Annotated in this window: 87 protein-coding genes, 3 tRNA genes and 1 other RNA gene (1 of these 91 only partly in view); 42 read left to right on the top strand and 49 right to left on the bottom strand. The window is 31.9% G+C overall.

Translation table 11 applies throughout. The features are described from left to right. The 7 genes from H2650_RS08700 to H2650_RS08670 form a co-directional block, all read left to right on the top strand. Window positions 1-174, top strand: partial view of an efflux RND transporter permease subunit gene (locus H2650_RS08700; RefSeq protein ID WP_188050415.1) — the 3' end only. It extends 3,075 nt beyond the left edge of the window; 174 of the gene's 3,249 nt are visible here — the last part of the coding sequence; its start codon lies off the left edge, out of view; its stop codon occupies window positions 172-174. A 119-nt stretch (window positions 175-293) separates the two neighbouring features. After that, on the top strand, window positions 294-599 hold the full coding sequence (locus tag H2650_RS08695) for a hypothetical protein (RefSeq protein WP_188050414.1): 306 nt from the start codon (window positions 294-296) through the stop codon (window positions 597-599). A 24-nt stretch (window positions 600-623) separates the two neighbouring features. Continuing rightward, window positions 624-809, top strand: a complete 186-nt coding sequence (locus H2650_RS08690; RefSeq protein WP_188050413.1) for a DUF2892 domain-containing protein — start codon at window positions 624-626, stop codon at window positions 807-809. A gap of 260 nt (window positions 810-1,069) precedes the next feature. Next, window positions 1,070-1,522 (top strand): 2-dehydro-3-deoxyphosphooctonate aldolase, encoded by a 453-nt coding sequence (locus tag H2650_RS08685; RefSeq protein WP_188050412.1) that lies wholly within the window; start codon window positions 1,070-1,072, stop codon window positions 1,520-1,522. A gap of 169 nt (window positions 1,523-1,691) precedes the next feature. Then, entirely contained in the window at window positions 1,692-2,510 is an 819-nt protein-coding gene (kdsA, locus tag H2650_RS08680) for a 3-deoxy-8-phosphooctulonate synthase (protein WP_188050411.1), read from the top strand. Window positions 2,511-2,528: 18 nt separating this feature from the next. Further along, window positions 2,529-3,374 (top strand): hypothetical protein, encoded by an 846-nt coding sequence (locus H2650_RS08675; protein ID WP_188050410.1) that lies wholly within the window; start codon window positions 2,529-2,531, stop codon window positions 3,372-3,374. Window positions 3,375-3,666: 292 nt separating this feature from the next. After that, window positions 3,667-4,779: a PAS domain-containing sensor histidine kinase gene (locus H2650_RS08670; protein WP_255462837.1), complete on the top strand. Its 1,113-nt coding sequence runs from the start codon at window positions 3,667-3,669 to the stop codon at window positions 4,777-4,779. A 48-nt stretch (window positions 4,780-4,827) separates the two neighbouring features. On the opposite strand, the gene H2650_RS08665 is transcribed toward H2650_RS08670, so the two are convergent. The 4 genes from H2650_RS08665 to corA all read right to left on the bottom strand — a co-directional run bounded on the left by H2650_RS08665 (window position 4,828) and on the right by corA (window position 11,013). After that, window positions 4,828-6,204 (bottom strand): M28 family peptidase, encoded by a 1,377-nt coding sequence (locus H2650_RS08665; RefSeq protein WP_188050409.1) that lies wholly within the window; start codon window positions 6,202-6,204, stop codon window positions 4,828-4,830. Between the two features lie 167 nt (window positions 6,205-6,371). After that, entirely contained in the window at window positions 6,372-7,571 is a 1,200-nt protein-coding gene (locus tag H2650_RS08660) for an acetate/propionate family kinase (RefSeq protein WP_188050408.1), read from the bottom strand. Window positions 7,572-7,776: 205 nt separating this feature from the next. Beyond that, window positions 7,777-9,870: a phosphate acetyltransferase gene (gene pta, locus H2650_RS08655; protein ID WP_188050407.1), complete on the bottom strand. Its 2,094-nt coding sequence runs from the start codon at window positions 9,868-9,870 to the stop codon at window positions 7,777-7,779. A gap of 72 nt (window positions 9,871-9,942) precedes the next feature. After that, the gene (corA, locus tag H2650_RS08650) at window positions 9,943-11,013 is read right to left on the bottom strand and encodes a magnesium/cobalt transporter CorA (protein WP_188050406.1); all 1,071 of its coding nucleotides are present in this window, start codon (window positions 11,011-11,013) and stop codon (window positions 9,943-9,945) included. 325 nt (window positions 11,014-11,338) lie between these two features. On the opposite strand from corA, the gene H2650_RS08645 reads away from it, so the two are divergent. Beyond that, entirely contained in the window at window positions 11,339-13,900 is a 2,562-nt protein-coding gene (locus H2650_RS08645; protein ID WP_188050405.1) for a zinc-dependent metalloprotease, read from the top strand. A gap of 143 nt (window positions 13,901-14,043) precedes the next feature. On the opposite strand, the gene H2650_RS08640 is transcribed toward H2650_RS08645, so the two are convergent. Next, complete coding sequence (locus tag H2650_RS08640) at window positions 14,044-14,649, bottom strand: hypothetical protein (RefSeq protein WP_188050404.1); 606 nt, start codon at window positions 14,647-14,649, stop codon at window positions 14,044-14,046. A 127-nt stretch (window positions 14,650-14,776) separates the two neighbouring features. After that, window positions 14,777-15,502 (bottom strand): bacteriorhodopsin-like, encoded by a 726-nt coding sequence (locus H2650_RS08635; RefSeq protein WP_188050403.1) that lies wholly within the window; start codon window positions 15,500-15,502, stop codon window positions 14,777-14,779. Between the two features lie 109 nt (window positions 15,503-15,611). On the opposite strand from H2650_RS08635, the gene H2650_RS08630 reads away from it, so the two are divergent. Next, the gene (locus tag H2650_RS08630) at window positions 15,612-16,505 is read left to right on the top strand and encodes a Brp/Blh family beta-carotene 15,15'-dioxygenase (protein WP_188050402.1); all 894 of its coding nucleotides are present in this window, start codon (window positions 15,612-15,614) and stop codon (window positions 16,503-16,505) included. A 97-nt stretch (window positions 16,506-16,602) separates the two neighbouring features. Here the strand turns inward: H2650_RS08630 and dnaK are convergent, their stop codons facing one another. Then, the gene (gene dnaK / locus H2650_RS08625; protein WP_188050401.1) at window positions 16,603-18,489 is read right to left on the bottom strand and encodes a molecular chaperone DnaK; all 1,887 of its coding nucleotides are present in this window, start codon (window positions 18,487-18,489) and stop codon (window positions 16,603-16,605) included. A gap of 287 nt (window positions 18,490-18,776) precedes the next feature. Here dnaK and H2650_RS08620 point away from each other — a divergent pair, with 287 nt between their 5' ends. From H2650_RS08620 to H2650_RS08610, 3 genes are all read left to right on the top strand, one after another. Next, window positions 18,777-19,109 carry a hypothetical protein gene (locus H2650_RS08620; protein ID WP_188050400.1) on the top strand — a complete coding sequence of 111 codons (333 nt, stop codon included), beginning with the start codon at window positions 18,777-18,779 and terminating at the stop codon, window positions 19,107-19,109. Between the two features lie 110 nt (window positions 19,110-19,219). Next, complete coding sequence (locus H2650_RS08615) at window positions 19,220-19,609, top strand: DUF1398 domain-containing protein (protein WP_188050399.1); 390 nt, start codon at window positions 19,220-19,222, stop codon at window positions 19,607-19,609. Window positions 19,610-19,696: 87 nt separating this feature from the next. Continuing rightward, the gene (locus H2650_RS08610; RefSeq protein WP_188050398.1) at window positions 19,697-20,134 is read left to right on the top strand and encodes a thioesterase family protein; all 438 of its coding nucleotides are present in this window, start codon (window positions 19,697-19,699) and stop codon (window positions 20,132-20,134) included. 160 nt (window positions 20,135-20,294) lie between these two features. Here H2650_RS08610 and H2650_RS08605 read toward each other — a convergent pair whose 3' ends face one another. The 4 genes from H2650_RS08605 to H2650_RS08590 form a co-directional block, all read right to left on the bottom strand. Continuing rightward, entirely contained in the window at window positions 20,295-21,878 is a 1,584-nt protein-coding gene (locus tag H2650_RS08605; RefSeq protein WP_188050397.1) for an MFS transporter, read from the bottom strand. A 4-nt stretch (window positions 21,879-21,882) separates the two neighbouring features. After that, complete coding sequence (locus tag H2650_RS08600; protein WP_188050396.1) at window positions 21,883-22,935, bottom strand: HlyD family secretion protein; 1,053 nt, start codon at window positions 22,933-22,935, stop codon at window positions 21,883-21,885. Between the two features lie 37 nt (window positions 22,936-22,972). Further along, on the bottom strand, window positions 22,973-24,343 hold the full coding sequence (locus tag H2650_RS08595) for a TolC family protein (RefSeq protein WP_188050395.1): 1,371 nt from the start codon (window positions 24,341-24,343) through the stop codon (window positions 22,973-22,975). A gap of 110 nt (window positions 24,344-24,453) precedes the next feature. Further along, the gene (locus tag H2650_RS08590; protein ID WP_188050394.1) at window positions 24,454-25,284 is read right to left on the bottom strand and encodes an AraC family transcriptional regulator; all 831 of its coding nucleotides are present in this window, start codon (window positions 25,282-25,284) and stop codon (window positions 24,454-24,456) included. 157 nt (window positions 25,285-25,441) lie between these two features. Here H2650_RS08590 and H2650_RS08585 point away from each other — a divergent pair, with 157 nt between their 5' ends. From H2650_RS08585 to H2650_RS08575, 3 genes are all read left to right on the top strand, one after another. Beyond that, a complete protein-coding gene (locus H2650_RS08585) occupies window positions 25,442-26,935 on the top strand; it encodes a succinate CoA transferase (protein WP_188050393.1) in 1,494 nt (497 codons plus the stop codon). A 524-nt stretch (window positions 26,936-27,459) separates the two neighbouring features. Beyond that, the gene (locus H2650_RS08580; RefSeq protein ID WP_255462833.1) at window positions 27,460-32,430 is read left to right on the top strand and encodes a translocation/assembly module TamB; all 4,971 of its coding nucleotides are present in this window, start codon (window positions 27,460-27,462) and stop codon (window positions 32,428-32,430) included. After that, on the top strand, window positions 32,423-34,717 hold the full coding sequence (locus H2650_RS08575) for a BamA/TamA family outer membrane protein (RefSeq protein WP_188050391.1): 2,295 nt from the start codon (window positions 32,423-32,425) through the stop codon (window positions 34,715-34,717). The genes H2650_RS08580 and H2650_RS08575 overlap by 8 nt, the downstream gene beginning before the upstream one ends. A gap of 193 nt (window positions 34,718-34,910) precedes the next feature. Here H2650_RS08575 and H2650_RS08570 read toward each other — a convergent pair whose 3' ends face one another. After that, the gene (locus H2650_RS08570) at window positions 34,911-36,530 is read right to left on the bottom strand and encodes an ABC-F family ATP-binding cassette domain-containing protein (RefSeq protein WP_188050390.1); all 1,620 of its coding nucleotides are present in this window, start codon (window positions 36,528-36,530) and stop codon (window positions 34,911-34,913) included. Between the two features lie 272 nt (window positions 36,531-36,802). Here H2650_RS08570 and H2650_RS08565 point away from each other — a divergent pair, with 272 nt between their 5' ends. Further along, window positions 36,803-37,519 (top strand): ion transporter, encoded by a 717-nt coding sequence (locus H2650_RS08565; RefSeq protein WP_188050389.1) that lies wholly within the window; start codon window positions 36,803-36,805, stop codon window positions 37,517-37,519. Between the two features lie 150 nt (window positions 37,520-37,669). On the opposite strand, the gene H2650_RS08560 is transcribed toward H2650_RS08565, so the two are convergent. The 4 genes from H2650_RS08560 to H2650_RS08545 form a co-directional block, all read right to left on the bottom strand. Beyond that, on the bottom strand, window positions 37,670-39,742 hold the full coding sequence (locus H2650_RS08560) for a beta-N-acetylhexosaminidase (protein WP_255462832.1): 2,073 nt from the start codon (window positions 39,740-39,742) through the stop codon (window positions 37,670-37,672). A gap of 27 nt (window positions 39,743-39,769) precedes the next feature. Further along, window positions 39,770-41,707, bottom strand: a complete 1,938-nt coding sequence (nagB, locus tag H2650_RS08555) for a glucosamine-6-phosphate deaminase (protein WP_188050388.1) — start codon at window positions 41,705-41,707, stop codon at window positions 39,770-39,772. A gap of 388 nt (window positions 41,708-42,095) precedes the next feature. Then, a complete protein-coding gene (locus H2650_RS08550) occupies window positions 42,096-43,676 on the bottom strand; it encodes a SusD/RagB family nutrient-binding outer membrane lipoprotein (RefSeq protein WP_188050387.1) in 1,581 nt (526 codons plus the stop codon). Between the two features lie 128 nt (window positions 43,677-43,804). Beyond that, entirely contained in the window at window positions 43,805-46,846 is a 3,042-nt protein-coding gene (locus tag H2650_RS08545) for a SusC/RagA family TonB-linked outer membrane protein (RefSeq protein ID WP_188050386.1), read from the bottom strand. 340 nt (window positions 46,847-47,186) lie between these two features. Between H2650_RS08545 and H2650_RS08540 the strand changes: the two genes are divergently transcribed. The 3 genes from H2650_RS08540 (at window position 47,187) to H2650_RS08530 (ending at window position 50,755) form a co-directional block, all read left to right on the top strand. Beyond that, window positions 47,187-48,239, top strand: a complete 1,053-nt coding sequence (locus H2650_RS08540; RefSeq protein WP_188050385.1) for a sensor histidine kinase — start codon at window positions 47,187-47,189, stop codon at window positions 48,237-48,239. After that, window positions 48,229-48,930 carry a LytTR family DNA-binding domain-containing protein gene (locus H2650_RS08535; protein WP_188050384.1) on the top strand — a complete coding sequence of 234 codons (702 nt, stop codon included), beginning with the start codon at window positions 48,229-48,231 and terminating at the stop codon, window positions 48,928-48,930. Before H2650_RS08540 ends, H2650_RS08535 begins: the two co-directional genes overlap by 11 nt. Window positions 48,931-49,093: 163 nt before the next feature. Then, entirely contained in the window at window positions 49,094-50,755 is a 1,662-nt protein-coding gene (locus H2650_RS08530; protein ID WP_188050383.1) for an MFS transporter, read from the top strand. Between the two features lie 82 nt (window positions 50,756-50,837). Here the strand turns inward: H2650_RS08530 and fsa are convergent, their stop codons facing one another. From fsa to ffs, 3 genes are all read right to left on the bottom strand, one after another. Next, complete coding sequence (fsa, locus tag H2650_RS08525; RefSeq protein WP_035672771.1) at window positions 50,838-51,494, bottom strand: fructose-6-phosphate aldolase; 657 nt, start codon at window positions 51,492-51,494, stop codon at window positions 50,838-50,840. A 201-nt stretch (window positions 51,495-51,695) separates the two neighbouring features. Further along, on the bottom strand, window positions 51,696-52,499 hold the full coding sequence (locus H2650_RS08520) for an SDR family oxidoreductase (protein WP_188050382.1): 804 nt from the start codon (window positions 52,497-52,499) through the stop codon (window positions 51,696-51,698). A 110-nt stretch (window positions 52,500-52,609) separates the two neighbouring features. Next, window positions 52,610-52,707: signal recognition particle sRNA small type (ffs, locus tag H2650_RS08515), an RNA gene on the bottom strand. Between the two features lie 88 nt (window positions 52,708-52,795). Here ffs and H2650_RS08510 point away from each other — a divergent pair. Continuing rightward, window positions 52,796-53,869, top strand: coding sequence for a glutaminyl-peptide cyclotransferase (locus tag H2650_RS08510; RefSeq protein WP_188050381.1), 1,074 nt, complete (start codon window positions 52,796-52,798; stop codon window positions 53,867-53,869). Window positions 53,870-54,074: 205 nt separating this feature from the next. After that, window positions 54,075-55,313 (top strand): imidazolonepropionase, encoded by a 1,239-nt coding sequence (gene hutI, locus H2650_RS08505; RefSeq protein WP_188050380.1) that lies wholly within the window; start codon window positions 54,075-54,077, stop codon window positions 55,311-55,313. Window positions 55,314-55,360: 47 nt separating this feature from the next. Here the strand turns inward: hutI and H2650_RS08500 are convergent, their stop codons facing one another. Then, the gene (locus tag H2650_RS08500; protein ID WP_188050379.1) at window positions 55,361-56,245 is read right to left on the bottom strand and encodes a hypothetical protein; all 885 of its coding nucleotides are present in this window, start codon (window positions 56,243-56,245) and stop codon (window positions 55,361-55,363) included. 91 nt (window positions 56,246-56,336) lie between these two features. Between H2650_RS08500 and H2650_RS08495 the strand changes: the two genes are divergently transcribed. Further along, window positions 56,337-57,377 carry a formimidoylglutamase gene (locus H2650_RS08495; RefSeq protein ID WP_188050378.1) on the top strand — a complete coding sequence of 347 codons (1,041 nt, stop codon included), beginning with the start codon at window positions 56,337-56,339 and terminating at the stop codon, window positions 57,375-57,377. Between the two features lie 130 nt (window positions 57,378-57,507). Then, on the top strand, window positions 57,508-58,761 hold the full coding sequence (locus tag H2650_RS08490; RefSeq protein ID WP_188050377.1) for a DEAD/DEAH box helicase: 1,254 nt from the start codon (window positions 57,508-57,510) through the stop codon (window positions 58,759-58,761). A 131-nt stretch (window positions 58,762-58,892) separates the two neighbouring features. Here H2650_RS08490 and H2650_RS08485 read toward each other — a convergent pair whose 3' ends face one another. From H2650_RS08485 to aroC, 3 genes are all read right to left on the bottom strand, one after another. After that, complete coding sequence (locus H2650_RS08485) at window positions 58,893-61,091, bottom strand: response regulator (RefSeq protein WP_188050376.1); 2,199 nt, start codon at window positions 61,089-61,091, stop codon at window positions 58,893-58,895. Window positions 61,092-61,262: 171 nt separating this feature from the next. After that, window positions 61,263-62,543 carry a dicarboxylate/amino acid:cation symporter gene (locus H2650_RS08480; protein WP_188050375.1) on the bottom strand — a complete coding sequence of 427 codons (1,281 nt, stop codon included), beginning with the start codon at window positions 62,541-62,543 and terminating at the stop codon, window positions 61,263-61,265. Between the two features lie 95 nt (window positions 62,544-62,638). After that, window positions 62,639-63,697 carry a chorismate synthase gene (gene aroC / locus H2650_RS08475; protein WP_188050374.1) on the bottom strand — a complete coding sequence of 353 codons (1,059 nt, stop codon included), beginning with the start codon at window positions 63,695-63,697 and terminating at the stop codon, window positions 62,639-62,641. Between the two features lie 363 nt (window positions 63,698-64,060). Between aroC and H2650_RS08470 the strand changes: the two genes are divergently transcribed. Further along, complete coding sequence (locus H2650_RS08470) at window positions 64,061-64,567, top strand: hypothetical protein (RefSeq protein ID WP_188050373.1); 507 nt, start codon at window positions 64,061-64,063, stop codon at window positions 64,565-64,567. Between the two features lie 48 nt (window positions 64,568-64,615). On the opposite strand, the gene H2650_RS08465 is transcribed toward H2650_RS08470, so the two are convergent. The 13 genes from H2650_RS08465 to H2650_RS08405 all read right to left on the bottom strand — a co-directional run bounded on the left by H2650_RS08465 (window position 64,616) and on the right by H2650_RS08405 (window position 80,286). After that, window positions 64,616-65,047 (bottom strand): protease complex subunit PrcB family protein, encoded by a 432-nt coding sequence (locus tag H2650_RS08465; protein ID WP_188050372.1) that lies wholly within the window; start codon window positions 65,045-65,047, stop codon window positions 64,616-64,618. A 70-nt stretch (window positions 65,048-65,117) separates the two neighbouring features. Next, window positions 65,118-66,251 (bottom strand): N-acetyl-alpha-D-glucosaminyl L-malate synthase BshA, encoded by a 1,134-nt coding sequence (bshA, locus tag H2650_RS08460; protein WP_188050371.1) that lies wholly within the window; start codon window positions 66,249-66,251, stop codon window positions 65,118-65,120. 79 nt (window positions 66,252-66,330) lie between these two features. Next, window positions 66,331-68,352, bottom strand: a complete 2,022-nt coding sequence (locus H2650_RS08455; protein ID WP_188050370.1) for a heavy metal translocating P-type ATPase — start codon at window positions 68,350-68,352, stop codon at window positions 66,331-66,333. Further along, the gene (locus H2650_RS08450; protein ID WP_255462829.1) at window positions 68,336-69,535 is read right to left on the bottom strand and encodes an MFS transporter; all 1,200 of its coding nucleotides are present in this window, start codon (window positions 69,533-69,535) and stop codon (window positions 68,336-68,338) included. The genes H2650_RS08455 and H2650_RS08450 overlap by 17 nt, the downstream gene beginning before the upstream one ends. 26 nt (window positions 69,536-69,561) lie before the next feature. Next, the gene (locus H2650_RS08445) at window positions 69,562-70,206 is read right to left on the bottom strand and encodes a phosphatase PAP2 family protein (RefSeq protein WP_188050369.1); all 645 of its coding nucleotides are present in this window, start codon (window positions 70,204-70,206) and stop codon (window positions 69,562-69,564) included. Between the two features lie 158 nt (window positions 70,207-70,364). Beyond that, complete coding sequence (locus H2650_RS08440; protein ID WP_188050368.1) at window positions 70,365-73,361, bottom strand: glycoside hydrolase family 3 N-terminal domain-containing protein; 2,997 nt, start codon at window positions 73,359-73,361, stop codon at window positions 70,365-70,367. Between the two features lie 15 nt (window positions 73,362-73,376). Then, entirely contained in the window at window positions 73,377-73,859 is a 483-nt protein-coding gene (locus H2650_RS08435; RefSeq protein WP_188050367.1) for an ABC transporter ATPase, read from the bottom strand. 32 nt (window positions 73,860-73,891) lie between these two features. Next, a complete protein-coding gene (locus tag H2650_RS08430) occupies window positions 73,892-74,635 on the bottom strand; it encodes a phosphatase PAP2 family protein (protein WP_255462828.1) in 744 nt (247 codons plus the stop codon). 64 nt (window positions 74,636-74,699) lie between these two features. Further along, the gene (locus H2650_RS08425; protein ID WP_188050365.1) at window positions 74,700-75,491 is read right to left on the bottom strand and encodes a (Fe-S)-binding protein; all 792 of its coding nucleotides are present in this window, start codon (window positions 75,489-75,491) and stop codon (window positions 74,700-74,702) included. 68 nt (window positions 75,492-75,559) lie between these two features. After that, window positions 75,560-76,894, bottom strand: a complete 1,335-nt coding sequence (locus H2650_RS08420) for a (Fe-S)-binding protein (protein ID WP_188050364.1) — start codon at window positions 76,892-76,894, stop codon at window positions 75,560-75,562. 5 nt (window positions 76,895-76,899) lie between these two features. Next, window positions 76,900-77,865: an MlaD family protein gene (locus H2650_RS08415; RefSeq protein ID WP_188050363.1), complete on the bottom strand. Its 966-nt coding sequence runs from the start codon at window positions 77,863-77,865 to the stop codon at window positions 76,900-76,902. Window positions 77,866-77,915: 50 nt separating this feature from the next. Next, window positions 77,916-79,070: an N-acetylmuramoyl-L-alanine amidase gene (locus H2650_RS08410; protein WP_223151089.1), complete on the bottom strand. Its 1,155-nt coding sequence runs from the start codon at window positions 79,068-79,070 to the stop codon at window positions 77,916-77,918. Window positions 79,071-79,119: 49 nt separating this feature from the next. Then, window positions 79,120-80,286 carry an N-acetylmuramoyl-L-alanine amidase gene (locus tag H2650_RS08405; protein ID WP_188050362.1) on the bottom strand — a complete coding sequence of 389 codons (1,167 nt, stop codon included), beginning with the start codon at window positions 80,284-80,286 and terminating at the stop codon, window positions 79,120-79,122. Between the two features lie 129 nt (window positions 80,287-80,415). Here H2650_RS08405 and H2650_RS08400 point away from each other — a divergent pair, with 129 nt between their 5' ends. Next, window positions 80,416-83,112 (top strand): putative LPS assembly protein LptD, encoded by a 2,697-nt coding sequence (locus tag H2650_RS08400; RefSeq protein WP_223151088.1) that lies wholly within the window; start codon window positions 80,416-80,418, stop codon window positions 83,110-83,112. 57 nt (window positions 83,113-83,169) lie between these two features. Continuing rightward, window positions 83,170-83,550, top strand: a complete 381-nt coding sequence (locus H2650_RS08395) for a RidA family protein (RefSeq protein ID WP_188050361.1) — start codon at window positions 83,170-83,172, stop codon at window positions 83,548-83,550. Between the two features lie 64 nt (window positions 83,551-83,614). Here the strand turns inward: H2650_RS08395 and H2650_RS08390 are convergent, their stop codons facing one another. From H2650_RS08390 to H2650_RS08375, 4 genes are all read right to left on the bottom strand, one after another. Then, window positions 83,615-84,466 carry an N-acetylglucosamine kinase gene (locus H2650_RS08390; protein ID WP_188050360.1) on the bottom strand — a complete coding sequence of 284 codons (852 nt, stop codon included), beginning with the start codon at window positions 84,464-84,466 and terminating at the stop codon, window positions 83,615-83,617. A gap of 129 nt (window positions 84,467-84,595) precedes the next feature. Next, on the bottom strand, window positions 84,596-85,600 hold the full coding sequence (gap, locus tag H2650_RS08385; protein WP_188050359.1) for a type I glyceraldehyde-3-phosphate dehydrogenase: 1,005 nt from the start codon (window positions 85,598-85,600) through the stop codon (window positions 84,596-84,598). A gap of 165 nt (window positions 85,601-85,765) precedes the next feature. Beyond that, window positions 85,766-86,752 carry a 6-phosphofructokinase gene (gene pfkA / locus H2650_RS08380; protein ID WP_188050358.1) on the bottom strand — a complete coding sequence of 329 codons (987 nt, stop codon included), beginning with the start codon at window positions 86,750-86,752 and terminating at the stop codon, window positions 85,766-85,768. A 365-nt stretch (window positions 86,753-87,117) separates the two neighbouring features. After that, on the bottom strand, window positions 87,118-91,515 hold the full coding sequence (locus tag H2650_RS08375) for a translocation/assembly module TamB domain-containing protein (protein ID WP_370566832.1): 4,398 nt from the start codon (window positions 91,513-91,515) through the stop codon (window positions 87,118-87,120). 238 nt (window positions 91,516-91,753) lie between these two features. On the opposite strand from H2650_RS08375, the gene tsaD reads away from it, so the two are divergent. The 7 genes from tsaD to H2650_RS08340 all read left to right on the top strand — a co-directional run bounded on the left by tsaD (window position 91,754) and on the right by H2650_RS08340 (window position 98,371). After that, complete coding sequence (gene tsaD / locus H2650_RS08370) at window positions 91,754-92,776, top strand: tRNA (adenosine(37)-N6)-threonylcarbamoyltransferase complex transferase subunit TsaD (RefSeq protein ID WP_188050357.1); 1,023 nt, start codon at window positions 91,754-91,756, stop codon at window positions 92,774-92,776. A 2-nt stretch (window positions 92,777-92,778) separates the two neighbouring features. Continuing rightward, on the top strand, window positions 92,779-93,486 hold the full coding sequence (locus tag H2650_RS08365; RefSeq protein ID WP_188050356.1) for a 16S rRNA (uracil(1498)-N(3))-methyltransferase: 708 nt from the start codon (window positions 92,779-92,781) through the stop codon (window positions 93,484-93,486). A 12-nt stretch (window positions 93,487-93,498) separates the two neighbouring features. Then, on the top strand, window positions 93,499-94,137 hold the full coding sequence (locus tag H2650_RS08360) for a DUF4159 domain-containing protein (protein WP_188050355.1): 639 nt from the start codon (window positions 93,499-93,501) through the stop codon (window positions 94,135-94,137). A gap of 367 nt (window positions 94,138-94,504) precedes the next feature. Beyond that, window positions 94,505-95,446, top strand: a complete 942-nt coding sequence (locus H2650_RS08355; protein ID WP_188050354.1) for a zinc metalloprotease — start codon at window positions 94,505-94,507, stop codon at window positions 95,444-95,446. A gap of 80 nt (window positions 95,447-95,526) precedes the next feature. Further along, the gene (locus H2650_RS08350) at window positions 95,527-96,618 is read left to right on the top strand and encodes an AI-2E family transporter (protein ID WP_188050353.1); all 1,092 of its coding nucleotides are present in this window, start codon (window positions 95,527-95,529) and stop codon (window positions 96,616-96,618) included. A 2-nt stretch (window positions 96,619-96,620) separates the two neighbouring features. Continuing rightward, window positions 96,621-97,799, top strand: coding sequence for a class I SAM-dependent methyltransferase (locus H2650_RS08345; RefSeq protein WP_188050586.1), 1,179 nt, complete (start codon window positions 96,621-96,623; stop codon window positions 97,797-97,799). Between the two features lie 5 nt (window positions 97,800-97,804). Next, a complete protein-coding gene (locus H2650_RS08340) occupies window positions 97,805-98,371 on the top strand; it encodes a hypothetical protein (protein ID WP_188050352.1) in 567 nt (188 codons plus the stop codon). A 2-nt stretch (window positions 98,372-98,373) separates the two neighbouring features. Here the strand turns inward: H2650_RS08340 and H2650_RS08335 are convergent, their stop codons facing one another. The 6 genes from H2650_RS08335 to H2650_RS08310 form a co-directional block, all read right to left on the bottom strand. After that, window positions 98,374-99,030, bottom strand: a complete 657-nt coding sequence (locus tag H2650_RS08335) for a M15 family metallopeptidase (protein ID WP_188050351.1) — start codon at window positions 99,028-99,030, stop codon at window positions 98,374-98,376. Window positions 99,031-99,151: 121 nt separating this feature from the next. Further along, a complete protein-coding gene (locus H2650_RS08330) occupies window positions 99,152-99,550 on the bottom strand; it encodes a DUF2452 domain-containing protein (RefSeq protein WP_188050350.1) in 399 nt (132 codons plus the stop codon). A 559-nt stretch (window positions 99,551-100,109) separates the two neighbouring features. Next, window positions 100,110-103,004, bottom strand: a complete 2,895-nt coding sequence (locus tag H2650_RS08325) for a type I restriction endonuclease subunit R (RefSeq protein ID WP_188050349.1) — start codon at window positions 103,002-103,004, stop codon at window positions 100,110-100,112. Window positions 103,005-103,008: 4 nt separating this feature from the next. Then, on the bottom strand, window positions 103,009-103,689 hold the full coding sequence (locus H2650_RS08320) for a transposase (RefSeq protein ID WP_188050348.1): 681 nt from the start codon (window positions 103,687-103,689) through the stop codon (window positions 103,009-103,011). 102 nt (window positions 103,690-103,791) lie between these two features. Next, complete coding sequence (locus H2650_RS08315; protein WP_188050347.1) at window positions 103,792-105,006, bottom strand: restriction endonuclease subunit S; 1,215 nt, start codon at window positions 105,004-105,006, stop codon at window positions 103,792-103,794. Window positions 105,007-105,142: 136 nt separating this feature from the next. Then, on the bottom strand, window positions 105,143-106,759 hold the full coding sequence (locus tag H2650_RS08310) for a type I restriction-modification system subunit M (RefSeq protein ID WP_188050346.1): 1,617 nt from the start codon (window positions 106,757-106,759) through the stop codon (window positions 105,143-105,145). A gap of 480 nt (window positions 106,760-107,239) precedes the next feature. On the opposite strand from H2650_RS08310, the gene H2650_RS08305 reads away from it, so the two are divergent. The 7 genes from H2650_RS08305 to H2650_RS08275 all read left to right on the top strand — a co-directional run bounded on the left by H2650_RS08305 (window position 107,240) and on the right by H2650_RS08275 (window position 112,666). Next, window positions 107,240-108,517 carry a tyrosine-type recombinase/integrase gene (locus tag H2650_RS08305; RefSeq protein WP_188050345.1) on the top strand — a complete coding sequence of 426 codons (1,278 nt, stop codon included), beginning with the start codon at window positions 107,240-107,242 and terminating at the stop codon, window positions 108,515-108,517. Between the two features lies 1 nt (window position 108,518). Then, window positions 108,519-109,340, top strand: a complete 822-nt coding sequence (locus H2650_RS08300; RefSeq protein WP_188050344.1) for a hypothetical protein — start codon at window positions 108,519-108,521, stop codon at window positions 109,338-109,340. A gap of 118 nt (window positions 109,341-109,458) precedes the next feature. Continuing rightward, the gene (locus tag H2650_RS08295; protein ID WP_188050343.1) at window positions 109,459-109,746 is read left to right on the top strand and encodes a helix-turn-helix domain-containing protein; all 288 of its coding nucleotides are present in this window, start codon (window positions 109,459-109,461) and stop codon (window positions 109,744-109,746) included. A 65-nt stretch (window positions 109,747-109,811) separates the two neighbouring features. Next, the gene (locus H2650_RS08290) at window positions 109,812-110,126 is read left to right on the top strand and encodes a hypothetical protein (RefSeq protein ID WP_188050342.1); all 315 of its coding nucleotides are present in this window, start codon (window positions 109,812-109,814) and stop codon (window positions 110,124-110,126) included. Next, window positions 110,126-111,460 carry a DUF3987 domain-containing protein gene (locus H2650_RS08285; RefSeq protein ID WP_188050341.1) on the top strand — a complete coding sequence of 445 codons (1,335 nt, stop codon included), beginning with the start codon at window positions 110,126-110,128 and terminating at the stop codon, window positions 111,458-111,460. Before H2650_RS08290 ends, H2650_RS08285 begins: the two co-directional genes overlap by 1 nt. A gap of 372 nt (window positions 111,461-111,832) precedes the next feature. After that, window positions 111,833-112,372, top strand: coding sequence for a hypothetical protein (locus H2650_RS08280; protein WP_188050340.1), 540 nt, complete (start codon window positions 111,833-111,835; stop codon window positions 112,370-112,372). Window positions 112,373-112,393: 21 nt separating this feature from the next. Next, window positions 112,394-112,666 (top strand): hypothetical protein, encoded by a 273-nt coding sequence (locus tag H2650_RS08275; protein ID WP_188050339.1) that lies wholly within the window; start codon window positions 112,394-112,396, stop codon window positions 112,664-112,666. A gap of 132 nt (window positions 112,667-112,798) precedes the next feature. On the opposite strand, the gene H2650_RS08270 is transcribed toward H2650_RS08275, so the two are convergent. The 3 genes from H2650_RS08270 to H2650_RS08260 all read right to left on the bottom strand — a co-directional run bounded on the left by H2650_RS08270 (window position 112,799) and on the right by H2650_RS08260 (window position 113,090). Beyond that, window positions 112,799-112,872, bottom strand: a tRNA-Arg gene (locus tag H2650_RS08270). A 39-nt stretch (window positions 112,873-112,911) separates the two neighbouring features. After that, window positions 112,912-112,986, bottom strand: a tRNA-Pro gene (locus H2650_RS08265). A 20-nt stretch (window positions 112,987-113,006) separates the two neighbouring features. Next, window positions 113,007-113,090, bottom strand: a tRNA-Ser gene (locus tag H2650_RS08260). Window positions 113,091-113,320: 230 nt separating this feature from the next. Between H2650_RS08260 and H2650_RS08255 the strand changes: the two genes are divergently transcribed. Together H2650_RS08255 and H2650_RS08250 are read left to right on the top strand one after the other, a co-directional pair. Next, window positions 113,321-114,499 (top strand): acetyl-CoA C-acyltransferase, encoded by a 1,179-nt coding sequence (locus tag H2650_RS08255; RefSeq protein WP_188050585.1) that lies wholly within the window; start codon window positions 113,321-113,323, stop codon window positions 114,497-114,499. Window positions 114,500-114,570: 71 nt separating this feature from the next. Beyond that, window positions 114,571-115,332 (top strand): C40 family peptidase, encoded by a 762-nt coding sequence (locus H2650_RS08250; protein ID WP_188050338.1) that lies wholly within the window; start codon window positions 114,571-114,573, stop codon window positions 115,330-115,332. Window positions 115,333-115,343 lie beyond the last annotated feature (11 nt).

The raw sequence follows: 115,343 nt of genomic DNA, 5'->3' as shown, positions 1-115,343 counted from the left end.
CCATTATTTCAAGGATTGGCAATTTCGTTAGTGTTTGGAGCTATTGTTTCTACTATTCTAACCTTATTAGTGGTGCCATTAATTTATTATATCACAGAGAGAAAAAAATGGGAATCGTCCACCAACCAATCCAAAGTTGGAGAGCCAGAAACAGAGTCTTCTACTAAATTATAAAATAACATTTATTAACGAAAAGTACTTGAAGTTTTTTGACTTTGGACTTTTGACTTTGGACTTTTGACTTTTGACTTTTGACTTTTGACTTTTGACTTTTGACTTTTAAAATATAAACTATGAAACTACTTATTATAACTGCTGTCCTAGATTTTGAAAATGAAATCAAGCAAATGTTAAAAAAAGCTCATGTAAAAACCTTTACTTTTAAAGAAGTAAAGGGGTTTACCGATCTTTCTGAAGAAGCCATAGAAAGCAACTGGTTTGCTGGCGATATGCACGAAACAGAATCCATCCTTTTTTATGCTTTTGTGAAAAAAGAAAATATTGACCCACTGTTTGATTTGGTTAATGACTTTAATGCAAAACAAGTAACTAAATCAAACATTCATATTGCAGTTCTTAATATTGAAAAATCAAATTAATAAAAATAATAAATACACAGTATCATGAAAAACAGAATCGTAAGAGCCGTAGCAGGAATTTTTATATTGACTAGTTTGCTTTTAGCACATTATTTAAGTCCAAATTGGTTATGGCTTACAGCCTTTGTGGGAGCTAATTTATTTCAATCTTCCATTAGTAAATGGTGTTTGTTAGATACCATTTTGAATAAATTAGGTGTAAAAGATTAGCTTTTTAGTTACTAATAATTTGTGCTGAGTGATTAGCGCTTAGTAAATCAAGATTTAGGAATTGATGTGAATTCTAAAGCAAGTATTCTTAACGTAAAACTATAGATTAAAAACTAAAGAATGTTTTTTAAAGCTTTTATTAGCAAAAAAACATTTTCTACTCTTATCGAATTTAAAGTTCTGATTATCTTTGTACTACTAATGAATGTTTTGGCCAAGCAATTACCAATACTTTTTAACGCTACAGATTAATCAACCATATGAAAAAAAATCTTCTATTTATCGCTTTATTAATACTTACTGTATCTTGTGTGAGTACCAAATCGACTTTGAAAAATGTTGATGACAACGCACCAAACTTAGTTCTTACAAATCAAAATACGTTTGTAATCACTGCTTTTAGTACAGATAAAAAATATGGATATGAAGCTGATTATCCTATTAATATCTTTTATAAAAACACCTTAAACGATAAGATTAATCAACAACGCTTCTTAAATGCATTAGCGGGTCCAAATGGAGAAAAAATAACGTACGAAAAATTAGAAAGTTGCTGTCCTTTTCCCACTAAAAGAACGGATCTTGGCGCAGGTTTTTTAGATGTTTATGAATTAAAATGGGAAGGGCAAAAAAAACCGATAAAATTATACCTGAACATTTATGAAAAAGGTTTAGTGATGGTTCCTGTTGGGCTTAGTTTAAAGAAAAATTAGCATTTTAACCGTATTCCCTAGCCCTGATAGTAGTGAAAATCCTTTTCCTTTTTTGAAAATAAAAGGAAAAGATTGCAACGGATAGCAGGAAACAGCTTCAAATAAAACGTTAATAATAAAGGAGAGTCATAAAACCTAACTATCTTTGCACCTTCAAAAAACAACTACTATGAACATACATAAAATTCCACAAATTAAGCATACCGAAAGCGATAACTTCTTTCTATTAGCTGGTCCTTGCGCGATTGAAAGTGAAGAAATGGCAATGCGAATTGCAGAAAAATTAATTGGTATCACTGACAATTTACAAATTCCATTCGTTTTTAAAGGCTCTTTTAAGAAAGCAAATCGTTCAAGAATAGATAGTTTTTCAGGAATTGGAGATGAAAAAGCACTTAAAATTCTTAGAAAAGTATCGGAAACATTTCATGTTCCTACAGTAACTGATATTCATACGAATGAGGATGCGGATATGGCTGCTCAATATGTTGATGTGTTACAAATTCCAGCATTTTTAGTGCGTCAAACGGATCTTGTTGTAGCTGCAGCCAATACAGGTAAAGTTGTAAACTTGAAAAAAGGACAATTTATGAGTCCAGAAAGTATGAAGCATGCCGTACAAAAAGTTTTAGATTGCCAAAATGAAAATGTAATGGTGACCGATAGAGGAACCATGTTTGGTTATCAAGACATGATTGTTGATTTTAGAGGAATTCCAACGATGCAACAATACGCTACTACGGTTCTTGATGTTACACACTCTTTGCAACAACCGAATCAGAGTGCTGGTGTAACTGGCGGAAGACCCGATATGATTGAGACTGTTGCCAAAGCAGGAATTGCTGTGGGTGTTGATGGGATTTTTATAGAAACTCATTTTGATCCTGCTAATGCAAAAAGTGACGGTGCAAATATGTTGCATTTAGATTATTTTGAATCGTTAATGACCAAATTAGTTGCTATTAGAAAAACAGTAAACTCATTTTAAATAAAGAACTAAATTACAATGAAACCCATTTTTTATATTGCTGCCATTCTTATTACATTATTTACTATTAATGCGAATGCACAAGAAAATACTCCAATTCAAGATAAATATACTGCACACAATAAAGGCAAATTTTTTGTTTCGTGGGGAGGAAACCGCGAAAATTATACTAAGTCAGACATTAACTTTAGAGGGAAAGATTATAATTTTACTTTAGAAAACGTAACAGCACATGACAAACCAAAAGGTTGGCATGTAGATTATGTTAATCCAGCTAGAATGACAATTCCTCAAACTAATTTGAGACTGGGCTATTTTATTACGGATCACTACAATGTTACAATTGGTGTAGATCACATGAAATATGTTATGTCACAAGATAAAGCGGTAAATTATACTGGTTTTTACCCTAATCCGGGAACTTATGACGAATTATTACCAAACAATCAAATTTTGTTGACTGAAAAATTTTTAAAATTTGAACATACTGATGGATTGAATTATGTAAATACGGAGGTCTCAAGATTTGACGATATATCCTCTTTGTTTAAAATCACTAACACCGATAAAATTCAAGTAAATCTAACAGAAGGAATTGGATTTGGATTATTATATCCTAAAACAAATACCACTTTATTGGGCAAAGATCGTCATGATGATTTTCATGTTTCCGGTTTTGGAACTTCTGTAAAAGCAGGTTTGAATGTTACGTTTTTTAAACACTTTTACGTACAAGGAGAATTAAAAGGAGGTTATATCAATATGCAAGATATTAAAACCACTAAAAGTAGTGAGGATAGTGCTTCTCAAGATTTTTTCTTTTTTCAAAGAATAATTGCTGTAGGAGGTATATTTAAAATCTAACAGTTTTCAATAAAGTAAAGATATGTAATCTCAAAAGTATCGTAATTTAATGTTTTCTAAATAAAATTCCTCCAAATAGTGATTTACTTTTTGGGGGAATTTTATTTTAAATTTGTTTTTATTCTTATTTAATTATGTTAATTCTTACAAGTTATGCTTACTTATTTTATTTGAAATAAGAATAACATATGGGCTTTTTTTAATATTAATTATTTAAATTTGAGCAAATCATTATTATTTTTTTTCACTAGACAATTCTTAAAATTAGTAATAGCATAAAACTAAATAATTAATGCGACTCAGTCCAATGACCAAAAATAAAACTACAAGTGATCCCAATGGGATTTACCGCTTTGATAATTTTTTTACGATCTCAGCTGATTTAATTTGTATTGCAGGATTTGATGGTTACTTTAAGCGAATAAATCCAGCTGTTGCAAAATTATTAGAATACTCTGAAGAAGAATTATATGCAAAACCTATTCTTGATTTTGTTTTCAAAGATGATCTACAAGCAACAATGGAAACAAGGGAACAAGTTTATAACAATAAACCCTTATTAAACTTCGAAAATAGATACCTAACCAAAAGTGGTAAAATTGTTTGGTTGTCCTGGACCTCTATGCCTGTAGAATCAGAACAATTGATTTATGCAATTGCAAAAAACATCACCCATAAAAAAAGAATAGAAGAAGAACGAAATTTAATATTGACGAATCTTACGCAAATAAACAAGGAGCTAAAAATTTTATCACATAAAACATCACATGACCTAAAGTCTCCTATTAATAATATGCTTTCCGTTTTTAACCTAATTGATGTTTCAAAAATTAATGATCCTGAAACATTAGAATTAATCGAAATTCTAAAATTAACAAGTGAAAATTTAAAAGAAACTTTAAACGACTCCATAGACCAATTAATAGAAAATGAAAATGTAAACACTCAGTTAACAGATATTAATCTAAAGACAGCTCTAGAGGAAGTTCTCCTTTCTATCAATTCTTTACTAGAGGATTCAAAAGCCATTATCAATATTGACTTTTCTGAAGTGCAAAATATAATTTTCAATAAAGCTTATCTAAAAAGTATTTTTTTGAATTTGATTACGAATTCAATAAAATATGCTAAACCAGAGCAAGTTCCATGCATTACCATCAAAACCCAGAAAACGAATGGCATTAAACAATTAATTTTTTCGGATGAAGGTATTGGTTTTGATATGGATAAAGTGAAGGATAAAATATTTGGCTTATATGAAAAATTTCATGGTAATGAAGATTGTACCAGCAACGGCATTGGTTTGTATTTAGTGTATAATCACATTTCTAGTTTAGGTGGAAGAATTGCAGTAGAGAGCAAATTAGATGAAGGTGCTACATTTACTATTTCATTCAAATATTGAAAAAAAACATAATATAGCACCTTCAAAAAATTTAGTGTTTTGCTATTTTTATTTTAGAATTGCGTTTTGATCTATTAAGTATATCAAAGAAGCCATTGTTGCAGCTCCTAATTCTAATTCTCTTTTATTTATAGCATCAAAAGTATCATTAGCAGCATGATGATAATCAAAATAACGTTGCGAATCTGGCTTTAAGCCCGCTTTTACAATAGTTTTAGAAGTAAGTGGATCTATATCTGAACCTCCATGTCCTTTCGTAAAACTGTGGATTAAATACGGTTCAAAAAGATTTTTCCATCCTTGAATTCTATTAAAATTGGCTTCATCTGATTCAAAAGAAAAACCTCTTGGACTAAAACCACCTGAATCACTTTCTAAAGCAAAAATGTGATTTTCATGATTTGCCTGAGCCAATTCTTCATATTTCTTACCGCCTTTTCCTCCATTTTCTTCATTCATAAACAATACAACACGAAGGGTGTTTTTAGGTTTATATCCTAAGTTCTTAAAAATGTTAATCACCTCCATACTTTGTACCACTCCTGCTCCATCGTCATGAGAACCATCCGCTAAATCCCAAGAATCTAAATGCCCTCCTACGACCATAATATTTTCAGGATGTACGCTACCTTTTATTTCACCAACAACATTATAAGACAAAACATCTTCTAATTGCTGACAGTTTTGCTTAAAATAGAATTTTAAATTCGGATTCTTTTTTAATGATTTACTTAACAACTCTGCTCCATTCGTACTTATTGCTGCCGTTGGAATGTATTGAGATTTTGGTAAATCACCGTAGCTTTGATTTCCTGTATGCGGAAAATCATCTAGTCTTAAGTTCATAGAGCGAACAATTGTTCCTACAGCACCAAATTTTGCTGCTTCTTTTGCTCCTGCATATCTTTGGTCTACACATCCTCCGTAGGATTTAAAAGTTTCAATAAACTCTTGTTCCATTGGTCTATTAAAAAAAACAATTTTACCTTTTAATTTATCGCCTAAAGTTTTCAATTCGGCAATGCTTTGTACTTCGATCACCGCTGCAGTAAGTCCGTTTTTAGCTGTAGCAATAGATCCTCCCAACGCACAAATTGGCACTGTTATTTTAGTCTTATTGTCTAGAATATAAGCTGTTTCTTTTTCGCCTCTAACCCATTTTGGGACCATCACTTCCTGAAGATATACTTTATCTAAACCTAGAGTTTCTAATTGTGCTTTAGTGTACAAAACAGCCTTTTGAGCATTATCAGATCCAGAAAGTCGTGCACCAATTTTATTGGATAAATGATCTAACCAATCGTAGCATTTAGCGTTTGTCAAGGAAGATTTATAAATTTCTTTAAAGAATAATTCGTCTTTAGTTTGTCCAAAAATGGCTATGCCGTTTAAGAGCAATGCGGCTAATACGATTGATTTTTTCATAATTTTAAAAATAGATATTAAAAAATAAAATTTAGTTTTAGTTAGATTTGCAATTTCGTCATTATTAATGAAATATTAATAACACATTAAAAAAAATCCTGCTCGTGTTAAAACTTGCAGGACTTTAGTAATAGTTTCATAACTACTGTATATGAAAAAACAGGTAATTAATTCAGTAACAATTCATACACCTGATTGGCAATTTCAATTTCCTCGTTGGTTGGAATTACTAATATTTTTGTTTTAGAATCTGGTGTATTGATTTCTCTGATTTCCTTAGAACGCAATTCATTTTTTTCTAAATCTAATTCAATACCAAAATAATCCATATCCTCACAAACTAGTTTTCGAATATAGGAAGAATTCTCGCCTATTCCTGCTGTAAATACAATAGCATCAAGTCCGTTTAGAACTGCAGCATAAGAACCAATATATTTTTTTATTCTATAAGCATTCATGGCCAATGCTAATTGACAATCTGCAATTCCATTTTCCGCATTTGCTTCGATATCTCTTAAATCACTATAGCCCGTAAGACCAAGCATTCCGCTTTGTTTTTGTAACATTGTATTTACCGCTTCTAAAGAGTAACCTAAAGTATTCACTAAATAAAATAGAATAGATTGATCTACATCTCCGCTTCTAGTTCCCATTATAAGACCATTCATAGGTCCAAAACCTAAAGTATGATCTACACTTTTTCCGTTTTTTATAGCAGTCATACTGCATCCATTTCCTAAGTGAATTGTAATTATTTTAGATTCTTTACTAAAAGAATTCTGTGTCAAATAATGAACTGCATTTTCCGAAACATATTTATGACTGGTCCCGTGAAAACCATACAATCTTATTTTATGTTCTGTCAAAAGATAATTTGGCAGGGCATATTTATGTGCGATAACAGGAATTGATTGATGAAACGCAGTATCAAAAACAGCCACTTGTTTCGCTGCAGTAAAAATAGTTGTAGCTACAATTACACCTTCTAAATTAGCAGGATTGTGCAATGGAGCTAAATCAAAAAGTTGTCTGATTTTTTCTTTCACTTCCTCAGTAATAACGACTGTATCAGAAAAAGTACTTCCGCCATGTACTACTCGATGACCAACCGCTTCAATCTCATCGGTACTTTTTATAACTCCTATTTCAGGATGCATTAATAATTCTGCAATTTTTTCTAAACCTATCTTATGATTTGCAATAGACAAAGACTCTTCTACTTTACTTGTTTTAGTTGTGTACGTTAAGTTTGAATTTTCTAATCCAATTCGATCAATCATCCCAGAGCAGATAACTTCATTTGCAGGCATGTAAATCAATTGGTATTTTATAGAAGAACTCCCTGAGTTTATTATTATTATTTTCATTTTTTTTATTTTGTTTTTACTACAAAGACTCGAAAGTTTCCTAAAAGTCTTTTCTATACCACCAAGACGCTAAGTCACGAAGTTTCTTCAATCATTTTCTTTACTTGCAAAACTCTAAGGCACGAAATTTTTTTTGAATATCTTAATTAATATTATTAGTGACTTTGAGTCTTAGTGGCTTGATTTTTTTCTTTTTTATAAAAAATTACAATCCTTGCGCTTGAATTGCAGTAATTACAACTGTATTTATAATATCATCTACAGTACAACCTCTGCTTAAATCGTTTACAGGTTTGTTCAAACCTTGTAACATTGGTCCAATTGCTAATGCTCCTGTTTCTCTTTGAACCGCTTTATAAGTATTATTTCCTGTATTTAAATCTGGGAAAATAAGCACACTCGCCTGTCCTGCCACTTCTGAATTTGGCATTTTACTTTTACCGACTTCCATATCAACGGCAGCATCATATTGTATTGGTCCTTCAATTTTTAAATCAGGACGCTTTTTTCGTACTATTTCAGTTGCTGCTCTAACTTTATCGACTTCATCCCCTTTTCCTGAAGCACCAGAAGAATAGGAAAGCATGGCAATTTTAGGTTCTATTCCGAAGGCTAAACTGGAATCTGCTGATGAAATAGCTATTTCTGCTAATTGCTCAGCTGTTGGGTTTGGATTAATGGCACAGTCACCAAAAACAGATACTCGATCTTCTAAACACATGAAAAATATAGACGAAACAATGCAGGTATCCGGTTTGGTTTTTATGAATTGTAAAGCGGGTAAAATAGTATGTTGCGTTGTGTGAGCTGCGCCAGAAACCATTCCGTCTGCATCTCCTTTATACACCATCATTGTTCCAAAGTAAGAGACATCTTCCATTAAATCTTTGGCCATAGCCATAGAGACGTTTTTATTTTTTCTTAACTCATAATAGGTATTTACATAATCCTCATATTTTTCAGACTCGATTGGATTTATAATGTTGACTTTAGAAAAATCAAATGCAATTCCTAATTCGGCTACTTTACTTTCTATCTGTTTTTTGTTTCCAATGATAGATATATCAACCACATCCATCGCTAATAATCGAGAAGTTGCAATAATTATCCTTTCGTCACTTCCTTCTGGTAAAACAATATGTTTTCGGTGTTGTTTTGCTCTTTTTACAAGATTGTATTGAAACATTTTTGGAGTCATACCATCTGCTTCAAAAGAACTTAATTTTTTTGATAAACCATCTAAATCAACATACTTTTCAAAAGTGGTTATAGAAGCCTCAATTTTGTGTTTATTATCGGCATAAATCTTTGATTTTATGTTTCCTAATTGGTTTGTTATTCCGTAGGTTCCTCCTTCCACGGTAATTATAGGAACAATAGTTGTCAATCCTTCAATTAATTTGATGATACTGTCTTCTGGCAGAATATTACCGGTTAAAACAATTCCTGAAATAGTGGGGTAATTTGCGGACTCATTTGCTTGTAAAGCACCCAATATAATATCGGCTCTATCTCCCGGAGTAATTACTAAGGCGTTTTCTTTTAGGTGTAATAAATAATTGCGCAATTGCATAGCACCTACGCTAAAATTACCAACTTCATTATTCAAGGAATCTGCACCAAACAATACTTTAGCACCCAAAACATCTACAATTTCTTTGATCGTAGGATTATGTAAACTAGATATTATAGGAATGGCGTCGACTAAAACTTCTTTAGGTAAGTTAGATTTTAAACCATCTGTTACTAATTTAATATTCTCGGGTTGCACTTTATTGGCAATGACAGCCAAGACTTCAACATCCTTAACTTTAAAGGAATCGTAAGCCAAATACAGACTGTCAATTAATTCATCTAGCGTTTTTCCTACTCCAGAACCCACAATTATGGTTGGAATTCCTAAATTCTTGGCAATAAGGACATTCATATCTAACTCTATGACTGTTCCTTCACCACTAAAACTTGTTCCTTCTACCAAAACAAAATCAAACTGTTCTTCTAAACGTTTGTATTTATCAATAATAAGATCTAAAACCTCTCCTATTTTTCCTTTATTCTTTTTTTTAATCAGCTTACTTTTGGTAATTGCGAAAGCATCTTCAAAATCAATATCTAAACCGAAATGAGAAATTACAGTTTCGATATGATTGTCTAATTTTCCATCCTCAAAATCTTCTATTATGGGTCTGAAGTAACCAACTTTAGCAGTTTTTCCAATAAGCATACTCATCAATCCAAGAGTAATAATAGATTTTCCGCTATTGTGTTCACTCGTTGCAATATATATGGCTTTGTTCATTATATTATTTTTTATTCGTACTAAATTTATTTTCTAAAATTCTATTTATTATAATTTATATCATGTCTGGAATTAAAACCATTTTCTTTTTTTAAAATAAAAAATCATTGCTATTCCGATAAATACCATTACTCCAATGATAATATAGTATCCATTGCGGTATTCTAATTCTGGCATAAACTTAAAATTCATACCATAAACACCAACAATAAATGTTAATGGAATAAATATGGCAGAGACTATGGTTAGAGTTTTCATAATCTCATTCATTTTATGCGTTTGAGCGGCAAAATAAAAATTGGAGGCACTTTCTAATGATCCCATATCTGCTTCTATTTGTTCTAAAAGTTCAAAACTTTTTTGATGCAAACGGGAAAAAAAACTAAAACTCTCAAATGCTATTCCATCAAAAACATTGTCATCTTTCATGCTTTTGATTTCATACAAAGAATCCCTCAGCGGTATTATAGAACGTTTTAAAAAATTAAAATTATCTCTGTGTTTTTCTATATGTTCTAATGTCAAAGGATCGATACTTTTCTTCGAAAGATTGATCAATTCTTCTACTTTATCTTCTTCATTTTCGATAGTGATGTAGAAATTTTCCATTATGGCATCTAAAAGAATGAATAATAAATAATCTACTTTTTTAGTACGTACTAATCCCGAATGGGTTCGAATGCGTTCCCGAATATGTGTAAAAAAGTCTGAACGTTTTTCTTGAAAAGAGATTAGAACACCATCTTTTATCAAAAAACTAATTTGCTCAACACTTATATTATCTGAATTTCCGGCGGGCAAAAGTGATTTTATATTAAAAAATAAAACATCAGGCTGTTCCTCTAATTTAGTTCTTCTACTGGTATTTAAAATATCAGTAAGCATAAAATTATCTAAATTAAAATAAGCACCAATCTCTTTTACGACTTCAATATCATTTAAACCATGAATATTGAGCCAATTACTTTTTTGATTGTTAATGTATTTAGACAGATCAGACACTTCAAAATCTTCATATTCGGCTAAATCAAGATCGCCATATACAAATAATTGCATTTCTGATTCATTTTTTTTATGAATTCCAGTATATTCAAGATTATACGGTTGCAGCTTTCGGCCTTTTTTATATTTTATTTTTCTCATGCAAAATCGTTTATGTAGTAATATTACAAAAACTTTTTTAAAACCTCCGCTTCATATTCCTTTTGGGCTTTTAAAACGAATATCATGTTATTAAATCACCAATTTTAAAACAAAAATAACGACAATTATGATCCTATTTCATGAGATAAATCATATAATTAATTATAATTCAAAGAACATCAACAAATGTTAATTCTCTAAAATTAAATTTCATAGTGCTAAATTTTGAAAATATATCAATAGATTTGAAAATTGATGGTAAAAAATAAAAAATTCTTATTATTTACTATTCCTACTATTTATTAACCAACATACTATTAACTAAATGATTAAAAAAAATTTAACCTTACTTATTGTTAGTCTGTTTATTTTTTCGGCCCAAGGAACAATTGCTCAAAGTAGAAAGGATAAAAAAGCAGCTAAAAATGCTATGGCAAAAGTGGATGCAAAATCCAGTGATGTGAAAAAAGAACCAAAACCTTATCGAAAAGTAATTGATTCGACAGCAGTTACCCAAAACGGACTAATTACTGTTCATAAAATTGACCAAAAATATCTTTATGAAATTTCGGATTCTCTTTTAGGAAGTGAAATAATGACCATCACCCGTTATTCTAAAACCCCAGCTGGTGGAGGTATTTTTGGTGGAGAAGAAATCAATAGACAAGTTGTTCGTTGGGAAAAGGGATTGAATAACAACCTTCTTTTGCGATCTATTACTTATGTTATAATGTCTCCAGACGAAGACAAACCATTGGCACAAGCAGTCAAAAATTCTACTTCAGATCCTATTATAGGAAACTATGATGTCTTGGCTTATAAAAAAGATAATGATGGACAAATTATAGGATATGTAATCGATTTGACACCTACTTTTGATGCCGATGTTCAAACATTTTCACTAGATCCGATTAAAAAACAATTATTAAATATACAAGCGTTTCAAAAAGACCGCTCTTTTATCTCAAAAGTCACTAGTTATCCCATAAATACCGAAATAAGAAGTGTAAAAACATTTACCACTACACCTCCAAAAATCAGTCCTACACCAACACCCCAAATTGGAGTAAATTTACCTTCTGCATTAGACGCTGGTGTGATTACAGTAGAAATGAATACTTCTATGATTTTATTACCAAAAACACCGATGCGAAAAAGAGAATTTGATGCTCGCGTGGGTTATTTTGCAAACCAATTTGGCGTTTTTGAAGAGGATTCTCAAAAATCTGACACTAAAGTATTTGCGGTAAGATGGCGTTTAGAACCAAAATCTGCTGAGGATGCTCAAAAACAAAAAAATGGAGAACTAATTGAACCTCTAAAACCAATCGTTTATTATATTGATCCTGCGACTCCAGAAAAATGGAAAAAATACATCAAACAAGGAATTGATGATTGGCAAGTTGCTTTTGAAGCTGCGGGTTGGAAAAACGCCATTCGTGGAGAATATTGGCCAGAAAATGATCCGACGATGAGTCTAGAAGATGCTCGTTTTAGTGTACTTAGATATTTTGCTGCAGAAATTCAAAATGCATACGGTCCCAATGTGCATGATCCAAGAAGTGGAGAAATTTTAGAAAGTCATATTGGTTGGTATCATAATATTATGAGCCTTTTAAGAAATTGGTATTTAATTCAAACTGCCGCTGCAAATCCAGAAGCAAGAGCAAAGAGATTTGATGATAAGCTAATGGGAGAATTAATTCGTTTTGTGTCTTCTCACGAAGTGGGACATACATTAGGTCTTCGTCATAATATGGGAGCTAGTTCTGCAACTCCTGTAGAAAAATTAAGAGACAAAGATTTTGTTGCAAAAAATGGTCATACTTCTTCTATCATGGATTATGCTCGTTTTAATTATGTGGCGCAACCAGAAGATGGGGTAACTGATTTCTTTCCAAAAATTGGAGATTATGACAAATGGGCAATAAAATGGGGTTACTCTTATTTTGAAGAAGCGAAATCTGAGAAAGAAGAAAAAACCATCTTAAACGAAATGACTAAAGAAGCCTACAAAAATAATCGTTTGTGGTTTGGAACTGAATCTAGTCCTTACGATCCAAGGTACCAAACAGAAGATATTGGTGATAACGCAATGAGAGCTTCGGAATACGGAATTAAAAACCTAAAAAGAATTTTACCAAACCTTATAGAATGGTCTAGCGAAAAAGGAGAAAGCTATAGTGAACTAGATGAGCTTTATGGCGCACTTACCGGACAGTTTAGAAGGTATATGGGACATGTTACTAAAAATGTTGGTGGAATATATGACTCTCCAAAAACATACGATATGACTGGAAATCAGTTTACAGTTGTTCCAAAAAGTATTCAGAAAGATGCTGTAGCTTTCTTAAATACACAATTATTTACGACTCCAAAATGGTTGTTAAATCAAGATATTCTATCTAAAATAAATCCTGATAGTGGTGTTGAAGCCATTAAATCGATGCAAGATGCAACATTAAGTAGTTTATTAGCGGGAGATAGAATGGTTCGATTAATGGAAACTTCTAGTGCTATCAAAGAAAATTACGCTGTAGACGAACTGATGACTGATTTAAATAAAGGAATTTTCTCTGAGTTAAAAGGCTCCAGCAGTATAGATATTTACAGAAGAAATATTCAAAAAATATATGTAGATAAACTTATCGAATTACTTAAACCTGGTTCAACAACAGTAAGATCAGTTCCTGTAGGTGTAACTTATGGTTTTAATACCCGAAAAGTAAACTTAGCACAAACCGATCTTCCTTCAATAGCTAGAGGTCAATTGAACACTTTAAAAAATGAATTAAAAATGGCTACGATCAGGATGACTGATACTGTGAGTAAATACCACATACAAGATTTAATAGCAAGAATTGGAGAAGCTTTAAATCCTAAATAGGATTATTCAGTCTCAATAAATACTTTTTTATAAAATAAAATGTAAAATAAAACCCGACTTATTATAACAATAAGTCGGGTTTTTATTTTATAAATAAGAATAAAATATTGCTATTTTTTAATTAAGATTAAAAAACAGCAACGTTATTTTTTTTTCTTTTTAGGTATGACATTAGAAACATTTTCAAACTTTTTATCTGTCAAGTTATACGTCAATTTGTTTTCCTGTGTTTTGTTTTTTAAAATTATATCTCCTTCATTAGTAACATTCAGCATAAATCCTGCATTTCGTACTTTTTGAATCGTTTGAGTAGCACTTTGATCTTTATCTACAAAATTTGTTTCTTTAATTTTAATAACAGACTGAACATTGGAAATTAAAATCTCTTTTGAAAGTACATCAAATATTTCATTGTAAATAGAAGAAGACTCTTCCGTTTTTGAAGGACTAATTATTGAACTACTTTCAAGCCAACTTAAATTATACAATTTAATTCCTTTTGCGGTGAATGGAGTAATTTTGCATTCTAAAAGCAATTTAGGATCTTGAATCTTTTTCAATTGAATGGTATCGTTACTCACCTCTTTATTAACAATCAGCAGATAAAAATTATTATTAGATACTTCCGCTCTAATATTATCAATTTTTGCTAAAGTTACACCAGTAATTTTTTTGGAGCTTTTCTTTTTTTGACTATAATTGATATTAAATGAAAGACAAAGAATAAGCAATACGCTAATTTTATACATTATAAGGGAGCTAAGAATTTTCAACAAAATTAAGAAGAATAGTATGATAATTATTAAAAAGTTGAAATAAAAAAAACCAGACTATAAATAGCCTGGTTTTACAATTAAATATAAACAAACAAAAAAATTAATCTTTTTGGTACTTAACTGCTAAACTATAAATAACTAAACCAAATCCAATTTTGTTAATGGCATCTGCAATGTTATATACTACATCAATATTTCCTGCTGGTATAAATCCGTTGTACCATCCTGTTGTCCCCATCATATATCCTAAAGGATAAATAGACCATCCTACTAAAACAAACCAACATAAAATTTTGTGTGCTTTTTGAATCTCTCCTCCAGCTGCTGCAGCTAGTTTTGATGCTTCACCCAACCAAATTTCATATACAATAGCAAAATAAGCAAGACCCGAAATAAAGCCCCAAAGTGCTGCACTATCAGTAAAAACTACTTCACCAAAGTAACCTGTAACTAACATTACAATTGAGTAAATAATCATTTTCCATAACAAGGACTGCTTTGCTCCTGCTACTTTTAAGATAAGGTAAAATTCTAAACACATTAACGGCACTGTTAATACCCAATCAACGTAGCGAAAGAAAGTAGGCGATTCCCCAAAAGAAGCCCAATAATCTCGCATGTAAAAGTAATGGACTGCTGCAATAAAAGTAATCAATCCCGAAACTAAAACGGAGGTACGCCATTTTCTGTCGAACTGACTTAAAGATAGAAAGAAAAATGCTGATGCAGCCATCATAGCCATACAGCCTACAAAGAACGTAAAACCTACATAATCTGTTGGTGATAACTTACCAACCAATGCTGAAATAAACATAAAGTTTGTCATAAGTAAAAATTTAAATGATTTTTGTTTACTCAAAGTTAATAAAAGTTAAACAATAATTTATCTTTTTGTTTAACTATTTTTAACTATTTTTAAACAATAATTAATACCAATGAAAAATTATACCAACATTGCAATCGTAGCAAGCTTTTTTGCTTTATGGATGGATTCCTTTTTATCTACTAAAAATCAGATATTTATGGGTTTTCTATTCATATTTTCATTCGGAATACTTCACGGAGCCAATGATTTACTACTAATTAAGAATATAATTGCACAAAATAGATCTAATTCTTGGCTAAAAATCTTTACATATTATGTAATAATTGTTTTAGCTGGAATATTACTTTTTTACATTATTCCGCAGTTTGCTCTTTTACTTTTTATAATAGTCAGCGCGAATCATTTTGGAGAACAACAATGGCAAAAATTGAATTCTCTTTTTCCTAAAACATTAGTTGTTGTATATCAATCTTTATATGGTATGATTGTATTACTCTTGCTTTTTAATTTTCATAGTAATCAAGTAAAAGATATCATCAAAACAATCACTCATTTCATTATTCCAAAAGAATTACTATTATACACTCTTCAAGCTTCGATTGTGTTATTCCTTATAATAAGTAGTTACTTTTGCTGGAAAATAGAGAAGATTAGAAAAAAAATAATCTTAGAATTATTTTTTTTATTTGTGTTCGCAATTTTATTTAAGTCATCTAGCTTAATTTGGGGATTTGCAATATACTTCGTTCTCTGGCACAGCATACCTTCCATAATAGATCAAATTAAGTTTTTGAATAAATCCTTTACCTTTCCAAACTTTTTTAATTACTGCAAATCTGCTGGAGTATATTGGTTAATATCAATAATAGGAATTGCTCTAATTTACTATAGGTATCAAGAAGAAGAATTATTCAATGCGCTGTTTTTTTCTTTTTTAGCAGCAATAACATTTCCTCATACCATAGTGATTAACAAAATGTTTAAAAGAAAAGAAAAAGTTTAAAAAAATGCAAAAAAAAACCGTTCACTTAAAGTGAACGGTTTTCTTTTATAAAAAAAGCAAAGACTCGATAAATACATCGAGTCTTTACAATAATTTATTATTTTACTTCTTCGAATTCAACGTCTTCAACATTGTCTCCTTGAGTCGCTTCTCCTTGTGGAGCAGCTTCTTGTTGACCTTGTTCTCCTTTAGCATACATTGCCTCAGTAGCTGTTTTCCAAGCTGCATTGATATTATCTAAAGCTGTTTGGATTGCATCAATATCTTGAGATTGGTGAGCCATTCTCAATTCAGTTAATGCATATTCTACAGCAACTTTATGATCATCAGCTAATTTAGAACCAAGTTCTTTTAATTGAGTTTCAGTTTGGAAGATCATTCCATCAGCTTCGTTCAATTTTTCTGCTCTAGATCTTGCGATTTTGTCAGATTCAGCGTTAGCTTCAGCATCTTGTTTCATTCTTTCGATTTCTTCAGAAGTTAATCCAGAAGAAGCTTCGATACGAATATCATGAGATTTACCAGTTCCTTTATCAGTTGCAGAAACTTTGATGATACCATTAGCATCAATATCAAAAGTTACTTCAATTTGAGGAACTCCTCTTGGTGCTGGTGGAATACCGTCTAAGTTAAAACGACCAATCGTTTTGTTATCAGCAGCCATTGCTCTAGCTCCTTGAAGAACGTGCAATTCAACTGTTGGTTGAGAATCTGCAGCAGTAGAGAAAACTTGAGATTTTTTAGTTGGAATAGTAGTGTTAGACTCAATTAATGTAGTCATAACTCCACCCATAGTTTCGATACCTAAAGATAAAGGTGTAACGTCAAGTAACAATACATCTTTTACATCTCCAGAAAGAACTCCACCTTGAATAGCTGCTCCAATTGCAACAACTTCATCAGGGTTAACTCCTTTAGACGCTTTTTTACCAAAGAATTTTTCCACTTCTTCAGCGATTCTTGGCATACGAGTAGAACCTCCAACAAGAATAACTTCGTCAATATCAGCTACAGTTAAACCTGCATCCTTCAATGATTTAGCAACTGGTTCCATAGAACGTTTTACTAAAGCATCTGTTAATTTTTCAAATTGAGATCTAGTTAATTTTTTAACTAAGTGTTTTGGTCCTGAAGCTGTAGCAGTTACGTAAGGTAAGTTGATTTCAGTTTCAGCAGAAGATGACAATTCAATTTTAGCTTTCTCAGCAGCTTCTTTCAAACGTTGTAATGACATTGGATCAAGACGTAAGTCAATACCTTCTTCTTTCAAGAAGTCATTCGCTAACCAGTCAATAATTTCGTGGTCAAAATCATCTCCACCTAAGTGAGTATCTCCGTTTGTAGACAATACTTCAAAAACTCCGTCTCCTAATTCAAGAACAGAAATATCAAATGTACCTCCACCTAAATCGTAAACAGCAATTTTTTGATCTTTTCCTTTTTTATCTAATCCGTAAGCTAATGCCGCAGCAGTAGGCTCGTTGATGATACGCATTACTTTAAGACCTGCAATTTCACCAGCTTCTTTAGTCGCTTGACGTTGTGCATCATTAAAGTAAGCAGGAACAGTAATAACTGCTTCAGTAACTGTTTGACCTAAATAGTCTTCAGCAGTTTTTTTCATTTTTTGAAGTGTCATTGCTGACAATTCTTGTGCAGTATAAAGACGACCATCAATATCAACACGTGGTGTATTGTTGTCTCCTTTTACTAATTTGTAAGAAACTCTTTTTGCTTCAGCAGAAACTTCGCTAAAAGAATGACCCATAAAACGTTTGATAGAAGCAATAGTCTTAGTTGGATTAGTTACCGCTTGTCTCTTAGCAGGATCTCCTACTTTAATTTCTCCACCTTCAACAAAAGCGATGATAGATGGTGTTGTTCTTTTTCCTTCTGCATTAGGAATAACAACTGCTTCATTACCTTCCATTACAGAAACACAAGAGTTTGTCGTACCTAAATCAATTCCGATTATTTTACCCATTTTTAATATATTTAATTTTATTGTATATTAGTTTTATTCACTCGGAGTCTTTAAGTCAATCTTTGTGCCAATACAAATGACACTTATAAATTGTCAGTTTATGTTAAAATTAATAATAATAAATATGACAAGATGACATTTTAGACTGACTGACAGAGGTGGAATTTAATAGTTGTAGCGGAACTCTATCCTTACATAGACACCACAATCAATCTCAATTTAACTAATCAAATTAGAAATGGATTGGCTTTTTTTATAATTAAATTCCTATGTTTGAAAAAAAAGATATGAAATTTTCAACAATACAGTTAGGAACTAATAAAATAGAAATTTTTAATTCTTATTTAGGGCGAGAGACCATACGATTGAATGGAGAAACCGTTTCCGAAAAGAAATCAATCACTGGCGCAACGCACCTTTTTACCATAATGGAAGAAGATCGCAAAGTACCTTGTAAAATAATTCTAGGTTATGGTGCAAATGGTGTCGTTATGGATTTCTACAAAGATAACATTGCTATTATAAAATCTCCTCGATGCTCCTCATTAATAGTACTTTTTATGATATTACTTTTTATAACAATAGGAGTAATTATGCAAATGGCATATCACAATTATTAAACATTAAGTTTATATTACAAGTCCAGAAATTAGTATTTATTAGATACTTGTTGTTAAATAAAACCAATACTTTTGTAATTCTTTACAATAAATCCTTTAGAAACAAAAATATGTTTACACTAGAACAAATTAAAGAAGCACATAATAAAGTACAAACAGCTGCTGATTTTTCAAATTATATAAAAGAAGTAATACAATTGGGAGTACAAGGATATGACACTTTTATAAATGACGGTCGAGTATCGTATTATGGTGTTGATAATTTTTCTGTGAGTACTACCGAAAAATATCCGACATTAAAGATTGCACCAAATGTAAATAAGGAACGCTTTATAGAATTTTTAGTATTACATCAAGACGGCCAAACCGATTATTATACTTTTTGCGAACAAGCGGCACAATGTGGTATTGCAAAATCGCGCGTTGCGCTTCTTGAAATGACTTGTACCTATTTTGATATTTTAGATGCTCCTATTATAATCGAAAAAATTCCAGTTTAATTTATACATAATTTAAATTTTTAATAGCTAATTTTACTTTTGTATTTTTTTTTAAAATATCAAATAACAGCAATTAAATAAAAAACAATGACATCATTTAGTAAACAATTATCCTTGCCTTGGTCCGATTTAGACCCTAACTTTCATGTTCGTCATAGTGCTTATTATGATTTTGGAGCACAACATCGTATTGAAATTTTGGAAAGTCTAGGATTGACGATGAAAATATTACAACAAAATCATTTTGGTCCTATCTTATTTAGAGAAGAATGTATTTTTAGAAAAGAAATTAAACTTTCTGACAAGATTGTAATGCAAACAAAAGTTTCTAAAATGAAACCCGACGCTTCCCGATGGTCTATTGTGCATGAGTTCCTGAATGAAGAAAATAAACTATGTGCAGTAATAACCGTAGATGGTGCTTGGATGGACACCAAATTACGCAAAATAGCCGATCCAACTCCAGAAATTGCTGTTCAAGCGATTAGTCATTTCCCCAAAAGCGAAGATTTTATGCAGCTTTAAATAGCAAAATATGATTCGAAATTTGGAGAATTTTACAGATTAAAATCTAAAAAAACTTCAAATTTCGAGTCTTTTTTATTTATTACACATTGTTATAATCTTTACAGGAAAATATTTTTTGAAAACCAAAATAGCAGCAATACTACAAATAAATATTGTTCTAATTCCCCCAAATCCTATTTCTAAAAATATCAAAGGTTTGTTTCAGATGCTGATTGATCAACAATAAAGCAACGATAACAAGCATGGCGTAACCCATAAAAGTAAAAATTTCCATATTTGACAATAAAACCGATTGTTTAGATATAGAACTCACAATTTGCTTAATTGCTAATTTATTAGCATTATCAGAAGAATATCCTTTGGCAATAAAACTTTGGGTGATTTGCGCTACACGCATTTGGGTTTCTGGACTTTCAGGCAAAACAAATTCACTCAATTTCAAATAGTGATTTCTTTGTAAAAACACTCCAGCATTTTGAATAATAGCAAAACCTAAAATACTTCCCCAAAAACGTCCTGCAACTCCAACAATTCCTGCAAATGGTCCATAATGAGTAGGTACAGCAGCTACTGTAAACAAGACTAATGGTACAAATATAATTCCAACCGCAACTCCTTGCAACATATACGGAATAGCAATATCAGACAACGAAACATCAGGCACAAAAAGAAAGGTAAACCACAGATGAAATACTGCAAAAAGTGAAAATCCGATAATAAACATATACTTTGAGGACACTGATTTTGCCAGAAATACTCCCGCCAAAACCATCCCTATTACATTACCAATTAAATTTAAATATTGCACATGCGCCACTCTCGAAGGGTCCCAATTCCAAACGGTGAACATCGTGCTGTGGCAAATATTCAGCGTCGCTCTGGCGATATAAAAAAAAACGGATATGAATAAACCGGTGCGTAAATTGGCATAGCGAAATACTCCCATATCAAAAGTAGGTCGTTTGATCAGCATTTGCCTCAGGACAAATAGCCCACCAGTTAGTAACGAAACTATAAGTGCGATTATAATTTGATGGGATTCAAACCAATACTTTTTTTCGCCATAAACAAAGAAATAAGCTCCAGACAAAAGAGAAGTGAGCAAAAAAATAAAACTCGACCAATCTATCTGATATAACGGGGTTTTTCTGTGAAAACGATGACTCTCAAATGTAAGCATAACCAAGGCCACGCAGACGATTTGAAACAATGCCGAACCATACGCCATGTATTTCCAATCGTAATTTTCAAGAAGCCAAACTGCAATATTCATTATAAAAGGTGTCGCCAGAAACAAAGCGCTATAATTAAGGGTAAAACCAATAATTAATGCATGTTTTGACTTGAATCTTGAAATCAGAAATTGTCGTAAGGCAACACAAGGCAATGCCATCAATATTCCTTCGGCTATTCTCAAAATAACAAATAACGAAAAATTTTCGATATAAGCCGTTAATATGAATGTTATTGCAGACAGGCCGTAAATTGTCAGGAAATATTTTTTGGTCGGGAAAAACTTAAACAATCTGCTTTCGACCAAAATAGTGGTCAAAAAAGTAGCGTATGTAACAATCATTGAAAACTGCAAATCTTCTGGCTCCACATCTAAAAAACTGGCAGCGTACGTAACATTGGAAGTATAAACTCCCAACAAAACCATCGAATGCAACAGACAGAAAAATATAATAGCGATTATGGCCCAATTGGGAACCCAAGATTTAAAGACCTTTGTATTTGACATCTGATTATTTATGTTCAGCTACAACCACCATATTCATTCCTGCTCTAAGAAAATCAGTTTGTTGATCATTTTCTTTCAATTTTATTCTAACCGGAATTCTTTGTTCAATTTTAATAAAGTTACCTGTTGCATTATCGGGCGGCAATAACGAGAAACGAGCTCCACTTGCTGGTGATAAAGACTCGATGATTCCGATAAATTTTCTACCATTTACGGCATCGGCACTCATTTCAACTTCCTGTCCAACAGATAAATATTGCAACTGCGTTTCCTTAAAATTAGCCGTAATCCATTTTTCCTTGCTAACTATAGAAACCAAAGTCTGTCCTTCCTTTATCATTTGTCCCGGCTGAATCATTTTTTTTCCCACCCAACCATCATAAGGAGCTGTAATTACGGTAAAAGAAAGAAACAAATCAGCGTTGTCAGCAACGGCTTGTTTTGACTGAATTACGGTTTGAGCAGTTGGTATTTTAGCCCAAGCTTCTGAGGTATTTAATACCGCCGACTGAATGGTGTTTGCTATTTCTTCATAATGCGCTTTGGCCAATTCATAATCCGCTTTTACCTTTTCTACTTGCTGTTCTGTTGCGGCATCTTCTTTTAATAAAGATTGATATCGATTGTATTCCAATTTTGTTTTCCAAACTTGGGTTTTAGCAGCCACCAATTGAGATTGCCTAACCGAAGTCGTATTAGCAGTTGTCTCCACATTTTTTTCTATAGCGATAACGTTACTTTTTGCATTTTCAACATCCGCCAAAGCCATATTCAAATGCGATGTATATTCCTTGTTATCGATTACAACCAAAGTATCGCCTTTATGAACAAATTGATTTTCATTATAACGGACTTCCTGAACATAACCTGTTATTCTTGCCATAATAGGCGTCACATACTGATCAACCTGAGCGTCATTAGTTTCCTCATGGTTTTTATTAAAAATATAGAACCAAATACCCAAAATAATTCCGCTGAAAACCAGAATACTGGCAACAACAGTGATTAATTTGCTAAACGATTTATGGGCTCTTGACTTATTTTCTGCTATTATCATATAGAAATGAAACTAAAATTATTGTAAACTTTGATTGTTATTTATTAAGTATTCCAGCGGTATGAAGCAATTCATATTGTTTCATAGCACCATCTATTTTCATAGAAATTTTGTTGAATTTTGCTTGAAGCAATGCATTATCAGCATCGACCATTTCGGTAATTAAAACCAACTGATTGAGGTATTTTGCTTTTACAATACGATAATTCTCTTGGGCTAAAACCAAAGCTTTATCAGTAACTTTCAGTTTATCTAGTATTTCCTGATACTGTGTGTGATTTCGAAAGACTTTATCGGTCATCTCATTTTTCACTATCTCAGATTCATTTTTTTGCAATTCCACTTTCAAATTAGCGATTTGTACTTTGGCTCTATTCTTATATAAATTTGAAATATCATAAGAAGCCTCAATCCCTACCTGCCCAATTGTGTACATAAATGGCATATCTAGACTAAAAGTCAAATACATCGGATAGCGTAAATTATAATTTCCAAAGAAGGCTAGCCTGGGCAAAGCATTTGCTTTTACCATTTTCAACTCTGTTTTTTTGACATCAATTTCTCTGCTTGCAATACGCATTTCTTCGTTTTGCATCGTTTCCTTAAAATAAAAATCATACTGTTTCATGACAGGTATCATATCGATCAAGCTTGTTGAATCAATTCTAATGTCCTCCTCTTCGGGCAACTGCAATAGTGTCTTTAAATCCTGAAGAGCAATTCTGATATTTTTTTTATTGGTCAAAGAACTTAACTCGCGGTCAGAAAGTTGTAATTCAGCACGAAGGACTTCATTTTTGGTGACGATTCCGTGACTTTTAAATGCTTTCACTTCCTTCAACCGTTCTTCTTCTTCCTTAATACTTTCCTCAATTATTTTTTGGAGCTCCATCATTTTGTAAATTCCCAAAAAAGTAGCGGTAACCTCTAATTGAACATCGTTCTCTGTTTTCTCCACATGTAGTTCAGCAATTTCATTTTCTTGGTGTGATTTTTTGATTTCATTTTTGATTTTACCTCCTTCATAAAGTGGCATATCAAACTTTGTAACCACATCATAAATTGTATTTCTAGGTTCTGGAGCGACCACTATTTGTTTAGTAAAACCACCACCTTCCCACAAAGTCACATCAGACAATCTAGAATACATGGCATTAAAACCAATTTCTGGTAAACGAAGATTTTTGGCCTCTTTAATTCCAGTTTCCGAAATTTCCTTTAAAATATGGGATTTTTGTATTGTCCTATTATTCACTTTTGCAATTTGGATTGCTTCATTCAAAGTAAGGACTTTTGGTTGCTGCGCATGTGCTCCTATTGGAACTTGAAAAAAAAGGAATGCTAACAAGAGAACTCGAAGAAAATTAAATCTCGATTGGTTTGAAGAAACCCACTTTATGAGAAACATAATATAAAAGTATTTACCGCAAAGGTATCTACTCTATTTCATGTGGTAAAATCAACAAAAGTCATATATTTATTCATTTCAGACAAAATAAAATAAAGAAAAAATTACTGCTAACTATAATTGTTCTTTTTTAAAATCTCCACTCCGTTTAAATAATCCGAAGGTCGTTGCCCTAAAGTTTTGAAAAAGGTATTACTAAAGGTAGGTACGCTATTATAACCAACTGCTTGCGCCACTTCATTTACCGAAAGTTTTTTTTCAAGCAATAATTCAATCGCTTTTAAAATTCTTCGAATTGTGAAATATTGGATAAAAGACATTCCTAAATCCTTTTGAAATAAGCGGTATAAGGAGCGTTCGCTAAATCCGAATCGATCCGCTAAATCAGAAAAAAGTATTGTGTCGCCTAAGTTTTTATCTAAGTAATCAATAATTTTAATCAGCCGAGTATCCTTTGGAAAAGGCAGTGATAAAGGCAAATTGGTCAAGCAGATTTCGGGTAAAATAGCTTTTATAGCAAGGGCGATACTATAATTACGACTTCCTTTTTTTAGATTTCCATTCCATCGATTCGTGAAAAGCATCATTTGCAACAATAAATCATTGATGGGGTAAATCCCTTCGGTTCCATAAAAGGAATCTTCATTCATTTCCACCGGAAAATACAAATTACGCATCATTACGCTTTGAGAATTGGGTTGAATGCTGTGCGCAATTCCAGCAGGAATCCAAATAAAATGTCTGGCCGGAAGAAAATAAGTTTTAGCCTCGGTGGTAACATAAACTATTCCGCCTTCTGCATACAGCATTTGGCCTTTTTCATGTTTATGAGTGGGAATCATCAGTTCTCCCATTAAATCATGATGACAATAAATACTTTTTTTATCAGTATCAACCTCTCTCGTGTAATATTTTTCGGCTAAAATCGTTTGCTCTTCCATACTGGCTGAAATGAATATTTTTATGGCTTCCTACGATATTTATCCAATTTCATTTTTTGCTAAAATTGCACTACCTATAAATGATATTTAAAAAAACAATTCATTCATTAAGGAAACATCATTTTTTAGGTGTTTTATTTCAAAATAAAAACAAATTATGCAATTGGACAGAATCAGATTTCAAAGTTACAAAGACAAAGTTATTTCTGCGCAGCAAGCCGCTCGTTATTTTAAAGATAAAATGACTGTTGGAACCAGCGGATTTACAAAAGCAGGTGATAGTAAAGCCGTTTTACCAGCTTTTGCAGAAAGGGCAAAATCGGAAACGATTGCAATCACATTGATTACGGGCGCTTCTTTAGGTCAAACTACCGATACTGATTTAGCTAACAATAATGCTTTATATAAAAGAATGCCTTTTCAATCTGATGCAAGTTTGAGAAAAAAAATAAATGAAGGTACCATTTTATATATCGATCAACATTTAAGTGAAACCGCTGAATTATTAGAAAACAAACACCTTCCTAAAATTGACATTGCGGTAATTGAAGCCACTTATATTGATGAAAACGGAAATGTTATCCCAACAACTTCTGTTGGAAACTCCGCCACATTTGCGCATTTGGCAGATAAAATAATCATCGAAATAAACACTTCTATTCCTTTAGAATTTAAAGGAATTCATGATGTTTACACTTCAAAATCATATCCCAATAGAGCTGTTTTAAACATCACTGCTACAGATAGCCGAATTGGTCAAGATTTCATTAGTATTGATCCCAAAAAAGTGGTTGGAATTGTTTTTACTGAAATTTTAGACAGTCCTGCAAAACCAACCGAAATAGATCCAAAAACGGCTGCTATTGCTAATCATTTGTTAGAATTTTTTGAAAATGAAATTAAAGAAGGCCGTCTAACCAATTCACTAATGCCCTTGCAAGCCGGAATTGGAAAAGTCGCTAATGCAGTAATGTCTGGATTTGCCAAAAGCAATTTTGAAAATCTAGTAATGTATTCAGAAGTATTGCAAGACAGCACTTTTGAACTTATTGACAGCGGAAAAATGAGTTTTGCTTCGGCCTCTTCAATTACAGTTTCTGAAAATTGTTATAAAAATATTCTTGAAAATTTCGATTTTTATAAAGACAAAATAGTGCTTCGACCACAAACCATTAGCAATTCAGCAGAAGTAATCCGAAGACTAGGAGTTATTGCAATTAATACAGCCATTGAATTTGACATTTATGGAAATGTAAATTCCACACATATTTCTGGAACTAAAATGATGAACGGAATTGGCGGTTCTGGAGATTTTGCAAGAAATGGCTATTTGAGCATATTTGTTACTCAATCTTCTTCTAAAGAAGGGAATATTATTTCTCATGTATTACCCATGGTTTCGCATGTGGATCATACGGAACATGATGTAGATATTTTGATAACAGAACAAGGAGTCGCTGATTTAAGAGGACTTGCTCCGAGAGAAAGAGCCAAAGTCATCATTGAAAACTGTGTACATCCCGAATACAAAGAGGAATTATTAGATTATTTTAACCGTGCTTGTGCGCGTGGCGGTCATACTCCTCACCTTCTGGAAGAAGCATTTAAACTTAACTTACGATTTATTGAAACAGGAAGTATGAAGAAGTAAACCTGAATCTAATTCCCTTTTTTTCCATTTGTTACCAAAAACTACAACCTTAAAAGTTGTAGTTTTTTTATACCTACCTAAATCATGTTTTTGTACTTAGGTTTTTATTAAAACTAATAAATTATTTATCGCTTTACTATTACTTAAATCGTATGAGGAATTTCAAATAGAATTACATAACAATTTTAAACAACCTTACAGAAGTAAAAACGGACAACAAGTTTGAATTGAGTGGTTATACTCCACTAAAATTTAAATGATTCCAAAAGACTTTATCATATTAGACAACTACTTTTTTATTAAATTTCATTTCAACAAATACACTTTAGTATTAACATTAGAAAGTAAGAAACCCTAAATTTTATAATTTTAATCGTAAATTTTATAAAGAGCTGTACCGCTAATTTTTGATCTTTACCAACTAGTGCGTTTAGCGATGAAATTGTAATTCTGATTTAATTTTGCTATTTTTAACCAAAAAATTGCCTCGATTGAAAAAATATTTAAAGAAAAGTCTCAAAATTTTGCTTTGGATAATAGGATCTATTATTCTATTATTCTTTCTATTGGTTATCGCACTTCAGATTCCTTCTATACAAAATTTAGCAAAAAACAAAGCGGTTACCTACCTGCACGAAAAAATTAAAACTAAGGTTCAGATAAATAGGATCGAAATTGGTTTGCCTAAAAAAATCATTTTGGAGGGCGTTTATTTTGAAGATCAGAAAAAAGACACGCTTCTTGCTGGAGAAAAACTAGCAGTCGATATCAGTTTATTTCAATTACTAAATAATAAAGTAGAAATCAACTCTGTTCATTTAGAAGGAATTACAGCTAATTTAAATAGAGATTCGAAATCTGTTTTTAACTTTGACTACATTATAAAAGCATTTACTTCTCCTGATAAGCCAAAAAGTGATTCTCCTCCTATGGAATTTTCTGTGGCCGAAATAGAATTAGATCGTATCCGTTTGAAGTATAATGATCAAATTACCAAGAATAATATAGATGTCAATCTGACTTATTTTCAAACAAAGATTAAGACTTTTGATTTAGCCCAAATGAATTTTGAAATTCCTAAAGCTAAAATCAATGGTTTAAAATTAAAATTGCAGCAAGGTATTGCTGACGCATCCAAAAAAACTAAAAAAGCTACTGTAAATAATGAGCCAGAATCATTGCTAAAATTAAAATTAGGTGAAATTGATTTGGCTAAGATTGACTTTGATTATAAAAGTGAAGAGACCAAATTAGCTACTACTTTTTATTTGAAAAAACTGCTTGCAAAAATTGATAAAATGGATCTCAATAATCAATTTGCTATAGTGGAACGTTTGGATATAAAAGGACTAAAAGGAAATCTATCTATTGATAAATCAGACAAAATAGAATCTAAAAAACCAGCATCAAATGATGATTCCAATAACTGGCAAATAAAAATAAATACAACAGAATTAGAAAAAATTAATTTTCGTTTTGACAAAAATAGTGTTGCTGCAACTCAAAAAGGAATTGACTACAATCACTTAAATATTACCAATCTTAATTTAAAAGCTAAAGCCTTAAATTACAACCCTGAAAATATTTCGGGAACGGTAAATTCATTAACGGTAAAGGATAAAAGCGGTTTAAACATACAAGCTATGACCACAGAATTTTTCTATGGTAATAAGAATGCTTTTTTTAAGAAATTATATTTAAAAACTCCCCAAACCGAATTAAAAAATGAAATTAGAATAGGATATCCATCAATAGCTTCTTTAGCAAAAAATCCTGGAGAATTAGGACTAAATGCCAATCTTAAGAAAAGTAAGTTAGGCATCAAAGATATTTTGCTCTTCGCTCCTACTTTGGCAAATACGAGTCCCTTTAATAGTAATCAAGATGCAATTTTGTTAATTGATGGTGTCATTAACGGAAAACTAAAAAATTTAGAATTTCCTGGTATTAACATCAGCGGATTTGGGAACACCAATTTGATAGCCAGCGGAAGCATTGTTGGTTTGCCCGATATTAATAAAACTGTTTTCGATTTAGACATTAAAGAATTAAATTCAACACAGAAAGATTTTCTTAGTTTTTTACCAAAAGGGACAATTCCGAACTCTATACAATTGCCCTCTAAATTTAGCGCAAAAGGAACCTTTAAAGGAATGATCGCTAACTTTAGTACAAAAATGAATTTGACAAGTAGTTTTGGTAATGCCAAAATAAATGCCTCTTTTGATCATAGCAGAAAAAAATACGAACGATATAATGCACAAACTGAATTAATTAATTTTGATTTGGGTAAATTAATCAAAAATGATTCAGTTGGAAAAGTTACGCTAAAAGCTAACATTAAGGGAACTGGTTTTGATCCCAAAACCGCCACAGCATCATTAAACGGGAATATTATAAAAGCCTATTATAATAAATACACTTATACAAACCTTATTTTAAAAGGTGCAATTACCAACGGAAAATTTAATGCAGTTGCCTCAGCAAATGATCCTAATCTAACCTTTGACTTAGTGAGTAATGGAAGTTTTAAAGATAAATATCCTGTTGCAAAATTAAAGTTGAATGTAGATATTGCGGATTTAGAAAAACTAAATCTTCATGCTGGACCTTTAAAAATAAGAGGTGCAATAGATGCTGATATTCAGTCGGCAAATTTAGATTATTTAAACGGATCTGTTTACGCACACAGCATCAGTGTTGTTGATGCAAAAGAAGAATTTGCAATTGATTCTATAAGTATAATTGCAAAATCAACAGCTGAGAAGAATATCTTATCTATAAAATCTCCTTTTTTAGTTGCAGATGTAGACGGGAAATATAGTTTTTCTAAAATAGGTAAAGCGCTCAGTAATTCTATTGCAAAATATTATGATGCAAATCCTAAATCTAAAAAAACAGTAGTTGAGAAGCAGCAATTTACTTTTAAAGTGAATGTAAAAGATGATCCAATTTTATACAAGTTAATTCCAAATTTAAAAAGTTTAGAACCCATAATTATTGAAGGAAAATACAATTCAGTTAATGATTCCATTGTTATTAATGGTGCAATTCCTAAACTTATTTATGGAGAAAATACGATTACTAATGCTGTTTTAAAAGTAGAAACAAAAGACAAATCCTTAGTATATAATGTAGTCATCGATGATATACAAAACAAACAATTTCAATTGCCTTACACTAGTATTTCTGGAGTAGTAGAGAAAAATAGCGTAGGTTATACTTTGCAGTTAAAAGATTTAAAAGAAGTAGAACGCTATTTAATTGCTGGAACTTTAAAAAGTATAGATGGTAGCAATGAAGTTAGTCTTGATCCGAGTAAATTAGTGCTAAATTACGACGGATGGTCCATTGCACCCGAAAATGTAATTCGTTTTGGAGACAAAGGCATTTATGTTGGACAATTTGATTTGAGTAAAGCCGGAAGCACCATAAAAATACAATCAGAAACGAATGTTCCCAATGCTCCTATTGCGGTCAATTTTAAGGATTTTGAAATTAGCACCATCACTAGTTTCATCGAGAAAAAAGATTTACAATTCAGAGGTACAATTAATGGAACTGCAGAAGTTAAAAATTTAGATAAAAGTCCGCTTTTCACTTCTGATTTAAATATTGAAAATTTTGCATTCAAAAACGATACAATTGGTACAATTAGTATAAAAGTCAATAATAACATTGCCAATCGATACGATGCAAAAATTGCCATAACGGGGCAAGGCAATCAATTAAATCTGGAAGGATTTTATAAAGCCACTGAGGCAAGTTTTGATATGGATCTGAATATTGAAAAATTGAATTTAAAAAGTATTCAAGGATTTACATTAGATAACCTAGCGGAGAGTACTGGATTCTTGAACGGAAACTTTAAAATTACAGGTAATACAAAACAACCTTTGATTCTTGGAGAGTTAAAATTTAATGATGTTGGCTTTAAAGCAACTGCCCTCAACGCCACATTTAAATCTATAAATGATAAAATTAGATTTACAAGCGATGCCATTATTTTCAATGATTTTACTGTTAAGGATCAAAATGATAATGACTTAGTAGTGAACGGAAAAATAAACAGTAGTAATTTTAGCAATTTTGGTTTCAATTTAACTGTGGATGCTGATAATTTCCAAGCAGTTAATTCAAAGGCAAAAGACAACGATTTGTATTATGGTGCCCTTTTTATGGACAACCATCTAAAAGTAACAGGAACACTTGATAATCCGATTGTAGAAGGAACTATCAAGATTAATAAAGACACCAAATTTACAGTAGTATTACCACAATCTGATCCGTCTATAGCGGATAGAGAAGGAATTATAGAATTTATAGATCAAGATAAACCTAAAATAGTTCAAAAATTGGCTTTATCTGATGTCAGTAGTGAAATGGATATTAAAGGTATAAATGCGTCTGTAAATATCGAAATTGATAAAGATGCAGAACTATCAATGGTTATTGATAAAGCAAATGGGGATTTCTTAAAATTAAAAGGAGAAGCACAACTTAATGGTGGTATTGACCCTTCTGGAAAAACTACGCTGACTGGTAGATATGAATTATCCCAAGGAAGTTACGAAATGAGTTTTAACGCTATTAAGAGAAAATTTGATATTAAAGAAGGAAGTTATATTCTCTGGACTGGCGAGCCAACTATGGCCGATATAAACATAACGGCTATCTATAAAACTGAAGCTGCTCCAATAGATTTAGTGAGCGACCAACTTGGTGCAATAACAAATGAAGTTAGAAATACTTACAAGCAAAAAATTCCTTTTGAAACGAATTTAAAAATGACAGGAGAGTTAATGAAACCAACCATTTCCTTTGATGTCGTTTTACCAGAAGGAAACAATAGCGTTTCTACAGAAATTATAAATACTACTCAAGCTAAATTAACACAATTGCGTCAGCAACCTGATGAAATGAACAAGCAAGTTTTTGCCTTGCTACTTTTAAATCGTTTTATTGGAGAAAATCCATTTGCGAGTGAAACTGGTGGAACCAACGTTTCCTCTTTGGCACGTGAAAGTGCGAGTAAAATTTTATCACAACAACTTAATAATTTAGCTGGTGACTTAATTGAAGGTGTTGAACTTAATTTTGATATAGACAGTTCTGATGATTATACCACAGGACAGCGAGAAAACAAAACAGATTTGAATGTTGGTGTCTCTAAAAAACTATTAAATGACCGTCTAAAAGTTACTGTAGGTAGTAGTTTTGGAATCGAAGGCCCACAGCAAACCAATCAGAATGCAAACAATATAGCAGGTGATATTTCTATAGATTATCAACTATCGAAAGACGGAAGGTATAAAATGAGAGCCTATCGCGTTAATAAATATCAAGTGGCACTTCAAGGAGAAGTCGTAGAAACGGGTATTGCTTTTATAATAACGATGGATTATAATAAATTCAAAGAATTATTTTCGAAAAGTGAATCGAAAAAAGTTGCAAAAAAAAACAAAGAGGAATCGAAAAAAAAATCAAATGAATAAGTATCCTTTTATATATACCTTTTTTTTAATTGTACTCGTTTCATCTTGTAGTAACACTCGTTTCTTGTCAGAAGGAGATTTACTATATACTGGAGCTACAGTAAAAGTCGAGGGAAAAGAAGTGAGTAAGAAAGAAAGAAAAGCATTAAAAAGCAAATTACAAGAACTCGTTCGGCCAAAACCTAATGCAAAAATATTAGGATTAAGACCTAAATTATACATTTACAATATTGCTGGTGAAACGAAAAAAGATAAAGGTTTTCGTTATTGGTTAAAAAATAAAGTGGGAGAACCGCCCGTATTGTATAGTCAAGTAGATCTTGAATACAACAAAAGTGTTTTACAAAACTTCTCTGAAAACAATGGCTACTTTAATGCAAAAACAAGTGCCGACTCTACTCGAAGAGGAAAAAAAGCAACAGCAGAATATACCGTAAAGCCTGCAAGACAATATAAGATCAACGAAGTTAAATTTCCAACTGACTCATCAGTATTAGCAACAGCCGTAAGAAAGACCTCTAAAAGAAGTCTCTTAAAGAAAGATCAAGCATTTAATCTTGATGTTATAAAAGAGGAAAGAGCTCGTATTGACGGACGATTAAAAGAAAAAGGATTCTTTTACTTTAATCCTGATTATTTATTAGTTCAAGTAGATAGTACAGTAGCAGATCATCAGGTAGACCTTATCGTAAAAATAAAAGAAGCAACACCTAAGATGGCTGAAACGCCTTATCAAATTAATAAAATCATTGTTTATCCAAATTACTCTATTGGCGTTGATAGTCTGATAGACAATAAAAACTCTATTGTTAAATACAATGATATTACCATTATAGACTCGACAAAAATGTTCAAACCTCGAGTTTTTGATCGTACTTTAAATTTTTCAAAAGGAGATTTATACAATCGCACCGATCATAATTTGTCTTTAAATCGTTTAGTAAACTTAGGAACATTTAAATTTGTAAAAAATCAGTTTAAGGTTTCTGATACTATCGGAAACTACTTAGATGCTTATTATTTTCTTACGCCATTACCTAAAAAGTCTTTACGTTTAGAATTGTTAGCAAAAACTAATTCAGCCAATTATACTGGAACGGAATTAAACTTAAATTGGAGTAATAGAAATGCGATTGGTGGTGCAGAATTACTCACTATTTCAGCATTTGGAGGTCTTGAAGTACAAGTATCGGGACAAAATAACGGTTTTAATGTTTATCGTTTTGGATCAGAAGCCAATTTAATATGGCCTAGATTAGTGGCTCCTTTTAGATTTCATTCTCCAAGTGGATTTGTACCAAAAACGAAACTAACCTTAGGATACGAATATCAAAACAGAACTAAATTATATTCCTTACAGACTTTTAAAGGTTCTTTTGGTTACTTATGGAAAGAAAGTGAAAGAAAAGAACACTTATTAAATCTAACGGAAATCACTTATGCTAGTCCACGGAACGTAACTGCATTGTATTTGGATCAAATTCAAGCCAATCAATCCTTACAAAAAGTAATTGATAAACAATTAATTTTTGGGCCAACCTATTCCTATACTTATACGAACACAGTACAAAAAAGAAAGAAAAACACTTTTTACTATAAAGGAACAGTCGATTTAGCAGGAAATATTACAGGATTGGCTACTGGTGCTGATACTAAAAAGGGAAATACAATTAACATTTTTAATGTTCCTTTTAGTCAATTTATAAAAATTGAAAATGATTTTAGACATTATTATAAATTAGGTCCCGATTCTCAAATAGCTAGTAGGATTATTGTGGGCGCTGGTTATGCGTATGGAAACTCAACAGAAATGCCATTTATAAAACAATTTTTTATTGGTGGTACCAATAGCTTACGCGCTTTTAGAGCTCGTTCTATAGGTCCGGGAACATTTGACGGATCTACTACGGCTACGAACACATTTTTACCAGATCAATCTGGAGATATAAAATTAGAATTGAATACGGAATACCGAGCTAAAATATATGGTTTGGTAAAAGGAGCATTATTCATAGATGCTGGAAATATTTGGTTACTAAATGAAAACGCAGATAAACCTGGAGCTAAATTTTCAAAAAACTTTATTAGCGAATTAGCAGTTGGAGCTGGAGCTGGATTGCGTTTTGACTTCTCATTTTTAGTATTAAGAACCGACTTGGCATTCCCAATTCGCAAACCCTATTTATCAGAAGGCAATCGCTGGGTATTGGATAAAGTAGATTTTGGTAGCGGTTCTTGGAGAAAAGAAAATCTGATATTCAATTTAGCTATTGGTTATCCTTTTTAATTAAGTTGAATTATTATTTAAACTACATAAAAAAACATACTACCAATTAAGTTAATTTATAATGCGATGGCCACGAAGGCACAAAGACACAAATACTTTTTATAACTTTTTGATGAGGCGACACTAACAAAAGCACAAAAAAAAATCTCCTGAAATTCAGGAGATTTTTTTTGACTTATTATAAAGTATCTTTTTATACTGTATACATTTTAACTCTTAATTCTTGAACTTTTTCATCATCAAGATAATCATCAAAAGTCATATATCTATCAATGGCTCCGTTTGGTGTTAATTCGATAACTCTATTAGCAACCGTTTGAGAGAATTCGTGATCATGAGTAGTAAAAATCACAGAACCCTTAAAGTTTTTCAAAGAGTTATTAAAAGCAGTAATAGACTCTAGATCTAAGTGATTCGTAGGTTCATCCAACATTAATACATTCGCTCTTTCCATCATCATACGAGACAGCATACAACGTACTTTTTCTCCTCCAGATAAAACTCTACAGGTTTTCAACGCTTCTTCTCCTGAGAAAATCATTTTTCCAAGGAAACTACGAATGTTAACCTCATCGCGCTCTTCTTCTGTTTTTACCCATTGACGCAACCAATCTACTAAAGTATAATCACTTTCAAAAAAAGAATGATTTTCTACCGGTAAATACGCTTGGTTTGTAGTAACTCCCCAATCAAAAGTACCTGAATCTGCTGTTTTGTTTCCGTTCAAGATTTCATAAAATGCAGTCGTAGCACGGGAATCTTTAGAGAAAAGAACAATCTTATCTCCTTTTGCCATATTTAAGTCGACTCCTTTAAACAAAACATCTCCTTCTATAGAAGCACTTAAGTTTTGGACATTCAAAATTTGATCTCCTGCTTCACGCTCTTGATCAAAAATGATTGCTGGATAACGACGACTTGATGGTTTAATCTCGGATATATTTAACTTACTAATCATTTTTTTACGAGAAGTAGCTTGTTTTGATTTGGCTACATTCGCACTAAAACGACGAATAAATTCTTCTAATTCTTGTTTCTTTTCTTCTGCTTTCTTGTTTTGTTGCGCTCTTTGTTTTGCCGCTAATTGGCTTGACTCATACCAAAACGTGTAATTTCCAGAATAGTGATTTATTTTACTAAAATCAATATCCGAAATGTGTGTACAAACGGAATCCAAGAAGTGTCTATCGTGAGAAACTACAATTACTGTATTTTCATAATTTGCTAAGAAATTTTCTAACCAAGCAATGGTTTCAAAATCCAGGTCATTGGTAGGCTCATCCATAATAAGCAAATCTGGATTTCCAAATAAAGCTTGTGCCAAAAGTACACGTACTTTTATTTTCCCCTCTAAATCGCCCATTAACGTATAATGATGCTCCTCTGTAATTCCAAGATTGGATAGCATAGATGCTGCATCTGAATCCGCATTCCATCCATTCATTTCCTCAAATTGCACTTGCAACTCCCCTATTCTGTCTGCATTTTTATCATCGTAATCAAGATATAAAGCATCCATTTCTTTTTTGATAGCGTAAAGGGTTTTATTCCCCATCATTACCGTTTCAAGAACCGTACTTTCGTCAAACATATTGTGGTTTTGGTTTAAAACCGACATCCGTTTTCCTGGTTCTAAATGAATATGTCCTGAAGTAGGATCCATTTCACCGGCAATTATTTTAAGAAAAGTAGATTTTCCAGCACCGTTTGCTCCAATAACACCATAGATATTACCGTGAGTGAAGGTTGTATTTACTTCGTCAAACAAAATTCTTTTGCCAAACTGAACTGATAAATTATTAACTGTTAACATGAATATCTTTTTATAAAATTTTGGCAAAAGTACGAAAAAAATACTGATTTTTAACCATTTTAAAACACGCATTAGTGATTTGCTAATAGACCTTTAAAGCGTGCAATCGCGAAAAACTTTTACTAATCAGTACTTCTGGTTTTTAAAATACTCCTTTTTTTTACCACAAGTTTTCTAGTTCAAAAACCAAATAAAATGTTTTTTATACCTTTACATTCCATTTTTTTAGTAAAACAGTTTGCTGGAAAAGAATCTTTTTAAAGAATAAAAAAATGAAGAGAAATAAATTACGTTTGATAATCGAAGACAATACAACTAGAAAAGGAAGAATTTTTGACTATTTTATTCAAATCTTAATATTAATTTCTTTAGTCGCTTTTTCTATAGAAACCTTACCAGACAATTCTTTACAAACTAAAAAAATACTTGCAACTATAGAATTGATCAGTATTGTGATTTTTAGCATTGAATATCTACTGCGAATTTATGTTGCTGAAAAACCTCTAAAATATATTTTTAGTTTTTATGGAATTGTAGATATATTATCGATTCTTCCTTTTTATCTAAGTGCCACTTTCAACTTAAAAGCTTTACGAGCTTTTAGAATATTTCGAATATTTAGGGCTTTCAAATTGGTTCGATATAATAAGGCACTAAATAGGTTTAGCAGGGCATTCACTATCATAAAAGAGGAATTAGTGCTATTTTTTATGATTACCTTAATTTTAGTATTTCTAACATCATCAGGGATTTACTTTTTTGAAAACGAAGCGCAACCCAAAGTGTTTAGCTCCTTATTTCATAGTTTATGGTGGTCGATCGTAACCTTAACTACAGTCGGATATGGTGATGTTTATCCAATCACTTTAGGTGGTAAAATCTTTACTTTTTTTGTACTTATAATTGGTGTCGGTATTGTTACAATTCCAGCAGGATTAGTAGCTACAGCATTAACAAAAGCGAGAACTTTAGAGGAAAAAGAAGAATAAAAACAATTATTACGTCGTATTTTTACTAACAGAAAAAACCTGATAAAAAATACCAGGTCATCCTATTGACATATTAAAAAAGGCCATCTTCAGTTAAACCAAAACCAAATTAAATCTAACTAATTCAAATACGTCAAATATTATTAGATTCTATGAACCTATTAACTTTTTCAAACTAGCATAAACCGCTAATTCTACATCTGCATGCTCTTTAGAATTGCATTGTTTTAATAATTGATTTAATAAATCAGAATTAGCTACTTGCTTCTTCTCCATAACCAACAAAAGTTGTTCCGATACATCGCTTAAACTTTTTGATAACGGCAAAATAGGTTGTACCAGGGGAGCATTATAACTTATTTGAACTAAATCTTTATTGATTTGAATCCATTTTTTCAAAAAACTGCTAACCAAAACCGCATTATTCTTATTCTTATCTGCTAAATAAAGAGAAACTGCGGCATCAAAATCTAAAGATGTTGAGGCATCTGGAGTGCAAGCATCGGAAAACAAAGTTAAAGGTGAATAGGTTTGGTATTCTGTTCCTCCTGCATTTCTGGAATAAATTTTTAATGGTTCACACAGATTAGAAAAATCTTGAACAGCTGTTATATCTTGATTGTTGCTAATATTTCTTAAAATCACTTCTTTATTTCTAAGGTGAGTAATTCCAAGCTCTTCTAATCTAAAAGATACTGTTTTAATTCTCTTGTGCATACTTTGCAAATCATTTACGTCTGCACTAGACCATAATCTTTCTGCAATGGCTGCCGTTCTTGGCCAAATTCTAGAATCTAACGTCAATGGTGTCGCGAGTTCTGTCCACATAGTCGCCTCTCCACCTAATATTTTTGCTTTTTCTTCAGGTGTTAGATTGCTATTTTGAGAAATTGGATCATTCAAATAATGATCATTTATACTCTGCATTAAATCGATATAATATCCGTTTGACAATACCGTTTTATAGCCATTTTTAGCCGCTTTTGCAACTGATTCTCCTACTGGAATTCCTTCATTTGGACCTTTCCAGGAATGAATAATAGCATTTTTAGACATATTTTTTGTCATGATCTCTTCCCAGCCCATCAATTGTTTTTTATGTTTTTTAAGCATCGGAACTAACTGCATGGTAAAGTAGGTTTGAAGATCGTGATTGGTTACTAATTTATTTTTCTTTTTAAATTCCTGGATTTTAGGATTTGAATCCCAATCTTTTCCTTCATTTTCGTCTCCACCAATATGAAAATAAGCGCCAGGAAATAAAGGACAAACCTCATCAAAAACTTCACTCAAAAACTGATAGGTTTTAGGATTTAAGGGATCTAATGTTGGATTAAAAATACCTGCATTTCTTTCGATTGTATAATTTGATAAGGACAACAATTCTTGTTTCTTCTCTGCATTTGCATTAGAAAAAGGAAGAACTTTACTTCCCATTTCGGGATAGGCTGTCAAGATAGCCGAAGCATGTCCTGGTACATCAATTTCTGGGACTACAAGAATTCCTCTTTCATCGGCATATTTCACAATACTTTTGATTTCTTCCTGCGTGTAAAACAATCCGTCTGATGCCAATTCCGTTAATTTTGGATGTTTTTTTAGCTGTATTCTCCAACCTTGATCGTCTGTTAAATGCCAGTGAAAAACATTCATTTTTACGGCTGCCATTGCATCCAAATTTCTTTTAATTACATCAACTGGCTGAAAATGTCTTGCCACATCAATCATAAGTCCACGCCAAGTAAATCTTGGTAAATCTGTAATTTTTACTGTTGGAAAATAATAAGAAGTACTATTATTTTGCAACAGTTGTAATAATGTTTCTAAACCATGAAGTGCACCAAGATCTGAAGTTGCATTAATAATGATCTTATCCGATTGTATTTCTAACTGATAACTTTCATCTTCATATAATTCTATTTTTCCGCTTTGAACACAATTTATTTGTAATTCTGCCGAAGGTTCTTGATTTATTTTGGTTATAAAATCTTGCTGAAAAAACAATCCGGTTCTTCCATCCAATCTTCTTAAAAAACGAGTTACACCAACAAAAATTCTAGGATTGGGATTGCCTGTAATATTTACTTTGAAATTTTTGTTAATTGTAAAAGTACCATCAGTCAAATTTATATTTTTGGGCCAAGGCATCAAATCTAATTGCTCTTTTTTTATTTGAGCATTCGATACAAAAGCTACCAATAGTAAGATTAGGGAGTATTTCATATTGTAGGAACTAAATTAAATGTTGTTTTAATAATCAAAACGCTTAAATGCTTCAATCGCTTCATATTCAGCAAGCCCTAAATCATCGTACAGTTTTGCGGTGTTTTTATTTCGGTCTTCGGCTCTTACCCAAAACTCTCGAGAATCATTTCCTTGAAACATAACTCTGTCTTTTTGAGATTGATGGTATAAAATAGCATGTCTTTTTAGCAAAACCTCATCTGGACTCAAAGGAACAGCCATATCTATTTCGTGTAAATCCCATTCGTGCCAAGCGCCACGGTACAACCACAACCAGCAGTCTTTCATGTAAAGTTCTGATTTTAATTGTTTCATGGCAGCAAAAATCGCGTTCAAACAAACCTCGTGTGTACCATGTGGATCTGCTAGATCTCCAGCAGCAAAAACTTGATGGGGCTTAATTTTAGCAATTATAGCTGCGACAATAGCAACATCTACGTTTCCTAATGGATTTTTCTTAATTTGACCCGTTTCATAAAAAGGAAGATCTAAAAAATGGGTGTTTTCATCTTTTAAACCAATATATCTTGTGGCGGCATAGGATTCTCTTCTTCGGATTAATCCCTTTAGTTTTCGAACTTCAAGAGAGTCAATTTGATTTTCTTTTTTATTATTAAGAAAATGAATTATCGACTCAAAATCGAGAACACTTTTTTCTTTTGCAATAAAATCATTCGAAACCTCAGCAAATTTTAATGCTTCATCATCTGTAACTGCTATGTTACCCGAAGTTTGATAAACTACGTGAACATCATGACCTTGTTTTATTAATTTTGAAAAAGTACCTCCCATAGAAATTACATCATCATCTGGATGTGGACTAAAAAGGATGATTCTTTTTTTGGCAGGAGTAGCTCTTTCTGGTCTGTGCGAATCATCTGTATTAGGTTTTCCTCCTGGCCATCCCGTTATGGTATGTTGCAATACATTAAACATATTGATATTTAAATCATAAGCGGAACCTTCCTGTGCCAAAAGATCTGACATACCGTTATTATTGTAATCTCTATCTGTTAATTTTAAAATAGATTGCTCTGTTTTCTGGCATAACCAAACGATTGCTTTACTTTTTAATTCTTGTGTCCAAATGCATTCGCCCACTAACCAAGGAGTTTTAAAACGAGTTAACTCAGAAGCAGCAAATTGGTCTAAAACGAATGTCGCATTGGTATGATTTTGTAAGAATGTAGCAGGAATATCCGAGCTAATATTTCCTTGAATGGTTCTCTTTATAATTTCTCCTTTGTTTTGTCCCCAAGCCATTAGTACAATCCTCTTAGATCTCATAATTGTAGAAACCCCCATTGTAATTGCTCTTTTAGGAACATTATCAATTCCGTTAAAATCAGAAGAAGCATCTACTCTTGTGATATGATCTAAAGTAATGATTCGGGTTCCTGAATTAATGTGAGATCCTGGCTCATTGAATCCAACGTGACCCGTACGCCCAATTCCTAATAATTGAAAATCTAATCCGCCGGCATTTTTGATCCTCATTTCATAATCCACACAATATTGGTTTAACTCCTCTATTGCTACTGTTCCGTCAGGAATATTGATATTCTCAGGATTAATATCAATATGATTAAAGAGATGTTGGTGCATGAAATAATGATAACTCTTGCTATTTTCTTTGGTCATTGGATAGTATTCATCCAAATTAAAAGTAGTAACATTGGCAAAGCTAAGTCCTTCCTCTTTGTGCATACGTACTAATTCTTCATAAACTTTTATCGGGGAAGAACCGGTAGCTAAACCAAGAACACATATTTTGTTTTTTTCTTGTTTATTTCTTATTAATTGCGCTATTTCCTGAGCAACAATTAGAGAACCATCAATAGAATTTTTGAAGATTTCATTATGAATTTTTTCAAATCTGGTGTCTTCAAATTTTCCTGCGCTTTTATAACTTATATCAGATTTAATTTCTAAAGTATTTTTCATTATTATTTTTTTTCAATTGGCTAGCATTCCTTGAAATTAATGTGCTCTAAATTGATGCTAGAGTTCAAATCGTTTTAATCTGAATTATTCAGATCAAAAAAGCTACTCTTGATTTTTTAGTTCCGCTTTATTCTTCTGGAAGCACTGGCCTATTTTCTTTGTACGTTTATTTATTATCAGATTGGATAATCACATTGGGTATAGTATCGTTATATACTAAATCATACAAACTATTCCGTTTTTAAATTGACTATAGGATTAAATTACCGCTGGTTTTACAAATAATTCTAATAAAATTGGATTGTAAAATTTATGTAATTTCAAAATAAAAAAAGGCATAAGCATGGAAATACTTATGCCAATTCTATTCCTTTTTTATTTCCTTTTTTTAGAATTTATTAATACCTGTATCCCACCAAAGTTTAGTACCACCAGTATCTGGACCACCTAAAAGTTGAAGCCCTTTAGCATATCCCATTGGATTTGATGTTTTCTCATTTACAGGAAAGTTTAATCTTTTGACAAAAGTTCCCACAGGAATCTTTCCTGCTGAATAATTGTTTACCGGTAAAAATAATTTAGGATATCCTGTTCTTCTAGTATCTGCCCAAGCTTCTTGACCGTCTGGGAAACCTGCAATCCATTTTTGAGTAATAATTTTTTGCAGTTTCACTTCATTAGAAACAGCATCAGACCATTTAACAGTTACTAAATTTTGAGCTGCAATGTTATTTGCCGCATTTAATGGATCTGAGAAGTTAGCTGGCATAGAAACATCATCACTTAGGTAAGCAGCAACTCCACTAGTACTTAACTGTGCGAAAGAGGTTGTTATACCTGACTCATAAAAACTCTGTGAAGTACCCCCAACATTCCAACCTTTTAAAGCTCCTTCCGATTTCAAGAAGTGGGATTCAGCAGCACAAAACCAAGGTATCATTCCATTTTCGACAATAGGACCTATTATAGAAAATTGGTCCGCTTTTGAAAATCTATATTCATCATTTACCAAAGATCCCATTCTGATACCTTGAAAAGTACCATTTTTTGCCGTCTTAAAAAACATGGCTCTTCTTGGATCATTATATCCGTTCATGATAGACGTTATCGCTCCGCCAGCAGCAATGTCAGCCCACGGTCCGCTAAAAGTAGCAACAGGATGATCTGCTAAGTAAAGCATATTGTCATCATTAGAACTAATAACTCCATAACCTGTTAAGGCCGCTTCTCCTTCTGTTTTTGCTTTTGCTGGATCAATATTTGAGATGCGCATTGCCAAACGCAAACGCAATGAATTAGCAAATTTTATCCATTTTACAATATTTCCTTTTGCGGTAGTTCCATCTGTCTTGTCATTTGCATCAGGGAAAAATGTAGTAGTACCACTAGCCACTTTTGCATTCAATATATCTGTAGCCGTTTTTAATTCCGCAAAAAATTGGTTGTAAACAGCTTGTTGAGAATCATAAGGAGTGGATCCATCAGGATTACCAAAACCAGAATATACAATTGGTCCATAATAATCTGTGGTTTTATGCATTGCATAGACTTTCAAAATCAAAGACCAAGCATAAAATTGTGGGTACTTGTCTTTAGTTAATTTTTCAAGATTATAAGCATAAACCATTTCATTTTGATACTTCTGAACCCATTCTGCTTGGTTCCAACCATCTGTAAGAGCATAAGTAGAGTTATTACTATTTCCAGCAAAATCATGCTGAGTTGCCATGTATCCAGAGAATATATCGGCACTTAAATTGAACTGAATATCCCCTTGCCAATCATCGGCAACAAGAATATACATGGAACGTTCCATCTTTTTAATCGGTCCTTTGACATGATTAAAATCTTGTTCTAACTGTGCATTACTAAAATTAGAATCGCTAGTATTTATATTTTCAAAATCACCTGTACAGCTCCCTAAAGAAAGGGATATGAATGTACCTAAGATTAATAATTTATTTTTCATTTGTGGATTTTTTTATTGATTAAAATCATTTTCGTTGACTTGTAAGCAACTCTTTTGAGTTCAGCTATTTATTTTAAAGTTGAAAAAACAAACATCTTACAATCAAAAAACGGAGTTCTTTTATAGAATTAGAAAGTTAAATTTAAATTAACACCAATACTTCTTGTTGAAGGAGCTCCAAAAATGTCCACTCCTTGTAAACCTTCTCCCGTACTTAATGTCACGTTTGGATCGAATGGGGCATCTTTGTAAAAGAAAAATAAATTTTTACCTACTACAGAAAGGTTTACGGTATTAAAAATGGTGCTTTTACTAAAATCAAAAGAATATCCCAACGAAATTTCCCCTAGTTTAATATTGGTTGCTTTGTACATATATTCTCCCGTAGCACCACTTCTGTCACCCACTTGATTGTAATACTCTTTAGCTGACATTGTAGTTACTGCGTTACCATTAATATCAATAGCATTTATTGAAACACCACCTGCATCTCGAGCGTCTCCTGAAGCTTTAGAAACTCCATAAAAATCTAACATAGCTTCAGTCATACTCATTACATGACCACCAAATCTACCATTTACAAGAACATTTAAAAATGCTTTTTTGTATTTGAACATATTAGAGAAACCTAACATAAAGTCTGGATTAGAACTTCCTAAATCAACAAATTCGGTTTTTTGAATGCGACCGTCGGCATCTAATACAATTTGGCCTTTGTCATTTCTTAGAATATTTTTTCCTTGTATTTCTCCAAATGGTTTACCAACTTCTAATACATATCTATAACTGTTTGGATCACCATTTGTTAGAATAACAGTATTAACAGCTCCTTGAGCACCAGCTCCTAAATCTAAAACTGTATTCTTGTTCGAAGCAAAATTTAAACCTAAATCCCATGAAAAATTATCTAAAACTACTGGCTTTGCAAATAATGTAATCTCTAATCCTTTATTTTGTATACTTCCGGCATTAAAAGCATAATTAGCGTATCCTGTAGTGTTAGGAATTGGAGCTGGAGCTTGTATCAATTGATTTTTGGTTTCGTTTTGGTAGTATGTAAAATCAAAACCCAATCTGTTATTAAAAAATCTCCATTCTGTACCCAACTCATAAGAGTTTTGTTTTTCTGGTTTCAAAGAGGATCCTGGACTCGGTCCTACTTGCGGAATACCCAGTTGACCTCCATTACCAACTGTATTTAAAGGAGTTGTTAAATAAGCACCAACATCATTACCAACTTGAGCATAGGAAGCTCTGAATTTTGCAAAACTAATCGTTTCTGGCAATGAAACCATTTCACTTAAAATCCCCGTAAGACCTACTGACGGATAAAAGAAACCTAAATTATCTGTATTTACTAATGTTGAAGACCAATCGTTTCTACCTGTTACATCCAGAAAAAGAATTTCTTTGTAGTCAAAAGTGGCACTAGCAAATACCGATTGAACTTCTTTTTTGGCACCTACAATTTGATTATTTTTACCTGCAGAGTCAAAATTACCTGTGTTAAACCAGTTAGCATAAACTAATCCGCCTTTTGTAGTACCGGAATCACTTGTAATTGCATCATTAATTGTTGATTTAGTTAAACTCGTACCAATGTTAGCATTAAATGAAAAATCAGCATTGATTTTAGTTGAAATAGTAGCAATTAAATCGGCATACAATTGAGAACTTTCGCTGTCAGAATAAATATATCTTCCATTAGCACCAGATAAGGTTAGATTTGTACTAGCATACATTCTTTTGTCAAATGAATTATTTAATTTATTATATCCTCCTCTAGTTTTAAAACTTAACCAATCATTCGCTTTATAAGTAATTGCTGCAGATGAAATTAAAGATTGATTTTTATCAATAGATCGGTTTCTATTTTGAATCCAAAAAGGATTTTGAATAATATCACTAGTACCCGTTGGCCAATTTTGTACCATTAAGTTTCTTGCTGGATCAAAAACTTCATAATTGTTTTTATAAGTATCAAAATCATTCCCTCTTGGAAATAAATACACACCCGTTAATGGATTAAAATACAATGCATTTACTGGTTTATTGTTAATTTTTTGTTCCGCATAAGACAAAGACGCGTCAACAGTTACTCTATCATCAAACATTTTAATGCTTTGACGTAGCGCAATATTGTTTTTCTTAAACTCATTTGTTGGCATAACACCATCAACTTTAGTATTGGCATAAGTTAGACTCGTTGTCATTTTATCTGTTCCACCGTTTATCGAAACAGAATTAATATAGGTCATACCGGTATTATAAAAATCTTTTACATGATTTGGTGACTTTTTTGCAGCGCCCCAAGAAGTAGTAGCACCAGCTTCTGCAGCATAAGAAGTTTGAAACTCAGGCAAAGAAACTACATTATCAACAAATACACTTGAATTATAATTAGCTGTAACTTTACCCTCTTTACCTCTTTTGGTCGTGACTAAGATTACACCATTAGCTCCTTGAGAACCATATAATGCAGCTGCCGAAGCTCCTTTTAGCACCGTAATAGATTCTATATCATCTGGATTCATCATAGAAATGGCATCTCCACCGTCTCTATTTCCACCAGCTGTATCTCCAAAAACTTGATTCCCTTGAGACGAAGAGGTATTTAACATTGGTATTCCATCAATTACATACAACGGTTGATTGTTTGTAGCAGATGTATTTCCTCTAATAGTAACTTTTACAGAACCACCTGCTCCAGAAGCACTTTTCTCTACGGTTAAACCTGCCACTTTTCCGGACAGACTATTTACTAAGTTTGCATCTTTAACTCTGGTAACTTCATCTCCTTTGACCTCCTGAGCAGAATAGGTTAAGGATTTTTTAGATTTCTTAATTCCCAATGACGTAACCACAACCTCATTAAGTTTATTTTCTGAGGACTCTTTCAATCGTACTTTAATTACTTCGTCTCCAACAACAACATTTTGTTGATCGAAACCGATGTAAGAAATTACTAAAGTCCTTCCTTTCTCTGCTTTAATAGAGAAGCTACCATCAAGATCAGTAACAGTTCCGTTTTTTTCACCAAGTACATTTACATTAGCACCAGGCAATGGCGAACCACTTCCGTCCGTCACAGAACCTTTAATTGTTTTCATTTGAGCAAGCGAAACCTGCGCACTGAAAAGAATCATAAAGATTAAAATAATTTTTTTCATTATAAATGATTTATTTTGTTAGTTATAGTGTAAATCTAATTGTTAAAACATTCTTAAAAAAACAAAATATACTAACAACCATAAAATCAACATTAACCACTTACTTTAATAAACAATGCGTAAATTTTGTGAAATTTAACAGTGAGATCGCAACTATATTCAACCAACGACACTGTTTCTACTACGAAATGCTTTTTGAAAGTCGTTACCAATTTATTTTTAAATTATTTTAAATTTTGGTACTATAAAATTCGATTTTTGGTTTCAAATTCCTTAAAGTTGCAAAACATTCTTATTTGAATTTGTAAAAAACAATCTCTTATCAATAAATTATTTAGTATTGAACTTCATTAAAAAAATAAAATTTAATACCGAATTTAAAAACCATTTTGGTTTTTGGATTATCTTTTTTTTAATCAACTTTTTGCGTTGGGGATCTTACTTTGATAATTATCCGTATTCTTTCAAATCCAATCTGATCGAGTTTTCATTACACATTCCTTTTGTGTACTTTAATTTGTTAGTACTCATTCCGCGTTACATTGTAAAATTTGAATATTATAAATACACTCTGGCTCTATTAGGTAGTTTAGCAGTAATCTATATATTAAAGACAGGTTTGACATATTATATGATTTCTGAGAATATTTGGCCAGAAGCCAATAAAATGTATCATCCTTTTGATATCAATCATATTGTAGCAGTTACCATTGGTGAAATTTATGTTCTATCGATAGCGTCTTCTGTTTTTTCTACCATGAATTGGTTAAAAGAAAGAGATCGCAACACGATTATGAAAAAGAATCAGTCTAAAATGAAACTAAAATATCTAAAGACTCAAATACAACCTCACTTTTTTTTTAATACACTCAATAACTTATATGCTTTATCTTTAGAATCTTCAAAAAAAGTTCCCGATGTAATTCTAAAACTTTCCCGATTGATGGAATATATTCTGTATGACGTTAAGGGAACTAAGATGGTCGATTTGACTAAAGAGATTGATTACATACAGAATTATATAGAAATTGAAAAGCTTCGTTTTGAAAACGTAGAAGTCGCAGTAAATATAGAATCGAATATCGACGACATAAAAATCCCTCCCTTATTGGTGATTACGCTAATAGAAAATGCATTCAAACATGGTGGTCCTTGTAACAGTAATCTTAGAATCAAAATCAATTGCAAAGTTATTGACAACACAATACTGGAATTTGAAATACTAAATAATTTTGTACTTTCACAAAATGCTAAAACTAAAAAAGGCATTGGTTTATCTAATACTAAAAAGAGATTGAAATTAATTTTTCAAAATAATTTTACCTTAGAAAAAACAGTTAAATTCAATTATTATATCATTCGTTTACAAATACCTGTTCAAAATGAAGATTAAATGTGTTTTGATTGATGATGAGCCATTGGCTACAAAAATTCTGCAAAATTATTTCACAAATTTTGCAGACTTTGAAATTATTGGCGTTTTTCACAATGCCATAGAAGCGCTCGATTTTATAAACAATAATACGATTGATATTGTCTTTTTAGACATACACATGCCTTTGATGACAGGATTTGAATTGATCCGATTGATTGAGAATAAAACTAAAATTGTAATTACAACTGCTTTTAGAGAGTTTGCTGCAGAGAGTTATGAGTTAGATGTGTTGGATTATTTAGTAAAACCTATTCCGCTTCCTCGTTTTATAAAATGCATTCATAAAATTGAAGCTGATTTTAATTTAAAAAATAATCTTAAAGTAGAAACACCTAGATTAGACCCTCATATTTTTATCAAAGTAGATAAAAAAATGGTCAAAATAATTATTGATGAAATTCTTTTTATTGAGGGAATGAAAGAATATATAAAAGTAGTAACCGCTGATAAAACCTACATTACCCACAAATCTCTTACCGCTCTATCCGAAGAATTACCTGAAGATAAATTTACTCGCATTCATAAATCGTATATAATTGCCATTAATAAAGTAAAATTTATAGAGGGCAATAGAATACAAGTGCATTCATACATATTACCAATTGGCCGAAATTATAGTAAGGATGTAAAAATTAGAATTTTAGAGTAATTACAATTTTACAACCAACACATTTTGCAGTTGGTAAAAGAAATACTGTCGATGGTATAATATAAGTCATTTTTATAATGAATTACTTTTTTTTAATTTTCCTAAAAGATACATTTACGGATGGAACAAATTATTAACCTAAAAAATTAACCAAACAAAAATTATGAATACAGAAAAAACTCAGTCTAACAATTCTGCGCTTTACACGCTAATAACCGTATTTTTCTTTTGGGGTTTTATTGGCGCATCAAACGGTGTTTTTATTCCGTTTTGTAAAGCTAAATTTGGGTTAGACCAATTTCAAAGTCAGCTAATTGATTTTGCCTTTTATGGCGCTTATTATATTGGTGCATTATTACTTTTTATTTTAAGTAGTATCGCTAAAAAAGACATTTTAAATGGATGGGGATTCAAAAAAGGAATTATCTATGGTTTATTAATAAGCACTTTTGGCGCAGGGTTAATGATTCTTGCAGTAACTGAAGGAAATTATCTTTTTATTCTTGGAGCTTTATTCATTGTTGCCCTTGGTTTTTCATTACAACAAACTTCGGCACAACCATTTGCTGCTTCTCTTGGAGAGCCACATACGGCATCAAGTAGGTTAAACCTTGCTGGAGGAATCAACTCATTGGGAACAACGATAGGACCAATAGTAGTTTCTATAGCATTATTTGGTGTAATTGCTGGAGTAAATATTGAAGAATATGCTCAAAAACCAGATTCATTAGAGTCTATGAGAATTTTATATGTATTTGTAGGTGGTTTATTTTTATTGGCTGCTGCATTATTTCATTTTTCAAAAAAACTGCCCGCTGGAAAAACGGATGCTACCTTTGAAATGGCAAACAAAGCCATCAAGACGCTTATTGCTATTACGGTAATTTTAGTAATTATTTTTGCTTATATCTTTTCTCGATACGAAGACCCAACCTTTATTACCCATTTTATCGAAAATAAAGAAAAAGATTATTTAGGATTAGCACTTACTATTTCAACGCTATTAGTAGTTGTTATTGGTCTCTTTTTTGCAAATACTACAGCACAAAAAAATCCTGAAGGTTGGGGCGCCATGAAATATCCTCAGTTAGTTTTGGGAATGGTAGCGCTTTTTGCCTACGTAGGTGTAGAAGTAACGATAGGAAGTAATCTTGGTGAATTATTGGTAACTCCTGATTTTGGATCTATTTCTGGACCTGGTCTTGCTCCTTATATGTCAATGTACTGGGGAAGTTTAATGATTGGTCGTTGGGCGGGAGCAATTACTGTATTCAATCCGTCGTCTATGGTAAAGAAAATATTATTAATTGTAGTTCCTTATGTGGCATTTGGTGTTATACTAACTGCTAATGCAATTTCTGGACAAGATGTTACTCCGTTATATGCTTATGCATTTGTAATTTTATTTCAAATAACTGGTTTCTTTTTAGGTAAAGATCAACCTTCAAGAACGCTAATGATATTTGGATTAATGGGAATGACAGCTATGATTATAGGATTACTTACTACAGGTACAATTGCTATTTTTGCCTTTATGAGTGGTGGGTTATTCCTAAGTATCATGTGGCCTTGTATTTTCTCATTAGCAATTGCAGGATTAGGTAAATATACTTCACAAGGTTCCGCCTTTTTAGTAATGATGATTTTAGGTGGCGGAATTATTCCTCCATTACAAGGAAAATTAGCTGATATTATAGGCATTCATGCTTCGTACTTTATTCCTGTACTTTGCTTCTCCTTTATTGCATTCTATGGTTGGAAAGTGATTAGAATTTTAGAGAAACAAGGAATTGGAAAAGAAATAGAAATGGGTGGTAGTCACTAATTAAAATAAAACCAATAAAAAATCCCATTTGCCGCGGCGAATGGGATTTTTTTTATAATAATGTAGAAATCTAAAAAGAAATTTATTTATTCCCTTTTTCAAAATCAGCAACAAATTGAGCTAATCCGATATCAGTAAGTGGGTGTTTCAATAATCCGTAAATTGCAGAAAGTGGTCCCGTCATAACATCAGCACCAATCTTAGCACAATTCACAATATGCATGGTGTGACGCACTGAAGCAGCAAGAATTTGAGTTTCATAACCGTAGTTGTCATAAATTAATCTAATTTCTTCAATCAAAGCCAAACCATCGGTAGATACGTCATCTAAACGACCAATGAACGGAGAAACATAAGTAGCTCCCGCTTTAGCAGCTAATAAAGCTTGTCCCGCTGAGAATACTAAAGTTACATTTGTTTTAATTCCTTTATCCGAAAAGTATTTTGCAGCCATAACACCTTCTTTAGTCATAGGCAATTTTACCACGATTTGATCGTGTAAATCAGCTAACTCCTCTCCTTCTTTAATCATTCCGTCGTAATCCAAAGCATTCACTTCGGCACTTACATCACCATCAACCAAATTACAAATGTCAACATAGTGTTTCAAAATGCTATTTTTTCCTGTAATTCCCTCTTTCGCCATCAACGATGGGTTTGTAGTAACGCCATCTAAAACGCCTAATGCTTGTGCTTCTTTAATCTGAGCTAAATTAGCCGTGTCAATAAAAAATTTCATAATTTTTGTATTTAATTGTGTGTTTTATAATTTGGGCGTGTTCGCCGCGGCGAAACGGGCTTTGCGCTACAAGTCCTCAAATAATTCCGCTGATGCTACATTATACTATGGGCTTTTCACTACAAATGAAATTCACTGAACTCTATAAAAAATAGACGCTTAGTAAAGTAATCCCTAACGCTATTAAAATTCAGTGCAAAATTACAATTTATAATGATTCATAAGCATTTTTTCATACACTATATCAGGCAAAACTCTTTTTAAAACGATTGAAAATTTCTGCATAAAAACCCCAACCTTATAATGGATTTTTGGATTTGGAGATTGAATAATTTTATAAACTGCTTCCGCCATTTCGTTAGGATTACTGCCAGAATCAACATGTTCATCCATAGTACGCAAGGTATTTTCATACGGAACTTTATAATCAGAATCCTGAATTACTGGTGCATGAAAACGACCAGAAGCGATATTGGTTGCAAAATCTCCTGGTGCCACATTGGTGATCTTGATTCCCAATGCCTTTACTTCCATTCGTAAAGCTTCTGTAATCAGTTCTAAAGCTCCTTTGGAGGCGGAATAAACACTTCTGTAAGGCAATCCCATATACCCAGCTATAGAGGTAATATTGATAATTAATCCAGATTTTTGTTTGCGCATTTGTGGTAAAACTGTTTTCATAACTGCAATAGGACCAAAAAAATTCGTTTCAAAATTATTTTTGATTTCCTCCATTGGAATTTCTTCCAAAGGTCCTGTTATTCCAACACCAGCATTATTAATTACAATATCAATTTTTCCCGACAAAGCAATAACTTTGGCTACAGCCAAACCAATCGAATTAGAATCTCTGACATCTAAAGCTACTAAGGGAAAAACCGAATTCAAAACACGTTCAGGATTTCTACTCGTACCATAAACAACAAAACCTTTATGATGCAAAAATTCACCTATAGATTTCCCAATTCCTGAAGAACCTCCTGTAATAAGAACTACTTTACCCATTTGCTATACTATTTAATACGAAAGGTCCAAAAATAAAAAAATCCTCCCGAAGGAAGACTATTATTATCTTTATTTCAAAAAAAAATCTTCCAAAAAAGAAGATTTATAAAAAATGGCAAGCGACCTACATCGCACCGCTCAACCACGTACCCTTGCTATGTTCCCATCCTGGGGGAGTCTGCAGGAGCTGGTCGTGTAGGACTTGCCGGTGCAAATATACAACACTTTTTATATTTTTGCAATACCTTTGCAGCTATAAAATATCGTTGTATATTGTTCTATCAAAAATTTAAACTATGAAAAATCATAACTTCCTATTTATCATTTTATTAGGAATCACATTATCCAATTGCGGTGATACAAAAAAAGGTGAAAATTCTATATTTACTATTGATAATAGTGCTTTTAAGGAGCAATATCAGCCACAAGAGTCTCTTAAATTAGCTATATTAAATCCAAATAACAAAGCGGTAGATAGTATCACTTACTTTGTAAATGATAAAAAAGTAGCAACAATCAAAGGAATTGAAAAACTAAACTTTGATTTAAAAGAGCAAAAATTAGGCTATCAAAACCTTAAAGCAAAGGTTTATTATGATAATGAATTTTCTGAAGCTACTGCAAGAGTTGAGCTAGTTTCTAATGTACAACCTAAATTATTAAAGTATAAAATTGTAAATACTTACCCTCATGATTATGAAGCGTACACTCAAGGTTTAGAATTTTATCGTGACACATTATATGAAGGAACAGGAAATGGAAGTGGTCCAACTGGTAAAAGAGGTGTTTCGAGCTTAAGAAAAACAGATTATAAAACTGGTAAAGTTTACAAAAAAGTAGAACTTGCGGATCAGTATTTCGGTGAAGGGATCACAATTCTAAATAACAAAGTCTACCAACTAACTTGGCAAAATAACGAAGGTTATATTTATAATGCCGATACCTTCAAGAAAGAAAAAACATTCCCGTATTTTAAACAAATTGAAGGTTGGGGACTTACAAATGACGGGACTTATTTATACCAATCGGACGGAACAGAGAAAATTTGGAAATTAGACCCTAAAACACTCAAAGAAGTAGATTATATTAACGTTTACTCTTATGAAACCAAAATAAAGGCGGTGAATGAATTGGAATGGATTAATGGTAAAATTTACGGAAATATCTATCAAAAAGATGCGATTGCTATTATAGATCCAAAAAGCGGAATTGTTGAAGCAATTATCAATCTTGTTGACCTAAAAAGTAAAGTCAGTCATTTACCTGACACTGATGTTTTAAACGGAATTGCTTACAACCCTAAAACTAAAACCATTTTTGTAACTGGAAAAAACTGGGATAAAATGTTTGAAATTTCAGTTTCAGAGTAACATAATGTAGAGTATTACTACTTGCCAGAAAGATGCGAAGACACTAAGTTAAATTCTGTGTAAACTAAAATTGATTTATAAATTTTTCCACGAAGGCACTAAGTCCACTAAATTAAATTTAAAATTTGTGCCTTAGTGCCTTCGTTGCGTAAAAAAAAATGTCAGGAATCAGACATTGAAATCTACCTAAAACAAACCCACAAAAATGACAACTTTAATCACAAATATTAAGGAATTACTCCAAGTTAGAGCAATTAGCGTTGCTAAAGTTTCTGGAGCAGAAATGGCTATTCTTCCAACTATAAAAAATGCTTATTTAGTTATCAAAGACAATTTTATTGCTGATTTTGGATCAATGAATGATGTACCAAAAATAGACACAGATAAGATTATTGATGCAACCGGAAAAATAGTGCTACCATCTTGGTGTGACAGTCATACTCATATTGTATATGCTGGAAATCGAGAGCAAGAATTTGTAGATCGCATCAACGGATTGACCTACGAAGAAATTGCCAATCGCGGTGGTGGAATTTTAAACTCGGCAAAAAAACTCAACGAAACTTCTGAAGAGGAAATTTATCAGCAATCAAAAGCACGTTTAGAAGAAGTGATGCGTTTAGGAACTGGCGCCGTAGAGATTAAATCGGGTTATGGACTAACCGTAGAAGGAGAACTTAAAATGCTTCGTGTTATTCAACAATTAGCTCAAAATTATTCTATAACGATTAAAGCTACCTTTCTTGGCGCTCATGCTATTCCAACAGCATACAAAGAAAATAGAAAAGGATATATAGATTGCATGTTAAATGAAATGCTTCCTGAAATTGCTAAAAACAAACTCGCTGACTTCATAGATGTGTTTTGTGAAACCGGTTATTTTACTGTTGCCGAAACAGAAGCCATTATCGAAGCTGGAATTAAACTAGGTTTAAAACCCAAAATTCACGTAAATCAATTTAACTCTATTGGAGGAATTCAAGCTGGAGTAAAATACCAGGCACTTTCTGTAGATCATCTAGAAGTTATGACTAAAGAAGATATTATGGCTCTAAAAAACACCGAAACAATGCCAGTGGCATTGCCATCATGCTCTTATTTTCTGAGTATTCCTTACACACCTGCCCGCGAAATGATCGCTCAAGGACTACCAATAGCATTGGCTACAGATTATAATCCTGGATCAACTCCATCAGGAAATATGAATTTTGTGGTAGCAACAGCCTGTATTAAAATGAGGATGACTCCAGAAGAAGCTATAAATGCAGCAACAATAAATGGTGCTTATGCCATGGGAATTTCAGAAACTCATGGAAGTATTACCATTGGCAAAAAAGCAAATCTCATTATCACAAAACCCATTCCCTCCTATTACCAATTGCCCTACGCTTTTGGTAGTAATCTAATTGAAACGATTATCATAGAAGGTGAAATTTTGGCATAAAAAAAAGAGGAACATTACGTTCCTCTTTTTTTTATTCTATTTTAAGACTATCTTAAGTTAAAACTTGTTTTAGAAACCAATTGATCTTTATCAAAAATATTGATGAAATAAGTTCCTTTAGCAAAATCTTTACCTTTTAAATCCTCAGAAACTTGAATTGTTTTGTTTTCATAATTAACATTAGTAATAAAACTGTATGTCAAAATATTTTGTCCAAAAGTCTCTGTTTTCTTATCACCTAAAACATTATTTTTACTGTCAATTACTTGTACATAATAGCTTTTAGCACCAGATTTTGCAATAGCATTTTCAGCAATTGTAAAGTTAACTCTCAAAACATCAGCTCTACTAGCTTTATCTGTTTCAATTTGTTTTCCTGAACTTTTTAATTTATACGCAGAACCTCTTGTGTTTAAAACCGTTAGTTTAGAACCCATTTCTACTGCTTTAGACAATTCTTCGTTTTGACCTGTTAATGCTTCTACATTTTTCTTAGTCTCTCCTAAAACCACTACTGTACTATCACGTTGTGAGGTTAGTGAAGTGTTTGCCTTTTTTAAAGTCTCATTTTCTGCCATTAATACTTTCATATTTGATTGCAAGGCAACAAATTGAGTTTTGTATTTTGATAATGAAGCGACATCACCTTTAGATTTACTTAAATCAGCCATTAGATTAACAACTTTGTCTCTTTCTTGAATTAATTCGTCAGACATCGATGTGTTTTCTGAAATAGCAGCATCATAAGTCGATTTTAGCTCTTCTAGATCCTTCATGACTAATTCTTTTTCAGTCATAGTTGATTTCAATTCTGTTTTAACGGTATCCGCGTCAGAGGTCATTTTAAATATGTATATTAAACTTCCTACTAATAAAATAGCTAATACTGCTACTACTGCCTTAAGACTTGAATTGCTTTTTTGATTTTCCATATAGATTTTTTTTTTCAAATTTAATAATATATAATTATCTAATAACGAAACTTAACACAATTATAGTATTTTTGGAAAAAATATTTTTTTAATGGAAAAAATTATCCCTTTCACGATCAAAGATCTATCAAAAATAACAAATCATAGAAGTGGTGAAATAAAATTTGGAGAGAAAATGATAACTATTCCAAAAGATACTGATTCTCTTGAATTTATAAAAACTTGTGAAGCCAAATATGTATTATTTGGAATTCCAGAAGATATAGGCGTTAGAGCAAATTATGGCAGACCTGGAGCAGCATCAGCTTGGGAAAGTGCCATAAAAAACATCGCTAACATACAACACAACCGTTTTTGCAAAGGCAATCAACTGGTTGTTTTAGGACAACTAGATGTAACTCAAGTTATGAAAAATGTCGAATTACTAGATTTTAATGACATTGATGATCGTTCAAAATTAAGTCAATTGGTTGACAAAATCGATAAAGACGTTTCGCATATAATTTTTAATCTTATCAAATTAGGTAAAATACCTATTGTAATTGGTGGTGGTCATAATAATTCCTACGGAAATATAAAAGGTACCGCCCTAGCAAAAGGAAAACCAATAAATGCAATTAATTTTGATGCACATTCTGATTTTAGAATTTTAGAGGGGCGTCACAGCGGAAATGGCTTTTCATATGCCTATGAAGAAGGATTTCTTAAAAAATATTTCATTTTTGGTTTGCATGAAAATTACATTTCCAAAAGTGTTTTAGATATTATCAAAAAAATAGAAGACCGAGTTCGTTTTAATACCTATGATAGTGTAAACATCAGAAGAGAAAAAGAATTTGATCATGAGATGGAACAAGCTTTAGACTTTATTAATGATGATTTCTATGGCTTAGAAATTGACTTAGATGCTATTCCTAATATTGCCAGTAGTGCAATGACAATGAGCGGATTCTCGGTAGAACAACTTAGACAATTTATTTCCTATTTTGGAAAAACCAAAAACGTATCTTATCTGCACATTTGTGAAGGAGCTCCAGATTTAGGAGAAGAAAAAAACAACCACTTAATTGGTAAACTCATCGGATATCTTGTAACCGATTTTATGAAATCGAACAGTGCAGCACTTTCATAAGCCAATCAATATTTACGCACAACAGCTATAATTGAGGTCTTGAACAAGTTATAAATAAGCATCAAAAATAATAATACTATCTTTGTTGCCTTATCTATGTACTTAATACAAGATATTTAATATTAAAATTATGTTATTCGAAGATTTATCGCTCTCAAAAAGTATACAAAAAGCCGTATTTGAACAAGGCTATATAGAAGCAACCCCAATACAAGAACAAGCAATACCTATCGTTTTATCAGGACGTGATCTAATTGGTTGCGCTCAAACAGGAACCGGAAAAACGGCAGCTTTTGCAATACCTATTATTCATCAACTGCATAGAATTGTAGGTTCGTCTAAAAAAGCTAGTCCAATTCGCGCCCTTGTTATTACACCAACAAGAGAATTGGCAGTCCAAATTGGACAAAATTTTGATCAATATGCAAAATACACTAACCTAGTACAACTTACTATTTTTGGTGGCGTTTCTCAAGTTCCTCAAGTAGAAATGCTAAAAAAAGGAATCGATATTCTAATTGCAACTCCAGGCCGTTTATTAGATTTAGTAAAACAAGGATTTATAGATCTAGATCATTTACATACATTAGTACTCGATGAAGCAGATCAAATGCTTGATATGGGATTTGTAAATGATGTCAAAAAAATTGTAAAACTAACACCTAATAATAGACAAACACTTTTTTTCTCAGCAACAATGCCAACTGCTATCAGAGAATTAGCAGAAATGTTTCTTAAAGATCCTGCAACTGTTAGCGTGTCACCCGTTTCATCTACTGCCGAAAGTGTAGAACAAAGAGTTTATTTTGTCGAAAAAGGAGAAAAAAGAAATTTATTATACCACTTAATAAAAAATGAAAACTTGTCTAATGTTTTGGTTTTTTCGAGAACCAAGCATGGAGCCGACAATGTTGTAAAAGCGTTGCGTAAGCATGATATTGCTGCCGAAGCCATTCATGGAGATAAATCTCAAAATGCTAGACAACGCGTTTTAGATGGTTTCAAAAATAAAGAAGTTAACGTATTAGTAGCTACTGATATTGCGGCAAGAGGAATTGATATTGATCAGTTACCATTTGTAATTAATTTTGACTTACCCAATGTGCCTGAAACTTATGTTCATAGGATTGGAAGAACGGGTCGTGCTGGAAATGTAGGTGTTGCCATATCTTTTTGTGGAAAAGACGAACATCAGTATTGGAAAGACATTCAGAGATTAATCAAAGTAGATGTAAAAATAGTAAGTGATCATCCTTATGGTTGGCATTCAGGAAGCCCAGAAACAGCTCCTGGTGCAAAACAAAGTAATTCTAACAGAAGTGCAGGTGCTCATAAATCTAGAAAATCGGAAGTTTCTAAACAGAATAAAAAACGTTGGTATTAGTCTAATTTTTATTTTAAATAGATTAATTATATCTGAATCAATAATTTATAAATCGCTGGATCTGAAATTTAAAACTTTCTAATCCAGCGATTTTTTTATTATTTTGAAATAACAATCTTTCCAGAAATTGATTAATTTTTAGAAATTAAAATAGTAATCATATCAACTAATTTAATAGCATCAAATGGTTTCATTATAATATCGTTAATTCCAGCCGAAATAGCTTCTTCAGTAATTTCAGCCTTATCAAATGCTGTTAATGCTACTATTGGCGTTATAATTCCTTTAGAACGAATCTTTCGAGTTGTGTCAAAACCATTTATCAAAGGCATATTAATATCCATTAAAATAATATCGAAATATTCTTTCTCTAAAATTTCAATGGCAGCATAACCATTATCAACCACACTACATTTAAAGTTGTTTTTTTCAATGGTTTTTTTGGTAACCAACTGGTTGATGCGATTGTCCTCTACAACCAAAACATTTACAGTATTGGGAGAATTACTAAGATTGACTTGAATACTGTTTATAATATCAATTGTTTTTTCAGGATTGTATTCAAAACCTATAACAAATTTAAAAATCGAACCTTTATTAATAGAACTATCAACCGAAATAGAACTATCAAACAATTCTAAAAGTTGTTTCACTATTGAAAGTCCTAAGCCGGTTCCTTGATAATCAGTTTCTTTCCTTCGAATTTGTACAAACTTATCAAAAATATTTTCTTGATCTTCTACAGCAATTCCAATACCATTGTCTGCAATTATAAATGCTATAAAATATGTTTTCTGAACTATTTTAATCAAGTTAGCACTTATACTTACTTCTCCATTGGATGTGAATTTTAGCGCGTTGCTTACCAAATTCATTATAATTTGCGAAAACCTCAGTTTATCTCCAATCAAATAGTCCGGAATATCAGGATCAATGTTCACTACAATGCCGTTATTGTTCTGTTTTGCTAAAAAGGAAAGAGAGTTTTTTACGAGATCAATTTCATCTAAAAGATTAAAAGTTAAATTTTCTAGGACAATTCTTTTATCTTCAATTTTATTAATTTGGAGAATATCATTTACTAATGATAGCAAGTATCTAGCAGAAAATTTCAGAGAACTTAAATAGGGACTATTGGCTAATTCTTTGTGTTCTTCTGCCAAGATGTTTGTAATTCCGACGACACCATACAAAGGAGTTCTCAGCTCGTGACTTACCGTAGATACAAATTGAGATTTTAGCTTAGAGGCTACCTCTTCTTTTTCTATAGCAATCAATAATTGTTTGTTTGAATGGGAAAGATCAGCATTGGATTTCTTCTTTAAATTATTATTTTTAAATAAAGAATAAATTAACAACAGTAAGATAACAGATATCGCTAAAAATAAAAATAATATTGTTTTTGATTTTCCAAGCAATATCAGATTAGCTTTTTTTTCGGCTTCAAACTTATCAATTTCTCTTTTATAGTCTTCTAATTCTAAATTTACACCAACGCTATTAGCTTGATCAATTTTATCTTTACTGTAAAGCGCGTCTGTAATTTCATTGTATTTTGATAGGTTTAGATACCCATTTTTAAAATCTCCGTTTCCAATTAAAAATTTAGAATATTCTAAATGAGCAAAAGATAAATCTGATTTTTGATCGGTTTCATTTCCAAGTTTTATAGCCTTTAAAAAAAATGCATTAGCTTTTTCATTATTTCCCTCATGCGCATAATACATTGCATTGAGCATGCTTATTGCAGCAAAACTGGAATCATCACCCTTTTTTGACTTGTTATTATTAATATATTTTAAACTATCATATCCTTTTTCAAAATTTTTAATATCAAAATACGCCCAAGTAATATTTAATTTTGTCATGAAAATTTGATTTTTATCGGCTATTTTCTGACTGTATTTTAATGAGTTTTGGTAATACGCAATTCCTTTTAAATATTGCTTTTTTTCAAAACAATAAATATTTCCTAAGTTATTGTATATTTTATTGGTTAAAGTATCAAACTCTATTTTTTGGGCATTAATTAAGGATTTGTTGTAAAAAAAAATAGCTTTTTCAAATTGTGCAAGTTCTGCGTAGTTTGCAGCAATAGTATTGTATGAAATGGCTATAGATGAAAAATCATTTGCTAAGATGGCTTCATGCAAGGCCATTTTTGAAATCTCGAGTGATTTACTAAAATTTGTCTCTTTTAGATATTGAGAAGCTTGATCTGTTAAAACAGTAATTTCTTTTTTGGAAAAGGTAATTGTCTGTGCTAGTATGTTATTATCAAAAAAAACAGACAATACAACGAATAGCAAAACAATACGATTCAGATACATAGCTAAAATTTATTTATCAAATATACCTTTTATTAGCAAAATAAAAATTTTATTTAAACAAATTTATTATACAGAATAAGTGTACATAAAAATAAAATTAAGTATAAAAAAACCTGTTCACAAATAAGGGAACAGGTTTAGTATATAAATTGACAATAACTAGTTAAAATATTATTCTAAAGTAGGCACTTCTACTTCTTTATCACCTTCCCATTGTCCTACAACAGAAGTAGCTAGAGCATTTCCTAATACATTGGTTGCACTACGAAACATATCGCAAAAATGGTCAATTGGCAAGATCAAAGCAATTCCTTCAATAGGAATATCAAACATACCGCAAGTTGCCGCAACAACAACTAAACTAGCTCTTGGAACACCAGCAATTCCTTTACTCGTAAGCATTAATACTAACAGCATAGTCATCTGCGTTCCTAAGTCTAAATGTATTCCGTAAGCTTGTGCGATAAAAATACTTGCAAAAGTCATATACATCATACTTCCATCTAAGTTAAAAGAATAACCCAGTGGCAACATAAAGGAAACAATCTTGTCTTTGACACCAAAGCGTTCTAATTCTTCTGTTAATTTTGGAAAAACAGCCTCGCTACTTGTAGTTCCGAAAGCTATAATTAAAGGGCTTATAATTCTTTTTAGTAAAACAGTCATTCTACTTTTAAGAAAAATATAACCTACAAGAATTAAGACTACCCAAAGTGATGAAATTCCAATTAAAAAAGAGCCAAAGAACTTGAAATAGGTAATCGCTAATTCTTGAAAATCTCGTACTGCAAAAACTCCTGCAATCGCTCCAAAAACTCCAATTGGAGCAAATTTCATCACGTAATTAACCATTTTGAGGACAATATGAGATGTCTTTTCTAGAGCATTAGTAACTGGTTTTACGTATTCTCCTAATGATGCAGCTGCAAGACCAAAGAAAATAGAGAAAATTACAATTTGTAAAATCTCATTGGTAGCCATGGCTTCAAAAATACTTTTAGGAACAATATGCTCAATGAAATTTTCGAATGAAATATTTTGGGTTTTACCAGTAACTTCTGAAGCTGAAGCCAAATCAATACTTGGTAAATTAAGTCCTACACCTGGTTTAAGTACGTTTACAAAAAACATTCCTAATAATAAAGATATAAATGAAGCTGTAAAAAACCACCCCATTGCCTTACCACCAATTCTACCTACTGCTTTTATATCCCCAAGTTTAGCAATTCCTACAACCAAAGTTGTAAAGACTAACGGAGAAATAATCATTTGCACTAATCGAATGAAAACAGTTGCTAAGATTTTAATTTTTTTACTAAAGGCTTCTGCATCGGCTGGTGAAATATAATTGTGTATGATGATGCCTAAAATAGCACCCAAAACCATAGCAATTAATATTTGTCCTGTTAATCCTGAAAAGAAGGATGTTTTCTTTATTGTATTGGTATCCATTAAATTTAGATATTTAGTTTTATAGTGGTATAATTACTTTATCATTATAAAATTTGACGTGCAATTACTACTAGAAAAAATGTTAAAGATTAATATTAATATATTTTGTTAATCAAATAAAAATCAGCTAATACAATGGCTGCCATTGCTTCAACTATTGGCACAGCACGTGGAACAACGCAAGGATCGTGACGTCCTTTTCCTGTCATTTCAGTGATTATTCCTTTATTGTCTAATGATTCTTGTTTTTGCATTATAGTTGCCACCGGTTTGAAAGCAACACGGAAATAAATATCCATTCCGTTACTAATACCACCTTGAATTCCACCAGAAAGATTTGTTTTAGTTGTTCCATCTGGATTGTACAAATCATTATGCTCGCTTCCCTTCATTTTGGCACCACAAAATCCACTTCCAAATTCAAAACCTTTGACTGCATTAATGGATAACATTGCTTTTCCTAGTTCAGCATGAAGTTTGTCAAACACAGGTTCACCTAATCCAATTGGTACATTTTGAATCACACAAGTTACCGTACCACCAACAGTATCACCTTGTTTTCTAATGTCACGAATGTAATCTTCCATTTTCGTTGCCATTTCGATATCAGGACAACGTACAGGATTACTTTCTGTTTTAGAAAAATCTAAATCTTGGTAAGGTTTCTCTAAAAATAGAGGTCCAACAGAAGAAACATATGCATTGATTTTTATCTCAGGTAAAATTTGTTTAGCTATTGCTCCTGCCACTACTCTACTAGCTGTTTCTCTGGCAGAACTGCGACCACCTCCTCTATAATCTCGTATTCCATATTTTTTTTCATATACATAATCAGCGTGGCTAGGTCTAAAATTATCTTTTATATGAGAATAGTCATCTGATTTCTGATTGGTATTAGGTATAATAAAACCAATTGGTGTTCCTGTTGTTTTTCCTTCAAAGATTCCAGACAAAAACTGAACATCATCTGGTTCTTTGCGTTGAGTAACAATTGAAGATTGACCAGGCTTGCGTCGAGACATCTCAAATTGAATATCTTCTAAGTTTATTGCTATTCCCGGAGGACAACCATCTATTATTCCTCCTAAAGCTTCACCATGAGATTCCCCGAAAGTTGTTATTCTAAAAAGTGTTCCGTAGCTATTACCTGCCATTATAAATAGTTTTAAACAAAAGTAACGTTTTAGTTTAAAGTTCAAAATTTTTGAGTTTAAACTTTTGAAAAACCAATACATTATTTAAGAATAAAATCTTTAAATTTTTCATTAATTAATTCCAACTTATATTAATCATATATTATTATTCCGTTTTAATTTTAATAGTGTAGAATTATCATTTATTTAATCTCAAAATTCTGCTTATAAACTTTAACAAAAATTTACTTAGGTTTATTTGTTCATGTAATAATTAATTATTGTTTTAAATCACAAATGTGGTAATTATATAAATAATGGCAATAATTTCATAAGAACCGGAAGTAGTTAAGAGTTACATTTGCGTCTTTAAAAACATACAATATGAAAAAAATTATTTTATCGGCATTAATGTTAATTGGATTAGCATTTACAGCTCAAGCACAGGATATATCTAAAAATGCTTTAGGTCTACGTTTAGGAGGAAATAATGGTTTTGGAGGAGAACTTTCTTATCAAAGAGGATTGTCTAAAAGTAATAGACTTGAATTAGATTTAGGATGGAGAAATAGAAATAATTATGAAAATAGTGGATACGATGACAATGCTATCAAACTAGCAGCTTTATACCAATGGGTATGGAACATTGATGGTGGTTTTAATTGGTATGCTGGTGTAGGTGGTGGAGTTGGTAACTATAGCTACGATGTTAAAAATGACAAACGTTATAGCGACACTTTTGTATTTGCAGCGGGTGATATCGGAATTGAATACAACTTTGATTTTCCTTTATTAATATCATTAGATTTCAGACCTGAGTTTGGAGGAAATGGTTACTACAAAAACAATTATGGTTCAGATATTGCTTTAGGACTAAGATTCCAGTTCTAATCTAAAAATATATTAAAAAAAGGCTATTCATCTGAATAGCCTTTTTTTTTATTTAATAATGAGATGTTTTTTAGAATTTATTTTAACCACACAGAATGGATTTGTAAACCCTTGTGTTACCATTGCTCCTGCTTCCGGATTAGTTTCTTTTACAGTTACTATTATATCGTTATCTGTCTCAACAACATTTTCAATACCAATTGCATAACCTCCAGATGTCTTTTCTCCCATATTTAAAATAATAAAATTAGAGCTCTGAATGTCAGTTTCTTTTATCTTATTTTTTAAATTATCATCCTCCTGTAACATTTTGATTTCATTAGGTTCAGAAAGTATTTCAAAAAAACGAATACTCGCTCCTCCATTAGATTGCTGCGTTAATACTTCATAAAGTTTATTATGACCTTCATTTTTTGTAGCATTAGTTGTACTACAAGAAAATAAGGTTATGGCAAATAAGGATAGAAAAGTTTTTTTCATTTAATAATTATTTAATTAGTATCGATGACTTTTAATGGTCTTGTAATTTTTAATGACTTTATACCGCTGTTTATAAATATTTATTAATAGCTTTTTGATAAAGGTCTTCATAAAGAGGAAGTATATTTTTAATATCAAACTGTTTTGCAACGGATAAAGCATTCTCTTTAAACTTTTCTAATGTAGCATCATCTTTTAAAATTTTTAAAGCATTTTTTGCCATATCTTCTATATTACCTACATTACTTAAGTAGCCTGATATTCCCTCAAAATTAACTTCTGGTAAACCACCTGAATTACTGGATATAACTGGAACACCGCAGGCCATAGCTTCGAGCGCGGCTAAACCAAAACTTTCGGTTTCTGATGGTAATAAAAATAGATCTGTTAAACATAAAATCTTATCAATTTCATTACTGTTCCCAAAGAAAATCACCTTGTCTTCAATACCCAATTCTTGGCATAAAACTTCTGCTTTTTCTTTTTCGGGACCATCTCCAACCATCATCAATTTAGCTGGAATTTCTTTTTGAATGTTGTAGAAAATTTTGATAACATCAGGAATGCGTTTTACTTTTCTGAAGTTACTGATATGGGTAATAATTCGTTCCTCTTGTTTGGCCATAACTGAACGTTGACAAGGAACGCCAGCATCTTTTACATTTTTATTCAATTCGATAAAATTGGGAATCACTTCAATTTCATTTTTTATATTGAATAACTTTAAGGTATCTTCTTTCAAACTTTGAGAAACAGAGGTTACAAAATCCGATTTATTGATACTAAAAGTCACAGCAGGCTTATAAAAAGGATGACTTCCGACCAAGGTAATATCTGTTCCGTGAAGTGTGGTAACCATAGGAAGATTTATACCTTCATCTTTTAACATTTGTTTAGCCATGTAACCTGCATAAGCATGCGGAATAGCGTAATGTACATGTAGTAATTCAATTTTATATAACTTTACCATATCGACTAATTTGCTAGATAAAGCTAATTCATAAGGCTGGTAATGAAATAATGGATATTCTGGAACGTTTACTTCGTGGTAATGTACGTTAGGACTTAATAAGGCTAAACGTACGGGTTGGCTGTAAGTTATAAAATGTATTTCATGACCGCGGCGGGCCAATTCTAAACCTAATTCTGTAGCTACTACGCCACTTCCTCCAAATGTAGGATAACAAACTATTGCTATTTTCATGTATGTAATTTAATAAAAACGAATTTAACAAAATAGCGCTGAGTTTTATTGAAATTTAAGTTAAAAAAAAGATCCTCATTTAAAATTTCATTCGCTGGATTCTAACTGCGTTTAAAATGGCCAATAAAGCTACGCCAACATCAGCGAAAACGGCCTCCCACATGGTTGCTAATCCTCCCGCACCCATTATTAAAACAACCAATTTTACCACAAAAGCCAAAGTTATATTTTGCCAGACAATTTGTTTTGTCTTCCTACCAATGTTGATTGCCGTAAAAATTTTAGTTGGCTGATCATTTTGTATGACAATATCAGCCGTTTCAATTGTGGCATCACTTCCTAATCCTCCCATTGCAATTCCAGCATCTGCCAAAGCTATAACCGGAGCATCATTTACTCCGTCTCCTACAAAGGCTACTTTTACTTTTCGACTTAACATGGCTTCTACTTTTTCGACTTTATTTTCGGGTAGTAAATTTCCAAAAGCTTCGTCAATATTTAATTCTTTGGCTACAGCCGAAACTACCGCCTGATTATCTCCTGAAAGTAAAATTGTTTTAATTTTTAGTTTGTGTAAACTTTCAATAGCCGTTTTAGCGTCTTCTTTTATTTCATCCGCAATAATAAAATGACCTGCATATTTTTGATTGATCGCTACGAGGATTGTAGTGTACGGTATCGAATCTAATTCTAAATCATAATTGATATTCAATTCCTTCATCAATTTAGGATTGCCAACTGCAATTTCTTTTCCATCTATAACTCCTTTCAATCCCATACCAGGAATTTCTTTTACATCGGCAACAACAATCTCCTTATAGTTATCTTTAGCATATTGTACTATTGCTGAACCTACTGGATGAGTTGATTTCGCTTCAATTGCGGCAGTATATTGTACTAAATCAGTTTCGGAAACACCAATAGCAACTACTTTTTGCACTTTAAAAACCCCTTTAGTCAAGGTCCCTGTTTTGTCCATTACTACTACTTGAATAGCCGCCATTACGTCTAGAAAAGTGGATCCTTTAAACAATATTCCGTTTTTACTAGCAGCTCCTATTCCGCCAAAATAGCCTAGCGGAATGGATATAACCAATGCACAAGGACACGAAATAACTAAGAAAATTAAGGCTCTGTACAACCAATCTTTAAATATATAATCGTCAACAAATAGCATTGGAATCAAACAAATTCCTATCGCCAGATAGACAATTATTGGTGTATAAATCTTGGCAAACTTTCTAATAAATAATTCTGTAGGTGCTTTTTTGGTGGAAGCTTCTTGAACCATTTCTAGAATTTTAGACAACTTACTATCTTTAAATTCAGTTGTTACTTCTACAAGAGCAAGAGCGTTAAGATTGATCATTCCGGCTAGAATAGTCTCTCCTTTAGATTTAGAATCAGGTTTACTTTCTCCGGTTAATGCAGCCGTATTAAAAGTCGCATGATCCGAAAGTAATTTACCATCTAAAGCTAATTTCTCTCCTGGTTTTAATTCAATAATTTCACCAATCGTAACTTCAGAAGCTTGCTTTGAAATGATTTTATTTCCTTCTAAAACATTAGCTACATCTGGTCTTTGATCTAATAATGATTTAATATTGGATTTGGCTTTTCTTACTGCTAGCATTTGAAACAGTTCTCCAATAGAGTAAAACAACATTACAGCTACTCCTTCAGCATATTGACCAATGCCAAAAGCACCAACAGTTGCAATGCTCATTAGAAAAAATTCAGAAAAGATGCCACCCTTTCTAATACTTTGAATCGCCTCTTTCAAAACAGGTAGTCCAACAGGCAAATAAGCAACAATGTACCAAATAATTCTGATCCAGTCTTTGAACCAAGATGGAACAATTATATGATCGAATAACAAGCCAACGATCAATAAAACGAAACTGATTATAGAGGGTAAAAATAATTGTATTGTACTTCCGTTTGTTTCGCCATGGTCGTGATCGTGTCCAGAATGATCTTCAGAATCCTCTTCTGAAGAACAACAACCGGAAGTTGTATGAGTCTTTTTATGAGTTGTTTTTTTCTTTGGAGTACAGCACTCCTCATTGTATTGATCTTCTTGATTATCTGAATGTTTCATTTTTAATAATTTTATCTTTCATGAAGAAAGAAAAGTAAATAATAACTAGAACTGTAGCAATTCCAGTTGTAATAAAGGTAGTAGACGCTCCAAACTGGTACCAAATTAGACCCGCCAAAGAACTCGCAATAAGCGCACTTATACTTTGAAAACCACTATAAGTTCCTATCGCAGTAGCAGTGTCTTTCTTGTCACTAATATTGCTAATCCATGCTTTTGATATTCCTTCAGTGGCTGCAGCATAAACGCCGTATAAAAAGAAGAATAAAATAATAAAATATTTATTTTCGGTAAAAGCCATTCCAAAATAAACCACAGCAAATAAGGTTAGGCCAAAAATAAACATTTTTTTTAAGCCTACTTTATCCGCTAGAATACCAATTGGTAAAGAAACAACAGCATAAACCAAATTATAAAAGATGTAAATTCCGATTACATAAGTATCGTTTAGACCCATTTGTTTTGCTTTTAGTAATAAAAAAATATCAGAACTATTAAATGCAGCAAATACTAATAATCCGATTACCGTTTTTTTATATTCAGATGGACTTAATTTCCAGTAGTTTAAAAAAGAGAAAAAAGAAACTTTTTTTATTGCAATTGGCTTACTATTCCTTTTATCTTTTAATAAAAATGACACTAAAACGGCTAATAAACCGGGAAGAAATGCCATATAAAAAAGAGTTTTATATTCTTGTGGATAATAATATAAATATACGAGAGCAATTACAGGTCCCAGAACAGCACCCAAAGTATCCATTGCTCTATGAAATCCAAAAATTTTACCTTTCGTTTCGGGAGTCGCTTCATCTGATAAAATGGCATCTCTAGCACCAGTGCGAATTCCTTTTCCAAAACGATCAATGGTTCTGGCAAAAAATATCCACATCGGAAAAATAAATAAAGCCATCATCGGTTTTGAAATTGCACTTAATCCATAACCAAACTGAACAAAGGGAGTCCGCTTGCCTGAGTTATCAGATAATTTGCCAAAATAACTTTTACTTAAACCTGCTAAAGCTTCGGCAAAACCCTCTAGAACTCCTATTAAAACAATCGAAAAGCCAATTGTTCTGAGGTAAATAGGCATAATGGGATATAGCATTTCGCTTGCCATATCGGTAAATAAACTTACTAATGATAGTATCCAAACCGATCTTGAAATATACTTTAACATTCCCATCTTTCGATAATTTTATTTCGTAAAAGCTATTTCAATTCGTTGTTTTTCAGAACTTTTTGTTCTTCTTTACTGTTCTTATTGATCCACTTATTTAATTTATAACTCAAGTAAGCCGATCCACTACCTATTATTGCTCCTGCTAAAACATCAGAAGGATAATGAACACCCAAGTGCATTCTAGAATACCCTACGGCAGAAGCCCATGCAAATGAAGGAGCAATAATATACCATTTTGGATATTCCATACTTAATGATGTGGCAGTGGCAAATGCTACAGAGGTATGCCCTGAAGGAAATGAAAACCCAGGTCCGGCAGTTCCTTTTTCAATATCAGTGTATGCATCAAAAGGACGTTGCCTTTTTGTTGTATATTTTAAAGCAGTAGTAATAAAAGCCGAAACTACAAATGATTCACCAATAAATAAGGCTGTCTTTTTGGTAGTGCTGTCTTTTTTTATAATTCCTACAGAATAAATAATTAAAGGGGTTGCAATACTAATGGGTAAAGCACTATTGGTAACAACTCTAAATGTGCCGTCTAAGGATGTATTTCTGTTTACATTAATATTACGCAAAATATCGACATCAATGTTTTGTGCATTCATAAGACTGACACAAAAAAACAATCCCAAAAAGTTAATGATTTTCAAAAAAGGAGTCCTTGTATTCATACCGAAATTTTTCCTATCAAATGTAACATATTCTGATTAAAAAAACTCATAGGATTTAGAAAACAAACATTAGATTTTAGTAGCTTAAACTTTAGAAATCTAAAATCAATTTAATAATTATTCTACAATTAAAAAAGAAAATAAAGCATATTGATTTATTATCTAATAATTGCATCATAAATAACTTGCTGTATGTTTTCACGAATGTTAGCCTTAGACAATCTATTTTCTGTAGCTACTGGAAAAGTTCTATTAGATAAAAATACATACACAATTTGAGTTTCTGGATCTGCCCAAGCCATTGTACCAGTGTAACCGGTATGACCAAAACTAGTCATTGAAGCACATCCGCAGGTAGGACCCGAAGTGCCTAGTTGAGGCTTGTCAAAACCTACGCCTCGCCTATTTCCTTCTGCACAAAAGTAACAAGTGTTAAAATCATCAAATGTTTTTTCAGAAAAATATTGTTGATTTCCGTAACTTCCTTTTTGCAGATAAAGTTCCATTATTTTAGCAACATCCATAGCATTTGAAAATACACCTGCATGTCCTGAAACACCGCCTTCTAAAGCAGCTGTTAAATCATTTACATATCCTTGCAAAAGCTGATGACGGAAATAAGCATCTGTTTCTGTTGGTGGAATTCTATTTTTATCAAATTTTGCCAATGGATTAAAACTAGAATTATTCATACCTAACGAACGATAAAAATTTTCTTGAATTAAAACATCTAATGTTTTACCAGTTGTTTTCTCTAAATAATCCTTCAAGATCATGAAGGTTAAATCACTATATTTATATTCTTTTTTTATGGAAATTTTACTTTTTACAATCATTTTCATGATGGTATCGCTAAAATCATTTCTAATAAATAGACTATCTCCTAACTGTTTTGTAAAATTAACTTCCGGTATTTTTCTAAAATAATCTTCAGATGGTTTTTTAGACTGATTCAATGCAGCTTTATAAAATGGCAATCCAGCAGGCAATCCAGCATAATGTGACAATAAATCCTTGAAACTGATATTTTGTTTATTAGAATCCTTAAAAATAGGAGACATTGTTCCCAATGTAGTTCCCAAATTTATTTTATGTTGATCATAAGCTATCATAACATTGGGCAAAGTGCCCAAAATTTTAGTTAATGATGCTACATCATAAATATCCGAATTTTGAACTTTAATCTTTTTATCGTAAGTGTGATATCCAAATGATTTTTGGTAAATTACCTTACCTGCTTTGGCTACTAAAACCTGAATTCCAGGTGTCATCTTATCCGCAATTGCTTTATTGGCAATACCATCAATTTTTGACAATATTTGGGAATTCATACCAACATTTTCTGCAGTAGTAAATCCTAATCGATTTAGTTTTTCTGTTGAAAGTCCATCATTAACTTTAAAAAAAGAATTAATAGAAACGGGTAATTTACCTTTTGCTTCAATCGCACCAAAAATTAATTCAGCAGAAACAATTTGAGAAATAGGACTATTTTGATAAGAAACTACCAATCCTTCAATACTATCAAAATTATCAAATGCCAACAATGAATAAGGTTTGGCAAAAACGTTTAAAATCACATTATTATTCTTAGCCAAAGCAACTATCTTAAGTAACTCATCTACTCTTAAATCATCATTCTTGAAGGCAATATCAGATTTATGATAGCCAATTATTACAGTTGTGTAAGAACTTAATTTAACCTGCAAACTGTCTATATTTTTATCATCTACTACAGTAACATCAGCATATTTTTGAAGCGTTGATACATACTTATCATTGTTATCATCACCAATTTTTACATAAGCTATCTTTTGTTTATCCAAATTTTTGATAGGCAATACTGCATCTGTATTTTTTAATACTGTAATGGCATTTTCATACAATTGATATTGTAGCGCCTCATTTGATACCAAATTTAAATCCGAATATAAATTTTCTGTTTCAATGGGTTTATAGGAGTTCAAACCAGCTTTGTATTTAAACTTGAGAATTTTTTTTACAGAAAAAGCCAATCTTTCCTCCGTGAATAAATCAAGGGAAAAAGCGAGCTTAAATTTCTGAATTGTAGCAGGAACATTTTCAGGAAATAATAAAATATCATTTCCAGCCATAAAGGCTTCAAAATTAACTTCACTAGGAACTTTAAAATCACTTACTCCTTTCATGTTTAAAGCATCTGTGAAAATAAGCCCTTTAAAACCTAATTCTTTTTGAAGCACATTTGTAACAATATTATATGAAAGAGAAGAAGGAAAATTAGGTCGTGATTCTAAACTAGGAACATTTAAATGCCCCACCATAACTGATGAAAGACCTTCATGAAACATTTTATGATAGGGATAGAATTCAAGTTCTTCTAACCTTTCTCTTGACGCATTTATTGTTGGCAATTCTTTATGTGAATCCTTTGAGGTATCACCATGACCAGGAAAATGTTTTCCAGTGGCAAATATATCCTGACTTTGAATTCCTTTCATCAAAGCAATAGCGTGGTCAGTAACCTTAAATTTATCTTCTCCAAAAGAACGAAATCCAATAATAGGATTTTTGGGATTAGAATTAATATCTAAAACGGGAGCAAAATTAAACTGTAAACCCAATCGTTTACTTTGCATTCCCATCTGGGTACCAAGTTTTTCTATTAATTGCATGTCCTGAATGGCTCCAAGGGTCATATTCCAAGGATAGCGATAGGTAGAATCAATGCGCATGCCTAATCCCCACTCTGCATCAATACCTATAAATAAAGGTGTTTTTGACAAAGCTTGATACCTATTTGTTAATTTAGCTTGACGAACAGGTCCACCTTGAAAAAAAATTAATCCGCCTATTTTATTTTCTTGAATGAGTTTATCAATAGCAGCGTAATGTTTAGCATCTTTATTCGAATAAGCTGCAATCATGAATAATTGCCCTATTTTTTCATCTAAAGACATTCCGTTATAAACACTATCTACCCATTTTTCACCTTCAGAAACTAAATCAAAAAGTATTGGAGTATTAGTAATGGCAATGCTATCAAGGTTTTGAGCTTTGACAGGAACGTTGGTTACAAGTATTTTATTCTTATTAATTTTTGTACCAACACAACTAGTAGCAACAAAAAGAAATAAGACATAAAAGGTAAATATTTTGATGCCTATTTTTCTCATTGGATAGTTATAATTTTAAAAGAAACGGCTATGCCAGCTATCAATTGCAGGAACTTCCCATGATTCATTAAATTCTTCGATATTATTTACCAAATTATTAAATACAATAGTATTCTCTGTAACGGCTTTATCCTTTACCATTTTTTTGAAATCAATCAGTGGTTTATGAGCAATATGTTCCCCTAACTTAAAAGTAACATTCATTTTATCCAGTAAATCAACACCATATTTCTGTTCTAAACTCTGGATAAACTCTACTGAAGAATCAATAGAACAACCTGTAGCCGCCTGAACGTCTTGATTTACGGCAATTATAATAAATCGATTGTATTTTAATTGGTAAGATGATTCTAAACTCGTACCATGTGCTGCCCATTCTTCAAGAAAAGATTGTAAAGCTGTTTCTATTTCAGAAAATTCGGCATCCGAAAATTTTCTATTCGATTGATAAATCCAAATTTTAGATTCTTCGGGTAAATTTTCAAAAGGAACGTACATAATATTTATTTTTTATTGATTTTTACCAACTATTAAAATGCAGAGACAAGTCCAAATCCTACTTGTTTACCATCATAATAAGGTATAAATACTGTTTTTTTATTCGTATTATTTTTTTTTGAAGACAACAAATTATTTACTGTAGGATACAACCAATAGGCTGCTTTTGTACTCAATATACCAATCCCTGCTCCAGCAACTACATCGGTAAGCCAATGTTTATTATTATACATTCTAAATGCTCCAGTACCTGCTGCTACTAAATATCCGGATATACCATACCATATTGAGGTGTCCTTATATTCTTGATACAACAACTCAGCACCCATAAAAGCAGTTGCTGTATGTCCTGAAGGAAAAGAATTCATGCTTGAACCATCAGGTCTTTCAACATTAAAAGTATGTTTAAAACTATTAACCGCTATTCCCATAATCAAATAAGAGGTAGCCAAAATTATCGTTTTATCTCTAAAGTTATTTTTGCCTTTGATCCCAAAAGCATCTAAAGCATATACAGAAGCCAATGGTAAATATTGTGAAAAATCATCAATAGTAAACTTTTTGTCAATGTCTTCTCGAACCTCTTCTCTAATTTGAGAATTAAAAGATTCTAATTGATCATTTCCAATCCCTATAATTCCATAACCTATTAAAACTGATGGAATAATTAGCTGCTTTACTTTAAAATGCAGTTCTTTATTTGTTTTTAAATCAAGACTATCCTGAATATTAAACTTATCAATAGTTTGAGCATGTATACTAAAACTAATTAGCATTATTATGAAATATAGTATGCCTTTATAAACCATAATACAATCTAATAAAAGTTAGTCTTATTACTTACAAATCCTGTGCATTAGCAATTAACTCCGCAATATCCATTACTTTTACATCACCTTCTTTTTCTTTAACCTTGATACCATCAGTCATCATCGTATTACAAAAAGGGCAACCTGTGGCAATTATTTCTGATTGTGTTTCTAAGGCATCTTCTGTTCTTTCAACATTTATTTCTTTGTTACCAGGTTCTGCGTCTTTGAACATCTGAGCTCCACCTGCACCACAGCATAATCCATTAGCTTTAGAACGTTTCATCTCTACTAACTCAGCATCTAGCTTAAGAATTAAATCTCTTGGAGCTTCGTATACTTTATTTGCTCTTCCCAAATAACAAGGGTCATGAAAAGTAATACGTTTTCCTTTAAACTGTCCGCCTTCAATAGTAAGTCTTCCATCATCTAGTAAAGACTTTAGAAATTCTGTATGATGAACTACTTCATATACACCACCTAATTCTGGGTATTCATTTTTTAGAGTATTGAAACAATGTGGGCAAGCAGTAACAATTTTTTTTGCTTCATATGCATTTAAAACCTCGATATTCATCATGGCTTGCATTTGAAATAGAAATTCATTTCCAGCTCTTTTGGCTGGATCTCCAGTACAACTTTCCTCAGTACCTAAAACTGCAAAAGAAATATTAGCGCGGTTTAAAATACGAACAAATGCTTTGGTTATTTTTTTAGCTCTATCATCAAAACTTCCGGAACAACCCACCCAAAATAAAACTTCTGGTTGTTTACCCTGAGCTAACATTTCGGCCATTGTTGGCACTATTAAATTCTCTGACATAACGTTGTTTTTTTCAAATGGTTAAAATGTAATTTTAACTTTATTTAGTATTACTAATTTACTTTCGATTAATTTTCATTTTTCCAATTCAATCTGTCTTGCTGATTGTATTGCCATGGCGCACCATTATTCTCAACATTTGTCATCATTGCATTCAAAGGCATTGGTGCTGCAGATTGCTCCATAACTAAATAACGTCTCATGTCCATTATTATAGAAAGCGGACTTATGTTTACTGGACATTCCTCAACACATGCATTACATGAAGTACAAGCCCACAGCTCTTCAGGAGAAATATAATCGTTTAATAATGATTTATTGTCTGGTACAAAAACTCCTTTGTTGTCGTCTATATTTTTTCCTACTTCTACAAGTCTGTCTCTTGTATCCATCATAATTTTTCGAGGAGAAAGTTTTTTTCCTGTAATATTAGCTGGACAAACAGAGGTACATCTACCACATTCTGTACAGGTGTAAGCATTTAGTAATTGAACCCAGTTTAAATCTTGTACATCACTTGCTCCAAATTTACTTGGCGCTGCATTTTCATCAACAGGTGCTGCTGCAAATGGATCTGCATTAGGGTCCATCATTAATTTTACTTCCTTAGTTACTGATTCTAAATTATCAAACTGTCCTAAAGGTTTTAGATTGGCAAAATAGGTATTAGGGAATGCTAAAAGAATATGTAAGTGTTTAGAGAAATACAAATAGTTCATAAAAATCAAGATGCCTGTAATATGCAACCACCAGAAAATCTCAGTCATTAGCATCACTGACTCATTAGAAACTCCGTTAAATATAGGAGCAATAAATTGACTTACAGGAAAAGAACCTGCTTTGATAAAATGAGAAAAACCACCTGGTACATTTTGTAAATGCAAATCTGAGGCATTCATCAATAAAAATAAAGTCATTAAAACGACTTCAAAATATAAGATATAATTACCATCACTTTTTGGCCAACCCTTTAAATCAGAGCTAATGAATCTTTTTAATTTAATAACATTTCTTCTGATCCAAAAAACAGAAACAGCAACTAATACTAAAACTGCTAAAATTTCAAAAGAAGCGATTAGAACATTATAAGTAGTTCCTAAAAACGCGAAAATACGATGTGTTCCAAAAAGGCCATCAATTATAATTTCTAATAATTCAATATTAATAATTATAAAACCTAAATAAACTATAATATGTAGTATTCCTGCAACTGGTCTTTTAACCATTTTAGACTGACCTAAAGCAATCATAGCCATATTAGTCCATCTTGCTTTTGGATTATCAGATCGATTTACATCAGTACCAAGATTGATGTTTCTTCGTATCTTTTGAACACTCCTGAAAAAATAACCAAATCCAATAATTAAAAGGATTGCAAATAAAATATTGTCTAAATAACTCATAATTACTAATTTTTTACAGTAGATACAGAGTCCTTTTCAGGAGCCACATAAGGTTTATTTTTCTTTCCAAAAACAGATATATTAACGTAACGTGTTGGGTTAAGTCGTACATCTTGTAATAATAATTCTAGTTCTTTTGTTGAAGTTTTAATATTTTGATAAAAAGCTTCATCGTTTAGTAATTTACCCATAGAACCTTTTCCAGATTCTAAACCAGTAACAATACCATCGACTTTTGCTAAAGTTGTATTTAGATTTTGTACTGTTTTACCTAAATCTGCTTTATTAAGAGAGGAAGATATTTTAGAAAAATCATCACTTATTTTACTAAAGTTAGTAACAACTCCGTTTATTTGAGTTTTATTAGTATCTAATAAACCATTTACACTTTTTGAAGCAATATGAAATTGTTCTATGGTTTTGCTCAATTCAGCTAGCGTAAGTTTTAAATCTTGTTGCCCTTTCTGGTCTAAAACATTATTAAGTCCAGAAATTAATTTTTCAGTACTACCTAATAATTTCTCAAGCTTTTCTTGTAGTGGCGCTAATTGATCTCCTACTTTATCAGTAAGACCCATTTTTACACCTGCTTGTAACTTTTGTCCATCAACTGCTAAAGTTTTATCAGCAAAGTTCGGGATTATTGCAATTTGTTTTCCACCAATAAAACCGGGCTCATAAATAGATGCCACACTCGATTGAGAGATTGGGAAATCAGTTTTTAACTGTAATTCTACCAACAAAGCACCTGTGTTTTCATTAATAGTAATACTACTTACTTTACCCACGACTAAACCATTTAAAGTAACTGGAGCAGAGGTAGCCAAACCTTCTACACTTTTATATTCAACATAAAAAGTTTTGTAATTAGTAAATAGGTCTCTTCCTTTAAGGAAACTGTAGCCCCAAATAAATAATAATATAGATGCTATAACTAAAATAGCTGTTTTAATTTCTCGTGTTATTTTCAAAATTTAAGTATTTTTTACAAATTTAATATAAAATATTTGACTTGTTACTATTATTTAAGCGCTTCTTCAAGACTAATATTTTTTCCGTCTTTGAATGCAATTATATACGCTGAAGAATAGCCTTTGGATTGCACTTCTTTCAAATTCTTTTTGGCTTCACTGTAATCTGATGTGGCTCCATAGGAATATTTATAAAAGCTTGCTTTAGTAGATCTTACCGATACGTTTTTTAATCCTTTAAAGTTTGACGGAACTAATTTAAGATTTTGCTTTCCCGCCGCAAACTGAACTTTAAAGAGAATGCCATCATCTTCAACCTTTAGTTCTTTTTTATTATTGGTCTCCTCAAGAACACTATTTTTTGCTTTTTCTTTTGTTGATGTAACATTTCCTTTTTTGTATTTACTTTGTTCCATGTTTTTATTGTAACCAGAACCAAAATATTCTTTTTTATAGGAAATAATTGCAGTAGCAATAGCTTTGGCCATATTTTCTTGACCCACAGCAGAATTAAGATAGATTCCTTCTTTTTTATTAGATAAAAAGCCTAATTCGATCAATACACTTGGCATATAAGCAGCGTCTAAAACCCATAAAGGAGTTTGTTTTATACCTCTTGATTTACGATTCAGTTGATTTATAAAATTATTTTCGATCTTAGAGGCCAATTGAATACTTCTATCTAAGAAATCCTCTTGTAACATCTTTAATCCTATAAGCGTTTCGGGTTTTTTGGGATCAAATCCTTTATAAGTTTGCTTATAGTTTTTCTCAAACAATATTACAGAATTCTCTTGTTTAGCAATTTCTAGATTCCCCTGACTTCTGGTTAAACCCATAACAAAAGTTTCAGTACCATAAGGGATGGGATTTTTTACTGAATTACAATGTATAGATACAAATAAATTGGCATGAAGCGTATTTGCTTTTTTGGGTCTATCTACTAATTCGATAAAAACATCTGTTTTTCTGGTATGAATTACATCGATGTCTTTTTCTTTTTTAAGATATTTTTCTAATTTCAATGCAGTTTTTAGAGCAATTTCTTTTTCTATAAATCCATTATAGGAATTTCCTGGATCTTTACCACCATGTCCCGCATCTAGAATAACAACAAATTTAGTATTTGATTGAGAAAAAATGGATAAAGAAAAAAGTAAAAATAGGATTATATATAAGAATTTAATCTTTCTAATTAACTTCAAAATAGTAGTATGTTTGATTAAAATTTAAATTTATTATTTTAAAATGTAATTATTTAATAGCGTCTTGAACATTAATCTTTTCACCATTTTTATAAGCAATTAAAAATGCAGTATTATATCCTTTTCTTTTAGCTTCTTGCAAATCTTGTTTGGCTTCATTATAATCTGTTGTTTCGCCATACATGTATTTGTAAACATTATTTTCAAAACTAACTGAAATATTTTTTAAGCCATTAAAATTACTCGGACTTAATTCAACCTTTTTAATAGTAGCAGAAAGTTGAACTTTAAAAATAGGTTTCCCATTATCTTCAACCGGTTTTTTAGTCAATATTGGTTCTTCTGATGGAGTCGTAATTTTTGGCCTTACTGGAGTATTATCAGGAATTGGTTTTTCATTTATTTTTTGAGAAGGCAATTCTCCTGTTATTTCTATTTCTCCGTTCCCATAATATTCTTTCTTATAGCTTACAATCGCATCAGCAATGGCTTTAGCAATTTCATTTTGGCCTTCTTCTGAGTTCAATAAATTTCCTTCAATAGTATTAGAAATAAACCCAGTTTCTATCAATACTCTAGGCATGTATGCTTTATGAAGAACCATAAACGGAGCTTGCTTTACACCTCCACCTCTTATTTTTTTTCCTAAATCAGCAAAAGCATCTTCTATTTTACTGGCCAATGAAATACTATTATCAAGGTATTCTTCTTGCATCAATGTCATTCCGATCATGGTTTCAGGAGAATTAGGATCAAACCCTTCATATTTTTGCTTATAATCTTTCTCTAAAGTGATAACAGAGTTCTCTTTTTGAGCCGCCGCAAGATTGGAAGCTACTTTACTTAAACCCATTACATAAGTCTCAGTTCCATCCGCAGCTGTATTTCTATTAGCATTACAGTGTATAGAAACAAAAATATTAGCATTAAATCTATTGGCAATATTCGCTCTTTCGATCAAGTCTATAAATACATCTGTTTTACGGGTGTAATTAATTTGCATTTGAGGAGTAGCTTCTAATATTTTTCCAACTTTTAAAACAATAGCAAGTGCAATATTTTTTTCAATACGTCCTTCATAGACAGCACCAAAATCATGTGCGCCATGACCTGCGTCTAAAGTAACTCTAAAAGTAGTAGATTGACTGAATACTGATGCCGAAATCACCATTAAAATAAAAGTTACAATTATTTTAATTTTATATATTTTATGCATAAAGCTATAAGTTAATTTAATTAAAAGACTTCTGTCATAAATTTATTTGACTATTTTTGACGAATAATAATATGTAATTCTGAGAATTCAAAAAACAAGCCAGAAATTACAAAAATAGCATTTAAACCTTTGTATACAAACTTATTTAATATCGTTTTACTATCATTTTTCCTGTCATTAGGTTCTGGTAAATTATACGCACAAGATATAATCAAAAAAAACACAGCTATACCTGCTAGTAAACAGACAGATAGCACTAAAAAAACAGTTAGTACTGCTCAAAATCCTTTACTAACTACTAAAAAAGAAAATGACACGATCAAAAAAGATACTGTTTTAGCTAAAAAGCCCTTTTTAGACGGGAAAGTAAAGTACAAAGCTGAAAAATATGCAAAAATAGATCAAAAGAAAAAACTGATCACTTTATATGATAATGCCGAATTATATTATCAGGACATCGAGTTAAAATCGGGAATAATAGTAATGGACTATGAAAAAAATGAGGTTTATGCCGGTAGAATAAAGGATTCTACAGGTAAATATACTCAGTTTCCAAATTTTAAGCAAGGTGCCAATGTTATTGAACCTGATTCTATTCGTTTTAATTTTAAAACTAAAAAAGCATTAATTTGGAATTCTAGATCAGAACAAGGGGAATTTAGAATTAAAGCTGCAGTCACAAAAAAAGAAAATGACTCTGTTTATTTCTTAAAAGGCGCACGATTTACTACCTCAAAAGACATTGATAATCCAGAATATTATTTCCAAACTAATAAAGTTAAATTTATTCCAGGAAAAAAAGTAGTCACAGGATTAACTAATATGGTAATTGCAAATGTTCCAACGCCCATTGCTTTACCTTTTGCTTTTTTTCCTATGAGCAAAGAAACCAGTATTTCTGGTCTTATATTACCTAGTTACAATGACTCTAATCAAAGAGGGTTTTCACTTCAAAATTTAGGTTATTATTTTGCTTTAAGTGATAATTATGACTTAACGGTTTTAGGAGATTACTATACCAATGGAAGTTATGGAATGCGATTTGAATCCAGTTATGCAAAAAGATATAATTTTAGAGGGAACGTAAATGTTCGATTTGAAAATTTAATTACTAGCGAAAGAGGGTATCCAGATTATTTGAAACAGAATATTTATAACATTCAATGGTCACACTCTAAAGATTCTAAATCTAGCCCTAACTCAAGTTTTTCTGCTTCTGTGAATCTTGGGAGTAGTAAATATTTTAAGCAATCGATCAATCAGGTCAATATTGGTTCCAATTTAAATAATACATTAAGTTCATCAGTTTCTTATTCTAAAACGTTTAATTCTGTTCCGCAAGTGAGAATGTCATTGACTGCAACACATTCACAAAACACGCAAACAGAAGAAATCAATATGACTTTACCAACTTTACAGTTGAGTGTTGATCGAATATATCCTTTTGTGGGAAAAGATGGTCTTAAAAAAGGCTTCTTTAAAAACATCAATTTACAATACAACTTAAACGGTCGTAATAGTATTGTAACTACAGACTCATTATTCTTTAAACCTCAAATGTTTAGAGACGCAAAAATTGGATTTCAACACAGCATTCCATTAAGCACTAACTTTAAAATATTCAAGTACTTTAGTGCTTCAACCGCTGTAAATTACGAGGAAATTTGGTATACAAAAACTATAGAAAAAAGTTATGACACCGATCAAAGCAAAGTAGTTGACAAAATCGTTAATGGTTTTGATGCCTTTAGAACCTATTCTTTTTCATCAAGTGTAGGAACAACAATTTATGGTACTTTTAATTTTGGTCAAGACAAAAGAATAAAGTCGATACGACACGTCATGAGACCATCTGTATCGTATGGTTACACACCGAGTTTCGAAAAATATTACGACACTTATTCTTCCGATGCTAGTGGTAGAATGGACAAACAATATTCTAGATTTGAAAATGGAATTTTTGGTGCTCCTGGTTTGAATAATTCTCAGAATATAGGTTTTGATTTAAGCAATACTTTTGAAGCCAAAGTAACTGATCGAGATAGCACTAAAACAGAGCCTAAGAAAATTATGTTACTGAACAACTTAAATCTTTCTACAAGTTACAATCTAAATGCAGACGGAGTTACCACTCTTGCTCTTGCTCCGGTACGTGTAAGTGGTGGAACGCAGTTGTTTGAGAACAAAATGAATGTGAATTTTGGCGCCACATTAGATCCTTATGCTATTGACAACTCCGGTAAAAGAATCAATAAATTTAATATTGATAACGGAGGAAGTCTTTTTAGAATGACAAGTTCTAATATGACTATAAACTACTCTCTTTCGAGTAGCGGAAAAGAAGATAAAAACAAAGAAAAGAATACCCAAAGTCAACGAAATGGTGGTCGAGAAGATGATTTATTTGGTACCAATAAAGATTTAGGCGACACTAGAAAAAGTCAGTTTAATGACGAAGACAGTGATGTTGTAGATAAAATTTCAGAATTTTTCAATTCCAAATTGCCTTGGGACATGACTTTTGCTTATTCATTAAGCTATGGAAATAACAATCGCGAAAATAAAATTATAGGAAATTCGATTATGATTTCTGCCAATGCAGATATAACTCCAAAATGGAAAGCAGGCGTATCTACTGGTTATGATTTTGTACAAAATGGAGTAACTTTTACACAACTTCGTTTTGAGAGAGATTTGCTAAGTTGGAGAATGGACTTTAACTGGTCTCCTTTTGGAAATAATGCAAATTGGGGCTTTTTCATCGGAATAAAATCTGGTGTATTGAGCGACATCAAATGGGATAAAAGAAGCGTTATTAATCGATAAAATTAAGTTTATTAAATTTAGCAACGCTCAAATGTAGTACTAAAAACAAGAAAAAATATGAAAAAAATTATTTTTACAGGGAATGCTCCTGCGCCAATTGGCCCATACAGTCAAGCTGTTTTAAAAGGAAATACACTATATACTTCAGGACAAATCGCAATAAATCCAGCAACTGGAACATTAATTACGGAAACAATTGAAAGCGAAACAGAACAAGTAATGCAAAACATGAAATCTGTTTTGACTGCTGCAGGAATGACCTTTGAAAACGTGGTCAAAACTACGATATTCATTATGGACATGAATGATTTCGCAAAAATAAACGAAGTATATGGTTCTTACTTTAATGAAAAAACGGCTCCAGCTCGCGAAACAGTTCAAGTAGCTTGTTTGCCCAAAAATGTAAATGTAGAAATCTCAATGATAGCCATTTTATAAGACAATTAAAGAGAAATAGAGATTCCAACATCCAAATATAACTAGGATGTTGGATTTTTTTTACTTATTTATTAGTTACATGATAAGCAATTAGTCCATCTATTGGTCTACGCAATACATTCCCTAACTTCAACTCATATTTATCAAAAGTTTCTTGTAATTCCTCCTTTAAATAGAAAGCAATAGAACCTACAAAATGTACTGGTACTTCTTTACAATTATCATATTGCTTAATATAATTTTTCACAAAAGATTTCATTCCTTTAAAGATAATTTTTCTACAAAATTCCGTGTCTTTATTTTGAATTAAAAACTTAGCGTAAGTTGCAAGATAAGCATTAGGATTAGCCTCTTTGTACAATTTACTTTTTACCGCATCTGCATTCAAATCATATTCTTTTTCAAATTTGAGAGCGAGTTCCAAAGGCATTTTATTAAAATAATATTTTCGGATCAATTCTTTTCCAAAAACATTACCACTGCAATCATCCATTACAATATACCCTAAAGATTGTACTTTTTGATGTAATTCTTTACCGTCAAAATAACTACAGTTTGATCCTGTACCTAGAATACTTACAATTGCTTTTTCACCCTTGGGAGTTGTCGCGTATACGGCTGCATAAGTATCCTCTTCAACAGATATAATCGCATTTGTAAAATATTCTTTAAAAATTTGTGACAACATAAGCTTCATACGTTCGGTACCACAACCAGCGCCATAAAAAAACAAATGAGTAGCTTCTTTTTTGTTTTGTAAAATATCAAAACGATCATTTAACCGATCAATAATTTCATTGCCCTCAAGTATTTCTGGATTTAATCCTAAAGTTTGAGTTGTAAACAATACTTTACCCTCTTCGTTTATTGCAATCCAATCGGCTTTGGTAGAGCCACTATCAACTATTAATCTCATTTTGTGTTGTTTTTTTATTTTGTGGTTTGGGTTAGAATTTTGCCATTTACTACTGATCACAAATAGATAAATGATAAAAAATAAAATCCCGTTAAAAATAAAGATAACGGGATTTGTAAATATATATAATTATTTTAAACCTGCAATATGAACAGAAAGATCAATAAGTTTACTGGAATAGCCATATTCATTATCGTACCAAGATATAATTTTGAAAAAAGTGCTATTCAATCCAATACCAGCATTAGCATCTACAATAGAAGTTCTAGGATCGGATACAAAATCTTGTGATACCACTAAATCTTCAGTAAAGCCTAATACACCTTTCATTGTTGTTTCAGAAGCTGTTTTCAATACTGACATTATTTCTTCATAAGAAGTTTCTTTAGCAACTTTTACAGTTAAATCTACTACCGAAACATCCGTTGTAGGAACTCTAAAAGCCATGCCTGTTAACTTACCATTTAATTCTGGAATCACTTTGCCAACTGCTTTTGCGGCTCCGGTAGAAGAAGGAATTATGTTACAAGAAGCAGCGCGACCGCCTCTCCAATCTTTTTTTGAAGGTCCGTCTGTTGTCATTTGAGTCGAAGTAGTTGCATGAACTGTTGTCATCAAAGCCTCTACTATACCAAAATTATCATTAATAACTTTTGCCAAAGGTGCTAAACAGTTTGTCGTACAAGAAGCATTAGAAACAATAGTATCTGTTACAAGCGCTTTTTCGTGGTTTACTCCCATAACAAACATCGGAGCATCTGAAGATGGTGCAGAAATAACAACTTTTTTTGCTCCACCAACAATATGTGCATTAGCAGTTTCTAATGTGGTAAAAAAACCGGTACATTCAGCAACAACATCAACAGCCACTTCATCCCATTTTAAGTCAGCAGGATTCTTCTCTGCAGTCACACGAATGTGTTTATCATTGACAAATAATTTACCTTCTTTTACTTCTACTTTTCCTGCAAAACGACCGTGAACGGAATCATATTTTAATAAGTATGCTAAATGATCTACATCTAATAAGTCATTGATAGCTACTACTTCTACATTATCTCTATTATAAGTTTCTCTAAAAACAATTCTTCCAATTCTTCCAAACCCGTTTATTCCTAATTTTACTTTTGACATTTTACTTTAATTTTTAGTTTATTTATTAACCCAACATAAAGTCTAATTTCCTCACAATAAACTTTAACAAATCTGGTAGACATAGTGTCTAAAATTTTATGAATTCTCCTTATTCTATTGCACTTAATTTTAAAATCTAATTTCTCACTATAGATTTTAAAAACACTAGGTAGACATGATATCTGAAACCCTCAATAATTCTCTATCTATTTCTGTTTTCCCTTTAATTGCTTGATCTAAAGGAGTAAGTGAAATTTTATCACATTGCAAACCAACCATATAACTTTCTTTGCCTTCTATTAAGGATTCTACTGCTTTTACGCCTAATCTACTGGCTAAAACTCTATCAAAACATGATGGTGAACCACCGCGTTGCATGTGTCCTAAAACAGAAACTCTTACATCATATTCGGGTAAATTGGCTTCAACATAATCTTTTAGTTCGAATACATTTTTTCCTATTTTATCTCCTTCTGCAATCACTACTATACTTGATGATTTCCCAGATGCTTTACTTTTTTGTAGCGATTCTAACAGACGTTCCAATCCTAAATCTTCTTCAGGAATAAGAATTTCTTCAGCTCCTGCTCCTATTCCTGCATTCAGGGCCAAATGTCCTGCATCTCTACCCATTACTTCTACGAAAAACAAACGATTGTGTGAACTTGCTGTATCTCTTATTTTATCAATAACTTCTATCACTGTATTCAGTGCAGTATCATATCCAAGGGTGTGGCTAGTGCCAAAAATATCATTGTCAATAGTACCAGGAATCCCCATTATTGGAAAATTAAATTCAGTACTAAATAATAATCCTCCAGTAAATGTTCCATCACCACCAATTACCACTAAGGCATCTATTCCTGCTTTTACAAGGTTTTCATGTGCTTTTTTTCTTCCTTCGGGAGTTTTAAATTCGTTAGAACGAGCAGATTTTAATATAGTTCCCCCTTTATTAACAATGTTATTTACACTTCTAGGTCCCATATCTTTAAAATCACCTTCGATCATTCCTTGATATCCTCTATAAATTCCTATACATTCTATGTTGTGATAGGCACATGTTCGAACAACGGAACGAATCGCAGCATTCATCCCTGGTGCGTCACCTCCTGAGGTTAGAACACCAATTTTTTTTATTGTTTTTGGCATTATTTAATGTATTAAAGTGTAAAATTAGCAAACATAAATTACTTTCAAGGCTTATGATTTTAATAAAACGAGTCAGTGATTTTAATTCAAACGTTTTCGTTGATAAGTTTTCACAAATCAAAAAAAAATTGAAGATAATGGAACGTTTTAAAAAAAAAATTAACTTTTATGTACCATTTTTTAAGTAGCACGTTATATTTTATAAAAAAACAAATTACAACATTAGTTTATGAATACATGTAATCAGTAAAGTTTTATTTTAATAAAAAGAAGATTCGCTCCCTTTTATTTCCTAACACTATTCTTAATAAACAGTGTCAATTTATAAAGGAGCGAAGCAAATAAAATATAAAATTGGTGCTTTATTAATTTTCTTCTGGGAGAAGTCCCTCGTGGTTCTTTTTAATCTTCTCTGTATTTGTTTTCTTAGATCCTTGAAAATTGATGTAATCTGGAGACAAATTAGAATCTTGATCTTCGGATACAGGACTTGATATTTTTTCAAATTTTAGGTTTTTAAAAATTTGATTCACAAACTCCTTAAAAGTATCAAAATCTACTTCATAAGAAACCCCTAACCCTTGAGTATAACCAATTCCTTGTCCTACGTAATTAATATCGTTTTCTTTGTTAAAGAGTCTTAAGTTTAGTGTTCCATCTTCGTTAACTCGGAAAAGAACTTCTACATCTCCAATTATCGCAGATTCATTAATACCGCCAAAAGGAACTCCTAATTTTCCGTTGATGGTAACTCGATCATTAATCTTTGAAGAAATAGTAGCCACAAATCTTCCATCTGTTTCTCGACCTATTCTTCGGTCTGCACCAATAAAATTAAGTCCAACTTTGAACTTATCGTCATCCGACTGAATAATCCCTCCTAAAATACTAGAAGCAGTCTCAAATAAACTTCCTGAAAAGTCGGACTGACTTACTCCTTCTGGACTTAAAAAACCACCAGAAGACAATAAATACAAGGCTTGAGTTTGTCTAACATCCTTGTCATTCAGTTTATATTGTATTTCCGATTTCAATACGTTACTTACTGTTGGAAATTCGATGTTAAAATCAGGCTCTGGACTGGTTAAATCGCCACGAACACCAATTACTACTTCAACTGGAACTTTTGTATTAAAAGAGGAATTATCCAATAAAACTGCTGGATTAGCAGTCGTTTTATATACTGCCTCAAGATTCAGCTGGGCTTTCATCGGGTTTCCTTCCCAAGTAATAGATCCTCCTTTTTTAACCTCAAATTTCTTATCTATTAGTCCACCATATTTAAAATTATAAGTTCCTTCATACGCCTGGAAATCTCCCCACATATTAAATTTACCTAAAGTATTAATCTTAAACAACAAAGATCCAAATCCTTTTCCTTTCATACCATGACCTGTATTTCGATCTAGGATTACTTCTACTTCCGCATCTGGTGTGATATCAAAATCAAACTCTAATTCTAATCCGTTATAATTTCTAGAATTATCAACAATACCATTTTTCAAGTTGTATTTCTCTTTTTCCGTGACAAAATGAATAAAAATATTATCACTTACACTTTCGGCATTATTAATAGGAATTTTGAACGCGGTCCCTTTTTCAGACTTTGCATCTACTTTTATAAATAACGAATTTGTGGGACCCTTAATTGTGGCAGAACCATCAATAAATGCGGTACCATAATAGGCAGCATCTTCACTATCCTTTGTATCTAACGCCAAAAGTCGTTTGGAACTAATAGCTAAATCTAATTTCCAATCCCCAAAGTTTTTATGTTCAATATTTCCGTTCAAACTCCCTTTGGTACCGTATTTCGTATCAGTAAGTGTATTGTTTCTAAATAAGAAACGCTCATCCGTTAAATCTATAATCGTATTATCACTCAAAGCATAATCAACGTTGAGATACGGGATTGTTAATCCTGCTTTATCTAGAAAAAGACGACCATTGATGTTTGGTTTCTTTAAATTACCTTCGATAGTAGCATTACCAGAAATCAAACCTCTTACATTAGACAAAACATCTCCTCCCAATTTATTTAATGTACCTATATTAAATTTATCAAATTTAAGTTTTAAATCTAAAATGGTCTGTTTGTCAATGATTTCAAAACTTCCGTCGGCATTAAATGATTCTAAATCTTTATTTTCTAAGTTTGAATTTATTGTAAATTTCTTAAGGCTTTCATCGCCTTGAATATCAAAGTTAAGCACTCCGAGATCTATTTTATTTACATTTAAATTATCAATAACAATTGAGGCAGTAGGCTGATAAACATTCTTGTTTTGCTTAAAACTTATATCTCCATTTATATTTCCTTCGAGGAAAAACTTATCATTCGTCGGCGTAATTTGATTTAAATCAACATCTTTAAATTTTAAATTTAAATCTTTTACCGTGGGCCCTTTAAATATTCCTCCTAATGTGATCGATTGATTTTCATGTGACAATATGATATTATCAATATTGAAATTTTCAAATGTTTTATCAAAGACAATTTGATTATCCGTTGTTTCATTCTCATTCAAAAACCACAAATAATCTTTAAATTTAACCTCAGATTTGCTAATTCCTACAACATTATTATTGTCTTTATTGATTGTGTGATATAAGTTGAGATTGTAATAATCCTCTGCATTATTACCTCCTTTAAATTCCGAACGAAAGAATAAGGTATCTTTCATGGTCACATTTATCAAACTAAAATCACGTATTTTGTAATATTTAGTTTTAATACTATCCAACTCTATATAAGCATTATACAACGGGTTTTTATTATCTACAGCAATATTAATATTATCAAATGTATTGTCTGAAGCTACAATTTGAGGTGAATTAAAATTGAATTTAAACTCTTGATTATCCGAATTAATATTCCCTTTAACAACCGTATTAGCACCGATAGCTATTTCTGGAAAAAATATTTCTATGATTTTATTATAGATTGAAAAATTAAATTTAAGAAACTGTCCCTTTTTTACTTTGTGAGGTTTAAAGTTAGTGTACAAACTTCCCAAAGAATTTTTAACTAAGTTTTTTAACTGACTAAATTCATAACGACCAATTATTTCTCCTTGTACGATATCAGGAGAATTAACAGTAATAGTTCTTATCCTACTTTTATCGAAAACAGAATTTATGGTAAAATCATCAAAATTATAGGTGTCTTTTGCATTTTTATAGGAAGTCTTGTTGATGTAAACATTTCCTTGAAAATTCTCGATATTATTACCCGAAGCCTGTACCACAACATCTCCTTTAAAAACAGAGATTGAATCTTTTACTAATTTTAATTTATTTAAATCAGCATTCTCAACATTTACATGAAAATCATAGCGACTGTCTTTTTTGCTAATATCCAATAAACCATCAAATGTCATAGTTAGATTAGGATCACTAATCGAAATAAGACCTTTGTATTTGGGACTTTTCAGGGTTCCGTCAACCACTACATTTGTATAACTGTAGTTTCTAAAATCTACTTTACTAATATCACCTTTAATGGCTGTATCCAAATATTTTTGTTTAAAACCTTTTCCATCAACATCAATATTAAGGCTAACTCTTCCTAAATCTTTTTGTTCCAACAAGGTACCAATGTCAAAATTGTCCATAATCACATTTCCAACATACGATGCTTTGTCTATATTATCAATATTTTGAATCGCCAAATTTGATGTTACGTTTCCTAGTTGAGTTACCATTGAAAAATCGGCTTCAACTGCAGTTGTAGAAACACTAGAAGTTCCAGAGGCAGTAAATCTTCCTAATTTCTTTAAAGAAGTTGGCAATTTGTTACCTAAAATATTAGGCAAAATCACTACTAAATCATCATAAGTTGAAGTTAACTTATCAAATTGAGCATACATCGAAAATTGCTGTCCTTTTTTAGCAAATAAATTTTTAAAATTAATATTCCCATTTATCGCCGTCATGCGATCATCTACTAATTTTAAATTAGTAAGACTAAGATTATTTAACGTCCCAGTGATCTTGGTTTTTACATAAAAATGCTGATTTTTTCCTATTTCTTTATAAAAATGGCGAATATCATTTGAGGCAATTGAAGCTGATTTTAGTTTAATATCAAATAAAACTTTATCATTAAAATCACTAAAGTCTTCAATTTTATATTTTAGCAAAACAGTACCTACTAGTGTAGATTCCTTTGTTAATAAATCAAGATCTTCTAATTTTATATTTTTCTTTGAATAAGAGAATTTTGATTTTAAATTTTTAACATACAAACCTCTAAAATCTAAAAATGACATCTTATTTATGGTTGTAGTGACCTCTGGACCAAAAATCATAAAATCAGTTACAGAAGCATTTAACTTTGTAAAATCTACATCTTTTGGGTTTTCTCGATTCTCATCTGTTAAAATAAAATGCCCGTTTTGTATTTGTAATTTATTGGCTTTGAGCAAAAATTTTCTTGTAGAGGGTTTTCCAGTTTCAAAAGCAGCAACAAATTTATCAAGATTAGAATCTTTTTCGTTTTTATAAGTTTTTAGGTTAAACAACAAACCTTTTAACTCCAAACCATCAAAAATCAAATCACCATCTAATAATTTTTTCCCTTCTAAAATAGTGGTTGCAATTCTTTGAGAATAAATTAAAGTATCGTTATGATGGTCGCGTATAAGAACCTCTTTGAACTTTATTCCTCCAAAAACAGATATTGAAACTCCTTCGATGGCGATATTTGTTCCAAAATCTTTATTAATCGTATTTGTAAAATAATGAGCAATTTTAGTTTGCACAACTGGCAAAGTTAGTGCAATGGCAAGAATCAATAAAAGGAGAATTAATCCAATGAGGGAACGAAATGCTATTTTTACAATTTTTTTGATACCTTTTTATTATTTAAATTTTCTAATATTTCATTTTGCCACGAGAAACGGGATGTCTTTGACAAAAATTCTCTAATTTTGGACTTTGACAAATTAATACAATTGTATAATCGACTTGTCAAAAGTAATTCAAAATTTGTGCCTTTTTATGCAAAATTCCGAGGTTTTTATTCTGGCTATCGAAAGTTCTTGTGACGATACAGCAGCAGCTGTTTTACACAACGATAAAGTACTATCAAATGTTGTAGCAAATCAGCTAATTCATAACCAATACGGTGGCGTTGTTCCAGAACTAGCTTCCCGTGCACACCAACAAAATATTGTTCCCGTAGTTGATGCCGCACTTCGCAAAGCAAATATACAAAAAGAACAGTTATCTGCAATTGCTTTTACGCAAGGCCCAGGATTAATGGGATCACTTTTGGTAGGCAGTTCTTTTGCAAAATCGATGGCATTGGCATTACAAATTCCTTTGATAGCTGTAAACCACATGCAAGCTCATGTTTTAGCTCATTTTATTGCCGAAGATGGTTTTGAGAAACCCAATTTTCCTTTCTTAGCCTTAACCATCAGTGGTGGTCATACTCAAATTATTAAGGTAGATCACTTTTTTGAAATGACCGTTATCGGCGAAACAACCGATGATGCTGTTGGTGAAGCTTTTGATAAAAGTGCAAAAATATTAGGACTACCCTATCCTGGCGGACCGTTGATAGATAAATATGCACAAATAGGAAATCCGAAAGCGTTTGTATTTACAAAACCAAAAGTTCCAGGATTAGACTTTAGCTTCTCTGGATTAAAAACAGCGATATTGTATTTTATTCAAAAGAAAAAATTAGAGAATCCAGCTTTTGTTGACGAAAATCTAAATGATATTTGCGCCTCAATTCAACATACAATTATCGAAATTTTAATGGATAAATTAAAATTGGCAGTAAAAGAAACTGGAATTAAACAAATCGCAATTGGAGGAGGTGTCTCTGCGAATTCAGGTATTAGAAAAACATTAAAGGAAGCCGAAAATAACTATGGTTGGAAAACCTTTATTCCAAAATTTGAATATACAACAGATAATGCAGCAATGATAGGAATTGTTGGATATCAAAAATTTTTAAATCAAACCTTTGAAACAGCTGCAGTTGTTTCTAAAGCAAGAATACAATTATAACTATGCAATTATTTTACAGCCCTACCATAAACGAAACTACAGAAACATTCACTTTTGATAAAGAAGAAAGCAAACACATTATTAAGGTATTGCGAAAAAAAGATTCAGATCTATTATATGTAACAAATGGATTAGGTTTTTTGTTTAAGACAGAAATAACTTTAGCTTCGGACAGTAAATGTACCGTTAAAATAATTTCGTTTGAAAAAACACCTCCTTCCAAATTCAGATTGCATCTCGCTGTAGCTCCTACAAAAATGAATGATCGTTACGAATGGTTTTTAGAAAAAGCAACAGAGATCGGAATACATGAAATAACACCGATTATCTGTGATCATTCTGAAAGAAAGGTAATCAATAACGAAAGATTTGATAAAATTTTATTAGCTGCTATGAAGCAATCTAATGAGTTGTATCTACCTAAATTGAATCCAGCCATCACCTTTAAAGAATTTGTTAACAATAGTAATGAAAATGTAAAAATGATCGCACATTGTGAAGATGCTGATAAAAAAACATTTAAATCTGTGTTACAACCCAATCAAAATATTACTCTGTTAATAGGCCCTGAAGGCGATTTTTCAGAAAAAGAAATTGCATTAGCACTCAGCAATGAGTACATCCCTGTGTCATTAGGAAATACTAGATTGAGAACAGAAACTGCAGCTATTGTAGCTTGTCATAGTGTAGTTTTTGTCAACGAAGACTAAACATTTAAAACAATGAAAAAAATATTTTATCTTTTAGTATTGCTTAGTTTACCAGCATTTGCGCAAGAAATTGCTTTGGTCAAATATAGCGGTGGTGGTGATTGGTATGCCAATCCTACTTCATTACCAAACTTGATAAAATATTGTAATGCCACCATTAACACACAAATAAAACTTAAACCTGCAGTAGTAGAACCAAGCAGTCCTGATTTATTTTCATATCCATTTATACATATGACTGGTCATGGGAATGTTGTTTTTAGTGATTCTGATATAGATAACCTTAAAAAATATTTATTAGCGGGTGGCTTTCTTCATATTGATGATAATTATGGTATGGATCAATACATTAGAAAAGAAATAAAAAAAATATTCCCCAATAACCCTCTTACTGAAATTCCAAGTAGTCACTTGATTTTTCAAAAACCTAATTCTTTTCCAAACGGATTACCTAAAATACATGAACATGACGGCAAGCGTCCACAAGCATTTGGAATCTTTGTAGATAGCAAATTAGTTTTGCTTTACACCTACGAATGTGATTTAGGTGATGGATGGGAAGATGCCGAAGTGAATAATGATCCCAAAGAAATTCGCGATAAAGCACTTAAAATGGGTGCTAATATTATTAGTTATATTTTTAATAACTAATAATAAAGTCAACATTACGTACTCTTTTTGTTCCAAAAAGATAGTACCTCCCAAAGAATCAGAATATTATATAATTTCTTTACTATTTTAAAAAAATTATGTTTTATTCCGTTGCTCTCTTTTGATTTTTCATCCAAAATTTCAACAAAAAACAATCTCAAAAAAATCACAGCAAAACATTAAACAGCTGTTTTTTAAACAAAAAAAGTAAGTTTAAACCTACTTATAAATAATCTGTAAACTCAACAAAATATAGAAATTGTCTTTTTATTGTCAAAAAAAAGATATATAAATTTTTTATATTGATAATTTTTTATAAAATTGTTTATTAATTAACCAAAACCAATAATTTTTAACAAACCAAATCATGAAGAAAATTTTTTTATCAGCAGCAGCTTTATTGATGCTTTTTTCTTGTCAAAATGAGACAACAGAAACAACAGTAGATACTACTGCAATTTTACAACGCGGTTGTGCTTCACAAGAAGTACTAGAAGCACAAATGAAAGCTGATCCTACTTTAGCTTTAAGAATGAATAAAATTGAAGACTTTACTCAAAATGCAATGTTGAGTGGTCGATTAGTAAATGGAAAAATTGAAATTCCAGTTGTAGTAAATGTATTATACAAAACAGCAGCTGAAAACATTTCTACCGCACAAATACAGTCTCAAATAGATGTATTGAACAGAGATTACAATGCTTTAAACAGTGATTTTAACTCTGTACCTGCTTTATTTTCTGGAGTTAAAGCCAATGTAGGTATTACTTTTGTATTACAAAATATTGTAAGAAAAGCTACTACTACAACATCTTGGACAACAAATGATGCCATGAAAAAAGCAGCTACAGGAATTGCTCCTACTACGCCAACAACAGTTTTAAACATGTGGTCATGTAATTTAGGTGGTGGTATTTTAGGGTATGCACAATTTCCTGGAGGAGCATCATCAACGGATGGTGTTGTAATAGATAATAATGCATTTGGAACTACTGGTTCAGTTAGTGCACCTTTTAACTTAGGAAGAACAGCAACTCACGAAGTAGGTCACTGGATGAACTTACGTCATATTTGGGGTGATGCAAATTGCGGAAGTGATTTAGTTTCAGATACACCAACTCATAACGCACCTAATTATGGAGTTCCTGCTTATCCTCACTACAGTACTTGTTCTGGTACACCAGTTGAGATGACAATGAACTACATGGATTATTCTGATGATAGAGGAATGTATATGTTTAGTAATGGACAAAAAAGTAGAATGGCGGCTCTTTTCGTTGCAGGAGGATCTAGAGCTAGTTTTAGATAATAATTTTTTTAGTTTTATTTGAATTTAAAACTCGCTACTTGTTAGCGAGTTTTTTTATATTTACCAATTAAATTAAAGCTATGATATCATCAAAAATTATTTCAAATGGAATACTAAGAGCAGTTTTAACCTTAATTTTTATTGGGTTAGGATTGTTATTCTTTTATAAAATTCAATCTGTAATAATATATCTTATTGTTTCCCTTATTCTTACTTTGATAGGAAATCCAATTTTAGATTTTTTCAAAAGAAGATTAAAGTTCAATCACTTATTTGCTACAATAGCCGTTTTATTGATCTTTGTATTAATTATTTTTGGATTCATTATGCTGTTTATTCCATTAATATCATCGCAAGGACAAAATTTATCACTACTAAATACTGGTGAAATTGAAAAAAACATCACACAATTATTAAATCAAATTAGTGCATTTTTAGAAAATCACAAAATTGATTCGGCAGCCGTTTTAAAGGAATCTAATATTACTTCTAAACTAAATTTTAATTTCGTTACCGACTTTCTCAACATGCTTCTGGGAACAATAAGCAGTTTCGGAATGGGTTTAGCTTCTGTATTATTTATTACTTTTTTCTTTTTAAAAGATCGAAAAAATTTTCTAATTGGCGCAAAAAAATTAATACCCAATAGCCACGAAGAGCAAATTCTGAATTCTTTAGAAAAAACAAATCATTTATTATCTCGTTATTTTATTGGCTTGTTGCTTCAATTATTTATTGTGTTTATACTCTACTTAATTGTATTGTTTATTTTTGGACTTCCTAATGCCTTGATAATTGCCTTTTTGTGTGCTGTCTTAAACATCATTCCTTATATTGGTCCACTAATCGCCTCTATTTTAGCAGCCGTATTAACCATGTTAAGCAACTTAGGTACAGACTTTCAAACTGAAATTTTACCCACTACACTCTATGTTTTGATTGGTTTTTGGATTGTACAAATAATTGACAACAACGTATCACAACCTATTATTTTTTCTAAAAGTGTTAGTTCGCATCCTTTAGAAATTTTCTTAGTTATCCTTACTGCAGGATTTCTTTTTGGTATTCTAGGAATGATCATTGCCGTTCCTTTGTACACCATTATTAAAGTCATCGGCAAAGAGTTTTTTCCGGAAAACAAGGTTATCAAGTTACTAACTAAAGATATTTAATGTTGGATTTATCGATTTTAGACCAAAAAATACAAGCTTTTATTGACGCCAATATCGGAACAAGCATTTCAAAATTAGCGCTACAAAAAAATCCTTTCCCAGAGATAAATTGGATTAGCATCTTAAATCAAATTGAAGCTAAAACAAAAGCAAAGGATAAATTACCCAATTGGTTTGCTACGACAAACATTATTTATCCAAGTAAAATTTCTGTGGAACAAACCTCTTCAGAAAAAACTGCTTCTTATAAAGCATCGATTGTTTCAGGGGAAAGCTTAATTGATTTGTCTGGAGGATTTGGAGTAGATGATTATTATTTTTCAAAGAAAATAAAAAAAATTGCACATTGTGAAATCTATCCTGAGTTATCTGCTATTGTACAACATAACTTTAAGCAATTGCAGGTTTCAAACTGTACTTGCTACGCAGAAGACAGCTCTGAAACCTTAAAAAAATTAAATATACATTGGGATTGGATTTACATAGATCCTTCGCGAAGGAATGATGCCAAAGGAAAAGTTTTCTTACTTAAAGACTGCTTACCAAATGTTCCTGAAAATTTGCAATTTTATTTCAAAAACTCAGAATCAATTTTAATTAAAACGGCACCACTTCTTGATATTTCAGCTGGACTAACAGAATTAGAAAATGTTGCTGCAATTCATATTGTTGCCGTAGAGAATGAAGTAAAAGAATTATTGTGGGAATTACATTCTTCCTTTTCAGGAAAGACAAAGATTAAAACTGTTAATCTATTGAAAGATAGTTGTGAAAAATTCGATTTCACATTAAATGAGCCAACTGAATTTTTACCCTTTAGTAATCCAAAAAAATACCTTTACGAACCCAATAGCGCAATAATGAAATCGGGTGGTTTTGAAGAAGTTGGTGCATTTTACAAACTTTATAAACTTCATAAACATTCCCATCTTTATACTTCCGAAGATTTAATTCCGTTTCCTGGAAGAGTATTTAAAATTCAAAACCAAATTGCTTATCATAAAACGGAAATGAAATCTTTCTTAGAGAACAAGCAAGCCAATATTACGACACGTAATTTTCCTGAAACTGTAGAAAGCATTCGAAAAAAATGGAAAATAAAAGAGGGAGGTTCTCTGTATTGTTTTTTTACAACGGATATGAATAATGAAAAAATAATTCTAATTTGCAGCAAAATTTAAATAAAATGAAACAAATAATAACGACCGCTATATTTCTTTTCAGCCTGAGTATAATGGCTCAAAAACCATGTGAATATAGTGTCAATGTAACTGACTCTATCGGAACTTATAAAGAGACTAAAGAATATATGATTAGTGAAAAAAACTTTGCAGGAAATGCTAGTTATATTTATTATTCTTTAGCCAATACAGACGGAACGCCTTCATTAAATGTTCAACTCATACAAAAGAGTAAAGGTTTTATAAAAGTGAACTGTTTCGATAAAAATTCTAAACTTTATTTACAATTGAACAATGGAAAAATAGTTACTTTAGTGCACATTGATCAAGAAAATTGCGGAACAACTATTCGCGATGTCAAAGGTTTTGATAATAGAGTCAATTCTGGCGTGTTCCTTTTTTTGAAAGATAATTTTGAAGAATTAAAAAAATCTCCAGTATCCCTAATGCGCATTAAATATCTAACTGAAACAGAAGATTATGTAATGAAAAAAGAATTTAAATCGGAACTAAATAATGAAATCTATTATCCTGAAACCTATTTTGTAGAAAATTTAAAGTGTGTAGAATAACATTAATCACAATCCCATTTAAAATTTGACACCTTATCATTCAAACCCAATTTTAAATTGTAATGCCACCATTCAGAATCAAATGAATTAAAACCACTTTCGATTAAAATTGTTTTTAATAATTTCCTATTATTTTTAATTTGTTTTGATACGTTCTTGTAATTATGACTCGCTTCTTTGCCAAAATGATCAAAGGAAGTTCCCATTTCTAATTCTTTTCCTGTACGATCGACTAAAGTAATGTCAACCGCTCCACCTCTATTGTGGATAGAACCTTTAGAGGGATTGGCTACATATATAGGATTTGAAACAATAGACCACATTTTTTTTTGAATATCTAAAGGACGATAGCAATCAAAAATTTTGATTCTATATCCCTTTTCAATGAATTTTTTATTGGCTTCAAGCAAAGACTCCACTGTTTTTAGTCTTAAATAACATTCCGCGCAATCGTACACTTTTGCTTTAAGAAAATTATCGGTAGTTGCGTACTTCATATCAAAAACAAAATCCTCACTATAATCCTTTAAATTGACAAAGGTAGTGTCGCTAACAAAATTGCTTTTCTCAAGAACACTTTCTGAAATAGTTTGGGATTTACAAGAAATTATCCCTAACATAAAACAAAAAATAAATAAAGATGTAGCCGTAGTATTCATGAGGAACTTTTTTTATAAAAATAGAAAAATTTTAACAAAGGAAAGCTATAGTTATAAAATGTTATATAAAAGTAAATTAAAAATGGACTAATCATTTATTAAAATGGGATTGAATATACTTTTAAGATATATGAATCCATTTTTTATCGCTATTCAGTTTAAAAGTTCCTATATGTTCTTTATTCCACTCTTGAGGACCTATTAATGATAGAAAATCAGATCCATCAATACTTTTATATAAATGGTAAATCTCTCCTACAACGGGTTCAAAAGAGAATTTGGAGTTATACACTAATTCGTTCCACTCAAATTCTTGAATTAAACTTTCATACTGAGATTTTAGTTCACTAAACTTAATCTCGAATTCCTTATTTACAGTAGTAATTCCTCTGCTTTTCCAAGAAACTAAATCATCTACTCTAATCGCGGGAGCACCAACACTTGTTCCGTAGGGCAATAGATTTGCATTGTATCCTTCGTTTTCTGAATAAACTATATTATCGGGTTTTTTATTTTCCATTGTCTTATTTAATCTAGCATATTAAATTTAGTGTTGCTTCTCTAATTCAAAGTGATTTATAAAATCACTGAACTTTTAAAATAGCATGCAAATATAAAATTTATTATTTTGTTTAACAATAAAAAATTAATGTTAAACAAAAATAAACTCAACAAAGTTAATTTAGCAGTTAAACCTTTTTGTAAAGCAATTAAATACCGTCATAATAATTAAGCAATATCAAATTATTTGATTTTAAAACAGCAAATAAGAAACATAAAGATAAAATAGATTTGCCACTAAAGGAAAAACACCCTATTTAAAATTAATTTACTTTGTTGATTATTCCGAAAATAAAAAAGGCAAATTAGTGTAATTAAAATAGTTGTAATTTATAAAAAAGGGCAAGCAACTCCTGAATAGAAGGAATTGTTTGCCATTTATATTTATGATGTAATTATATTTTTATTCTAACTAAATAATAAATTTTACCAGATAAGGTATTTGAATTTAGTTGACATCAATTTGTAATGTGCCATAAACTTATTAATCTAACATACATTTTTTTAAATTAATTTCATTAAGCCACCATTCCCCTTTCAAAAACCTCCACGAACTCTTTCATCTTGGCAATTATTCGATCACCAATCACTCTGGCTTGTAAAATACTTGGTCGGTTATCCAAACACTGAAAAACTTCATCTTTAATCGGTTCTCTACCGCTGTAAATGTAGGCATCAATTAAAGCTTTGAATTGCGCTTTGTCTAAATTTTCGTCTTCGCAGAGTTTTCCTAAGGCTAATACTTTTTGCTCCTGCCAGAATTTCTCAAATTCTTCTTCGATAGCATCACCGTCTTTAATTTTCGGCATGTTCTCATCAATGAATTTCTGAATCAATTCTCGTTTGCTTCTTAATTTAATGTCTCCGCCTAACAAATCGATAATGGCTTTTCGTTGGGCTTTGGCTTCCGAAGTATTGGCGCCTTTCATCTGTGAAAGTAATTTTAGAATATACGCCACTCCAATTTTATCACGATGAATCAACTCCAATTCAAAATCAATATCATCTAGAATAGACGTTTTATTGACTTTGTTGTCTTGCTTCACTTTTTCGTACAAGCCCAAATATTTACTTTTGTAATCTTCAAATTCTTGCTCGTCAATTGGTAAATCGTCCCAATCAAAATCAGTGTAAGATTGCAAGACATTCATAGTACGCATTAACTTTCGAAACGCTTGTACAAACAATGCTTCGGCATCTTCGTCTTTTAAGTCATTTACGCTTTCATAAGTGGGCGTAATTTCGCGTAAAGCTTTTAGAGCTTCATCAAATTTTTCTGCAATTTTTTCATAGCCTGGCAGCGTCACCACATCTACGGCATCTTTGTTCGAAAACAAAGTAATGGCATCGTCTGTGGCTTTTTTAAGATTTCTAAAAGCTAAAATATTTCCTTGCGACTTCTGTTCGCCTAACATTCTGTTTGTTCTGGAATAGGCTTGAATTAAACCGTGTTGCTTCAGGTTTTTATCGACATACAACGTGTTTACTTTTTTAGCATCAAAACCCGTAAGCATCATATTTACAACGATTACAATATCCAAGCGATCTTTCTCGTCATTAAAGTTTTTTCGCTCCCGATCTTTCAATCGTTTGCTAATATCTTTAAAATACGATTCAAATAACTTAGGATCTTTTGTGGTAAAACTTCCTTTGTACATTTGGTTGTAATGTTCAATATAGGTTTCTAATTTATCTCGGCTGTGCTTTGAGTTATAGCTGCTTTGCGGTTCTGCAGCGAGGTCATAATCCGATTCTTCTGGAAGGTAATCTTGGGCATCCTTCGAATCTTCGTTGGCACCATATGTAAAAATAGTAGCTATTCGTAAATCGTGTGCTCCCGCTTCTTTTTTCTGCTGAAAAAAATCATAATATTTTACGGCATTATCGATACTGCTTACCGTTAATAGCGCCGAATATTGTTTATTGAATGTTTTCTGATCGTGATAGGCAATAATATAATCGACAATTTTCTCAATGCGATTGGGAGAATCCATTACTTCTTGTTTGTCAATGTCCTCTACTTCGATATCAATAAAAGTAGAGAAACGATGCATCTTGTCTCTACTTTTGTTTTTGTATTTCCCTATATATTCTATTCCGAAACGCAATACGTTTTGATCGTGAATCGCATCGGTAATTACATATTTATGAAGGCAGTTTCCAAATAAATCTTTGGTGGTGCGTTTTCCTTTTTCGTTTTTTGAAGCGTTTTCGGCAAAAATAGGCGTTCCTGTAAAACCAATTAACTGACTTTTCTCGAAAAACTTAGTAATGCGTTCGTGGGTTTCCCCGAATTGAGAACGATGGCATTCATCAAAAATAAAAACGATCTTCTTATGTCGTAGCGGTTCTATACTATTTTTAAATCGGTCTGAAACGGCATTATTTAACTTTTGAATCGTAGTTAAAACCAGTTTTGTATTATCCGTAAGTTGTCGTACTAAGGATTGTGTATTATCAGTTACATCAACACTGTCTTTCTTGAAAGCGTTGAACTCGTTCATGGTTTGATAATCCAAATCTTTTCTATCTACTACGAAAACTACTTTGTGAACTTCGGGCAAATCCATTAAAATTTGACTGGCTTTGAACGAAGTCAAGGTTTTTCCGGAACCTGTAGTGTGCCAAATGTAAGCGTTGTCTTCAGAATTATTGACTTGTTTGATAATCGCTTCGGTAGCAAAATATTGGTACGGACGCAACACCATCATGACTTTGTGCGTTTCGTTGATGACGATATAATGCGCCACCATTTTACCTAAATGATTGGGATTTAAAAAAGCGTTTGCAAAAGGAATTAGTTCTCTAATATTTTTATTCGTTTCATCTGCCCAAAAGAAGGTTTGCTTGACGGATTGCAATTCGTTATTGGCCAAATACTTGGTTTCTATACCATTGCTAATCACAAAAAGTTGCACGTATTGAAACAAACTATGCGTACTCCAAAACGAATGCTTTTGATACCTATTAATTTGATTAAAAGCTTCTTTTATTTCAATTCCAGAACGTTTGAGTTCTATTTGTACCAAAGGCAAACCGTTTACCAAAAGCGTTACATCGAAACGGTTTTTGTAGCTTCCTTCTAAACTGATTTGGTTGGTTACTTGATATACATTAGCATTCCAATCTTCGCTATTAAAAAAACGAACATAAAACGAAGTCCCATCTTCTTTAGTCAATTGAAAACGATCGCGCAGCGTTTTGGCTTTTTCAAAAACATTGCCTTTTGCCAGATGATTTAAAACAGCATCAAATTCCTTTGCAGTAAAACTGGTTTTATTAAACAGTTCCAGTTGCTTTTTGAGATTATCAACTAAGGCATCTCCATCTTGAATTTTTACAGCTGCGTAGCCTAAACCAATTAATTGCTGGATTAGGTTGTTTTCCAATTTTGCTTCCGATTGATGTGCCATAGTTTTATTTATAAAATTTGTCTGCTGCCCATTTTGCAGGATTCTGTTCTATATAATTTTGTATTCTTTCAAATTCTAATGAATTTCGAATAATATGATCGTGAAAACGGGGTTGCCAACCAAAATTGGTATTTCCATTTGTTCTACTGTAGGTGGTAACGGCCGATTTGAATCCGCGAATAATGGATGCCAAATTTTTTGATTGTGGTCCAAATTTATTTGTTTTATCGGTAGAGACGCGATGCATCGCGTCTCTACGACGCGATTCAATTCGCGATTCAATTCCCGATTCAATTCCGGATTCAATTCCAGATATAATTTCCGATTCAATTCCCGTTGTAATTTCCAGTTCAGAATTAAATTCATTTTCCCCAATAATCAATATTCCGTGAAAATGATTGGGCATTACCACAAAATTGCCTAATTCTAAATTCATATCTGGTCGTAATTCAATTGTTTTCAGCCATTCTTGTTCTACCTTTTTTCCAATATCAGTCAATATCATTTCATTTTGTAGAGATGCATTGCAATGCGTCTCTACAATGCATTGCGCACGTACAATTTCGCCAAAAAAATGTTCCCTATTTTGGGTGCAGATGGTTACAAAATAAGAACCCATTGCACCATAATCCCAATTTTGCAATCGGGTGGATGGAATGCGGTATTTGTTTTGGTATTTGTTCATGATATTTTGTTGGTTTTGGTTTTGTTGGGTGTGTAGAGACGCGATGCATCGCGTCTCTACGTATTACCACCGACACGTATTGCGACCGAAACGCATTGCATTTTATACAAACAATTGTTGCAACAATCCTTTTTTCCAAACCTGCGTTTTTTCTATTTGTCCCTGACAATGGTTGATTTTTTCATCGATTGCCGATAGAAAATTGGCGATTTTGGTTTGTTCTTCGATTGATGGAATTTGAATTATAAATTTCGAAAATTCAGTTTTATTAATCAACGGTAATGTACTTGAACTTGGAGTTGATTTAATAAAATCTGTAATATTTAACAAACTATAATATATGAATTCGTTATCATAATATTCAAATGGAATAATAGAGTTAATTTGTTGATTTGTAATGCTTGGGTATATTGATATACTCATTTTTCCAATTGAAGCAATACAGGTGAACATTATACTTTTTGGAGGCAATATCTTTAACTTATCTGTTTTTTTTACTGTTCGAACTGAAGTATATTGATATTTTGAATCATCTATATCTGTTGGCGTAACAAATTGTATTTCTCCATCCCATAAATCTAAATTAGTGGTAGAAGGTGTTTTTCCAGTAATTATATTTCCAATTTCCCCCAACTTTTTCTCTTCCCAATCCGGAAAATCATTACCATTATCATCCTTAAATCGTAGTTGTTGCGTGAAAATTTGTTGCATGACGCCTTTTTTGTATTGCTCTAAAAGGATTTTCTTTTGTTTTAAGGCGGTTAATTTTTTATCGACTTCAGTTAGGAATGTGGCGATTTTGGTTTGTTCGGGAATGGAGGGAAATGGCAAAACTATAGAATTTAGTATTTCTTGTCCAATATTATATCTTGTACTTCCGCCAGATCTTGAAGTTATAGCGTCTCTAGATAAATTTGTTTTTAAAAGTTTATTAAGAAATATTGGCTCATATTCTCCAATTTTTTTCCCTCTAATAACAAAACCACCAAATGTAGAAGAAGTATCCTTGTCTAGGTAAACACAAGCTGTTCCAACTTCTTCTCTCGTTTCTGAACTTCTTTGAAAAAGAATATCTCCATAATTGACTGAAAACTTATCTGCAATACTTTGTTCTACATCAACACTTCCAATAATTTTATCATGAGTAATAAAATCATTGTTAAGAATATCCAATACATTAATAAACTTTACACCTCTTCCATATTGTTCTTTCGTAGCATTTATACCGTTTTTAAACTCTAATAAATCCCCTAATTTCTTCTCTTCCCATTCCCCTTCAAACCCAGGAAAACGCAATTGTGGTAGTAATTTTTCCATATTTAGCAGGGTTTTGCGTTAAGGATAGCAGTGGAAATCCTTTTTGTGGGCCTTCTTTTGCCCACAAAAAGATTGAAACGGATAGCCTGACCCGATAGGGAAACGCCCAAATTGTTATTTTGATTGTTATTCATCATTAAAATGGGGTTTTGATGTTCAATTCGGCACAAAAAGAGGCTATCGATTGATCGGTTTCTTCAATTTGTAAATCCAGTGCTTTTATTTCATTGGCAATGGCGTTAATATCAATGCTGTCTTCGGCCTCGAAGGTATCTACATAGCGCGGGATGTTTAGGTTGTAATCGTTTTCGGCTATTGATGTACAGACACGATGCGATGTGGAGACGCGATGCATCGCGTCTCTACCCCGATTGTCGATCGGGACGATTGCCGAATATTTGTCTTCTTCGGTGCGGTTTTTATAGGTATTTATAATTTTGTCAATGTGCTCGTCTAGCAATACATTTTGGGTTTTTACTTTATCAAAATGCTGGCTGGCATCTATAAATAAAACATCATTTGTATGCGTTCTATTTTTCTTGAATACCATGATGCAAGTCGGAATTGAGGTTCCGTAAAAAATATTTGCGGGCAAACCAATTACGGCATCGAGATAATTTTTGTCTTCAATCAAGTATTTCCGAATGTGACCTTCGGCGCCACCGCGAAACAAAACGCCGTGCGGTAAGACAATTGCCATGGTTCCGTTATCATCGAGTTGGTGAATCATGTGTTGTACAAAAGCAAAATCGGCTTTGCTACTGGGCGCCAATTTTCCGAAAGCAGAAAATCGGTCATCGGTCATAAACATTGGATTAGCACTCCAGTTTGCCGAAAAGGGCGGATTGGCCACAATGGCTTCAAAACGCTGATCCATATGTTGCGGACGCTCTAAAGTATCTTCGTTCTTGATGTCAAAACGTTTGTAATGTACGTCGTGCATAATCATGTTCATCCGACAAAGGTTGTAGGTGGTAGGATTCATTTCTTGTCCGTAAAAAGCGCTTACATCTTTGACTTCTTTGGCCACACGCAATAATAAAGAGCCCGAACCGCAAGTAGGATCGTAAACACTTTTTAGTTTGTCTTTTCCAACCGTTACCAATTGTGCCAAAACACTACTGACTTGTTGTGGTGTGTAAAATTCTCCTGCTTTTTTTCCTGCTCCACTGGCAAATTGACCTATGAGGTATTCGTAAGCATCGCCAAGAACATCGCTATCCACATTTTCGAGATCAAAATCAATTTCGTCCAAATGGTTTAGGACTTTTACGATCAATTCGTTTTTATCGCTTTCTGATTTCCCGAGTTTGTGAGAGGTTAAATCTAAGTCCGAAAATAAGTTTCCGAAATCTTCTTCGCTTTCTGATCCCATCGTACTTTGCTCAATGTGCGTGAGTACTTTGGCGAGATCACCCAGAATGAAATTATTTTTTCCGCCTGCGTTTCCTCTTTTTGCCAATTCAGAAAATAACTCTGAGGGTTCTAAGAAAAAGCCTAGTTTGTCAATGGCCAATTGTTTTACTTCTTGCATCAACAATGCTTCGTCAGCATGCCCGATGATGTCACCAAAAGTCAATCCGTCGGGTTGTAGTATTTGGTTGGCATACAGATCCATTTTTGTACTCAAGTACTTGTAGAAAATGAAACCAAGTATGTAATCTCTAAAATCGTCGGCATCCATTTTGCCACGCAGGGTGTTTGCAATGTTCCAGAGTTGTTGTTCTAATTTTTGTTTTTGTTCGGCTGCCATTTATGGTATTTATTCAATTTTATTTTAGAGTTCTAAGGTATCGTATTTTGAGTCTCCTTTTAGTCAGTTTATGAAATAAATAATTGTTTCACAATCAAAATAATATTGGAAATTCAATTTGCTAATATATTGAAAAAACAAGGTTAATACTTACGAAAAACCGCAAAGTAGTAACATTTTTTATAGTTTTTGAAACTGGAAGAATAAGTAGTGATCGTTGTTTGCAATTTGACTGCACTTTTGTGCAAAATTTGCATTTTTGATCGTGGTAGGAGGTAGAAAAAACAGCAAAAAAAAACCGATACTTGTAAAAGTATCGGTTTTTGTGAAGGCAGAAGGATTCGAACCTTTTAGTATTTAATTGATGTTAACAACTGTATTTATTAGCGTTAAGCATTATAAATAAAGAATGTTTATATTTGTTATTAGAACGCTTTTAAATCGAATAATAACAAAAACGGCAACGAAAACGGCAACGATATGAAATATACCTTTAAATTAAAAGAACCAAGCTCAACGAAAGAAACATTGATTTTATTTTGTTGTGAGTTCAAAGCGGAAAATAAAAGATTTGTCTTTTCAACTGGCGAAAACATACACCCGGATAATTGGGATGCAAAAAATAAGTTCCTTACTTCAAACGGCAAATACAAAGCAAAGAATTTTGAAACTTTAAAAATGCAGTTAAATAGGTATTCAGATTTATTTAATGAAACTGAAAGTTTGTACTTAAAGATCGGCGAAGATTTTACAAGTAAAATTTTAAGAAACGTTTTTGATAAAAAGTTTAAGGTTACTATAAAAGGAAAAAATATTTTTTTTGATGCTTATGATGTTTTTATGGAGGAAAAAAAAGCATCGCTACAATGGTCGGCTGGAACTGTTAAAAGATACAATAATTTAAAAAGCATATTAAAGGATTTTGAAACCACTAAAAAACACACTCTGACTTTTAGCAGAATTGATTTAAACTTTTACGGAAAGTTTGCGAGTTACTGCATGGAGGAAAGAAAACAAATTAATAACACCTATTTAAAAAATTTAGGTTTTTTTAAAACGTTTATGTTTTGGGCGGTTAAAAATACTTACACTTATAACAATATATTTGAAAGTTTTAACCATGACGATAACGGCAAATGTATAATTAAACCAACCTTAACAAAACAAATAGCCTTAACAATTGACGATCTTAATAATTTAATGCACCACGAATTTAAAACGGTTAAACTTGAAAAAGTAAGAGATATTTTTGTGTTTCAATGCGTTACTGGTATGCGTTTTGGAGAAATGGCAACGATTAAAAAAAGTAATGTTACAGATACGTACATAATTCTAAAAGAGGAGAAAGACGAAACTAAAGAACCTCGAGAAATTCCATTAACAAGTATTTCAAGATACATTTTAACAAAGTATGATTATCAATTACCATTAATTACGAACCAAAAACAAAATGAATATATCAAAGATGTATTTGAAGAAATGAAATATTCTAATGTAGTACAAAAAATAACTACTAAAGGAAAAGAAAATATAAAAGTTGATATGAATTTTTATGATCGTATAAGTACGCACACCGCACGCCGTACATTTATAACAATGATGAAAAGACAAGGCAAAAGCGATAAATTAATCGCTTCAATGACTGGACATACAGACATGAAAACCCTTAACAGTTATTACCAAGTTGATGCACCCGAAAAACAAGAAGCAATGGACGAGGTTTTTAATATTGAAATTCCAATGAAAAAAATAATATAATATGAAAGCATTAACGAACCAAGATTATTATAATATTTTAATTGAAGCAACTAAAGAAGCCTTTGAATCAATAGAATTAAAAGAGTTTCTTTATTCAAATGAAGCAATGGAAGACAATAAAGCAATTTTTATTTCTCAAGATTATATCGAACAAATAGGAATCAAAAAAAGCAATGATCTAATAGTAAACTCTCAAATTAACAAAAATATCGTTTTTAGTTTTTTAAGGTTTTTGGATAGGCAACAATTAATAATTAATAAAAGTTATTTAATTGAAAGAAACGATTTTTTCAAAAGATGTTTAGACGTTATAAATGTAAAATTAACAGAATTAGACAAAAATGAAAAAAATAGAGTTTTAAGAGGTTTAAGCGATATGGGAACACCTCCCGAAACTTTGGAGTTTTTGGAATATGTAAAGTTTCATATTAAAAATAGAGTATTACAACCTTGTGAAATACAAGAAATTCCAGCGATTAAAACAAAACTTAAAAAAAATAAACCAACTAAAACCCTTTTTGATTTTATCCATAATGTAGAAGACAAAGAAGCTTTTATACAGGATTTAAAAAATGAGTTTCCTAACGATAAAGGCAAAACAATCAAAGCAGTAATTAATATTTTAAAAGAATGGAAAATAATTATAATTATTGACAGGCAATTTAAAACCTTTTACGATTTATTACTAATCGAGTTTAACGGAACTATTGGAACTTATCCAAGTATTAATGATGCTGAAAAAAAGAGACCGTTTGACAAAATCTTTTTAGATCCAATAAAACAAAAACTTAATCCTTTGATAATCAAGCATAAGATAGAATAAACAACTTGTATAACTTGTATTTACTTGTATACAAGTTTATACAACTGAAAATCAAATAGTTACCTCTTATTTGTCCGTAGTTTTGATAATAATTAATAACCAAAAAAATTATCTTACTATGGACAATGTTATTTTAACACCTATTGCAGTTGAAAGCCTAATTGATAGGATTGCAACTAGAACTTTTGAACTACTTAACAAAAGTCAAACATTACAAAAAACAGAAAGTAAACTTTATTCTGTTAAGGAACTAGCCAAATACGCTGGCGTTTCTGAACTCTCAATAAGAAACTACATAAAAGAGGGTAAAATCAAAGCTAAACAAATTGGAAGACGAATCTTAATTGATGAAAAGCAATTTGAAGCGGGTTTAATCGAAGTTAAATCTCTAAAGTATAAAAGATAAAAGCGATTGTATTAAGCTATACAATCGCTCTCAAAACCTTATTAATTAAATGACACCGTAAAGTTATGGACTCAAACACCAAAAACACCCAATTACAAAACATATTCCACTATTTATTAAATCATACTGCAACGGCTTCAATGGTTTCAAAAAAATTAGGAATACCTCAAAAGAACATCACACGCTACAAAAAAGATTTAGAAAGAAAAGGATTAATCCGTGAGATTGAAAGAGAAAATTGTGAAATCACTGGCTTTAAAGCTTGGTATTTAACCACCAAACCCGATTTTGTCAACTCAAATAAAAACTTAGAATCAATCAGAAAACAGGAGCGTGAAAGCGAAGATTTTAGAGGTCACAATTATTCAAATTATATTTAATGGAAGCAAGTAAAAATTACAATATGATTGACTTTCCGAAATTAGTTAGTCTGTATTTAGAAGACAAAAAAGACGATTATAAAAATTTTCCTATTGATTTGTTTCCTCCACAAGTAAGTAATTACATGCTGGAATTAAGAGATAAAGTAGGCTGTAATCCTAATTATATGGCTGGTGCTTTTCTTAATGCTGGTTCAATTTGTATAGGTAGGTCAAAAGGTTTATATCTTAGAAATACTTGGAAAGAACACGCTGTATTTTGGGCTATAATTATTGGAGAACCAGGATCAAAAAAGACACCAAGTACAGCTCCATTTTTTGCACCGATTAAAAAAATACAATCTGATTTGTTGAAAGAATGGAAAGAAAAATTAAAAGCGCATAGCCCCGATGTAAGCGAAGAAAAACCGTCAGAGCCAACTATGTACGTAGGCGATGCAACAATCGAAGCCTACATACAAAAGCACTCTCAAAATTTACGTGGCGTGGCGATTATTATGGATGAAATTTCGGGATTAGTTGCTAATAGTGGAAAATACAATAAAGGTTCTGATATTGAAAAATACCTTTCTGCATTTTCTTATGCTGATATTTCATCTACTAGAAAAGGCGTGGGACAAAGTTCATCTCTTTTCAATCCGCAGCTATCTATTTTCGGAGGAATACAGCCAGCAATTTTAACAGGCTTAATGACTGATAGTTTAATTAATAATGGATTTTGGGACAGGTTTTTATTTATTAGTGGGAATTTCCAAACAGGAAAAATGACTTTAGAAGATGTTTCTACAAACGTATCAAATGACTACGACAGCTACATTAAAGGATTGTATGAGCTAGTTAGTGAAACGGAATTTATTAAAGAAAATGGAGATCTTAACGTGGATTATTACAAAATGAATCCTGAAGCGTCACGGGTTTGGTATGATTATAATTCAAAAATAGAAGATATGATAAATGATCATTCAGAATTATCTTCAAATATGAAAAGTGCTTATTCTAAATTATCAACTTATTTCGGTCGGTTTGTCCTTTTAATGCACATTTTAGATGACGTTTATAAATATCCGTTCCAACGTCTTAACGATTGCGAAGTAACGCCGCAAAGCGTTGAAAAAGCGATAAGGCTGGTTAAATATTTTATGTTTCAATATGAATTAATCAGTAAAGATGTTTCTGCTGAAAAAGAAGCTAAAAATATACTTTTTGAGAGTAGAGGAATGACCACCAAAGAAAAAGTATTGTTATTACATTCTAAAGCTCCAGAGATGAGCCAAAGAGTATTAGCAAAGCAATTGAAAATTTCACAAAGTTTAGTAAACAAATATTTAAAATAATTAGTGATTACCAGTAATCGATATATTAATCACTAAAAACCCTTGTTAAGTCAATGATAGCAAGGGTTAAGGTAAAAGTGATTACTAGTAATCAGTAATCACTTACTCTTTTTACCTTAATAAAATGAAAAACCCTTATAAATAATATTAATGTAAGAATAATAATGTTAATATATTATTATATTATATCGTATTTAGATAAAGACAAAGTGATTACTGATCACTTTGTAATCACTCTTAAGAAAAGCAATGATAGCACGGGTTTAGGAGGTTTTTTAGTGATTAAATTACTGATTACTAGTAATCACTCAAATTAATAACATTGGTATAGCGCACCACCATAACCAACGGACGCAAACAAATATTTATAAAATGAATACAACAAAAAAGATTGTCTTAAAATTTGACAAAAGAGAATTTGCACACGCTGAAGCAATTTTTAGCGAAAAAATCAGAGCAATTGAAAAAATTAAATTGATTGCTAAAACGGGTTTTGATTTGGATATTGAAGTGACTAATAGCAACTCATTAAAATCAAATGTATTTACAGCTATTGAAACAAAGTATAAGAAGCAAAATACTTTAAATCTTACTGGGGAGAAGTTAACGGAACTAATGCAAATAAATTTAGATCCGATTTTTGAAGCTGCTAAAAATTTTCACGGTTATGATGCTGTAAATTTAGATAATAAGCCAACAAAAGAGCAATTTACTATTTCAGTTGAAACAGATGCAGAAATGGAGCGTTATAATTTTGCTTTAAAATTGATTGACACATTAAAAGAACATATGATTTTTTCAAATAATCATTTTTCGCTTGGTCACTATTTAAACTTATTTCGTAATATTTTAATTCTTAATTTGGATATTAACCAATTAGAGCCGTTACCATCATTTGTGAAAGGAAACTAAAACAGTTTAAAATAGATTAATATGGCAAACACAACAGGTCTAAAATTTGGAGGTCGCACAAAGGGAAGTTTGAACAAAACCACCGCAGAAACAAAAGAACTATTGCAAAAAATAGTGAGTAAGGAAATTGATAATTTAGGCGAATTGCTGGAGCAACTAGATCCGCTGGAGCGTGTTAATGCAATTGCTAAATTTTTGCCTTTTATCGTAGCGAAACAAAGTGAAGTTTCTTTATTGGAACAAGAACCACCTCGAAAAATTATTATTAAGATACCACGACGCAATAATGAATAATTAAAAACTAAAGCCTTTCAGAAATGAGAGGTTTTTTTATGCTTAAAAAAGTTATCAACACACCTAAAAGGCAACGAAAACGGCAACTAAATATAAAAACCCTTGTAAATCAGATGTTTACAAGGGTTTTTGTGAAGGCAGAAGGATTCGAACCTTCGACCGCCTGCTTAGAAGGCAGGTGCTCTATCCAGCTGAGCTATGCCTCCATTTATCTTTTAAAACTTAAATGGAAAAAGTTTAATTAGTCGGGGTGGCAGGATTCGAACCTGCGGCCTCCTGCTCCCAAAGCAGGCGCGATAACCGAGCTACGCTACACCCCGAAAAAACAAAATCATAACAGCGGAGAGACAGGGACTCGAACCCTGGCACCGATCACTCGATGACAGTTTAGCAAACTGCTCCATTACCACTCTGGCACCTCTCCAAGCTCAAAGAAACGTGTCTTGTTTTGCGGTTGCAAACTTATGACTTCTTTACGTTACTCACAAGTATTTCGAGGCTTTTTTTTAATATTTTTTGACATTTTCACAAAAGCACTTCACAATCAAACATATAGAATAAAAATATTTTTTACAAAATATAATGTGAGCCTCAAAAATATGAAATTGTATAAAAAAGATTAAATTTGCTACATAAACCAACATTATGAAAGTCATGAACAAAAGAGTTGTTATCGTTTCTGCCGTTAGAACACCTATCGGAAGTTTTATGGGGGGATTATCTACAGTTACTGCTCCTAAATTAGGTGCTGCAGCTATAAAAGGCGCACTAGACAAAATCAAACTAGATCCAAATTTAGTTGATGAAGTATTTATGGGTAACGTCGTTCAAGCTGGAACCGGACAGGCTCCCGCTCGTCAAGCCGCTATATATGCAGGATTAAATGAATCTGTGGCCTGCACCACAATAAATAAAGTTTGTGCTTCAGGAATGAAAGCAGTAATGCTAGGTGCTCAAGCCATACAATGTGGCGATGCAGAAATTGTAGTTGCCGGAGGAATGGAAAACATGAGTTTGATTCCACATTATATGAACTTGCGATCAGGAACAAAGTTTGGTCCTGCAACTATGGTTGACGGAATGCAGAAAGATGGACTAACAGATGCTTACGACAACAGCGCAATGGGAGTTTGTGCTGACTTGTGCGCAACTGAATACAAATTTACCCGTGAAGATCAAGATAACTTCGCAATTCAATCGTATGAGCGTAGTGCAAAAGCTTGGGAAGCTGGAAAATTTGACAATGAAATTGTACCGGTTGCTGTTCCACAAAGAAAAGGAGACCCAATCATGGTTTCTAAAGACGAAGAGTTTACTAATGTTAAATTAGATAAAATCCCTTCTTTAAACCCAGTTTTTACTAAAGACGGTACTGTTACAGCAGCAAATGCATCTACAATAAATGATGGTGCAGCAGCTATAATCTTAATGAGTGAAGAAAAAGCACTAGCTTTAGGTCTTAAGCCATTAGCCTATATCAAAGGATATGCAGACGCAGCACAAGAGCCAAAATGGTTTACCACTAGTCCAGCTAAAGCATTACCTAAGGCATTAGACAAAGCAGGTATTTCTATAGATGCTGTTGATTATTTTGAGTTTAATGAAGCCTTTGCAGTTGTTGGGTTAGCAAATGCTAAAATTCTAGGTTTATCCAATGACAAAGTAAACGTAAACGGTGGAGCTGTATCTTTAGGTCACCCGTTAGGTTGCTCTGGAGTTCGAATTATCGTTACTTTATTAAATGTTTTAGAACAAAACAACGCCAAAGTTGGTGCTGCAGCCATTTGTAATGGTGGTGGTGGTGCTTCAGCTATTGTAATTGAAAGAATCTAAATAAATATAACTGATGGGTTAGGATACAATTAGTTTCTAACCCATCATATTTAACTCCTAATTAAGCATAAATGTTTGGAATTTGTAATCTAGCAATCATCCCACTTCGGTTAGAACCTAGTGATAGAAGCGAAATTGTCTCTCAAGTTTTATTTGGAGAACATTTTGAAATTGTAGAACAACAGAACCAATGGACTCGTGTTAGACTACAATATGACGCTTACGAAGGCTGGATCGATTTTAAACAAATGCAATTGATTTCAGAAGATAGTTATAAAAAACTTTCGGACGAAAAAATCATATTGAATGGTGACTTGATCGAATACATCACTACTCCATCCAATTTATTAATTCCAATTCCTTTAGGTTCTTCTTTGTCTTTTTTAAATTACGATGAGATTAATACCTCTAATTTTGATTTTGAAGGAGTGCGAACTAGCGGAATAAAAGACAAATCACTTTTAATAGATACTGCTTTTCTGTATTTAAACGCCCCTTATCTTTGGGGAGGAAAAACACCCTTTGGGATAGACTGTTCGGGCTTTACGCAAATGGTTTACAAATTAAATGGTTATAAATTATTGCGTGATGCATCACAACAATCTACACAAGGAGAACCATTAAGTTTTATTGAAGAAAGTGAAGCAGGAGATTTAGCTTTCTTTGATAATGAGGAGGGAAACATTATTCATGTAGGAATCATCATGGAAGACAACTACATCATCCATGCAAGCGGAAAAATCAGAATTGATCGTTTGGATCATTTAGGAATTTTTAATGCAGAGACTAACAAACACACTCATAAATTAAGAGTGATCAAAAAAATTATTTAATATTTAGTAAT

Source organism: Flavobacterium sp. GP15 (assembly GCF_014281985.1).
Taxonomy (GTDB): Bacteria; Bacteroidota; Bacteroidia; order Flavobacteriales; family Flavobacteriaceae; genus Flavobacterium; species Flavobacterium pygoscelis.
This window is presented reverse-complemented; position numbering and strand designations above follow the sequence as displayed.

Coding starts and splice junctions, on each gene's coding strand:
- H2650_RS08610 (WP_188050398.1), top strand. CDS start 19,697: ATGACATCATTTAGTAAACAATTATCCTTGCCTTGGTCCGATTTAGAC.
- H2650_RS08250 (WP_188050338.1), top strand. CDS start 114,571: ATGTTTGGAATTTGTAATCTAGCAATCATCCCACTTCGGTTAGAACCT.
- H2650_RS08495 (WP_188050378.1), top strand. CDS start 56,337: ATGGAAAAAATTATCCCTTTCACGATCAAAGATCTATCAAAAATAACA.
- H2650_RS08565 (WP_188050389.1), top strand. CDS start 36,803: ATGAAGAGAAATAAATTACGTTTGATAATCGAAGACAATACAACTAGA.
- kdsA (WP_188050411.1), top strand. CDS start 1,692: ATGAACATACATAAAATTCCACAAATTAAGCATACCGAAAGCGATAAC.
- H2650_RS08470 (WP_188050373.1), top strand. CDS start 64,061: ATGAAAAAAATTATTTTATCGGCATTAATGTTAATTGGATTAGCATTT.
- H2650_RS08660 (WP_188050408.1), bottom strand. CDS start 7,571: ATGAAAATAATAATAATAAACTCAGGGAGTTCTTCTATAAAATACCAA.
- H2650_RS08290 (WP_188050342.1), top strand. CDS start 109,812: ATGGACTCAAACACCAAAAACACCCAATTACAAAACATATTCCACTAT.
- H2650_RS08325 (WP_188050349.1), bottom strand. CDS start 103,004: ATGGCACATCAATCGGAAGCAAAATTGGAAAACAACCTAATCCAGCAA.
- pta (WP_188050407.1), bottom strand. CDS start 9,870: ATGAACAAAGCCATATATATTGCAACGAGTGAACACAATAGCGGAAAA.
- aroC (WP_188050374.1), bottom strand. CDS start 63,697: ATGGCAGGTAATAGCTACGGAACACTTTTTAGAATAACAACTTTCGGG.
- H2650_RS08450 (WP_255462829.1), bottom strand. CDS start 69,535: ATGGGAATGTTAAAGTATATTTCAAGATCGGTTTGGATACTATCATTA.
- H2650_RS08355 (WP_188050354.1), top strand. CDS start 94,505: ATGAAGAAAATTTTTTTATCAGCAGCAGCTTTATTGATGCTTTTTTCT.
- H2650_RS08350 (WP_188050353.1), top strand. CDS start 95,527: ATGATATCATCAAAAATTATTTCAAATGGAATACTAAGAGCAGTTTTA.
- bshA (WP_188050371.1), bottom strand. CDS start 66,251: ATGAAAATAGCAATAGTTTGTTATCCTACATTTGGAGGAAGTGGCGTA.
- H2650_RS08605 (WP_188050397.1), bottom strand. CDS start 21,878: ATGTCAAATACAAAGGTCTTTAAATCTTGGGTTCCCAATTGGGCCATA.
- gap (WP_188050359.1), bottom strand. CDS start 85,600: ATGTCAAAAGTAAAATTAGGAATAAACGGGTTTGGAAGAATTGGAAGA.
- H2650_RS08320 (WP_188050348.1), bottom strand. CDS start 103,689: ATGAACAAATACCAAAACAAATACCGCATTCCATCCACCCGATTGCAA.
- H2650_RS08520 (WP_188050382.1), bottom strand. CDS start 52,499: ATGGGTAAAGTAGTTCTTATTACAGGAGGTTCTTCAGGAATTGGGAAA.
- H2650_RS08595 (WP_188050395.1), bottom strand. CDS start 24,343: ATGTTTCTCATAAAGTGGGTTTCTTCAAACCAATCGAGATTTAATTTT.
- H2650_RS08510 (WP_188050381.1), top strand. CDS start 52,796: ATGAAAAATCATAACTTCCTATTTATCATTTTATTAGGAATCACATTA.
- H2650_RS08635 (WP_188050403.1), bottom strand. CDS start 15,502: ATGACAAACTTTATGTTTATTTCAGCATTGGTTGGTAAGTTATCACCA.
- hutI (WP_188050380.1), top strand. CDS start 54,075: ATGACAACTTTAATCACAAATATTAAGGAATTACTCCAAGTTAGAGCA.
- H2650_RS08310 (WP_188050346.1), bottom strand. CDS start 106,759: ATGGCAGCCGAACAAAAACAAAAATTAGAACAACAACTCTGGAACATT.
- H2650_RS08425 (WP_188050365.1), bottom strand. CDS start 75,491: ATGTCAGAGAATTTAATAGTGCCAACAATGGCCGAAATGTTAGCTCAG.
- H2650_RS08600 (WP_188050396.1), bottom strand. CDS start 22,935: ATGATAATAGCAGAAAATAAGTCAAGAGCCCATAAATCGTTTAGCAAA.
- H2650_RS08685 (WP_188050412.1), top strand. CDS start 1,070: ATGAAAAAAAATCTTCTATTTATCGCTTTATTAATACTTACTGTATCT.
- H2650_RS08445 (WP_188050369.1), bottom strand. CDS start 70,206: ATGAATACAAGGACTCCTTTTTTGAAAATCATTAACTTTTTGGGATTG.
- H2650_RS08670 (WP_255462837.1), top strand. CDS start 3,667: ATGCGACTCAGTCCAATGACCAAAAATAAAACTACAAGTGATCCCAAT.
- H2650_RS08690 (WP_188050413.1), top strand. CDS start 624: ATGAAAAACAGAATCGTAAGAGCCGTAGCAGGAATTTTTATATTGACT.
- H2650_RS08365 (WP_188050356.1), top strand. CDS start 92,779: ATGCAATTATTTTACAGCCCTACCATAAACGAAACTACAGAAACATTC.
- H2650_RS08570 (WP_188050390.1), bottom strand. CDS start 36,530: ATGTTAACAGTTAATAATTTATCAGTTCAGTTTGGCAAAAGAATTTTG.
- H2650_RS08295 (WP_188050343.1), top strand. CDS start 109,459: ATGGACAATGTTATTTTAACACCTATTGCAGTTGAAAGCCTAATTGAT.
- H2650_RS08485 (WP_188050376.1), bottom strand. CDS start 61,091: ATGTATCTGAATCGTATTGTTTTGCTATTCGTTGTATTGTCTGTTTTT.
- H2650_RS08300 (WP_188050344.1), top strand. CDS start 108,519: ATGAAAGCATTAACGAACCAAGATTATTATAATATTTTAATTGAAGCA.
- H2650_RS08405 (WP_188050362.1), bottom strand. CDS start 80,286: ATGCATAAAATATATAAAATTAAAATAATTGTAACTTTTATTTTAATG.
- H2650_RS08550 (WP_188050387.1), bottom strand. CDS start 43,676: ATGAAAAATAAATTATTAATCTTAGGTACATTCATATCCCTTTCTTTA.
- H2650_RS08390 (WP_188050360.1), bottom strand. CDS start 84,466: ATGAGATTAATAGTTGATAGTGGCTCTACCAAAGCCGATTGGATTGCA.
- H2650_RS08255 (WP_188050585.1), top strand. CDS start 113,321: ATGAACAAAAGAGTTGTTATCGTTTCTGCCGTTAGAACACCTATCGGA.
- H2650_RS08395 (WP_188050361.1), top strand. CDS start 83,170: ATGAAAAAAATTATTTTTACAGGGAATGCTCCTGCGCCAATTGGCCCA.
- tsaD (WP_188050357.1), top strand. CDS start 91,754: ATGCAAAATTCCGAGGTTTTTATTCTGGCTATCGAAAGTTCTTGTGAC.
- H2650_RS08330 (WP_188050350.1), bottom strand. CDS start 99,550: ATGGAAAATAAAAAACCCGATAATATAGTTTATTCAGAAAACGAAGGA.
- H2650_RS08435 (WP_188050367.1), bottom strand. CDS start 73,859: ATGTACGTTCCTTTTGAAAATTTACCCGAAGAATCTAAAATTTGGATT.
- H2650_RS08560 (WP_255462832.1), bottom strand. CDS start 39,742: ATGAAATACTCCCTAATCTTACTATTGGTAGCTTTTGTATCGAATGCT.
- H2650_RS08285 (WP_188050341.1), top strand. CDS start 110,126: ATGGAAGCAAGTAAAAATTACAATATGATTGACTTTCCGAAATTAGTT.
- H2650_RS08500 (WP_188050379.1), bottom strand. CDS start 56,245: ATGGAAAATCAAAAAAGCAATTCAAGTCTTAAGGCAGTAGTAGCAGTA.
- H2650_RS08360 (WP_188050355.1), top strand. CDS start 93,499: ATGAAAAAAATATTTTATCTTTTAGTATTGCTTAGTTTACCAGCATTT.
- H2650_RS08335 (WP_188050351.1), bottom strand. CDS start 99,030: ATGAATACTACGGCTACATCTTTATTTATTTTTTGTTTTATGTTAGGG.
- H2650_RS08275 (WP_188050339.1), top strand. CDS start 112,394: ATGGCAAACACAACAGGTCTAAAATTTGGAGGTCGCACAAAGGGAAGT.
- H2650_RS08665 (WP_188050409.1), bottom strand. CDS start 6,204: ATGAAAAAATCAATCGTATTAGCCGCATTGCTCTTAAACGGCATAGCC.
- H2650_RS08440 (WP_188050368.1), bottom strand. CDS start 73,361: ATGAGAAAAATAGGCATCAAAATATTTACCTTTTATGTCTTATTTCTT.
- H2650_RS08490 (WP_188050377.1), top strand. CDS start 57,508: ATGTTATTCGAAGATTTATCGCTCTCAAAAAGTATACAAAAAGCCGTA.
- H2650_RS08480 (WP_188050375.1), bottom strand. CDS start 62,543: ATGGATACCAATACAATAAAGAAAACATCCTTCTTTTCAGGATTAACA.
- H2650_RS08280 (WP_188050340.1), top strand. CDS start 111,833: ATGAATACAACAAAAAAGATTGTCTTAAAATTTGACAAAAGAGAATTT.
- H2650_RS08645 (WP_188050405.1), top strand. CDS start 11,339: ATGATTAAAAAAAATTTAACCTTACTTATTGTTAGTCTGTTTATTTTT.
- H2650_RS08590 (WP_188050394.1), bottom strand. CDS start 25,284: ATGGAAGAGCAAACGATTTTAGCCGAAAAATATTACACGAGAGAGGTT.
- H2650_RS08430 (WP_255462828.1), bottom strand. CDS start 74,635: ATGCTAATTAGTTTTAGTATACATGCTCAAACTATTGATAAGTTTAAT.
- H2650_RS08340 (WP_188050352.1), top strand. CDS start 97,805: ATGAAACAAATAATAACGACCGCTATATTTCTTTTCAGCCTGAGTATA.
- pfkA (WP_188050358.1), bottom strand. CDS start 86,752: ATGCCAAAAACAATAAAAAAAATTGGTGTTCTAACCTCAGGAGGTGAC.
- dnaK (WP_188050401.1), bottom strand. CDS start 18,489: ATGGGTAAAATAATCGGAATTGATTTAGGTACGACAAACTCTTGTGTT.
- H2650_RS08675 (WP_188050410.1), top strand. CDS start 2,529: ATGAAACCCATTTTTTATATTGCTGCCATTCTTATTACATTATTTACT.
- H2650_RS08545 (WP_188050386.1), bottom strand. CDS start 46,846: ATGAAAAAAATTATTTTAATCTTTATGATTCTTTTCAGTGCGCAGGTT.
- fsa (WP_035672771.1), bottom strand. CDS start 51,494: ATGAAATTTTTTATTGACACGGCTAATTTAGCTCAGATTAAAGAAGCA.
- corA (WP_188050406.1), bottom strand. CDS start 11,013: ATGAGAAAAATAAAATATAAAAAAGGCCGAAAGCTGCAACCGTATAAT.
- H2650_RS08630 (WP_188050402.1), top strand. CDS start 15,612: ATGAAAAATTATACCAACATTGCAATCGTAGCAAGCTTTTTTGCTTTA.
- H2650_RS08455 (WP_188050370.1), bottom strand. CDS start 68,352: ATGAAACATTCAGATAATCAAGAAGATCAATACAATGAGGAGTGCTGT.
- H2650_RS08305 (WP_188050345.1), top strand. CDS start 107,240: ATGAAATATACCTTTAAATTAAAAGAACCAAGCTCAACGAAAGAAACA.
- H2650_RS08695 (WP_188050414.1), top strand. CDS start 294: ATGAAACTACTTATTATAACTGCTGTCCTAGATTTTGAAAATGAAATC.
- H2650_RS08620 (WP_188050400.1), top strand. CDS start 18,777: ATGAAATTTTCAACAATACAGTTAGGAACTAATAAAATAGAAATTTTT.
- H2650_RS08585 (WP_188050393.1), top strand. CDS start 25,442: ATGCAATTGGACAGAATCAGATTTCAAAGTTACAAAGACAAAGTTATT.
- H2650_RS08640 (WP_188050404.1), bottom strand. CDS start 14,649: ATGTATAAAATTAGCGTATTGCTTATTCTTTGTCTTTCATTTAATATC.
- H2650_RS08465 (WP_188050372.1), bottom strand. CDS start 65,047: ATGAAAAAAACTTTTCTATCCTTATTTGCCATAACCTTATTTTCTTGT.
- H2650_RS08615 (WP_188050399.1), top strand. CDS start 19,220: ATGTTTACACTAGAACAAATTAAAGAAGCACATAATAAAGTACAAACA.
- H2650_RS08315 (WP_188050347.1), bottom strand. CDS start 105,006: ATGGAAAAATTACTACCACAATTGCGTTTTCCTGGGTTTGAAGGGGAA.
- H2650_RS08530 (WP_188050383.1), top strand. CDS start 49,094: ATGAATACAGAAAAAACTCAGTCTAACAATTCTGCGCTTTACACGCTA.
- H2650_RS08535 (WP_188050384.1), top strand. CDS start 48,229: ATGAAGATTAAATGTGTTTTGATTGATGATGAGCCATTGGCTACAAAA.
- H2650_RS08420 (WP_188050364.1), bottom strand. CDS start 76,894: ATGAGTTATTTAGACAATATTTTATTTGCAATCCTTTTAATTATTGGA.
- nagB (WP_188050388.1), bottom strand. CDS start 41,707: ATGAAAAATACTTTAGAAATTAAATCTGATATAAGTTATAAAAGCGCA.
- H2650_RS08575 (WP_188050391.1), top strand. CDS start 32,423: ATGAATAAGTATCCTTTTATATATACCTTTTTTTTAATTGTACTCGTT.